105 protein-coding genes and 1 pseudogene (1 of these 106 running past the window's edge) are annotated in these 103350 nt (G+C 40.2%); 93 read left to right on the forward strand and 13 right to left on the reverse strand.

Annotated features, from left to right (window positions below):
* The 3 genes from arcC to O3640_RS09085 all read left to right on the forward strand — a co-directional run.
* Positions 1–237: the 3' end of a carbamate kinase gene (gene arcC, locus O3640_RS09075; protein WP_008809517.1), read on the forward strand. It extends 711 nt beyond the left edge of the window; only the last 237 of its 948 coding nucleotides appear in the window; its start codon lies off the left edge, out of view; it ends in the stop codon at positions 235–237.
* A 168-nt stretch (positions 238–405) separates the two neighbouring features.
* Positions 406–1920 (forward strand): YfcC family protein, encoded by a 1515-nt coding sequence (locus tag O3640_RS09080; RefSeq protein ID WP_045635089.1) that lies wholly within the window; start codon positions 406–408, stop codon positions 1918–1920.
* Positions 1921–1938: 18 nt separating this feature from the next.
* Positions 1939–3273 carry a dipeptidase gene (locus O3640_RS09085; RefSeq protein ID WP_268723238.1) on the forward strand — a complete coding sequence of 445 codons (1335 nt, stop codon included), beginning with the start codon at positions 1939–1941 and terminating at the stop codon, positions 3271–3273.
* 34 nt (positions 3274–3307) lie between these two features.
* On the opposite strand, the gene O3640_RS09090 is transcribed toward O3640_RS09085, so the two are convergent.
* Positions 3308–3778: an arginine repressor gene (locus O3640_RS09090; RefSeq protein ID WP_008809514.1), complete on the reverse strand. Its 471-nt coding sequence runs from the start codon at positions 3776–3778 to the stop codon at positions 3308–3310.
* 11 nt (positions 3779–3789) lie between these two features.
* Positions 3790–4818 (reverse strand): tRNA preQ1(34) S-adenosylmethionine ribosyltransferase-isomerase QueA, encoded by a 1029-nt coding sequence (gene queA, locus O3640_RS09095; RefSeq protein WP_223349833.1) that lies wholly within the window; start codon positions 4816–4818, stop codon positions 3790–3792.
* A gap of 307 nt (positions 4819–5125) precedes the next feature.
* On the opposite strand from queA, the gene nagB reads away from it, so the two are divergent.
* The 3 genes from nagB to O3640_RS09110 all read left to right on the forward strand — a co-directional run bounded on the left by nagB (position 5126) and on the right by O3640_RS09110 (position 8625).
* Positions 5126–5833: a glucosamine-6-phosphate deaminase gene (gene nagB, locus O3640_RS09100; RefSeq protein WP_268709764.1), complete on the forward strand. Its 708-nt coding sequence runs from the start codon at positions 5126–5128 to the stop codon at positions 5831–5833.
* Positions 5834–5972: 139 nt separating this feature from the next.
* Positions 5973–7355: a DUF1958 domain-containing protein gene (locus tag O3640_RS09105; RefSeq protein WP_048809536.1), complete on the forward strand. Its 1383-nt coding sequence runs from the start codon at positions 5973–5975 to the stop codon at positions 7353–7355.
* A 97-nt stretch (positions 7356–7452) separates the two neighbouring features.
* Positions 7453–8625: an MFS transporter gene (locus O3640_RS09110; RefSeq protein WP_223349835.1), complete on the forward strand. Its 1173-nt coding sequence runs from the start codon at positions 7453–7455 to the stop codon at positions 8623–8625.
* A 42-nt stretch (positions 8626–8667) separates the two neighbouring features.
* On the opposite strand, the gene O3640_RS09115 is transcribed toward O3640_RS09110, so the two are convergent.
* Positions 8668–9033, reverse strand: coding sequence for a hypothetical protein (locus O3640_RS09115; protein ID WP_223343803.1), 366 nt, complete (start codon positions 9031–9033; stop codon positions 8668–8670).
* Positions 9034–9232: 199 nt separating this feature from the next.
* Here O3640_RS09115 and O3640_RS09120 point away from each other — a divergent pair, with 199 nt between their 5' ends.
* The 26 genes and pseudogenes from O3640_RS09120 to O3640_RS09245 all read left to right on the forward strand — a co-directional run bounded on the left by O3640_RS09120 (position 9233) and on the right by O3640_RS09245 (position 32242).
* The gene (locus O3640_RS09120) at positions 9233–10666 is read left to right on the forward strand and encodes a 6-phospho-beta-glucosidase (RefSeq protein WP_227221425.1); all 1434 of its coding nucleotides are present in this window, start codon (positions 9233–9235) and stop codon (positions 10664–10666) included.
* Positions 10667–10755: 89 nt separating this feature from the next.
* On the forward strand, positions 10756–10995 hold the full coding sequence (locus O3640_RS09125) for a SemiSWEET transporter (protein ID WP_125402689.1): 240 nt from the start codon (positions 10756–10758) through the stop codon (positions 10993–10995).
* Between the two features lie 109 nt (positions 10996–11104).
* Positions 11105–11419: a PTS cellobiose transporter subunit IIB gene (locus O3640_RS09130; protein ID WP_012130645.1), complete on the forward strand. Its 315-nt coding sequence runs from the start codon at positions 11105–11107 to the stop codon at positions 11417–11419.
* Between the two features lie 90 nt (positions 11420–11509).
* A complete protein-coding gene (locus O3640_RS09135; RefSeq protein WP_227221454.1) occupies positions 11510–13462 on the forward strand; it encodes a BglG family transcription antiterminator in 1953 nt (650 codons plus the stop codon).
* A 16-nt stretch (positions 13463–13478) separates the two neighbouring features.
* Positions 13479–13796 carry a PTS cellobiose transporter subunit IIA gene (locus tag O3640_RS09140; RefSeq protein WP_060970211.1) on the forward strand — a complete coding sequence of 106 codons (318 nt, stop codon included), beginning with the start codon at positions 13479–13481 and terminating at the stop codon, positions 13794–13796.
* Between the two features lie 27 nt (positions 13797–13823).
* On the forward strand, positions 13824–14309 hold the full coding sequence (locus O3640_RS09145) for a hypothetical protein (protein WP_227221424.1): 486 nt from the start codon (positions 13824–13826) through the stop codon (positions 14307–14309).
* 20 nt (positions 14310–14329) lie between these two features.
* Positions 14330–15685 carry a PTS cellobiose transporter subunit IIC gene (celB, locus tag O3640_RS09150; protein WP_070492954.1) on the forward strand — a complete coding sequence of 452 codons (1356 nt, stop codon included), beginning with the start codon at positions 14330–14332 and terminating at the stop codon, positions 15683–15685.
* A gap of 92 nt (positions 15686–15777) precedes the next feature.
* On the forward strand, positions 15778–16731 hold the full coding sequence (locus tag O3640_RS09155) for a competence protein CoiA (protein WP_070492957.1): 954 nt from the start codon (positions 15778–15780) through the stop codon (positions 16729–16731).
* 152 nt (positions 16732–16883) lie between these two features.
* Positions 16884–17279 (forward strand): DUF1310 family protein, encoded by a 396-nt coding sequence (locus O3640_RS09160; protein WP_125376390.1) that lies wholly within the window; start codon positions 16884–16886, stop codon positions 17277–17279.
* A gap of 136 nt (positions 17280–17415) precedes the next feature.
* Positions 17416–17801 (forward strand): annotated as a pseudogene (locus O3640_RS09165) (DUF1310 family protein).
* 188 nt (positions 17802–17989) lie between these two features.
* Positions 17990–19792, forward strand: coding sequence for an oligoendopeptidase F (gene pepF / locus O3640_RS09170; protein WP_268723236.1), 1803 nt, complete (start codon positions 17990–17992; stop codon positions 19790–19792).
* A 1-nt stretch (position 19793) separates the two neighbouring features.
* Positions 19794–20480: an O-methyltransferase gene (locus O3640_RS09175; protein WP_268722109.1), complete on the forward strand. Its 687-nt coding sequence runs from the start codon at positions 19794–19796 to the stop codon at positions 20478–20480.
* Positions 20481–20682: 202 nt separating this feature from the next.
* Complete coding sequence (gene prsA, locus O3640_RS09180) at positions 20683–21612, forward strand: peptidylprolyl isomerase PrsA (protein ID WP_008809506.1); 930 nt, start codon at positions 20683–20685, stop codon at positions 21610–21612.
* Positions 21613–21840: 228 nt separating this feature from the next.
* Positions 21841–22326, forward strand: a complete 486-nt coding sequence (locus tag O3640_RS09185; RefSeq protein ID WP_125377022.1) for an LURP-one-related/scramblase family protein — start codon at positions 21841–21843, stop codon at positions 22324–22326.
* A gap of 34 nt (positions 22327–22360) precedes the next feature.
* Positions 22361–24979, forward strand: a complete 2619-nt coding sequence (gene alaS, locus O3640_RS09190; RefSeq protein ID WP_125376395.1) for an alanine--tRNA ligase — start codon at positions 22361–22363, stop codon at positions 24977–24979.
* A 243-nt stretch (positions 24980–25222) separates the two neighbouring features.
* Positions 25223–26245 carry an N-acetyl-gamma-glutamyl-phosphate reductase gene (argC, locus tag O3640_RS09195; RefSeq protein WP_061583064.1) on the forward strand — a complete coding sequence of 341 codons (1023 nt, stop codon included), beginning with the start codon at positions 25223–25225 and terminating at the stop codon, positions 26243–26245.
* Positions 26246–26262: 17 nt separating this feature from the next.
* A complete protein-coding gene (gene argJ / locus O3640_RS09200; RefSeq protein ID WP_268709763.1) occupies positions 26263–27456 on the forward strand; it encodes a bifunctional glutamate N-acetyltransferase/amino-acid acetyltransferase ArgJ in 1194 nt (397 codons plus the stop codon).
* An 11-nt stretch (positions 27457–27467) separates the two neighbouring features.
* Positions 27468–28205: an acetylglutamate kinase gene (gene argB / locus O3640_RS09205; protein ID WP_061583062.1), complete on the forward strand. Its 738-nt coding sequence runs from the start codon at positions 27468–27470 to the stop codon at positions 28203–28205.
* A 2-nt stretch (positions 28206–28207) separates the two neighbouring features.
* Complete coding sequence (locus tag O3640_RS09210; protein ID WP_371586844.1) at positions 28208–29350, forward strand: acetylornithine transaminase; 1143 nt, start codon at positions 28208–28210, stop codon at positions 29348–29350.
* Positions 29351–29496: 146 nt separating this feature from the next.
* Positions 29497–29826 (forward strand): hypothetical protein, encoded by a 330-nt coding sequence (locus tag O3640_RS09215; RefSeq protein WP_008809498.1) that lies wholly within the window; start codon positions 29497–29499, stop codon positions 29824–29826.
* An 11-nt stretch (positions 29827–29837) separates the two neighbouring features.
* Positions 29838–30041, forward strand: coding sequence for a helix-turn-helix transcriptional regulator (locus O3640_RS09220; protein WP_008809497.1), 204 nt, complete (start codon positions 29838–29840; stop codon positions 30039–30041).
* The gene (locus O3640_RS09225; protein WP_125367473.1) at positions 30038–30280 is read left to right on the forward strand and encodes a hypothetical protein; all 243 of its coding nucleotides are present in this window, start codon (positions 30038–30040) and stop codon (positions 30278–30280) included. The genes O3640_RS09220 and O3640_RS09225 overlap by 4 nt, the downstream gene beginning before the upstream one ends.
* The gene (locus O3640_RS09230) at positions 30277–30825 is read left to right on the forward strand and encodes a DUF3169 family protein (RefSeq protein WP_268709761.1); all 549 of its coding nucleotides are present in this window, start codon (positions 30277–30279) and stop codon (positions 30823–30825) included. The genes O3640_RS09225 and O3640_RS09230 overlap by 4 nt, the downstream gene beginning before the upstream one ends.
* 21 nt (positions 30826–30846) lie before the next feature.
* Positions 30847–31017, forward strand: a complete 171-nt coding sequence (locus tag O3640_RS09235) for a hypothetical protein (RefSeq protein ID WP_371586845.1) — start codon at positions 30847–30849, stop codon at positions 31015–31017.
* Positions 31018–31035: 18 nt separating this feature from the next.
* The gene (locus tag O3640_RS09240) at positions 31036–31569 is read left to right on the forward strand and encodes a DUF3267 domain-containing protein (RefSeq protein WP_046165291.1); all 534 of its coding nucleotides are present in this window, start codon (positions 31036–31038) and stop codon (positions 31567–31569) included.
* Between the two features lie 4 nt (positions 31570–31573).
* Positions 31574–32242: a CPBP family intramembrane glutamic endopeptidase gene (locus O3640_RS09245; protein WP_053794477.1), complete on the forward strand. Its 669-nt coding sequence runs from the start codon at positions 31574–31576 to the stop codon at positions 32240–32242.
* Between the two features lie 97 nt (positions 32243–32339).
* Here the strand turns inward: O3640_RS09245 and nrdF are convergent, their stop codons facing one another.
* From nrdF to nrdH, 3 genes are all read right to left on the reverse strand, one after another.
* Positions 32340–33299 carry a class 1b ribonucleoside-diphosphate reductase subunit beta gene (nrdF, locus tag O3640_RS09250; RefSeq protein ID WP_061410476.1) on the reverse strand — a complete coding sequence of 320 codons (960 nt, stop codon included), beginning with the start codon at positions 33297–33299 and terminating at the stop codon, positions 32340–32342.
* 166 nt (positions 33300–33465) lie between these two features.
* Positions 33466–35625, reverse strand: a complete 2160-nt coding sequence (nrdE, locus tag O3640_RS09255) for a class 1b ribonucleoside-diphosphate reductase subunit alpha (RefSeq protein ID WP_061583059.1) — start codon at positions 35623–35625, stop codon at positions 33466–33468.
* A gap of 85 nt (positions 35626–35710) precedes the next feature.
* The gene (nrdH, locus tag O3640_RS09260) at positions 35711–35929 is read right to left on the reverse strand and encodes a glutaredoxin-like protein NrdH (protein ID WP_008809491.1); all 219 of its coding nucleotides are present in this window, start codon (positions 35927–35929) and stop codon (positions 35711–35713) included.
* 445 nt (positions 35930–36374) lie between these two features.
* On the opposite strand from nrdH, the gene O3640_RS09265 reads away from it, so the two are divergent.
* The 16 genes from O3640_RS09265 to O3640_RS09340 all read left to right on the forward strand — a co-directional run bounded on the left by O3640_RS09265 (position 36375) and on the right by O3640_RS09340 (position 54224).
* Positions 36375–36638 (forward strand): phosphocarrier protein HPr, encoded by a 264-nt coding sequence (locus tag O3640_RS09265; protein WP_006596636.1) that lies wholly within the window; start codon positions 36375–36377, stop codon positions 36636–36638.
* A 1-nt stretch (position 36639) separates the two neighbouring features.
* Positions 36640–38373: a phosphoenolpyruvate--protein phosphotransferase gene (gene ptsP / locus O3640_RS09270; RefSeq protein WP_045635112.1), complete on the forward strand. Its 1734-nt coding sequence runs from the start codon at positions 36640–36642 to the stop codon at positions 38371–38373.
* Positions 38374–38630: 257 nt separating this feature from the next.
* The gene (gene glgB, locus O3640_RS09275) at positions 38631–40532 is read left to right on the forward strand and encodes a 1,4-alpha-glucan branching protein GlgB (protein WP_045503874.1); all 1902 of its coding nucleotides are present in this window, start codon (positions 38631–38633) and stop codon (positions 40530–40532) included.
* Positions 40533–40716: 184 nt separating this feature from the next.
* Positions 40717–41859 (forward strand): glucose-1-phosphate adenylyltransferase, encoded by a 1143-nt coding sequence (locus O3640_RS09280; RefSeq protein ID WP_061594345.1) that lies wholly within the window; start codon positions 40717–40719, stop codon positions 41857–41859.
* Complete coding sequence (gene glgD, locus O3640_RS09285; RefSeq protein WP_061594344.1) at positions 41849–42988, forward strand: glucose-1-phosphate adenylyltransferase subunit GlgD; 1140 nt, start codon at positions 41849–41851, stop codon at positions 42986–42988. The genes O3640_RS09280 and glgD overlap by 11 nt, the downstream gene beginning before the upstream one ends.
* Positions 42985–44415, forward strand: a complete 1431-nt coding sequence (glgA, locus tag O3640_RS09290) for a glycogen synthase GlgA (protein ID WP_096755055.1) — start codon at positions 42985–42987, stop codon at positions 44413–44415. Before glgD ends, glgA begins: the two co-directional genes overlap by 4 nt.
* Positions 44416–44628: 213 nt before the next feature.
* Positions 44629–47025, forward strand: a complete 2397-nt coding sequence (locus tag O3640_RS09295; protein ID WP_223361976.1) for a glycogen/starch/alpha-glucan phosphorylase — start codon at positions 44629–44631, stop codon at positions 47023–47025.
* A gap of 152 nt (positions 47026–47177) precedes the next feature.
* On the forward strand, positions 47178–47678 hold the full coding sequence (locus O3640_RS09300) for a phosphatase PAP2 family protein (protein ID WP_268723232.1): 501 nt from the start codon (positions 47178–47180) through the stop codon (positions 47676–47678).
* Positions 47679–47934: 256 nt separating this feature from the next.
* The gene (locus tag O3640_RS09305) at positions 47935–48135 is read left to right on the forward strand and encodes a F0F1 ATP synthase subunit C (RefSeq protein WP_045503865.1); all 201 of its coding nucleotides are present in this window, start codon (positions 47935–47937) and stop codon (positions 48133–48135) included.
* Between the two features lie 35 nt (positions 48136–48170).
* Entirely contained in the window at positions 48171–48887 is a 717-nt protein-coding gene (atpB, locus tag O3640_RS09310; protein ID WP_045503863.1) for a F0F1 ATP synthase subunit A, read from the forward strand.
* 18 nt (positions 48888–48905) lie between these two features.
* A complete protein-coding gene (gene atpF, locus O3640_RS09315; RefSeq protein WP_048774975.1) occupies positions 48906–49400 on the forward strand; it encodes a F0F1 ATP synthase subunit B in 495 nt (164 codons plus the stop codon).
* Positions 49400–49936, forward strand: a complete 537-nt coding sequence (locus O3640_RS09320) for a F0F1 ATP synthase subunit delta (protein ID WP_045635118.1) — start codon at positions 49400–49402, stop codon at positions 49934–49936. The genes atpF and O3640_RS09320 overlap by 1 nt, the downstream gene beginning before the upstream one ends.
* A 14-nt stretch (positions 49937–49950) precedes the next feature.
* A complete protein-coding gene (gene atpA, locus O3640_RS09325) occupies positions 49951–51456 on the forward strand; it encodes a F0F1 ATP synthase subunit alpha (protein ID WP_012130615.1) in 1506 nt (501 codons plus the stop codon).
* Positions 51457–51471: 15 nt separating this feature from the next.
* Positions 51472–52353, forward strand: a complete 882-nt coding sequence (locus O3640_RS09330) for a F0F1 ATP synthase subunit gamma (protein WP_012130614.1) — start codon at positions 51472–51474, stop codon at positions 52351–52353.
* A gap of 37 nt (positions 52354–52390) precedes the next feature.
* A complete protein-coding gene (gene atpD, locus O3640_RS09335; protein ID WP_008809477.1) occupies positions 52391–53797 on the forward strand; it encodes a F0F1 ATP synthase subunit beta in 1407 nt (468 codons plus the stop codon).
* 7 nt (positions 53798–53804) lie between these two features.
* Positions 53805–54224, forward strand: a complete 420-nt coding sequence (locus tag O3640_RS09340) for a F0F1 ATP synthase subunit epsilon (protein WP_008809476.1) — start codon at positions 53805–53807, stop codon at positions 54222–54224.
* A gap of 43 nt (positions 54225–54267) precedes the next feature.
* Here the strand turns inward: O3640_RS09340 and O3640_RS09345 are convergent, their stop codons facing one another.
* Complete coding sequence (locus O3640_RS09345; RefSeq protein WP_046165304.1) at positions 54268–55131, reverse strand: YitT family protein; 864 nt, start codon at positions 55129–55131, stop codon at positions 54268–54270.
* A gap of 253 nt (positions 55132–55384) precedes the next feature.
* Here O3640_RS09345 and tmk point away from each other — a divergent pair, with 253 nt between their 5' ends.
* The 8 genes from tmk (at position 55385) to nth (ending at position 61051) form a co-directional block, all read left to right on the forward strand.
* On the forward strand, positions 55385–56023 hold the full coding sequence (tmk, locus tag O3640_RS09350) for a dTMP kinase (RefSeq protein ID WP_061596231.1): 639 nt from the start codon (positions 55385–55387) through the stop codon (positions 56021–56023).
* Complete coding sequence (locus O3640_RS09355; protein ID WP_082307475.1) at positions 56020–56919, forward strand: DNA polymerase III subunit delta'; 900 nt, start codon at positions 56020–56022, stop codon at positions 56917–56919. The genes tmk and O3640_RS09355 overlap by 4 nt, the downstream gene beginning before the upstream one ends.
* Before the next feature lie 14 nt (positions 56920–56933).
* Positions 56934–57257, forward strand: a complete 324-nt coding sequence (gene yabA, locus O3640_RS09360; protein WP_008809472.1) for a DNA replication initiation control protein YabA — start codon at positions 56934–56936, stop codon at positions 57255–57257.
* 2 nt (positions 57258–57259) lie between these two features.
* Positions 57260–58114 (forward strand): 16S rRNA (cytidine(1402)-2'-O)-methyltransferase, encoded by an 855-nt coding sequence (gene rsmI, locus O3640_RS09365; RefSeq protein WP_061602155.1) that lies wholly within the window; start codon positions 57260–57262, stop codon positions 58112–58114.
* Between the two features lie 47 nt (positions 58115–58161).
* The gene (locus tag O3640_RS09370; RefSeq protein ID WP_082307476.1) at positions 58162–58665 is read left to right on the forward strand and encodes a methylated-DNA--[protein]-cysteine S-methyltransferase; all 504 of its coding nucleotides are present in this window, start codon (positions 58162–58164) and stop codon (positions 58663–58665) included.
* A gap of 3 nt (positions 58666–58668) precedes the next feature.
* Positions 58669–59022, forward strand: coding sequence for an arsenate reductase family protein (locus O3640_RS09375; RefSeq protein ID WP_008809469.1), 354 nt, complete (start codon positions 58669–58671; stop codon positions 59020–59022).
* A gap of 492 nt (positions 59023–59514) precedes the next feature.
* Positions 59515–59970 (forward strand): hypothetical protein, encoded by a 456-nt coding sequence (locus O3640_RS09380; RefSeq protein WP_082307477.1) that lies wholly within the window; start codon positions 59515–59517, stop codon positions 59968–59970.
* A 451-nt stretch (positions 59971–60421) separates the two neighbouring features.
* The gene (gene nth, locus O3640_RS09385) at positions 60422–61051 is read left to right on the forward strand and encodes an endonuclease III (protein WP_045773167.1); all 630 of its coding nucleotides are present in this window, start codon (positions 60422–60424) and stop codon (positions 61049–61051) included.
* 180 nt (positions 61052–61231) lie between these two features.
* On the opposite strand, the gene O3640_RS09390 is transcribed toward nth, so the two are convergent.
* Together O3640_RS09390 and O3640_RS09395 are read right to left on the reverse strand one after the other, a co-directional pair.
* Positions 61232–61618, reverse strand: coding sequence for a VOC family protein (locus O3640_RS09390; RefSeq protein ID WP_045773168.1), 387 nt, complete (start codon positions 61616–61618; stop codon positions 61232–61234).
* Positions 61619–61629: 11 nt separating this feature from the next.
* Complete coding sequence (locus O3640_RS09395) at positions 61630–62457, reverse strand: exodeoxyribonuclease III (RefSeq protein ID WP_045773169.1); 828 nt, start codon at positions 62455–62457, stop codon at positions 61630–61632.
* Between the two features lie 140 nt (positions 62458–62597).
* Between O3640_RS09395 and O3640_RS09400 the strand changes: the two genes are divergently transcribed.
* The 21 genes from O3640_RS09400 (at position 62598) to O3640_RS09500 (ending at position 81860) form a co-directional block, all read left to right on the forward strand.
* Positions 62598–62864, forward strand: coding sequence for a YetF domain-containing protein (locus tag O3640_RS09400; RefSeq protein ID WP_052702425.1), 267 nt, complete (start codon positions 62598–62600; stop codon positions 62862–62864).
* A gap of 127 nt (positions 62865–62991) precedes the next feature.
* Positions 62992–64992: a methionine--tRNA ligase gene (gene metG, locus O3640_RS09405; RefSeq protein WP_082307479.1), complete on the forward strand. Its 2001-nt coding sequence runs from the start codon at positions 62992–62994 to the stop codon at positions 64990–64992.
* Positions 64993–65198: 206 nt separating this feature from the next.
* Positions 65199–65735, forward strand: coding sequence for a hypothetical protein (locus O3640_RS09410; RefSeq protein ID WP_082307480.1), 537 nt, complete (start codon positions 65199–65201; stop codon positions 65733–65735).
* A 415-nt stretch (positions 65736–66150) separates the two neighbouring features.
* Positions 66151–66906: a DeoR/GlpR family DNA-binding transcription regulator gene (locus O3640_RS09415; RefSeq protein ID WP_082307481.1), complete on the forward strand. Its 756-nt coding sequence runs from the start codon at positions 66151–66153 to the stop codon at positions 66904–66906.
* Positions 66907–67107: 201 nt separating this feature from the next.
* Entirely contained in the window at positions 67108–67533 is a 426-nt protein-coding gene (gene lacA, locus O3640_RS09420; RefSeq protein WP_082307482.1) for a galactose-6-phosphate isomerase subunit LacA, read from the forward strand.
* Positions 67534–67549: 16 nt separating this feature from the next.
* A complete protein-coding gene (gene lacB, locus O3640_RS09425; RefSeq protein ID WP_008809451.1) occupies positions 67550–68065 on the forward strand; it encodes a galactose-6-phosphate isomerase subunit LacB in 516 nt (171 codons plus the stop codon).
* Positions 68066–68075: 10 nt separating this feature from the next.
* The gene (locus O3640_RS09430) at positions 68076–69005 is read left to right on the forward strand and encodes a tagatose-6-phosphate kinase (RefSeq protein WP_082307483.1); all 930 of its coding nucleotides are present in this window, start codon (positions 68076–68078) and stop codon (positions 69003–69005) included.
* Position 69006: 1 nt separating this feature from the next.
* Entirely contained in the window at positions 69007–69978 is a 972-nt protein-coding gene (lacD, locus tag O3640_RS09435; protein ID WP_061593518.1) for a tagatose-bisphosphate aldolase, read from the forward strand.
* Positions 69979–70109: 131 nt separating this feature from the next.
* Complete coding sequence (locus O3640_RS09440) at positions 70110–70586, forward strand: PTS sugar transporter subunit IIA (protein WP_008809455.1); 477 nt, start codon at positions 70110–70112, stop codon at positions 70584–70586.
* Between the two features lie 37 nt (positions 70587–70623).
* Complete coding sequence (locus tag O3640_RS09445) at positions 70624–70929, forward strand: PTS sugar transporter subunit IIB (protein ID WP_008809454.1); 306 nt, start codon at positions 70624–70626, stop codon at positions 70927–70929.
* A gap of 96 nt (positions 70930–71025) precedes the next feature.
* Positions 71026–72504 carry a PTS galactitol transporter subunit IIC gene (locus tag O3640_RS09450; RefSeq protein WP_008809453.1) on the forward strand — a complete coding sequence of 493 codons (1479 nt, stop codon included), beginning with the start codon at positions 71026–71028 and terminating at the stop codon, positions 72502–72504.
* Between the two features lie 621 nt (positions 72505–73125).
* Positions 73126–73551 (forward strand): galactose-6-phosphate isomerase subunit LacA, encoded by a 426-nt coding sequence (gene lacA, locus O3640_RS09455; RefSeq protein WP_061583036.1) that lies wholly within the window; start codon positions 73126–73128, stop codon positions 73549–73551.
* A 16-nt stretch (positions 73552–73567) separates the two neighbouring features.
* The gene (gene lacB / locus O3640_RS09460; protein WP_061583035.1) at positions 73568–74083 is read left to right on the forward strand and encodes a galactose-6-phosphate isomerase subunit LacB; all 516 of its coding nucleotides are present in this window, start codon (positions 73568–73570) and stop codon (positions 74081–74083) included.
* A gap of 12 nt (positions 74084–74095) precedes the next feature.
* Positions 74096–75025 carry a tagatose-6-phosphate kinase gene (locus O3640_RS09465; protein WP_008809450.1) on the forward strand — a complete coding sequence of 310 codons (930 nt, stop codon included), beginning with the start codon at positions 74096–74098 and terminating at the stop codon, positions 75023–75025.
* 3 nt (positions 75026–75028) lie between these two features.
* Entirely contained in the window at positions 75029–76009 is a 981-nt protein-coding gene (gene lacD / locus O3640_RS09470) for a tagatose-bisphosphate aldolase (protein ID WP_008809449.1), read from the forward strand.
* A gap of 196 nt (positions 76010–76205) precedes the next feature.
* Positions 76206–77039, forward strand: coding sequence for a PRD domain-containing protein (locus O3640_RS09475; RefSeq protein WP_008809448.1), 834 nt, complete (start codon positions 76206–76208; stop codon positions 77037–77039).
* 49 nt (positions 77040–77088) lie between these two features.
* Positions 77089–77406, forward strand: a complete 318-nt coding sequence (locus tag O3640_RS09480; RefSeq protein ID WP_002894735.1) for a PTS lactose/cellobiose transporter subunit IIA — start codon at positions 77089–77091, stop codon at positions 77404–77406.
* Positions 77406–79112, forward strand: coding sequence for a lactose-specific PTS transporter subunit EIIC (locus tag O3640_RS09485; RefSeq protein WP_371586846.1), 1707 nt, complete (start codon positions 77406–77408; stop codon positions 79110–79112). Before O3640_RS09480 ends, O3640_RS09485 begins: the two co-directional genes overlap by 1 nt.
* An 83-nt stretch (positions 79113–79195) precedes the next feature.
* Entirely contained in the window at positions 79196–80602 is a 1407-nt protein-coding gene (lacG, locus tag O3640_RS09490) for a 6-phospho-beta-galactosidase (RefSeq protein ID WP_002899825.1), read from the forward strand.
* A gap of 57 nt (positions 80603–80659) precedes the next feature.
* A complete protein-coding gene (locus tag O3640_RS09495) occupies positions 80660–80938 on the forward strand; it encodes a DUF3884 family protein (protein ID WP_045635125.1) in 279 nt (92 codons plus the stop codon).
* Positions 80939–80957: 19 nt separating this feature from the next.
* Complete coding sequence (locus O3640_RS09500; RefSeq protein ID WP_060554320.1) at positions 80958–81860, forward strand: aldose 1-epimerase family protein; 903 nt, start codon at positions 80958–80960, stop codon at positions 81858–81860.
* 426 nt (positions 81861–82286) lie between these two features.
* On the opposite strand, the gene O3640_RS09505 is transcribed toward O3640_RS09500, so the two are convergent.
* From O3640_RS09505 to O3640_RS09515, 3 genes are all read right to left on the reverse strand, one after another.
* Positions 82287–83483, reverse strand: a complete 1197-nt coding sequence (locus O3640_RS09505; RefSeq protein ID WP_227955659.1) for a ferric reductase-like transmembrane domain-containing protein — start codon at positions 83481–83483, stop codon at positions 82287–82289.
* A 163-nt stretch (positions 83484–83646) separates the two neighbouring features.
* The gene (locus O3640_RS09510) at positions 83647–84861 is read right to left on the reverse strand and encodes a DUF2974 domain-containing protein (protein WP_227221417.1); all 1215 of its coding nucleotides are present in this window, start codon (positions 84859–84861) and stop codon (positions 83647–83649) included.
* A gap of 123 nt (positions 84862–84984) precedes the next feature.
* The gene (locus O3640_RS09515) at positions 84985–86244 is read right to left on the reverse strand and encodes an NRAMP family divalent metal transporter (RefSeq protein ID WP_227221416.1); all 1260 of its coding nucleotides are present in this window, start codon (positions 86242–86244) and stop codon (positions 84985–84987) included.
* A gap of 209 nt (positions 86245–86453) precedes the next feature.
* On the opposite strand from O3640_RS09515, the gene O3640_RS09520 reads away from it, so the two are divergent.
* From O3640_RS09520 to O3640_RS09570, 11 genes are all read left to right on the forward strand, one after another.
* Positions 86454–87140: a response regulator transcription factor gene (locus O3640_RS09520; RefSeq protein WP_045773178.1), complete on the forward strand. Its 687-nt coding sequence runs from the start codon at positions 86454–86456 to the stop codon at positions 87138–87140.
* Positions 87124–88104 carry a sensor histidine kinase gene (locus O3640_RS09525; protein WP_268723231.1) on the forward strand — a complete coding sequence of 327 codons (981 nt, stop codon included), beginning with the start codon at positions 87124–87126 and terminating at the stop codon, positions 88102–88104. Before O3640_RS09520 ends, O3640_RS09525 begins: the two co-directional genes overlap by 17 nt.
* Before the next feature lie 45 nt (positions 88105–88149).
* Positions 88150–88707, forward strand: a complete 558-nt coding sequence (locus O3640_RS09530) for a hypothetical protein (RefSeq protein ID WP_061596181.1) — start codon at positions 88150–88152, stop codon at positions 88705–88707.
* A gap of 25 nt (positions 88708–88732) precedes the next feature.
* A complete protein-coding gene (locus O3640_RS09535; RefSeq protein WP_061596179.1) occupies positions 88733–89377 on the forward strand; it encodes a DUF6572 domain-containing protein in 645 nt (214 codons plus the stop codon).
* A 197-nt stretch (positions 89378–89574) separates the two neighbouring features.
* A complete protein-coding gene (locus O3640_RS09540; protein WP_061596177.1) occupies positions 89575–90333 on the forward strand; it encodes a TraX family protein in 759 nt (252 codons plus the stop codon).
* Between the two features lie 254 nt (positions 90334–90587).
* Positions 90588–91367 carry an ABC transporter ATP-binding protein gene (locus O3640_RS09545; RefSeq protein ID WP_045773650.1) on the forward strand — a complete coding sequence of 260 codons (780 nt, stop codon included), beginning with the start codon at positions 90588–90590 and terminating at the stop codon, positions 91365–91367.
* Complete coding sequence (locus O3640_RS09550; protein WP_223349853.1) at positions 91348–93339, forward strand: FtsX-like permease family protein; 1992 nt, start codon at positions 91348–91350, stop codon at positions 93337–93339. Before O3640_RS09545 ends, O3640_RS09550 begins: the two co-directional genes overlap by 20 nt.
* 149 nt (positions 93340–93488) lie before the next feature.
* The gene (locus tag O3640_RS09555; protein ID WP_223349854.1) at positions 93489–94355 is read left to right on the forward strand and encodes an ABC transporter ATP-binding protein; all 867 of its coding nucleotides are present in this window, start codon (positions 93489–93491) and stop codon (positions 94353–94355) included.
* Position 94356: 1 nt separating this feature from the next.
* Complete coding sequence (locus O3640_RS09560; protein WP_227955653.1) at positions 94357–95202, forward strand: ABC transporter permease; 846 nt, start codon at positions 94357–94359, stop codon at positions 95200–95202.
* A 22-nt stretch (positions 95203–95224) separates the two neighbouring features.
* A complete protein-coding gene (locus tag O3640_RS09565) occupies positions 95225–95680 on the forward strand; it encodes a LytTR family DNA-binding domain-containing protein (protein ID WP_002899836.1) in 456 nt (151 codons plus the stop codon).
* A gap of 10 nt (positions 95681–95690) precedes the next feature.
* On the forward strand, positions 95691–96107 hold the full coding sequence (locus tag O3640_RS09570) for a DUF3021 domain-containing protein (RefSeq protein WP_223349857.1): 417 nt from the start codon (positions 95691–95693) through the stop codon (positions 96105–96107).
* Between the two features lie 118 nt (positions 96108–96225).
* Here O3640_RS09570 and O3640_RS09575 read toward each other — a convergent pair whose 3' ends face one another.
* Positions 96226–97176 carry a hypothetical protein gene (locus O3640_RS09575; protein WP_227221413.1) on the reverse strand — a complete coding sequence of 317 codons (951 nt, stop codon included), beginning with the start codon at positions 97174–97176 and terminating at the stop codon, positions 96226–96228.
* Between the two features lie 103 nt (positions 97177–97279).
* Between O3640_RS09575 and O3640_RS09580 the strand changes: the two genes are divergently transcribed.
* The 5 genes from O3640_RS09580 to O3640_RS09600 all read left to right on the forward strand — a co-directional run.
* Complete coding sequence (locus O3640_RS09580) at positions 97280–97891, forward strand: TetR/AcrR family transcriptional regulator (protein ID WP_227221412.1); 612 nt, start codon at positions 97280–97282, stop codon at positions 97889–97891.
* A gap of 194 nt (positions 97892–98085) precedes the next feature.
* Complete coding sequence (locus O3640_RS09585; protein ID WP_045773657.1) at positions 98086–98433, forward strand: hypothetical protein; 348 nt, start codon at positions 98086–98088, stop codon at positions 98431–98433.
* Positions 98434–98790: a class Ib ribonucleoside-diphosphate reductase assembly flavoprotein NrdI gene (locus O3640_RS09590; protein ID WP_185760904.1), complete on the forward strand. Its 357-nt coding sequence runs from the start codon at positions 98434–98436 to the stop codon at positions 98788–98790.
* A gap of 404 nt (positions 98791–99194) precedes the next feature.
* On the forward strand, positions 99195–99935 hold the full coding sequence (locus O3640_RS09595; RefSeq protein WP_227221411.1) for a class I SAM-dependent methyltransferase: 741 nt from the start codon (positions 99195–99197) through the stop codon (positions 99933–99935).
* Between the two features lie 330 nt (positions 99936–100265).
* Positions 100266–103350, forward strand: a 3085-nt coding sequence (locus O3640_RS09600; RefSeq protein ID WP_371586847.1) for a SpaA isopeptide-forming pilin-related protein, incomplete at its 3' end; no start/stop codon positions are given.

Below are 103350 nucleotides of genomic sequence, written 5' to 3' on the forward strand. Positions count from 1 at the left end.
TATGTCTTTGTAAATTACAATAAACCTGATCAAGAAAAATTAGAACATGTGAATGTTGCTCAGTTGGAAGAATATATCAAACAAGATCAATTTGCTCCAGGAAGTATGCTTCCAAAAGTTGAAGCAGCTATTGCCTTCGTTAACGGTCGTCCAGAGGGTAAAGCGGTTATTACTTCACTAGAAAATCTGGGTGCTTTGATTGAGTCTGAAAGCGGAACAATTATTCAAAAAGACTGAAATAAATTTTGAACTATAGACTAGTTTAAAAGATTTGCTCTAAAAAACACTGGTATTTTTCATGTCAATATGATAAAATATTGGTGATAAATAAACATTTTCTTGGATATTTATTCAAGAAGAGAGCTTGGTTTTTTGCACTTTGTTAGATTTTAGGAGGAGAAAACAATGAGTGAAGAAACAAAAAAAGGGTTTAGGATGCCTTCTTCCTATACCGTCTTGATTATTATCATTGCTGTTATGGCAGCACTAACTTGGATTATTCCAGCTGGTCAGTATGATGTCAACAAAGAAGGAAACCTGATTGCTGGAACATATAAACAGGTTGCTTCTAATCCTCAAGGGATTTGGGATGTCCTTATGGCACCGATTCGTGCGATGCTTGGACACGAACCTACAAAGGCAGCGATTGACGTTTCCTTCTTTATCCTGATGGTAGGTGGTTTCCTTGGCGTTGTCAATGAAACTGGAACATTAGATGTAGGGATTGCTTCTATCGTGAAGAAGTACAAAGGCCGTGAAAAAATGTTGATTGTCATCCTCATGCCTCTGTTTGCCCTTGGCGGTACAACTTATGGTATGGGTGAAGAAACCATGGCTTTCTACCCACTTCTTGTTCCTGTTATGATGGCGGTTGGTTTTGATAGTATTACAGCCGTAGCTATTATCCTACTTGGCTCTCAAATTGGATGTTTGGCATCCACTCTAAATCCATTTGCAACAGTTATCGCTTCGGATACAGCAGGCGTGCCGACAGCAGATGGTATTGTGCTACGTCTTATCTTCTGGTTTGTAATGGTTGCAATGAGCACTTACTTTGTTTATCGTTATGCGGATAAGATTCAAAAAGATCCTACCAAATCTTTGGTATATAGCCAAAGAGAAGAAGATTTGAAACACTTCAATGTAACAGATAACGATGATGCACCTTCTGTCTTGAGTAAGAAACAAAAACATGTTTTATATCTCTTCATTGCAACATTTGTTATCATGGTTGCCAGCTTTATCCCTTGGACAGACCTTCATATCAATCTTTTTGAAAACTTTAATTCTTGGTTAACAGGTCTTCCTGTAATTGGTAAAATTATTGGTTCTTCAACTGGGGCTTTAGGTACTTGGTACTTCCCAGAAGGCGCAATGCTCTTTGCCTTTATGGGTATCTTGATTGGTATCGTTTATGGTCTTAAAGAAGACAAGATTATCTCAGCCTTCATGAATGGTGCTGCTGACTTGCTCAGTGTTGCCCTTATCGTAGCGATCGCGCGTGGTATCCAAGTTATCATGAACGATGGTATGATTACTGCGACTATCCTTCACTGGGGTGAACAAGGACTTAAGGGTCTATCATCTCAACTATTCATCATCTTGACTTACATTTTCTACTTGCCAATGTCATTCTTAATCCCATCTTCATCTGGTCTTGCCAGCGCAACAATGGGTATCATGGCACCTCTAGGAGAGTTTGTCAATGTTAAAGGAAGCTTGATTATCACTGCTTACCAATCAGCTTCAGGTGTTCTTAACTTGGTAGCACCAACTTCAGGTATCGTTATGGGAGCTCTTGCTCTTGGACGTATCAGTCTTGGTACTTGGTGGAAATTCATTGGTAAATTGATTGTAGCCATTATCGTTGTCAGCATTTTGTTGCTTCTCTTGGGTACCTTCATTCCAGCTATTGGTTAAGAGATGTGAGGTGCTTCCATGAAAAATTATCTAACAGAACAAGTAAAAAAAGAATTTCTCGAATCTTTGAAAACTCTTATTTCCTACCCATCTGTTCTTAATGAAAATGAAAATGGAACACCTTTTGGACAAGCTATTCAAGATGTCCTAGAAAAAACTTTAGAAATTTGTCGAGGAATAGGCTTTACAACCTATCTCGATCCTAAAGGTTATTATGGATATGCAGAAATCGGTCAGGGAGAAGAACTCCTGGCCGTTCTCTGTCATTTGGATGTTGTTCCATCAGGTGAAGAAGCAGATTGGCAAACACCGCCGTTTGTGGCAACTGAAAAAGATGGCTATCTCTTTGGACGCGGTGTTCAGGATGATAAAGGACCGTCAATGGCAGCTTTGTATGCTGTTAAAGCATTGCTAAATAGTGGTGTTCGCTTTAAAAAACGAGTGCGTTTTATTTTCGGGACAGATGAGGAGACACTCTGGCGTTGCATGGGTAGATACAATGAATTGGAAGAAAGGGCGACTCTTGGTTTCGCTCCTGATTCATCCTTCCCATTGACCTATGCTGAAAAGGGGCTTTTACAGGTCAAGTTGCATGGACCCGGGTCCGATTTTATCAAACTTGAAGTTGGTGATGCTTTTAATGTTGTACCAGCTAAAGCTAGTTACCAAGGCCCTTTCTTAGAGAAAGTAATTGCGGGTCTAAGAGCGACAGGCTTTGATTACGAAGTATCGGCTAATCAGGTGACGGTCCTTGGTGTTCCAAAACATGCTAAAGATGCTGCTGAGGGAGTCAATGCAATTGTTCGACTGGCTAAGGTACTCCAAGTTCTTGCTCCCCATCCTGCTTTAGCTTTTATTGCTGAAGCGGTAGGAGAAGATGCAACAGGAGCCCACTTATTTGGTCCCGTTTCAGATGAACCATCCGGAAGTTTATCTTTTAATATTGCCGGATTGACAGTCAGTTCCGAAAAATCAGAAATCCGAATTGATATTCGAATTCCTGTTTTAGCAGATAAAGAAAAATTAGTTCAAACATTGACCGACAAGGCATCTGATTATCGCTTGGTTTATGAGGAGTTTGATTATCTAGCGCCTTTATATGTACCAAAAGATAGCGAGTTGGTCAGTACTTTGATGAGTATTTATCAAGAAAAAACTGGTGATGATAGTCCAGCTATGTCATCGGGTGGAGCAACCTTTGCTCGTACTATGCCAAACTGTGTTGCCTTTGGTGCTCTTTTCCCTGGTGCTGAGCAGACGGAACATCAGGCTAATGAACGAGCTAAACTAGATGATCTTTACCGGGCAATGGATATCTATGCGGAAACGATCTTCCGTTTGGCTGGAGAATAAAAGAAAAGGAGTTGAGATTTTCAACTCCTTTTGCTTATTTACTAAAGAAAAATGGTGGGGCAAATTCTTTAAGCTTATCAAAACATTCAATGGCAGATGAATTGTCTTCGCAGATGATCAAACAGACATCATCTCCACAGACAGTTGCAACGATTTGAGGTAATTCCAGTGCATCCAGAATCGCTCCAAATGACTGGGCTAGGCCGGGTAGAGTTTTCATGACCACTTGATTCTGAACGGGCCGTAGCATGATGAGGGCATCTTCCATATAAAAACGCAGACGCTTCTCCCAGCGGGAAGGAGCAATACTATTTATAACATAGTAAGAAATATTGTTTTCAGTGACCTTGACCAGGTTGAGGGCCTTCATATCACGAGACAAGGTTGATTGGGTAACAATAACGCCGTTGGCTTCAAGGAGTTCCTGAAGTTCTTGTTGAGTATGGACTTTTTTCTCCATAATCAGGGAACGAATTAAACGATGTCTACTTTCTATTTTGTTCATAAAATTACCTACTATTTGATAAACATAGCGTCTCCAAAACTGAAGAAGCGGTAACGCTCAGCAATAGCGTGTTCATAAGCCTTTAAGGTTAGGTCCCGTCCAGCAAAGGCTGAGACTAGCATAACTAAAGTTGATTTAGGTAAGTGGAAATTGGTCGAAAAGGCATCAACAATTTGCCACTGATAGCCTGGTTTGATAAAAATATTGGTCCACCCAGAATCAGCTTGGATATCGCCTTGAAACTTATTTCCGATAGTTTCTAGAGTTCGGATTGAAGTTGTTCCGACAGCGATAACACGATGACCATTTGCCTTAACCTCGCGGAGGGTAGCGGCAGCTTCTTCAGACAAAGTGTAAAACTCAGAATGCATTTCGTGGTCATCTAAATTGTCAACAGAAACTGGTCGGAAAGTGCCAAGTCCAACGTGAAGGGTCAGATAAACCAACTTAACTCCCTTGGCTTCAATTTGTGCAAGCAGTTCTTTAGTGAAATGAAGTCCAGCTGTTGGGGCAGCAGCAGAGCCATTCTCTTTAGCATAGACAGTTTGATAACGTTCGCGATCTGCTAATTTTTCATGAATATAAGGAGGCAGGGGCATTTCACCCAAGCTCTCTAGCACTTCTAAGAAGATCCCTTGATAGTCAAAGCGGACAATCCGTCCCCCGTGTTCTAGTTCTTCTACAACTGTAGCTGTCAGTCGACCATCCCCAAAGGAAACTTGAGCACCAACTTTCAGACGTTTAGCTGGTTTTGCTAAGACCTCCCATTGATCTCCTTCAGTATTCTTTAAAAGTAAGAGTTCAACGTGACCACCAGTCCCAGCTTTCTCACCGTAGAGACGAGCAGGCAGGACCCGAGTGTTATTCATGACAAGGGCGTCGCCAGGCTGGAGTTGATCAATAATTGAGTCAAAATGCTGGTCAGAAAATTCTCCGCTTGATCGGTCTACAACCAATAAACGGGAGGCATCGCGTTTTTCAAGAGGAGTTTGGGCGATAAGCTCCTCTGGTAAGTGAAAGTCAAAATCGGCAGTGTTCATTATTTCTCCTTAAACAGTCCATATAATCCATAAAAAGTAAGCACAACATAAAATTGGAAGGCTAGTTAGTAAAATCCCAATACAAAGAGCAATCATTCTTAATGTTTTGATGGCTCTAAAAAATAGGCTGAGTACGAGAAAGACAACACCCAGTAAAAATAAAAGTAATAAATACAGTAACATTCTTATATTATATCACGATTTTATCTTTCTTTGCTGGCAAAATTTAAAATATGAAAATTTCTATCTTGACAAAAATTGGTCTATACCATATAATAATATTAGAGAAAAGTTCAGGAGGATTCTGATGAAAATTATTCAAGTAGCTGACCAAAATGAAGGCGGGAAAGTAGCAGTAGAAATCTTAAGAAGCAAGCTAGCAGAAGGCGCTAAAACACTTGGTTTAGCTACTGGTAGTAGTCCGCTTAGTTTCTATAAGGAATTAATTGAAAGCGATATTGATCTCTCTGATTTAGTCAGTGTAAATCTAGATGAGTATGTTGGCTTAGAGGCTGATGATCCCCAATCTTACCATTACTTTATGAATGAAAACCTTTTTTCTCATAAACCTTTTAAAAAGATTTTTTTACCAAATGGCAAAGCTGAGGATGCTGAAGAAGAGACAGCAGCTTACAACAGAATTTTAGCGGAGAATCCAGTAGATTTCCAAATTTTAGGAATTGGAACTAATGGTCACATTGGTTTTAATGAGCCAGGAACAAGTTTTGAGAGTCAAACCCACCTGGTTGATTTGACTCCATCTACAATCGAAGCAAATGCTCGTTTCTTTGAAACAATCGACCAAGTTCCGACCCAGGCAATTTCTATGGGGATTGCAAATATTATGGCTGCCAAGTCAATTGTCTTGTTTGCTTATGGGAAAGGAAAAGCTCAGGCAATTGCTGGAACAGTAGCAGGACCTGTTACTGAGGAGCTGCCGGCCAGCGTACTCCAGAATCATGAGGATGTTACGATTATTGCAGATGCTGAAGCACTTAGCCTATTAGATAACTAAAATTTCCTACCTGTTTATCAGGTGGGATTTTTTTGAAAAAATATATCTACTTTTCAGATGTATTTTCTAAAATATTTTCTATTTTGTTTGGGAAATATGATATACTAATTAGTAACGATGAAAAATTAGGAGGCTTCTGGTGAAGAAGAAATGGATAGCACTTGTTTGCTTGGTAACATTATTATTTGGGGCAGCTACAGTTAGTGCAGATGAGCTCATGGATATTACTCGGAAAGCCTATCCAGATGTAAAAGATATCAACCGTCCCAGATCTTCACTGATTATAGATGGGAACACGGGAGATGTCCTTTGGCAGGATAACATTGATGAAGTTCGAGATCCAGCGAGTATGAGTAAATTGATGACACTTTATCTTTTGTTTGAGGCTATGGGGCAAGGAAAGCTTTCAGAAGATACCATCATCAAAGCTAGCCAGACAGACCAGAATATTGCTGGAATTTATGAAATTTCCAATAACAAAATTGTGGCGGGTGTAGATTATACAATATCTGAGTTGATAACTATGACAGTCGTTCCTTCTTCTAATGCAACGACGGTTATGATTGCGAATTACTTATCTAATAATGATCCAGACGCTTTTTTGGACCAAATGAATAGTAAGGCTAAAGAACTTGGCATGACCAATACACATTGGTACAATGCGAGTGGAGCTGCGGCTTCATCCTTTAAAGGCTTCTACACTCCTCAACGATATGATAATAATGCGGCTAACCAGACAACGGCTCGCGATCTAGCTATCCTTGCTTATAATTTTGTTAAGAAATATCCTGGTATTTTAAAATACACAAACAAGCCAGTAGTTACTGTCAAAAAAGGAACACCTTATGAAGAAACTTTTGAGACATACAATTACTCAGTTCCAGGAGCCAAGTATGGACTGGAAGGAGTAGATGGCTTAAAAACAGGTTCTAGTCCTAGAGGAGCCTTCAACTATATTGCAACTGTCAAACGTGGTGAACAACGTATTATCAGTGTGATTATGGGGGTCGGAGATTGGTCTGATCAGGATGGTGAGTACTATCGTCATCCATTTGGAAATGCTTTGATTGAAAAAGCCTACGCAGATTACGAATATAAGAAACTCCTGACTGCAGGAGAGCACAAAATTGATGGAAAAACCTATAAACTTGAAAAAGATTTTTATGGGACTGTCAAAAAAGGAACAAATCCAAAGCTAGTTGTGAAGGATGGCGTTTTGGAAGTTGATAATGGACTTTTAACCCTGTCTACATTAATTAGTGATGGAATGAAAGTAGAACTGGCTGACGATGGAGACTCACCAGTTATGGATTCTAAAAATGATCAAGGAGCAAATTCTTCAAATAAGGCAAAATCTGGACTTTTATTAGATCCCAAATTGCTTTTATTAGTTCCAGTCTTGGTACTTTTTGCGATTGTTTTTCTTGAATCTGGTCGAAGAAAAAAACGGAATCGACCTCTTGCTGGACGCGATAACCTGGAAGATGATTCTCAGAATTATTCGCGTCGAAATGGGCGATAATGTATAGTGGCTGGGATTTCCCAGCCCTTTTGTAATGTTAGAAATACACTCCAATGTTTTTTAATAAGATTTAATATTAGTAAAGAATGAGAGAACGATGTTTAAAAAGTTTTATAATAGTTATCTAGCTTATGTCCTGGTTTATACTTTTTATTTTTTATCCTTTGCCTTGTTTTCAAGCTTGATTTCTGTCTATATGCTGGGTTTAGGCTTCTCAGCTGGTCAGACATCCGTAGTCGTATCGGTCGCTTTTTTTGCTTCTATGCTGGCCCAACCAATTATGGGAATTTTAAATGACCGCTTGAGCATCAAGAAGGTGACCCTGTTTAGCTTTGGAGCTATTATCTTTATTGCAATCTATTTTATGCAAGTTAGAGATTTGTTAGGCTTAACTATTGGATACAGTTTGGTGGTTATGCTGATTAATGGTGTCAATCCAGTTATGGATGTACTTGCTGCACGAAGTCCCTACACTTATGGAAAAATTCGAATCTGGGGAACGATTGGCTATGCATTAGGTTCTCAACTGGCTGGTGTACTCTACCAATATGTTTCTCCTATGGCTATTTTTATTGCTTTCATCGGAGCAATGATCATTACAATTGTCGGTGTCCTTTCCATTAAAATCCGCTCTGAATCTCCCAAATCAGATGAAGCCCCAAAAAATAAGAAAGACTCTTATATCAGTCAGATTTTGACCAATAAAACCTATCTCTACTATTTGCTGATTGTTGCTCTTTATTCAGGAGTTGGAAATGCAGGTCATACTTATATTCCTGCCATGTTGCAGCATAGCGGTCTGAGTGTTGGAATGGCCTCAACAGTTGTATCAATTTCTGTTATCTGTGAGTCACCACTGATCTTTTATTCTTATCTTTTTATGGATAAACTGTCTGCTAAAAAGCTCTTATTGTGTCCGTTACTGATTATGTTAGTCCAATACACAATTTATGGACTCAATCTGGGACTAGCCTCGAAAATCATTTTGACCTTGGCTTCTAAACATGTTTCAGGTATGCTTCTCATTATGGTCACCTTAAAGATTGTTTCAGCCATTGTGGACTCCAAGTACTTAGTGACTGCTATTGCCCTAGTACAGACGGTTAGAAGCCTTGGCTCCATTTTTATTCAACATTTTGCTGGAGCTGTTATTGATGCAGCGGGATATGAGACAATGAGTTTCTTTCTAGCAGGTTTAATGGTCTTGGTAATAGTTTTAGCTTGGTTTTTAAAGGTACCCGAAAAAGAAGACCAGAAGTTGTTTTCATAAAAAAGCTAGGATTAGTCCTAGCTTTTTTTCTATTCTTAAGATTTAGAATCTGATTGCGGCAGAAGCAACTTTCATTGTTTCTGGTACAGTTACAAGCACTTGACCAGGATTCAGATGATATTCCTTTTCTATCCAGTTTTGAAGGTCTCTGTCTGAGAGTTTTGAGAATCCTTTGAAGTAATTAGCTTCAGGGAAATATTCCCATTTACCTGTTTTAAGGAAGTTTGGATTGTCTAGTAAGGGAGGAATGCTGTCCAAATGCTCAAATCGAATCAGAGTATAGTAGGCATTCCCCCGCGATAGTATATTGCTTTTTAAGAGAATGGATAGCTTAAAAAAGCCATAACAAATAGCAGGTATCAGAATGACCATGCCTAAAAAACTAAATAAAAATGTTAAGAAAGACATAAATTTAAACCACCTTTCCTTTACTCTATTTATGTTGAGAGCATTATAGCACTTACTGAAAGCGTTGTCAAATTTTTGTTCTATTTTTTAAAGGATAAAATAAAACCCTTTTTCCGTTTCGATATGGAAAATCTTGCTATTCAAAATAGCGCTTTCTTTTCCTATAATGGAAGTAGTAAAAACTAGGAGGAAATGCAAAATGTCAACATTTAAAGATGGATTTCTCTGGGGTGGAGCTGTTGCAGCCCACCAACTGGAAGGTGGCTGGCAGGAAGGTGGGAAAGGTATTAGTGTAGCTGATGTTATGACTGCGGCTCGCCATGGAGTGCCTCGGGAAATTACCCCAGGGGTCCTAGAAGGCAAGTACTATCCTAATCACGAGGCCATTGATTTTTATCATCGTTATAAGGGAGATATCGCTCTTTTTGCGGAAATGGGCTTTAAGTGTTTTCGGACTTCTATTGCCTGGACGCGGATTTTTCCTAAGGGAGATGAAAAGGAGCCTAATGAAGCTGGTCTCCAATTTTATGACGACCTTTTTGATGAATGCCTCAAGTATGGTATTGAGCCTGTTATCACTTTGTCTCACTTTGAAATGCCTTATCATCTAGTAACCGAGTACGGTGGTTGGAAAAATCGTCAGGTGATTGACTTCTTTGTTCGTTTTGCAGAAGTTGTTTTTAAGCGTTATAAGGACAAAGTCAAATACTGGATGACTTTCAATGAAATCAATAACCAAGCTAATTATCAGGAGGATTTTGCTCCCTTCACCAACTCTGGGATTGTATACAAGGAAGGCGATAATCGCGAAGCAATCATGTATCAGGCAGCTCACTATGAATTAGTGGCTTCAGCACGAGCAGTTAAGGTTGGTCACGAAATAAATCCTGACTTCCAAATTGGTTGTATGATTGCCATGTGCCCTATTTATCCGGCTACTTGCAATCCTAAGGATATTCTCATGGCTATGAAAGCTATGCAGAAGCGCTATTATTTCACTGATGTGCATGTCTTTGGTCGCTATCCTGAGCATATTCTCAAATACTGGGAAAGAAAGGGAATTAAGGTGGACTTTAGCGAGCAGGATCAGGAAGACTTGCTGGCGGGCACTGTTGACTATATTGGCTTTAGCTACTACATGTCCTTTGCAATTGACTCCCATCGGGAAAATAACCCTTACTTCGACTATATAGAGACTGAAGACTTGGTTAAAAATAACTTTGTCAAGGCTTCTGAATGGGAATGGCAGATTGACCCAGAAGGCCTGCGCTATGCTCTCAATTGGTTTACCGATCATTATCATCTACCGCTTTTCATTGTAGAAAATGGCTTTGGAGCTATTGACCAGGTGGAAGAGGATGGTATGGTTCACGATGATTACCGAATTGACTATCTGGGCGCTCATATCCGCGAGATGAAAAAGGCCGTAGTAGAAGACGGTGTGGATCTCATGGGCTACACGCCTTGGGGATGTATTGACCTAGTATCAGCAGGTACGGGTGAAATGCGCAAACGATACGGATTTATCTATGTAGACAAGGATGATGATGGCAAGGGGACCTATGAACGTTCACCGAAGAAGTCCTTTAACTGGTATAAGGAAGTCATTGCATCAAATGGAGCTAATCTTTAGTCAGCTATAAAATTACCACAAAATATAGAGGAGGAGATGGCAAGTGTGCTGTTTTCCGCCTCTTTTTTTGGAAAAATTAGGAGAAAAACATGATTGGAAGTATTGCGGCAATTTTAACAACCTTCGCCTTTTTGCCACAGGTCATTAAGGTCATCAAAAGCAAGGATACAGAATCTATAGCGCTTGGTATGTATCTGATGCAAGTTCTAGGAATCGCCTTATGGTTAGCACATGGCCTAGTCATTCAGGATTTACCGCTCATTTTAGCTAATAGTGTTTCTTTTATTCTTTCAGGAACAATTTTAGTCTATAAAATAAGATATAAGTAGCTGTTTAGAAACCATTTCCGTTTCGATACGGAAAAAGGTTAAATGGAAGTTGGTGGCGTTTTCATATATAATTGAGTTATCAAAAATAAGTTTTAAAAGGAGAATGATCATGGCAAAAGCATTAATTATCTGCGCGGCAGGAATGTCTTCATCACTGATGGCAAAGAAAACAACAGAGTTTTTGAAAGCGAAAGGAGAAGATGTTGAAGTAGATGCCATTAGCGCGACTGAAGGTGGTAAGGCTATTGCAGATGCAAAATTTGATCTTTATTTAATTAGTCCTCAAACTAAAATGTACTATAAACAGTTTGAAGATGCTGCCGCTAAAGTAGGAAAACCAATCGTTCAAATTCCTCCTCAAGCCTATATCCCAATTCCTATGGGGATCGAAAAAATGGCTAATTTGATTAAAGAAAATATTTAAGTGGTAAACTAGAGGTAGTGACAACTGATTTTGTAAAGAAGGAGGATAAGTGTTTTGCATCAAAAAGAAAAAATAATTCTACAGTATTTGATGGATAATGCTGACCAATACATAACTAGTATGGAATTGGCAACACACTTAACCTGTTCGGATAGAACTGTTAGAAACTACCTCAAAAGTTTAGTCGGGATGCCTACTAGTCAAACAGGCTGGAAAATTATTGCCAAGCAGGGGCATGGCTATCGATTCGTTATTGATAATAAAGATGTATACCAAAAATTTCTTCAAAAAGAAGTATTGGGAGAGGCGTCAACAGAAGTTATCGAAGGAATCGATGATCGATATAATTATATCTTGAATAAGCTCCTCTTTGAGCAGGAATCCATTTATTTTGATGATTTGGCTGACGAATTATATGTTAGTCGGTCTACCCTGTCTTCTGATTTTAAAAAGATTCGACAGGATTTAGCCAAGTACGACTTACAAATCGAAAGTAAGCCTAAATGTGGTGTCTACGTCACAGGAGATGAGCGTAATATTAGGCGGTTCATTATTGATTTTTTCTTTCATGACAAATTTTTCCAAGTTCTCCATAATTATATCAAGATAGAGGTTTCTGGTAGACCAATTAGCCTTGAAGAATTAACGATTATCGTCCTTGATGAATGCCGGGAAGGTCAATTAAAACTCTCTGATTTTGTCATTCAAAACTTAGTCATTCACATAGCTCTTTCTCTCAAAAGAATTGGAGAAGGCTTTCAGATTAAGCAATTAGATAGTTGGTCAATGGATGAATATAGGGAAGAAGGAAAAATTGCAGAGAAGATCTTAAAACGCGTCTATCATTCAACTGGCCTCGAATTTCCAAAAGAAGAAGTGGATTATATAACTCTGCACTTGGTTTCAAAGGGAAATTTACAAACGAATAAGTGTGAAAAAGAAGATGTTGCTCAGCAAATCAGAAAGCAATTATTATTTGTTTTAGAGCAAAGTAATTTTACACATGAATACCCCTTCAAGAATGATTTTCAATTAATAGAAGGTTTGGTTGCCCATTTATCTACCCTCTTTGTACGGCTGAAAAATCATGTTAAAATGGATAATCCTCTTTTGGCAGAAATCCAAAATCAGTATGCAGGGATCTTAGAAATGACGGGCAATATTTTATCGGCCATGCCGATATTTGCTAACGAAAAATTGTCTGACGATGAAGTGGCTTATGTAGCTCTACATTTTATGACTTCTTTGGAGCGCCTGAAAGAAAAACAAAAGTTTAATATACTAGTCATCTGCGCAACTGGCTATGGTTCAGCCCAAATGCTTAAACATCGAATCGATAATGAGTTGGGCAATCTAGTTCGTATTGTTGATGTGATTGGTTACTATGAAATAAATGATGAACGTCTAAAAAATATTGATTTTATTATATCTTCGATAGATTTATCAAACCTGGTCTTTAATATTCCAGTTTTTACTGTCAGTATCTTTCTTAATTCAGATGAAATTAGGGAAATCAGACATAAAATTTCTCTGTTAAAACCGATAAAAAACTACAAATTAGACCAAGAAACTAATGTAGTTGAGTCGGATCAAGAGAGAATATTTGATGGTTATTTCTCACCTGAATGCTTTGCTGTACTTCATGAAGTTAGTAAAGATCAAGTAATAGACAGTCTTTTACAAAGAATGTCTCAGGGAGAAGATGAACAATTTGTAACTCAAATGAAAGACTTGATTGAGCAAAGAGAAGAGATGAGTTCGATTGTTTTTTCTGATACTGTTTCTGTTCCCCATCCAATCAAAGCTTATGCGAAAGGTCATAGGATTGGAGTTGCACTCATACCTGAAGGAGTAGTGTGGTCTCCAGAGTATCCAAAGATAAAACTGGTATTCCTCCCTTCGCCTTCCGTTTTTGGGAATGAAAACTTATCTAGCTTGACTTCCAAAATTGTCCTCTTGCTTGAGCAAGAGGAACTGCAAGAACAGATGATCAACTGTCAAACTTTCACAGACTTTAAAAAACTATTTCTCAGAATTCGATAACGTAAGGAGGCTTTTTATGAATCAAGAAGAGCTACAAGTTGCCGCTTTTGAAATTATTTTGAATAGTGGCAATGCTAGAGCGACCGTCCATGAAGCATTTTCGGAAATGCGTGAGGGTCATTATGCTGAAGCAGAGGAAAAATTAGAGCTAGCTAATACAGAATTAGTAGAAGCCCATCGAGCTCAGACAAAGTTACTGCAGGATTATGCAAGTGGGATTGAGATGAAGATGGAAATTATTATGGTTCATGCTCAAGACCACCTTATGACAACCATGACGCTTCGGGAAGTAGCTCTTGAGATGCTGAGTCTATATCGTAAGATTGAACAATAAGATAAACTGAACGAAGGGGAGCGAAACATGCAAACACAAGAGCAAAAACGGAAAGAAAATAGCCTGAAATCGACTTATTTCAACCGTTATTTGATGCTGAGATATTCTTTAGCAGCCATGTTTTTTGGAAATTTGTACTGGTTGCTTGTCCAGCTCTTTAACTGGACTTTATATGCAGTCATTCCTATCGTTTTACTGATTTCTTCTATACTAGCAATAGCTGAGCAGTTTAAAATGTATGGTACAAAAGAAGTTTATTTGACTAAAACAAGATTGTTTTTCAATTTACAATCAATCGTTCAAATTCTATTGATCGCTCTTGTATTATGCACTGATCAAATCTCAATCATCTTTCCTATCTTCACTGCTAAGCTAAATAGCAAGTTGTTTATTGCTTTCATACTGGGGTTAGGCCTGTTGATTAGTCTTTTTAGCCTTCATAGAATAAGATTAATTTTGGAAGGTCGAGATCGAGCTTTGTTAAGACTTCAGCAATTAGAAAAAATAATGTAAAAATATAAGGAGGTTTCGTTATGGAACAACAAGGAGGACTATTTGGTTTCTTAGAGAAATATCTCATGGGACCAATGGGGAAAATTGCCCAGTACAAAATAGTGCGGGCGATCACAGCTGCAGGTATGGGGGCGGTACCATTTACCATTGTTGGATCAATGTTTTTGGTATTTAGTGTGTTGCCACAATCCTTCTCATTCTGGCCAATCGTTGCAGATATTTTTGCAGCTTCATTTGATAAGTTCCAATCGCTCTACATGATTGCCTATTATGCAACTATGGGTGTCTTATCACTTTATTTCGTTCTAGCTATGGGCTATGAATTGACAAAGATTTATGCCGAAGAAGAAGGTCTAAACATGAATCCGCTCAACGGAGCTATGTTGTCTCTTTTTGCCTTCATCATGACCATCCCTCAAATTGTTTTTGAAAAAGGTGCTATGACAGCGGTGACTAGTCTCAAAAAAGGTGCTGTTATTGCTGATGGTTGGGCAATTAGTAATGGAGTGACTCGTTTTGGCACAACAGGTATTTTCACAGCCATTATCATGGCGGTGGTAACCGTTCAGATCTACCGTCTCTGTCTCAAGAAAAACTGGGTCATCAAGATGCCTGAAGCTGTTCCAGAAGGTGTGTCTCGTGGTTTTTCTGCTTTGATTCCTGGTTTTGTAGTTGCCTTTACAGTTCTCTTCATCAATGGTGCTCTTGTGATGATGGGGACAGACATCTTCAAAGTGATTGCGATTCCTTTTAGCTTTGTAACTCACTTAACCAATTCATGGATTGGTTTGATGATCATCTATTTCTTGACCCAATTGCTATGGATTGTTGGGATTCACGGTGCAAACATTATCTTTGCCTTTGTTAATCCAATTGCCCTTGCAAATATGGCAAGTAATGCATCAGAGGGAACCCGTTTCATTGTAGCCGGCGAGTTTTCTAATATGTTTGTTATTGCAGGTGGTTCTGGTGCGACTCTAGGTCTATGTATCTGGCTTGCAACTCGTGCCAAATCTGAGCAATTAAGCGCTATTGGTAAGGCTTCAATCGTTCCCGGTATCTTTAACATCAACGAACCTCTTATTTTTGGTATTCCTATTATTTACAACCCTACCCTAGCTGTACCATTTATTTTGGCACCAATGACCTCAGCTACCATCTACTATTTAGCGATGGAGCTAAACTTGATCAAGGCAGTCTTTGGCCAAGTTCCTTGGCCAACTCCTGTCGGAATAGGAGCCTTCTTGGGAACAGGTGACCTAAAAGCGATAATTGTAGCCCTTGTCTGTGCTCTAGCAGCCTTCTTAGTCTACTATCCATTCATCCGTGCTTATGACAAAAAGCTTCTTAAAGAAGAACAAGGAGCAAGTCTTTAATAAGCGCAGTTAGATATAGAAAAAGAGAAACTTGATAACGAGTTTCTCTTTTCTTTTACGAATAAAGGAGGTAAATGTTTGAGGAGGTGTTCATGTTTTCAGCGCGTGATAAGGATGGGAAGATCCTTCATTTACTAAAGGAGTCATCCGTTTCAAAAGGAGATTATTTTTGCCCAGGGTGTGGAGGGCCTGTCCGTTTGAAAAAGGGTAAAATCATGCAGCCCCATTTTGCACATATTCGTTTATCCGACTGCCATTATAGTGTCGAAAATGAAAGTAGAGAACATCTAAACCTTAAGGCGGCCCTTTTTCGCTGGGCCAATCAAACGACTGGGGTAGATGTAGAAGTGTTTTTACCAGACTTGCAACAGGTAGCGGATGTCTTAGTTGATGAGCGCCTTGCTTTAGAGGTTCAGTGTAGCAGTCTTTCTCAAGATAGACTTTGGGAGCGGAGTCAAAGATATCGCCAAGCTGGCTATCAAGTTCTCTGGCTTTTGGGAAAGAAACTCTGGCTCAGGCAAACACTAACCCCCTTGCAGAAGCAATTCCTATATTTCAGTCAAAACATGGGTTTTCATATCTGGGAATTGGACGAGGAAAGAAAGACACTAAGGCTGAAGTATTTGATTCATGAAGACTTTCATGGGAGAATCCAGTATAAAGAAAAAGAATTTCCTTTTGAAAAAGGAGAATTATTAGATATCTTACGCCTGCCTTTTAGCAAGCAGGAAATGAGTAGTTTCTTAGTGAAGTCAGATCCTGATATTTGTCACTATATCCGTCAGCAACTCTATTATCGAAATCCCAAGTGGATGAAAATACAGGCCAGCTATTATCAAAAAGAAAAAAATCTTTTAACCATGTCCAGAGAAGAATTTTATCCGCAAGTGCGCCCGATTCGTTCAGACCAGCCCTTGTGTCAGATTTCCCAAGACCTATCTACTTATTATGAAAACTTTCAGAGTTATTATCAAAATTCTCCAGATAAAAAGTACCAGATTGTCTACCCACCAGCCTTTTACGCAAGTTTAGATCAGTCTTGCTGAAAATTGGTGTAGCCCAGTTGTCTATTTTTGGGGCATTCTAGAATCTATCAAAATCGTGTATAATAAAATAAACTTACTACCAAATGGATTAAGACGTTAGACTTTATATTAAGTCTCCGTCCCAAAAGGTATCAGAAGTAAAAGGAGCCATCATGAAGAAAATAATTGTCATCTTTTTGAGTATTCTAACGATCAGTTCAGGCATGATTTTAGGAGCTTGTAGTGTGGTAAACAGTCAGTCAGAAAAAAAGAATGAAAATATGCAAATGATTAAACTAGTAGAAAGTAAAGAGGCTGAAAAAGCATTTTATCATTGGTTTACTTATGTTGATCCTCGAGCATTTAAAAAAGAGGGCTTTATACAAAGTTATGAAATAGATAGAAGCTCAGTTTCAAAAAATCCAATGAGTGGGATAGACTTCAATATTATAATAAATGGAAATTCTGATTTTATTATCAGTTGCAATATAAATAAAAATAGTGACGGAGAGATAGAAAGCACTAGTGCCACTTATTCTGATAAGTTATCCCAAGCATTGGAAAGATAGGAGTTTGGCAAGGTATTAATAGATGATGAATAATTAAATGATAAGCAATATGTGGATATTGCATTAAGAGAATATCGTATTGATTCAAAAACTAAGGATGTGGTAATTGGGGAAGAGGGAAACGAAAGGGGTCGTCATGAAGAAAATGATTGTCATCATTCTGAGTATTCTAACTGTCAGTTCAGGCATGATTTTAGGAGTTTGTAGTGTGGTAAACAGTCGTTCAGAAAAAGAAGAAATGCTTCAGATTGCGCAAAGTCGAAAAGCTAAAAAGTTAGTTGAGGAAATGTTAAGGAAGAAAGATCCTGAAGCGTTAACAGAAAAGGGGATAATAAAAAAATATACAATAAATGAAAAAATCTTAAATATAATCCTATGGGTGGCTTAATAGTTGAGATTATAATAAACGATGACCCGGAATTAACAATTACCACAACATTGATGGAAGAGTCTGATGGAAAGCTAGAGCATTCAGGTTATGTAATCTCTGGTGAACTCGCAAAGAAATTGAGAGGAGAATAATATGGCGTATGATAAATAATTTAGTGATAAGAAAAACGACCTCTTTGGATCCGAGTCCTACATCGTAGGGAAACGGGTCCAAAGTTTTTTTAATATATTTTATCAATTGAAATATACAGTCATTTTCAAACTTGAGTTTTATATAAACAAGGAATTTGTGATAAAATAAAAGGAATGGAGGATTTTTTATGGCTAAACAAAGAAATGAAATTGAAGAAAAATATACATGGGATTTAAGTACGATTTTCCCTACAGATGAAGCCTTTGAGACTGAACTTGCACAGGTTTCTAAAGAATTAAAAAATGCAAGCAATCTAGCAGGGCATCTGCTGGATTCGGCAGAAAGTCTTTTGACAACAACGGAAATTCAATTAGACTTGATGCGCCGTATTGAGAAATTGTATTCCTATGCTCACATGAAGAATGATCAGGATACTCGTGTGGCAAAATATCAGGAATACCAAGCTAAAGGAATGACTATTTACAGTGAGTTTGGCCAAACTTTTGCTTTCTATGAGCCGGAATTCATGGAAATTACAGAAGACCAATACCAAGCTTTTTCGGCTGAAAAACCTGAACTACAAACTTATCAACATTATTTTGATAAGCTTTTGCAGAAGAAGGAACACATCCTGACCCAGCGTGAAGAGGAGTTGTTGGCTGGTGCTGGAGAAATCTTTGGTGCTGCCAGTGAAACCTTTGCTATTTTGGACAATGCGGATATCGTCTTTCCAGTAGTTCACAATGAAAAGGGCGAAGAAGTTCAGTTGACACATGGAAACTATATTTCTTTAGTAGAGTCTAAAAATCGGGAAGTTCGTAAGGAAGCTTATGAAGCTCTTTATAGCGTTTATGAACAGTATCAGCATACTTATGCTAAGACCTTGCAGACAAATGTTAAGGTTCAAAATTACAATGCGAAAGTCCGCAAGTTCTCATCTGCCCGTGAGGCGGCCTTATCGGCTAACTTTATCCCAGAAAGTGTCTATGATAGCTTGGTTTCTGCTGTAGACAAACATCTTCCGCTTTTACAGCGTTATATTGCCTTGCGAGCAAAGATTTTGGGTATTTCTGATTTGAAGATGTACGATTTGTACACACCTTTGTCAGAAACAGAGTACAAGTTCACTTATGAGGAAGCCTTGGCTAAGTCTGAGGAAGTCTTGGCAATTTTGGGTGAAGATTATTTGAGTCGAGTGAAGACAGCCTTCTCAGAGCGCTGGATTGATGTTTATGAAAATCAAGGTAAGCGCTCAGGGGCATACTCAGGAGGATCTTATGATACCAATGCCTTTATGTTGCTCAACTGGCAGGATACACTAGATAATCTTTTTACCTTGGTGCACGAGACAGGTCACAGTATGCACTCCAGCTATACTCGCGAAACCCAGCCTTATGTCTATGGAGACTACTCTATCTTCCTAGCTGAGATTGCTTCAACGACCAATGAAAATATCTTGACAGAAAAGCTCTTGGAAGAAGTAGAAGACGACGCTACTCGCTTTGCGATTCTCAATCACTTCTTGGATGGCTTTAGAGGTACGGTCTTCCGTCAAACTCAGTTTGCGGAGTTTGAGCATGCAATTCACAAGGCTGATCAAGAAGGACAAGTATTGACTAGCGAGTTTCTCAATGAGCTCTATGCAGACTTAAACGAGAAATACTACGGCTTGAAAAAAGAAGACAATCCGCAGATTCAGTACGAATGGGCTCGGATTCCTCACTTCTACTATAATTATTATGTTTTCCAATACTCTACAGGATTTGCAGCCGCTTCGGCCTTGGCTGAAAAGATTGTCCATGGTAGCCAAGAAGACAAGGACAAATATCTGAACTATCTCAAAGCTGGGAACTCTGACTATCCGCTCAATGTCATTAAGAAGGCAGGTGTGGATATGGAAAAAGAAGACTATCTAAATGCGGCCTTTGCAGTCTTTGAGCGTCGCTTGGATGAATTTGAAGCCTTGGTAGAAAAGTTGGGATTAGCATAAGATGGTCGAGACTTATAATCAAAATTCTAATCCCAATATGCGCCGGCCAGTAGTCAAGGACGAAATTGTAGACTTTATGAGACAAAGGCTCCAGCCGGTCGCAGGTGGACTTAAGGAGCTTGAAGACTTTGCCAGAGCTGAAAATGTACCCGTGATTCCCCATGAGACAGTGGCTTACTTTCGCCTGCTTCTCGAAAGTCTCCAGCCAGAGAAGATTTTAGAAATCGGGACGGCTATTGGATTTTCTGCCCTTTTGATGGCGGAGCATGCACCTCAAGCTCAGATTACGACTATTGATCGCAATCCAGAGATGATTGAGCTAGCCAAGGCTAATTTTGCTAAGTATGACAGCCGCCAGCAAATTACTCTGCTGGAAGGTGATGCGATGGATCTGCTTGAGACACTAGAGGATTCCTACGACCTTGTCTTTATGGACTCTGCCAAGTCCAAGTATGTGGTCTTTTTGCCTCAGGTCCTCAAGCGCCTCAATCCTGGCGGTCTGGTCCTCATTGATGATGTCTTCCAAGGAGGAGACGTTGCTAAGCCTTTTGAAGAAATTAAACGCGGCCAACGGGCTATTTACCGAGGTTTACATAGTCTTTTTGATGCAACTTTGGACAGTCCTGATCTGACTGCGAGTCTGTTACCGTTAGGAGATGGCCTTCTGATGCTTAGAAAATCAAAATAAGCTGTAGATTTATAGGATTTTATCTAATTTTTAGAAAAATTTAAGCCATCAAATTTAATTTGTGGTACAATAGGAAAAGTGAGTAAACCAAGCTGTGCACTTCATTTTTAAAGAATAAAGAACGCAGCAACTCAATCAAGAATAGAGACAATGGAATGAATTGTTTCAAGTCTAACAATTTTACAAAGGAGTTTTCATTAAAATGAAGAAAAAAATTGTCGCTGGGGCAGTAACCCTTTTGTCAGTAGCTGTTTTAGCAGCTTGTGGAAAAACATCAGGTTCTGACAAGGACATTATTACTATGAAGGGCGATACTATTACAGTATCTGAGTTTTATGATAAAGTAAAAAGCAATCCTTCTGCTCAGCAAGTTTTGTTGAATTTAACAATTAAAGAAGTATTTGAAAAACAATACGGCAAGAAAGTGACTGATAAAGAAGTCGAAGAAGCTTATGAAAAGAGCTCAAAAGCTTATGGAGATAATTTTGCTCGTGTCTTGGCTCAAGCAGGTTTGACAGAAGATGCTTATCGTGAACAAATTAGAACCAATAAGCTTGTAGAGTACGCCGTTAAAAAAGCTGCAGAAAAAGAGCTTACTGATGAAAATTATAAAGCTGCCTATGAATCTTATACACCAGAGGTAACTGCGCAAATTATCAAGGTGGACAGTGAAGATAAGGCTAAGGAAGTGTTAGCAGCTGCTAAAGCTGAAGGAGCTGATTTCGCACAGTTGGCTAAAGATAATTCAACAGATGGCGATACCAAAGATAAAGGTGGCGAAATCAAGTTTGACTCTGCAGCTACTAATGTGCCAGATGCTGTAAAAAAAGCTGCTTTTGGATTAGAAGCTAATGCAGTTTCAGATCTTGTAACTGTTCGTAGCAATCAAGGACAAGCTAGCTATTATATCGTTAAGTTAGTCAGCAAGACAGAGAAGTCTTCTAAGTGGGAAGATTATAAAGATAAGTTGAAGCAAGTTATCTTAACTGCTAAGCAAAACAATACAAGCTTCATCCAAAGTGTTGTAGCAAAAGAATTGAAAGATGCAAACATCAAAGTTAAAGATGCTGCTTTCCAAAATCTCTTTTCTCAATACACCCAAACAAATACTTCATCTTCTTCATCAAAATAAGTTGACGAAGAAAGCATAAGCAAGTATAATGAAATGGTGAGAATTGATTTTTCAAGTTCTTAGTTCAGAGAATTGGCGGTGCTGCAAGCCATCTGAGACGAAAAATCATGCTACTCATCCTGCAAAATTGAATACGAAATGAGAATGACAAGTTCATTGAATGAAGGTGGTACCGCGGTTTTTCGCCCTTCGTGATATGGACTTGTCTTTTAATTTTTGGAGGTGTTTATGAAGACATTTCTTGTGAAACAAAAGTTTCGTTTTGGAGGCGAACGCTTCGATATCAAGGATGATGGAGGAGTAGTAAACTATCAGGTGGAGGGATCTTTTTTCAAAATTCCTAAGACCTTTACTATCTATGACGCCAATGGGGAGCAGGTCAGTGAAATCAGTAAAGAAATTTTTACCTTGCTTCCTCGCTTTAAGATTCAGCTACGTGACGGTTCGAATTTCTTCATTCGGAAGAAGTTGACCTTCTTGCGTGATAAGTATGAGTTTGATAGATTAGGGCTTCGAATTGAAGGCAACATCTGGGATTTAAATTTCAAATTGTTGGATGATCGTGATCAACTTGTCGCTGAGATTAAGAAAGAGATTTTCCATTTGACCTCGACTTACACTGTAACTGTCCTTGAGGACTCTTATGCAGATCTAGTCATTTCCCTCTGTGTGGCTATTGACTATGTCGAGATGCTGGAAAGTTCATCATCATAGGAAAAATATTGAAAAGATTTAAGGAGAAAAATAAATGAAACAAATGTCAAGTGCTCAAATTCGTCAAATGTGGTTAGACTTTTGGGCAAGCAAAGGCCACTCTGTAGAACCATCAGTCAGCTTGGTTCCTGTAAATGACCCAACTCTTTTGTGGATCAACTCAGGTGTGGCAACTCTTAAGAAATATTTTGACGGAACTATCAAGCCTGAAAATCCACGGATTACCAATGCGCAAAAAGCCATCCGTACCAACGACATTGAAAATGTCGGAAAAACGGCTCGTCACCATACTATGTTTGAGATGTTGGGGAACTTCTCTATTGGTGATTACTTCCGTGACGAAGCCATCACTTGGGCTTATGAGCTTTTGACAAGCCCAGAGTGGTTTGACTTCCCCAAAGACAAGCTCTACATGACCTACTATCCAGACGATAAAGATTCTTACAATCGCTGGATTGAAGTAGGAGTGGATCCAAGTCACTTGATCCCAATCGAGGACAACTTCTGGGAAATCGGTGCGGGACCTTCTGGACCTGATACTGAGATTTTCTTCGACCGTGGAGAAGAATTTGACCCAGAAAATATCGGTCTTCGCCTTCTTGCAGAAGATATTGAAAATGACCGTTACATTGAAATCTGGAACATCGTTTTGTCACAATTTAACGCTGATCCAGCTGTTCCTCGTAGCGAATACAAGGAATTGCCTCACAAAAATATTGATACGGGCGCTGGTTTGGAGCGTTTGGTAGCGGTTATCCAAGGGGCTAAGACAAACTTTGAAACTGACCTCTTCATGCCGATTATCCGTGAAGTTGAGAAATTGTCTGGTAAGGTCTATGACCAAGATGGCGACAACATGAGCTTCAAGGTTATTGCGGACCACATCCGTTCCCTTTCATTTGCTATCGGTGATGGTGCTCTTCCAGGAAATGAAGGTCGTGGTTATGTCCTTCGCCGTCTTCTTCGTCGTGCTTCTATGCACGGTCAAAAATTGGGCATCAACGAACCTTTCCTTTACAAACTCGTTCCAACTGTTGGAAAAATCATGGAAAGCTATTATCCAGAAGTGCTTGAAAAATGCGACTTTATCGAAAAGATTGTCAAGAGCGAAGAAGAGTCATTTGCCCGTACCCTTCACTCAGGTCAACACTTTGCAGAAACCATTGTAGCTGACTTGAAAGAAAAAGGTCAAAACGTTATCGCTGGACAAGATGTCTTCAAACTCTACGATACATATGGATTCCCAGTTGAATTGACAGAAGAAATCGCTGAAGAAGCAGGTATGATGGTTGACCGTGAAGGTTTTGAAGCAGCCATGAAAGAGCAGCAAGAACGTGCGCGTGCGTCTGCTGTCAAAGGCGGCTCAATGGGAATGCAAAATGAAACCCTCCAAAACATTACAGTGGAAAGTGTCTTCAACTACAATGCTAGTCAATTGCCTTCTAAGTTGGTGGCTATCGTAGCGGACAATGTTGAAGTTGAAGCTGTTTCAGAAGGAACTGCCTCTCTTATCTTTGCGGAAACTCCATTCTACGCTGAAATGGGTGGACAAGTAGCTGACCACGGTCAAATCTTGGATGCTGCAGGAAACCTTGTTGCTACTGTGACAGATGTTCAAAAAGCACCAAATGGACAACCACTCCATACTGTTGAAGTCCATGCTCCGCTTGCTTTGAATGCAGAATACACTTTGGCTATTGATACTGACCGTCGTCTTCGTGTGATGAAGAATCACACAGCGACTCACCTGCTTCATGCAGCTCTTCACAATATCCTTGGTCACCATGCGACTCAAGCAGGTTCTCTGAACGAAGTAGAATTCCTTCGCTTTGACTTTACGCACTTCCAAGCAGTAACTCCTGAAGAATTGCGTGCTATTGAACAGCAAGTCAACGAAAAAATCTGGGCAGCAATTGCAGTAGAAACTGTTGAGACAGATATTGACACTGCTAAAGAAATGGGAGCTATGGCCCTCTTTGGTGAGAAGTATGGTAAGGAAGTTCGTGTTGTGACCATCGGTGATTACTCAGTTGAGCTTTGTGGTGGTACCCACGTTGGCAATACTTCTGAGATTGGTCTCTTCAAGATTGTCAAAGAAGAAGGAATCGGATCAGGAACTCGCCGTATCTTGGCAGTGACTGGTAAGGAAGCCTTTGAAGCCTACCGCGAACAAGAAGATGCTTTGAAAGCCGTCGCAGCAACCTTGAAAGCCCCTCAACTCAAGGAGGTACCTCACAAGGTGGAAGGACTTCAAGAGCAACTTCGTCAACTTCAAAAAGAAAATGCTGAGTTGAAAGAAAAAGCTGCAGCTGCAGCAGCAGGCGATGTCTTCAAGGATGTGAAGGAAGTCAACGGACACCGTTACATTGCTAGTCAAGTTTCTGTATCAGATGCCGGTGCCCTTCGTACATTTGCGGATAACTGGAAACAAAAAGACTACTCTGACGTACTTGTTCTTGTCGCAGCAATCGGTGACAAGGTTAACGTTCTTGTAGCTAGCAAGACAAAAGATGTGCATGCAGGAAACCTGATTAAAGAATTGGCTCCAATCGTCGATGGACGTGGTGGTGGTAAACCAGACATGGCCATGGCAGGAGGAAGCAACCAAGCGAAGATTCAAGACTTGTTGGATGCAGTAGCTGAGAAGTTATAATATTAGATAATAGATAGATAAAAGGTCTGCTCTTTTGGCAGATCTTTTTCTGTACTCTCAGCTTCATTACTCCTCTGTATGAGAAGAAGATATTCTGCTTTTAGGCAAGCAATCATGCATGTTCTTTCAAATCTTTAATGCTATCTTCAAAAAAATATTGTATAAAAATACAAAAAACGCTTGACAAAGTGAAGAAATATACGTAAAATAAAACGCATATTTATACGGAGGTGTTTTAAAAATATGCGAATTTCGATTGTAGGAATTACTGGTTACTCAGGAATGGAACTCCTCCGTATTTTACTGCAACATCCGCAGGTGGAGGTCGTTTCCCTTCATGCCAGCCGAGATATGGAGGCTCCTGTTTCAGAGCTTTATCCTCATTTGAAGGGGATTTGCGACTTGAAAATAGAAGCTTTTGACAGTCAGGAAATAATGCGACGAGCAGATCTTGTTTTCTTTGCAACGTCAAGTGGAGTGGCTAAAGATTTGTCAAAAGACTTTGTAGAAGCAGGATTTCCAGTCATTGACCTATCCGGAGATCATCGTTTATCAGGGAATATTTATAAAAAATGGTATCAGAAAGAGCCAGCTGAAGACTATGTCCAAAAAGAGTTTATTTATGGGCTGTCTGAGTTTACAGATGTCAGAGGGAAGCGATTTATTGCTAATCCCGGCTGTTATGCGACAGCTACAGAGTTGGCCTTGATTCCCTTGCTACAGGCTCAGGCTATTGAGCTGGACTCCATTATTGTCGATGCCAAGAGTGGTTTGACAGGGGCGGGGAAAAATCCAGCTGCATCCAGCCATTTTGTTCATGTGCACGACAACTATGTGACTTACAAGCTGAATCAGCATCAGCATATTCCAGAGATTGTGCAGCAGTTGCAGCGTTTTAATGAGGGATTGCAGCAGATTCAGTTTTCAACTTCCCTTATTCCGCTCAATCGTGGTATCGTGGCGACAGTTTATTGCAAGTTTAAAGAACCTTTGACTCGAGAAGAGCTGGCTGCTATTTACCAAAATTGCTATCAGGATAAGCCTTTTGTCCGTATTCAAGCAGCTCTGCCGAATTTGCACCAGGTTGTCGGTACTAATTATACAGATATTGGTTTTGACTATAATCCTGTGACAAATATTTTAACTATAGTGGCTGTGCTGGATAACCTGATCAAGGGGGCTGCTGGTCAGGCAGTTCAAAATATGAATCTGATGCTGGGCTTCCCTGAAACAGATGGCTTGCTCAGTCAACCGTCCTATGTCTAGATGAGAAAGGGTTAGTTATGAAGATTATTGATGGAACGATTGCCAGTCCGCTAGGCTTTTCGGCTGACGGTTTACACGCTGGCTTTAAGAAAAAGAAGTTGGATTTTGGCTGGATTGTCTCAGAAGTACCGGCCAGTGTGGCAGGAGTCTATACGACCAATAAGGTCATTGCTGCTCCGCTTCTAGTGACCAAAGCATCAATCCAAAAGAGCCAGAAACTGCAGGCAATAGTGGTTAATTCTGGTGTTGCCAATTCTTGTACAGGTCAGCAGGGACTGGACGCAGCCTATGAGATGCAGCGATTGGCTGCCCAAAAGCTACAGATTGAGCCCGACTTGGTAGGCCTGGCTTCTACAGGAGTCATCGGCGAGCAGCTTCCAATGGATACTCTGAAAAATGGTCTGTCACAGATTCTAGTGAGTGGTAAGGCAGAAGATTTTGCTGAGGCTATCTTGACGACAGATACTTGCACCAAGACCTGTGTGGTCACAGAAGAGTTTGGAACAGACCTGGTAACGATGGCGGGAGTAGCCAAGGGATCGGGTATGATTCATCCGAATATGGCGACCATGCTGGCCTTTATCACCTGTGATGCCAATATTTCCAGTGCTACCTTGCAAGCGGCTCTCAGCCAGCATGTAGAGTCAACTTTCAACCAAATCACGGTGGATGGAGATACATCGACCAATGACATGGTATTAGTCATGGCGAACGGCTACCGACAAAATGAAGAAATCCTGCCAGATACGGAAGAATTTGAAAAGTTTTCCAAAATGCTCCGCTATCTTATGGCTGACTTGGCTAAGAAAATCGCCAAGGATGGCGAGGGAGCGACCAAGCTGATTGAAGTCAATGTTCGGCATGCCAAGGATGAACAGAGCGGGCGTATGATTGCCAAGAGTGTTGTTGGCTCTAGCTTGGTCAAAACAGCTATTTTTGGCCAAGATCCCAATTGGGGACGTATCTTAGCAGCTATCGGCTATGCGAGAGCAGATGTCTCAGTGGACAATATTGATATTTGGATTGAGGGGATTCCAGTTATGCAGGCCTCTAGCCCTGTGGCTTTTGACCCCGAGGAAACGAGAGATGCCATGGCTGGGGAGCTGCTGACCTTGACCATTGACCTGCACGATGGTGACGTTGAAGCTCAGGCCTGGGGCTGCGATTTGTCCTATGATTATGTGAAAATCAATGCGCTGTATAGAACCTAAGGAGAAATGCAATGAAAGATGTGATTGTTATAAAAATTGGTGGTGTTGCTGCGCAAAAGCTGTCTGATAAGTTTATCAAGCAGATGCAAGCATGGATAGCAGCTGGTAAGAAAATCGTGGTCGTTCACGGGGGCGGTCTGGTCATAAACCAACTCATGAAAGAGCGTCATCTACCAACTCGCAAGGTTAAGGGGTTGCGTGTGACAGCTAAGTCTGACTTACCCATTATTGAGCAGGCCTTGCTAGGTCAAGTCGGACGGACGCTGACACAAGAACTGAACGACTCAGATATTGAAAGCCTTCAGCTGGTTTCACATTTGGGAAAGACAGTTTCGGCAGATTTTATCGATAAAGATCTCTATGGCTATGTCGGTCAAGTGACGGCGATTCAAACTGCTTATCTAGAGCAGCTGCTGGCTGCGAACATCGTCCCAGTGCTGGCTTCGCTAGGAGAAAATGCTGCTGGCGAGTTCTTAAATATCAATGCAGACTATCTGGCAGCAGCTGTTGCCAGCAGCCTGCAGGCAGAGAAGCTGATCCTGATGACAGATATAGAAGGGGTTCTGGAGGATAAAAAAGTCCTGCCCCAGCTTCTGACCAGTCAGGTTTCCAAGAAGATTCAGACAGGTGTCATCAAGGGCGGCATGATTCCCAAAATTGAGAGTGCTGTTCAGACTGTGCTTTCCGGTGTCGGGCAGGTTTTGATTGGCGATAATCTTTTGACGGGCACCTTGATAGCAGAGGGATAATTATGACTTATTTATTTGAAAACTACAAGCGGGCACCTATTGAGTTTGTTAAAGCAGAGGGCACCTATCTGATTGATAGTGAGGGAAAGGCTTATTTGGATTTTTCATCGGGGATTGGCGTAACCAATCTTGGCTTTCACCCTCAGGTTCAGCGGGCTTTGATCCAGCAAGCAGGGCGCATCTGGCACAGCCCCAATCTTTATCTTAGCTCCCTGCAAGAGCAGGTGGCTCAAGCGTTGGCAGGTTCTTATGATTATTTGGCATTTTTCTGTAATAGCGGAGCGGAAGCCAATGAAGCAGCTATTAAGCTAGCTCGTAAGGCTACTGGCAAGCAAGGCATTATCACCTTTCAGCAATCCTTTCACGGTCGTACCTTTGGCGCTATGGCCGCAACAGGACAGGATAAGATCAAGGAAGGATTTGGTGATGGGGTGCCTCATTTCAGCTATGCAGCTTACAATGATTTGGCCAGCGTAGAAGACTTGGTCAATCAGGATACAGTAGCTATCATGCTGGAATTGGTCCAAGGAGAATCAGGAGTTCGTCCAGCAGAAGCAAGCTTTGTCAAAGTTTTGGCTGATTTTTGCCAACGAGAGGGGATTTTGCTGATTGTTGATGAGGTACAGACAGGTATGGGGCGCACTGGTCAGCTTTATTCCTTTGAGCATTATGGGATTATACCGGATATTGTGACACTGGCTAAGGGTCTGGCCAATGGCCTGCCTGCAGGTGCTCTATTAGGAAAATCCAGATTGGCTTCCGCTCTTGGACCTGGCAGTCATGGTTCTACCTTTGGTGGCAATAAATTAGCCATGGCAGCTGCCTTGGAGACCTTGCATATTATGAAAGAGATGGGCTTTCTGGAAGAAGTCAGGTCTAAGAGTGCCATCTTACTGGAGCAGTTGCAGCTTGCTTTTCAGGACCATCCAAAGATTTCTGCTGTTCGCGGTCTGGGCATGATGATTGGGATTGAGACAAGCGCCAGTCTGTCAAAGATTGTTGAAGCTGCTCGTCAGAAAGGCTTGATTATCCTGACCGCCGGAGAGAATGTTATCCGTCTCCTGCCGCCTTTGACTATCAGCAGGGAGGAAATCCAGCAGGGGATTACTGTTTTAAAAGAAGTATTTTCAGAAGTAGATGAATAAAGGAAAAGGATTCAGTTTGAGCTGGATTCTTTTTTGTCTATGATAATAGAAAATTTGACAATGATTATTATTTTTTTGACAAAGATACTTGTCAAAAAGAAAAGAATCTGTTACAATACTTTTGAACAGGAAATGGAGGGACGCTTATGAATGTATTCTTATGGTTCTTGTTTCCGATGACTTTTATGGTTTTTATCTTTGGGATTGATTCTTCCAATAAGTTAAAACGGATGCAGGGACGGATAAAGTCTTTAGAAAGAAATAGAAAAGGAGAGAAAACAATGTCACGATTTTTAAAAGAGATGATTGGAAAGAAACCAATGATTACTAGTGAATTGATTGGGACAAATGATTGGCTTGTAGTGGATGTGGATGAAGACTGGGTTAAGCTTAGTAAAACAGATAAAAAAGGCCAGAAAAAAACGAAGCTTATGCGCATTGAAGATATTCGGTCTGTTGAATTGCTGGAGAATTGAGAGGAAATTTCATGAAATTAAAGAATCGTCTCAAGGAGTTGCGAGCGCGAGATGGCCTCAATCAGACAGAGTTAGCAAGGAGAGCAGAAGTATCTAGACAGACTATCAGTCTCTTGGAACGAGGCGAGTACACTCCCTCTATCATCATTGCGTTGAAAATTGCTCATATTTTTGGAGAAACTGTCGAGAACGTTTTTAGAATCGAGGAAGAATGAAACAACTTAGAAATAATCGTCAACTTTTGCTTTTATCTTTGTTTATTGTTTATGTCTTATCTTATGTTTTAAAAGATGCAGGGCTACTTCAAATAGAATTGCCCCTGAGGTTAGAATGGGCTGTTGTGTTTTATCTCACTCTAGCAGCTATCCTAGATAAAAGAATAAGCCATAAAAGAAAAGCTAGCTGTAAGTCTAGTGTAGGCTCTAAATTGAGAGATAGGAAAGGAAAATCATGACAACGAAAAAAAGAATAATGAGAAATGTAATTTTCTTAATTCTAGCCATAATCATTGGAGGAGCAATCGGCTCCTTTGCTGCTCGCATTGAACATGTCTCTTGGCCAAGTTTTTTGAATGTAGGACTACTACAAAACATAGGACGTGTTTGCTTGACCATTCTTTATCCTTTAACCTTTTATTTAATCTACCAAGCAAATAAGTATCATCTGTCTATGGAGAAAGAAGAGGATGAAGATAAAGAATATGTGCTTTATCGTCGAAGCTTTAAAACGTTAGAATCTGTGACAATCTTATTTAATGTCACCTCCGCTTTGACGTTATTTACTTTATTTGTTGGTGTAAACTATGTTTTTCCATTATTAGAAGCTGGTGCGGTGTTTTGGATTAATCTATATGATGGAGTTATTCTTCTAGCTCTTGTAATTGCCCAAATAGTATTGCTCAAGACGACACAGAAAATCCGAAAATATAAACTATCCATGGCACCTACCGTTGAAGAAATGAAGAAATTTGCTTTTTCCTTTGACGAGGGAGAACTATAAGCTAACTATGAACAGAGCTTTTTGATCCTCTTTAACCTAAATCAGCGGGTCATTCCTAGCCTATATGTTCTTATGTGGTTGGTGGGCTTGCTGACTCCGATGAATGTTGTTTCAGCTTATATCGTACTGACCATTATTTTCATTTATATCAATGTCATGTTCTATCCTATGGTTAAAAAGTACTTTAAATAAAAGAAGAAAGGATTGACTATGAAATTACTGAGAAAGATTGATTTTTTAACGGATAAGAAAACGAACCTTTGGCTTAATATAGGAGCTCTTTTATTAATTCTCCCTTTTCTCTTTTTCTTTGCTTGGGTAGCACTTGAATTGCTAGAAGAAGACGAGGGGCTGTTCGTCTTTACAGACTTTTTATACTTGTTCGCCTTGCTGGTTGTGCACGAGTTGATCCATGGCTTTTTCTTCAAGATCTTTGGTGATGACAAAACGAAGGTCAAATTTGGTTTTAAAAACGGTATGGCCTACGCGACTAGCCCTGGGAGTTTTTATAGCAGGGGGAAGATGTTGATCATTGCTCTGGCACCCTTTGTTTTGATCAGTCTCTTTTTAACAGTCTGTTGTGAACTTGAATGGCTATCCAGCCCTTCCTACATTGCTCTGGCTAGCATTCATGCAGCCTCTTGTATCGGTGATTTTTATTTGTCTTATATCCTCATTAGTCAGAAGGAAGAAATTCTTGTTGAAGATACCGAAGTTGGTCTAAATATTTATCGAAAGGATTAGAAATATGAAGAATACAAAGAACATCAAAACCTTCCTTGTCCATTTAGGACTTTATTCATTAGTTATATTGTCTTATTTTGTTATTTTTTCAAGCATCATTTCTAGTGTTTTAGAATCTCTGATGATGGGAACCTCTCAATATATTGCTCTTCCGATCCTTTTATTCTTATCGGCTTTGTATATTATTCCTTTGTGGAAATGGTATCAGCATGATTTGAAATTAGAGGTAAAAAAAACAAGGATAATCTCTTCTGTTTGGCTACCGGTCATTCTTTTGATTGCTTTTATAATTTTCCAAGAATTAATGCCCACGAATCCGTCGGAAAATCAAAATAATGTAGAAATGCTGATTGCTTATCAGCCTGCATTTGCTTTTATTTTTGTGGTTTTCCTTGCTCCGATTGTTGAAGAGCTGCTGACTCGAGGTTTTATGGCTAAGTTCTTTTTCTCAAACCAAGTGACCTCCTTACGAAAGTTACTCTATATTCTTGTCTCCTCTACTTTATTTTCTCTACTTCATAGGCCAGCAACTCCAGGTCAATTTCTAACGTATTTTATTATGGGAGTTATCTTTGCCTTAGGATATTTATGTAGAAAAGATTTACGTTATGCGATTGCTTTGCATATGGCTAATAATTTGCTTGCCTTTCTTCTTCTCATTTTCCTTCGTTAAAAAGTGAGAACCAATACTATTGAACGATCTTTTCAAGATTTGTTATTTAAAATAGTAGATAAAAAACCCATTCCAAATTTTGGAATGGGTTTTGTTTTTATAAACCATAATCGTAATCTTCATCTTGCATAGCTTCCACTTCACCAAGTAGGTAGCCGTTACCAACTTGGGAGAAGAAGTCATGGTTGGAAGTACCAGTTGAGATACCGTTCATAACAATTGGGTTTACATCATCAGCGGTATCTGGGAAGAGAGGATCTTGGCCTAGATTCATCAAGGCCTTATTGGCGTTGTAGCGTAGGAAGGTCTTGACTTCCTCTGTCCAGCCAACACCGTCATAGAGACTTTCTGTATAACCTTCTTCATTTTCATAGAGGGTGTAGAGCAGATCGTACATCCATTCTTTGAGTTTTTCTTGCTCGTCTTCTGGTAATTCGTTAAAACCTAGCTGGAACTTGTAGCCGATGTAGGTTCCGTGGACGGATTCGTCACGGATGATTAGCTTGATAATCTCAGCGACGTTAGCCAGTTTATTATTACCCAAATAGTATAGAGGAGTGAAGAAACCAGAGTAGAAGAGGAAGGTTTCCAAGAAAACGCTGGCTACTTTCTTTTCTAAGGCTGTACCATTCAAGTAAATCTCGTTGATAATTTCAGCTTTCTTTTGCAAGTATGGGTTTGTATTGGTCCAAGCAAAGATTTCATCGATTTCTGACTTGGTGTTAAGCGTAGAAAAGATAGAAGAGTAAGACTTGGCGTGAACGGACTCCATAAATTGGATGTTGTTGAAGACAGCTTCTTCGTGGGCTGTACGGACGTCCTTACGCAGGGCATCTACACCAGACTCAGATTGGAGGGTATCCAGCAGGGTCAGACCACCGAAGACCTTGCCGACCAAGTCCTTTTCCTTGTGGGATAGCTTTCTCCAGTCATCCAAGTCATTGGATAGGGGAATCCGTGTATCCAGCCAGAATTGCTCGGTCAGTTTTTCCCAGGTGGACTTATCGATAACATCTTCAATAGCGTTCCAGTTAATGGCTTTGTAGTAAGTTTCCATTTGAAATCTCTTTCTATGTGTTGTGATGTGATAAAGAATCATTATTATTTTATCACAATTTTATAAGGGGATCGAACAAAAAGTCGGCGAACCGACTTTTGAGTTGTTAGCTGATAATAGTAATCGAGTCAGTAAGTAAAAACGAGATGACTGATTACTAGAAGAACTAGATCACACAGCTTTCACATTGGTTGGCACCGACTTCGCCACCATCATCAGTGAAGGTACGGACGTAGTAGATGGACTTGATACCCTTGTTGAAGGCGTAGTTACGCAGGATAGAAAGGTCGCGAGTAGTTTGCTTGCTTTCTTTTTTCCACTCGTAGAGGCCTTTTGGAATGTCACTACGCATGAAGAGTGTGAGTGAAAGTCCTTGGTCCACGTGCTCAGTTGCCGCTGCATAGACATCGATAACCTTGCGCATGTCCATGTCGTAGGCAGAAGTATAGTAAGGAATGGTTTCAGTTGATAGACCAGCAGCAGGATAGTAGATCTTACCGATTTTCTTTTCTTGACGTTCTTCGATCCGTTGAGTAATTGGGTGGATTGAGGCAGAAACGTCGTTGATGTAGCTGATAGATCCATTTGGTGCAACAGCTAGGCGGTTTTGGTGGTAGAGGCCATCAGCCTTGACCTTGTCGCGCAACTCTGCCCAATCCTCTGCAGACGGGATAAAGATTCCTGCGAAGAGTTCTTTGACACGGTCAGACTTAGGTACAAATTCACCTGTCAGATATTTGTCAAAGTAAGTTCCGTTAGCATAGTCAGATTTTTCAAAGTTGTGGAAGGTTACACCGCGCTCGCGAGCGATATTGTTAGACTCAACCAAGGTCCAGTAGTTCATGAGCATGAAGTAGATGCTGGTGAACTCTACAGCTTCCGCTGAACCATAATCAATTAACTGCTGAGCTAAATAACTGTGTAGCCCCATAGCACCTAAACCAAAAGTATGGGCTAGGCTATTTCCGTGATCAATAGAAGGCACAGCTGTAATGTGTGAACTATCAGTAACGAAAGTAAGAGCGCGTGTCATAGTCCGGATAGACTTTCCAAAGTCAGGGGAAGTCATCATGTTGACAACGTTGGTAGAGCCTAAGTTACATGACACATCTGTTCCCAGGTGGAGATACTCTTGTGCGTCATTCAAGAGACTAGGTTCTTGTACTTGCAGGATTTCAGAGCAAAGGTTGCTCATGATGATTTTACCGTCGATTGGATTTGAACGATTAGCTGTATCAATGTTTACGACATAAGGATAGCCAGATTCTTGTTGGAGTTTGGAGATTTCTGTTTCCAAATCACGTGCTTTAATCTTCGTTTTGGTAATCTTAGGATTTGCTACTAGTTCATCATATTTTTCAGTGATGTCAAGGTAGGCAAATGGCACTCCGTACTCGCGTTCAACAGAATATGGGCTGAAGAGGTACATTTCTTCATTTTTCCGAGCTAATTCGTAGAACTTATCCGGGATGACGACACCAAGTGAGAGAGTTTTAACCCGAACTTTTTCATCAGCATTTTCTTTCTTTGTAGAAAGGAAAGCGATGATATCTGGGTGGAAGACATTGAGGTAAACAACCCCAGCTCCCTGACGTTGTCCCAGTTGGTTAGAGTAGGAGAAGCTATCTTCAAAGAGTTTCATAACAGGCACAACCCCAGACGCAGCTCCTTCATAACCTTTGATAGGTGCTCCAGCTTCCCGCAGGTTACTGAGGGAAATACCGACCCCGCCTCCGATACGAGATAGTTGAAGGGCAGAGTTGATGGAGCGGCCTATTGAGTTCATGTCATCTGTTACTTGGATGAGGAAGCAGGAAACCAATTCACCGCGACGAGCTCGACCTGCATTAAGGAAGCTTGGTGTAGCAGGTTGATAGCGTTGGTGGATAATTTCATTGGCAATATCCTTAGCGATCGCTTCATCTCCATTGGCAAAGTAGAGGGCGTTAAAGAGAACGCGCTCCTCCATGCCTTCTAAATAGTACTCGCCATCATTGGTCTTTAGTGCATATTGATTATAGAACTTGTAGGCTGCCATGAAAGATTTAAACTTGAAATCTTGCGCATGGATAAAAGCAGCCAGCTCTTCGATGTACTCAGGAGAATAAAGCTGGATAAATTCTTTTTCTAGATAGTTTTCTTCTATTAAATATTTAATTTTTTCTGTAATTGAAGAAAATTGTTTAGTATTCGGCTCAACGTTTTCTTTAAAGAAAGCTTCTAAGGCTTCTTGGTCTTTATGAAGCATGATTTGACCGTTGACAGGACGGTTAATCTCATTGTTAAGACGGAAGTATGTAACGTCTTCTAAGTGTTTTAAACCCATAATCGTTTCCTTTATAATTCTTTTCTACAAAAGAAAGTGCTCCTATATACTATAGAAGCTCCCCTTCTTTTTTGTCTTGCTATTCTTATGACAGTTGTTTTAATTTATTTGGTTGGAAACCAGAGAAAGCATCAGTTGCTGTTTGAATAACTGGAGCAGCATTGAAGCCTAGGCTTTTGACGTGCTCGATATATTCTGGCTGTTCGTCAAGATTAATTTCTCTATATTCCACATGATTTGTATCCAAGAATCGTTTGGTCATTTTGCATTGAACACAATTATTTTTTGAGTAAATCGTTACCATAAAAGGAACTCCTGTTTATTAAAATTTAATTCTTTCTTAGTATATCTCAAAGAAAAAATCTTGTCAATGGATTAGACTAAATATTGTGTTATATTTTATTATAACACAGTATAGAATACAAGATATGGTGTTTTGCAGTGAAGGAGAAAAGAGGGGAAGTATCTTAAAGATTGATAAATCAAGGTTTTCACCTAGGTAACAAAATTCTTTTCTAATTTTTTTGAAAATAGAGTTAACAATTCTCAAATAAAAAGTTATCTGGAGGCATAGCTAGATAGAACTTATAAAATAAGGTGTCTGATAAGATTTTAGATTGAAAAATGCTGTTGAAATTTGAAAAAACTGATACTGATTCTTGAAAAAGATTTCAAAAAATGATATAATCAGAAATTGTAAGGGTTATCAAAATATCCTAAAAAAGAATTATTTAAAGGAGAGTCTAATTATGGCTTCTAAAGATTTCCACATTGTGGCAGAAACAGGTATTCACGCTCGTCCAGCAACTTTGTTGGTTCAAACTGCAAGTAAATTTGCTTCAGATATCACTCTTGAATACAAAGGTAAATCAGTAAACTTAAAATCAATCATGGGCGTAATGAGCCTTGGTGTTGGTCAAGGTGCAGACGTAGTTATCTCTGCTGAAGGTGCAGACGCTGATGACGCACTTGCAGCAATTGCAGAAACAATGGAAAAAGAAGGATTGGCATAATATGACAGAAATGCTTAAAGGAATTGCGGCATCTGATGGTGTTGCTGTTGCTAAGGCATATCTATTAGTCCAACCGGATTTGTCATTTGAGACTGTTTCAGTCGAAGATACGAATGCAGAAGAGGCTCGTTTGGATGCAGCTCTTGAAGCTTCACAGAACGAGCTTTCTATTATCCGCGAGAAGGCAGTAGGTAGCCTTGGTGAAGAAGCAGCCCAAGTATTTGATGCTCACTTAATGGTTCTCTCTGACCCTGAAATGGTTGGTCAGATTAAAGAAACAATCCGTACGAAAAAAGTGAACGCTGAAGCGGGACTTAAAGAAGTAACGGATATGTTTATCACAATTTTTGAAGGTATGGAAGACAATCCGTACATGCAGGAACGTGCAGCGGATATCCGTGACGTTACAAAACGTGTTCTTGCAAACCTTTTGGGTAAAAAATTGCCAAACCCAGCTTCTATTAATGAGGAAGTGGTTGTCATTGCACATGACTTGACTCCATCTGATACAGCACAGCTTGATAAAAACTTTGTTAAGGCTTTTGTAACAAATATCGGTGGACGGACTAGTCACTCAGCAATCATGGCTCGTACGCTTGAAATTGCTGCTGTTCTCGGTACTAATAATATTACAGAATTGGTAAAAGACGGGGACATCATTGCAGCTAATGGTATCACTGGTGAAGTGATTATCAACCCAACTGAAGATCAAATTTCAGACTTCAAAGCAGCTGGTGAAGCTTATGCAAAACAAAAGGCTGAATGGGAATTGCTTAAGGATGCCGAAACTGTAACTGCAGATGGCAAACACTTCGAGTTGGCGGCTAACATTGGTACACCAAAAGACGTTGAAGGTGTAAATGCAAATGGTGCAGAAGCTGTTGGTCTTTACCGTACTGAGTTCCTCTATATGGATTCACAAGATTTCCCAACAGAAGATGAGCAGTATGAAGCATACAAAGCTGTTCTTGAAGGAATGAATGGAAAACCAGTGGTTGTTCGTACGATGGATATTGGTGGAGATAAGGAACTCCCTTACTTCGATATGCCACATGAAATGAACCCATTCCTTGGCTTCCGTGCTTTGCGTATCTCTATTTCTGAAACTGGTAATGCAATGTTCCGTACACAAATTCGCGCTCTCTTGCGTGCTTCTGTACATGGACAATTGCGCATCATGTTCCCAATGGTAGCTCTTCTGACAGAATTCCGTAAAGCTAAAGCGGTTTACGAAGAAGAAAAGGCGAAGTTGCAGGCTGAAGGTGTTGCTGTAGCAGACAACATTCAAGTAGGTATCATGATTGAAATTCCGGCTGCAGCTATGCTGGCGGATCAATTTGCTAAGGAGGTTGACTTCTTCTCTATTGGTACCAATGACTTGATTCAGTACACTATGGCAGCAGACCGGATGAATGAACAAGTTTCTTACCTCTACCAACCATATAATCCATCTATCCTTCGTTTGATCAATAATGTTATCAAGGCAGCTCATGCGGAAGGTAAGTGGGCAGGTATGTGTGGAGAAATGGCTGGTGACCAAACTGCAGTACCATTGCTTGTTGGTATGGGCTTGGATGAGTTCTCTATGAGTGCGACATCTGTTCTTCGGACTCGTAGCCTCATGAAGAAGCTAGATACTAAGAAGATGGAAGAACTGGCTCAACGTGCATTGACAGAATGTGCAACGTTGGAAGAAGTCTTGAAACTTGAAAAAGAATATCTGGACTTTGATTAATTAATTTTATAGAGCGGGAAACCGCTCTTTTTTAGAACCATTTTCAAAATGGTTCTTTCTTTAAATTTCGTTCGTCAAAACATCAACTTATATATGGATGAAAATGAATCAACAGGAAATTGGCATATAAGAAAACGGAGAGAGGGCAATCGTTCGGTTTTTGGAAAAAATTGCCAAAATTTATGAAATTTACTTGAAAAAATGTCGAAATTAAGATAAAATAGAAACATAGAAAACGCTTACAAAGAGGTGATTGCATGGACAAAAACGAAGCATTAAGAACCTTTACAACTGGTGAAAACTTTCATTTGCAACACTATCTAGGAGCACATCAGGAAGAAGTAGATGGTAAGGTCGGCTACTCTTTCCGTGTTTGGGCTCCCAATGCTCAGAGTGTTCATTTGATTGGTGATTTCACTAATTGGTATGAAAATCAAATTCCTATGGCACGTAATGAAGCAGGGGTCTGGGAAGTATTTACAGACCTACCAAAGGAAGGAGATATTTACAAGTACAATGTCAAACGTAGCAGTGGTCAAGAAATTTTGAAAATTGATCCACTGGCTATCTATTTGGAAGAGCGTCCTGGAACTGGAGCAGTTATCCGTACTATTCCTGAAAAGAAATGGAAAGATGGTCTCTGGCTAGCCCGTCGGAAGCGCTGGGGCTTCTTCTCACGACCTGTCAATATCTATGAAGTGCATGCTGGCTCATGGAAACGCAATGAAGATGGCAGTCCTTATAGCTTTTCTCAGTTAAAAGAAGACTTGATTCCTTATCTAGTGGAGATGAACTACACACATGTGGAATTTATGCCACTTATGGCTCACCCACTGGGACTTAGCTGGGGCTATCAGCTTATGGGCTACTTCGCCTTTGAGCATACCTATGGTACACCTGAGGAATTCCAAGATTTCGTCGAAGAGTGTCACTTGAACAATATCGGGGTCATTGTAGACTGGGTACCAGGTCACTTCACTATTAATGATGATGCTTTAGCCTACTATGATGGCACACCGACTTTCGAGTATCAGGACCACGATCGGGCTCATAACTATGGTTGGGGTGCTCTCAACTTTGATTTGGGCAAGAATCAGGTTCAGTCTTTCTTGATTTCCAGCATTAAATTCTGGATTGATTTCTATCATCTGGACGGGATTCGGGTTGATGCTGTCAGCAATATGCTCTATCTGGACTATGATAGCGGACCTTGGCAACCAAACAAAGATGGAGGCAATCGCAATTATGAAGGGTATTACTTCCTGCAACGCCTCAATACGGTTATCAAGCTAGCTCATCCAGATGTCATGATGATTGCAGAGGAAAGTTCCTCAGGCACCAAGATTACGGGTATGAGAGAGCTGGGTGGCCTAGGTTTTGACTACAAGTGGAATATGGGCTGGATGAATGATATCCTTCGTTTCTACGAAGAAGATCCGATTTATCGTAAGTACGATTTTAATCTGGTAACCTTTAGCTTTATGTACGTATTCTCTGAAAACTTCCTACTGCCGTTCTCACATGATGAAGTGGTTCACGGCAAGAAGAGTCTCATGCACAAGATGTGGGGCGACCGTTATAATCAATTTGCAGGGCTCCGCAACTTGCTGACCTACCAAATCTGCCATCCGGGCAAGAAATTGCTCTTTATGGGATCAGAATTTGGTCAGTTCTTAGAATGGAAGTCAGAAGAGCAGCTAGAATGGTCTAATCTGGACGATCAAATGAACAAGAAGATGCAGGGCTTTACTGCTGCACTCAATGCCTTCTATAAAGACAATCGTCCGCTTTGGGAAATTGATCTGAGTTATGATGGTATCGAAATCATTGATGCAGATAATGTTGATCAAAGTGTCCTCTCCTTTATTCGTAAGACTGAAAAAGGAGATATGTTAGTTTGTGTATTCAATATGGCGCCGGTAGAGCGGAAGAACTTTACCATTGGTGTTCCAGTGGAAGCCATTTATGAAGAAGTATGGAACACTGAATTAGAAGAATGGGGAGGTGTTTGGAAGGAACATAACGAAACAGTTCAGTCTCAAGAAGGACTTTGGAAGGATTATCCTCAGACCTTGACCTTCACACTGCCAGCTCTTGGAGCCAGCATCTGGAAGATCAAGCGTCGTATTAAATCAAAGTCGACTAAAAATAAAAAATAGGGTTATCCCATTTGTTGTAATTGAACTTGTATTAAAATATCGGAGAAAAATACGCAATTTGCGAAATGAAATGAGCCATAAGTTCGGATGCTGTAAGGTATAAGTCTTCCTTGGAGTACCGTTCCGTCAACACATTTCCTGTTTTTGATGTTTAATGCACTCGAACCTTAGCAAGGAGTAGTCTATGAAGAATGAAATGCTAGCTTTGATTCTTGCCGGTGGGCAAGGAACACGTCTTGGAAAGCTTACACAGAGTATTGCAAAACCTGCAGTACAGTTTGGTGGACGATATCGTATTATTGACTTTGCCCTGTCTAACTGTGCTAATTCCGGCATTCACAATGTCGGTGTCATTACTCAATACCAGCCTCTGGCTTTGAATAGCCATATTGGAAATGGGTCCAGCTGGGGATTAGACGGCATTAATACAGGGGTGTCCATTCTTCAGCCTTATTCTGCTAGTGAAGGAAATCGCTGGTTTGAAGGTACCAGCCATGCAATATTCCAAAATATTGATTACATTGACAGCATCAATCCAGAATATGTCTTGATCTTATCTGGAGACCATATTTACAAGATGGATTATGATGATATGCTCCAGTCTCACAAGGACAATAATGCCAGCTTGACAGTAGCTGTACTGGATGTGCCTCTCAAAGAAGCCAGCCGTTTTGGTATCATGAATACAGATGCTAATAATCGGATTGTTGAATTTGAGGAAAAACCAGAAAATCCTAAGTCAACTAAGGCTTCTATGGGGATTTATATCTTTGATTGGCAACGCCTGCGCAATATGCTGGTGGCAGCTGAAAAGAGCAATGTAGATATGTCCGATTTCGGTAAAAATGTTATCCCTAACTACTTAGAATCTGGCGAAAGTGTTTATGCTTATGATTTTGAAGGCTATTGGAAAGACGTTGGTACGGTTGAGTCTCTCTGGGAGGCTAATATGGAATATATCAATCCAGAAAATGCTTTGGATAGCCGTAACCGTCGCTGGAAGATTTATTCTCGTAACTTGATTTCTCCGCCAAACTTCCTCAGTGAAAATGCCAAAGTAGAAGATTCTCTGGTTGTTGATGGTTGCTTTGTCGATGGGACTGTTAAACACTCCATTCTTTCTACTGGGGCTCAGGTTAGAAAGGATGCCGTTATTGAGGACTCTGTCATCATGAGCGGGGCTATTATTGGTCAGGGTGCTAAGATTAAACGGGCTATTATCGGAGAAGGCGCCATCATTGCTGAAGGTGTAGAAATAGATGGCACAGAGGAAGTATTTGTTGTTGGATACAACGAGAAAGTGGGGGTACCAAAAGATGAAGATTGATAAATATTCAGCGATTTTAGGAAATACAGTCGGTTTCCACGACATGTCTACTTTGACAGATCATCGTCCAGTTGCCAGCCTTCCGTTTGGTGGGAAATATCGCTTGATCGACTTCCCGCTTTCAAGTCTGGCTAACGCAGGAATTCGTAGTGTCTTTGGTATCTTCCAACAGGACAACATTAGCTCAGTATTTGACCATATCCGTTCAGGTCGTGAATGGGGACTATCTACTCTCCTCAGTCACTACTATTTGGGGATCTACAATACTCGTGTAGAAAGCTCTACAGTCGGTGAGGAATACTATGATCAGCTCTTGACTTATCTCAAACGTTCTGGTTCTAACCAAACGGTTGCTCTCAACTGTGATATTTTGATCAATATAGATCTCAATCAAGTTTTCCACTTACACAATACAACGCAACAACCGATCACAGTTGTTTATAAGAAACTGCATAAAGAAAATATTTCTGAAGTAAACTCTGTTTTAAATATTGATGAAACGGACCACGTCAGAGGTCATAAGCTCTTTGATGAGCGGGAAGATGCAGAACTCTTCAATATGTCTACGGATATCTTTGTTGTGGATACTCCATGGTTAATTGAAAAGTTGGAGGAAGAGGCTAATAAAGAATACCCTCAAAAGCTTCGCTATGTCCTACGTGATTTAGCGGTTGAAGAAGGTGCTTTTGCCTATGAATATACTGGCTATTTGGCCAATATCCACTCTGTAGCAACATACTATCAGGCTAACATTGATATGTTAGAAAGCAAAAAATTCTATTCACTCTTTAGCCCAAATCAAAAAATATATACCAAGGTTAAGAATGAGGAACCTACCTATTATTCTCCTTCTTCAAAAGTGTCTCGCGCCCAATTTGCATCTGGAAGTATTGTAGAGGGTGAAGTTGCTAATTCAGTGATCTCACGTAACACTAATATCAAAGCTGGTAGCCAAGTGAAAAATAGTATTCTATTTCCTCGAGCTAAAATTGGGGAAAATGCAACAGTTGAATATGCCATCCTTGACAAAGGCGTTGAGGTTGCAGAAGGCGTCGTAATACGTGGAACAGAAGATAATCCAATTGTTGTTAAAAAAGGTCAAAAAGTAACAGAGGACATGATTCAATGAAGATTTTATTTGTAGCAGCAGAAGGAGCACCATTTTCGAAGACAGGTGGTTTGGGGGACGTTATCGGCGCTCTCCCAAAATCACTTGTTAAACATGGTCACCAAGTTGGTGTTATTCTTCCTTATTATGATATGACGGATGCTAAATTCGGCGATCAAGTAGAGGATCTCTTCTACTTTGAGGTTAGTGTTGGTTGGCGACGTCAGTATGTTGGGGTTAAGCGCCTGGTCTTGAATGGCGTTTCCTTCTATTTCATTGACAATCAGCATTATTTCTTCCGAGGTCATGTTTATGGAGACTTTGATGATGGTGAGCGCTTTGCCTACTTCCAACTAGCAGCAGTTGAGTTGATGGAGCGGATTGATTTCATCCCAGATGTCCTCCACGTTCACGATTACCATACTGCGATGATTCCTTTCTTGGTTAAGGAAAAATATCGCTGGATTCAGGCATATCAGAATATCAAAACCGTCTTGACCATCCATAACCTGGAATTCCAAGGTCAATTCCCGGACAGTATGCTCTGGGAGCTCTTCGGAGTAGGCTATGAGCGCTATGCAGACGGAACCCTTCGCTGGAATGACTGCCTCAACTGGATGAAGGCTGGTATTCTCTACGCGGACAGAGTGACAACTGTATCTCCTAGCTATGCTGGTGAAATTCGGACTCCAGAATTTGGTTGCAATTTGGATCAGATCCTGCGGATGGAATCTGGTAAGTTAGTGGGTATTGTTAATGGTATTGATACAGAGATTTACAATCCTGAAACAGATCCATTGCTAGCCCATCACTTTGACAAATCTGACTTATCTGGTAAACTAGAAAATAAGCGGGCTTTACAGGAACGCGTAGGCTTGCCTGTTAGAGATGATGTTCCACTTGTCGGGATTGTATCACGCCTGACTCGGCAGAAAGGTTTTGACTTAGTGGTTGAAGAGTTGCATAATTTTCTTCAGCAAGATGTACAAATCGTCCTTTTGGGTACAGGTGATCCAGCATTTGAGCAAGCCTTTGCATGGTTTGGTCAAGCATACCCAGACAAGCTTTCGGCTAATATTCTCTTTGATGTGGGATTAGCCCAAGAGATTTATGCTGCCAGTGATATTTTCCTGATGCCTAGTCGCTTCGAACCTTGTGGTCTATCTCAAATGATGGCTATGCGTTATGGAACTTTGCCTTTGGTACATGAAGTTGGCGGTCTGCGCGATACAGTAGAACCTTATAATGTTTATACAGGTCAAGGAACTGGATTTAGTTTTAATAATTTTTCTGGTTATTGGTTGAGCTGGACTTTTAAAGAAGCTCTTAACCTCTATACCCACGATAAGGAGGCATGGAAATCCATGCAAGAACAGGCCATGGAAAGAGATTTTTCTTGGGACACGGCTAGCTTGGCATATAGTGATTTGTACCAATCACTTCTATAACATTTACTTTGGAATCAGTATAAGCAAATCCTCTCTTGACCATGGGACAAGGGAGGATTTCCGTGAGAATTACATTTTTATATATTATCATGCTGTTTTGGAGCTTTGTTTTAGCTGGTAGCTGAAGCGAGTGTTTCCCATCTTGATTGAAAAAAGTATTTCTACATTAAAAAACTGTTTCCCGCTATCAAGAAAGGGAGATAATCGTCCACTATGGAACTGACAAAAGAGCAATTTATCCGAGATTTTAAGGATATTTTACATGAAAGACAACTAATAAAAGTAGCTGATGCAACGCCGAGAGAACTCTTCCAAGCTCTGGCTAATACTGTTCGTAAGTATATTACTCCACTATGGTTGGAACGCCGTAAAAAGTTGGTCGAACACCGCCAAAAAACAGCTTATTACTTCTCTATTGAGTTTTTACCGGGTCGTATGTTAGAAACTAACCTACTCAATCTTGGGATCCTTGATACTGTCAAAGATGGTTTTGCAGAAATGGGAGTAGATTTTACAGCTGTAAAAAATGCTGAGCATGACATGGCTTTAGGAAATGGTGGTCTCGGTCGTTTGGCTGCTGCCTTTATGGATTCTCTTGCTACAACGGGCTATCCTGGTTTTGGAAATGGGATTCGCTATCGCTATGGTCTCTTCAAACAACGGATCGTAGATGGATACCAGGTTGAAATTCCCGATGACTGGTTTGGAAGACTGGGGAATGTCTGGGAGACTCGAAAGGATCATGATATTGTAGACGTTAAAATTTTCGGTAATGTTTATCTCCGTGCTAACGAAGAAGGAAGAATTGTACCGGTTTATGAGAATTCTAAAACCTTGCGTGCGGTGCCTTATGATGTACCTCAGATTGGTTTTGGCAATGATAATGTCAATAACCTGCGACTTTGGGATGTTGAGATTCCAGAAGAATATGAGCTAGACTATCCGACAATCGAAGCTCGTCGCCGTGTGCAGGATATAACAGCTATTCTTTATCCAGATGATTCTAGTCATGAAGGTAAAGAACTACGTTTGATTCAGGAATACTTTATGACCAGTGCAGGTTTGCAGACAATTATCAAATCCTACCTCAAGCAAGGTCGTCCGCTCAAGGATATTCATGAGAAGGTTTCTGTCCATATCAACGATACCCATCCAGCTGTTTCACCAGCTGAATTTATGCGTCTTTTGATGGATGAATATGGTCTTGAATGGGCTGATGCTTGGAATGCAACGGTTAAGACCATGAGTTATACTAACCACACTATTTTATCTGAAGCTTTGGAAAAATGGGATGCTGAACTCTTTAAGAATGTCCTGCCTCGGGTCTATCAAATTATCTTGGAAATCGATAACCGTTATGTGACAGAAATGGCTAGTCGCGGTATTGCTCCGCAAATCATTGAAAATACTCGGATCGTCAAAGACAATCAAATCCACATGGCTCATTTGGCGATCATTGGCGGTCATTCGATTAACGGGGTTGCCAAACTCCATACTGAATTGCTCAAAGAAGATACCTTGCGTGACTTTTATGCTATCTATCCAGAGAAATTTAATAACAAAACCAACGGGATTATCCAACGCCGCTGGTTGCAAATTGCGGATGAGCCTTTATCAGCTGAGATTGATAAACTAATTGGTAAGGGCTGGAGAAGTGATATCCATGAGCTGCGTAAGCTTTTGGAATTCAAGGATGACAAGCAAGTGCTGGGCGATTTCTATCGGGTTAAGCAAGAAGCTAAGGCTCGTCTGGCTAACTTCATCAAGGAATCAACAGGGGTAGAAGTTTCTACAGAAGCTATCTTTGATGTCCAGGTAAAACGCCTCCACGCCTACAAGCGTCAGCTACTCAACCTGCTTCATATCATCAAGCTCTACTGGGACCTTAAGGACAATCCTGATAAGGATATGGTGCCACGTGTCTTTATTTTCGGCGCCAAGGCTGCTCCGGGCTACCACTTTGCCAAGTCTGTTATCAAACTGATCAATGAAATGGCCAATCTGGTCAACAAGGATGAAAGCCTGCAAGGCAAACTCAAGGTTGTTTTTCTGGAAAACTACCGAGTCAGCCTAGCTGAGCTCATCATTCCAGCAGCAGATGTATCTGAGCAGATTTCTCTGGCTTCCAAGGAAGCTTCTGGTACTTCCAATATGAAGTTCATGATGACAGGTGCCATTACCCTAGCTACACTGGACGGAGCTAATATCGAAATCAAGGACGAGGTCGGTGATGACAACATTGTCATCTTCGGAATGGACAAGGACCAAGTTTACGAGCACTATGCTCGCCACGATTACTACTCACGCGGTGTCTATGAGAGCAATCCAGACATTCGTCGAGTGGTCGACACCTTTGTCAACGGAACCATTCCAAACGTTCGTGAAGAAGGCTCTGAAATCTACGAAGCCCTCATCACCCACAATGACGAATACTTCCTCTTGGAAGATTTCCATTCCTATGTAGAAGCTCAAGAGAAGATTGATGCTCTCTATCGTGACAAAGAAAAATGGGCACGCATGAGTTTGATTAACATTGCTACATCTGACAAGTTTACCTCAGATGATACCATTGAGCAATATGCTAAGGAAATCTGGAACTTAGAGAAGTAGTATTCTTTGACAATTATGAATATTAAGAGGTTGAGACTTTGTGCTTAGTCTCTTTTGGTATTCAACTGGGATCGCATTTTAAACTGCCAAAATTAAAACCGAAATTAGAAAGAACATATGAGCTTAACTTATTTGAAAAACGGTGGTAGGGTTTGAAAGACTATACGACTTTTTATCGACACTTAACGGCTCCCTTTCGTAGTCGACCTCAGTGGGTGAAGGGATTTGCTTATTTTAATCGGGCGATGATAATTTTCATGCCCCTAGTCTATGGACTAGTCCTGCTTAGTGCCTATATAAATAAAGGGTGGAAAGGATTGCTTGCTTTTTGGCTCCTACCAGCTATTGGATTTGCTCTGTTGTCAGCTATTCGCAAACGGCTGAATCAAGCACGCCCTTACGAAAAATGGGCTATTCAGCCTTTGCTGGCTAAGGATACATTAGGCAAGTCCATGCCCAGCCGTCATGTTTTCTCATCAGCCTTGATTTCTATGTGTCTGTTCCACTTTTTTTGGCTACCGGGGCTTATCTGTCTCTTGCTTTCAGCAGGGCTTGCCATAGTGCGCGTGATTGGCGGGGTACACTATCCAAAGGATGTGCTAGTCGGCTATCTTTGTGGCATTTGCTGGGGGAGTATTCTTTTCATATTTTAATTAGCAACATTTGTCAATTTATTATTGTTGATTTGACAAAGAAGAACAGTTTTAGCACTTTTGTCCTATTTAAAAGCCATCTTTCAGGAAAAAAAGAGAAAGAAATAGCGAAATATAGCGGTTTTTATTTACTATATTTAATGAAGAAAAGGGTAATAAATTAAAATCGCTTACAATGTATAAAAACATTTGACAAAACAGTTTTTTAGGACTAAACTAAGGAAGTAATTTTAAAAACACAAAAGGAGAATTCATCATGAATTTAACATATTTAGGACTTTGTTTGGCCTGCTTTGGCGTATCGCTTGCTGAAGGTATGATTATGAGTAATCTATTTAAGGCAGCGTCTCGTCAGCCAGAAATTATCGGTCAATTGAGAAGTCTCCTAATCTTGGGAGTAGCCTTTGTTGAAGGTACTTTCTTTGTAACGTTGGCTATGTCCTTTGTTATCAAATAAGAAAGTATTCTCTTTAGAAAAGGGGGTGTCATCTGTTGGAAGAAAGTATTAATCCAACTATCAATGTGGGTCCTGTGACCTTTGATTTGACCCTGCTGGCCATGACTTTGCTAACGGTGTTTGTAACTTTTGGACTTGTTTATTGGGCAAGTCGAAAAATGACGATTAAACCGTCAAGAAAGCAGAATGCTCTGGAATACATCTATGATTTCGTTATAGATTTTACCAAGGGAAATGTTGGTGAGCATTATATGAAGAATTATTCGCTTTTTCTATTTTCCCTCTTTCTTTTCGTAACGGTGGCTAATAACTTGGGATTAATGGCCAAGGTTCAGACAACCAATGGTTTCAATCTCTGGACATCGCCGACAGCCAATCTCGCTTTTGACTTGGGGTTCTCTCTTTTAGTGACGGTATTCTGTCACGTTGAGGGAATCCGTCGTCAAGGTATAAAAGGATATCTAAAAGGTTTTGTGACTCCAGGTATCATGACACCCATGAATATCTTGGAAGAATTTACCAATTTTGCTTCGCTAGCCTTGCGGATTTATGGGAATATTTTTGCAGGTGAAGTATTGGCTGGTTTGCTCTTGACTTGGGCACATCAAGCAGCGTATTGGTATCCAATTGCCTTTATTATGAACATGGTTTGGACTGGTTTTTCCATCTTCATTTCCTGTATCCAAGCCTATGTTTTTACCATGCTAACATCTATGTATCTTGGTAAGAAAATTAATGGTGAGGAAGAATAAAAAGAAAGGATAGATAAAATGAATATAACCGTAGGTGAAATTATTGGCAACTTTATCCTGATTGCCGGCTCCTTTCTTCTTTTAGTATTTCTCATTAAGAAGTTTGCTTGGGGTAATATTATCGGGATTTTAGACCAGCGTGCTCAAAAGATTTCAGACGATATTGATGGAGCAGAATCTGCTCGCAAAAAGGCAGAAGATTTAGCGCAAAAGCGTGAAGAAGCATTGGTAGGAAGCCGTGAAGAAGCTGCTACTATTGTTGAAACAGCTAAAGAAACAGCTGAGAAAAACAAAGCGAGTATTTTAGCTGACACGACAGAAGAAGTTAGCCGATTGAAGCAAAAGGCAAATCAAGAAATTGCTCAATCAAAAGCAGAAGCTTTAAAATCAATCAAGGGTGATGTGGCAGATTTGTCAATTGATTTGGCTAGTAAGATTATTGGCCAAACCTTAGACAAGGAAGCTCAAAGTCAATTGATTGACAGTTATATCGACAAGCTAGGAGATGCCTAATGGACAAGAGAAGCGATGCGACCGTTGAAAAGTATGCTGCTCCATTTGTCCAAATAGTGCTTGAAAAAAATCAGCAAAGAGATGTATTTAGAGAGCTAAGTCAGATTAAGGGGATTTTTGAAGAAACCCATCTTGCTGACTTTTTATCGCATATTGGCGTCAGTCAAGCTGAAAAAAGTAAGGTTCTTCGTTTGTTTCAAACATGTGATTCGGTCTTGGTTAACAACTTGATCGAAGTCCTAGTAAAAAATGGACGGGAAGACTTCTTTTATCCAATCTTACTCGATATCTTGAAGAAAATCGAGAAGGAAACCAATGAATTTGAGGTAACTATCCATTCAGTGGAGGGATTATCAGAAGAGCAGAAGGCTCGGCTTATTCCTGTGATTGAGAAGAAGATGAACCTCAAGGTTCGTTCCATTAAGGAAAATTTGGATGGGAGCTTGATTGGAGGCTTTGCCATCACAGCCAATCATAAGATAATTGACACAAGCATTAAGCGTCAGTTGAAAGCAGTTAAAGAAAAATTGAAATAGAAAGTGGTGTTCTTTTGGCAATTAACGCACAAGAAATCAGCGCTTTAATTAAGCAACAAATTGAAAATTTCCAGCCGGATTTTGATGTTACTGAGACAGGTGTAGTAACCTATGTTGGTGACGGAATTGCGCGTGCGCATGGGCTGGATAATGCCATGAGTGGAGAGCTCTTAGTCTTTGAAAACGGCTCTTACGGGATGGCGCAAAACTTAGAATCAAACGATGTTGGGATTATTATTTTAGGAGATTTTACTGATATTCGTGAGGGGGATACCATCCGACGTACAGGTAAGATCATGGAAGTTCCTGTAGGGGAAGCTTTGATTGGACGTGTTGTGGATCCTTTAGGTCGGCCGGTAGATGGTCTGGGCGAGATTGCAACAGATAAAACACGGCCAGTTGAAACGCCTGCTCCAGGTGTTATGCAACGGAAATCAGTTTCTGAACCTTTGCAGACTGGTCTCAAGGCGATCGATGCCTTGGTTCCGATTGGTCGTGGCCAACGGGAATTGATCATTGGGGACCGTCAGACTGGTAAGACAACCATTGCTATTGATGCGATTCTAAACCAAAAAGGCCAAGATATGATCTGTATCTATGTAGCTATTGGTCAGAAAGAATCAACAGTTCGTACACAGGTAGAAACGCTCCGCCAGTATGGTGCACTTGACTATACGATTGTCGTGACTGCATCTGCTTCACAACCTTCTCCATTGCTTTACCTTGCTCCTTACGCTGGTGTAGCAATGGCGGAAGAGTTTATGTACAATGGCAAACATGTTTTGATTGTCTATGATGATTTGTCAAAACAAGCGGTAGCCTATCGTGAATTGTCCCTCCTTCTTCGTCGCCCACCAGGCCGTGAAGCATTCCCAGGGGATGTCTTCTATCTTCACAGTCGTCTCTTAGAGCGTTCAGCTAAGGTTTCTGACGAATTAGGTGGAGGTTCTATCACAGCTCTGCCATTTATTGAAACTCAGGCGGGCGATATCTCAGCCTATATCGCTACCAACGTGATTTCAATCACTGACGGACAAATTTTCTTGAGTGATGGCCTCTTCAACGGAGGTGTTCGTCCAGCGATTGATGCGGGTTCTTCAGTATCGCGGGTTGGAGGTTCAGCTCAGATCAAGGCTATGAAGAAGGTAGCCGGAACCTTGCGGATTGACTTGGCTTCCTATCGTGAGCTAGAAGCCTTTACCAAATTTGGTAGCGACTTGGATGCTGCGACTCAAGCAAAACTAAATCGTGGTCGTCGAACAGTAGAAGTATTGAAACAGCCAGTTCATAAGCCACTTCCTGTGGAAAAACAAGTAGTTATTCTCTACGCTTTGACCCACGGCTTCTTGGACAGTGTTCCGGTTGATGACATTCTTCGCTTTGAGGAAGAATTATTTGCCTACTTTGATGCACATCAAGAAGGTATTTATGAAACAATCCGGACGACTAAGGATCTTCCGAGTGAGGAAGTTCTGGATGCCGCTATTACTGAGTTTGTCAATCAGTCTAGCTTTAAATAAGAATAGAGGTGTCAGATGGCAGTTTCATTGAACGATATCAAAAATAAAATTGCATCCACAAAAAACACCAGTCAAATCACTAATGCCATGCAAATGGTATCAGCGGCTAAGTTAGGAAAATCCGAGGAAGCAGCTAAGAACTTTCAAATTTATGCTTCCAAGGTTCGGAAACTCTTAACGGATTTGCTTCATGGACATGAGGCAGAAAATGCTAAATACCATCCTATGCTGACAAGCAGACCAGTCAAAAAAACAGGTTACATTGTTATCACTTCTGACCGTGGCTTGGTTGGTGGCTATAATGCCACCATTCTTAAAGCCATGATGGAGCTGAAGGCAGAATACCATCCAATGGGAGATGATTTTGAGATTCTCTGTATTGGAGGTGTCGGGGCGGACTTTTGTCGAGCTAGAGGGGTTCAGCCGGTTTATGAACTGCGTGGCTTAGCTGATCAACCAAGCTTTGATGAGGTTCGTAAGATTATTAACAAGGCCATCGAGATGTATCAAAATGAACTCTTTGATGAGCTCTATGTCTGTTACAACCATCACGTCAATAGTCTGACTAGTCAGATGCGGATTGAGCAAATGCTACCAATTATTGACTTGGATCCAAATGAAGCTGACGAAGATTATACCGTTAATTTGGAATTAGAATCTAGTCGGGAAGCTATTTTGGACCAATTGTTGCCTCAGTTTGCTGAGAGCATGATTTATGGAGCTATTATTGATGCTAAGACAGCTGAAAATGCTGCCGGCATGACGGCCATGCAGACAGCGACTGATAATGCTAAAAAAGTCATCAGTGATTTGACGATTCAGTACAACCGCGCTCGGCAGGCTGCCATTACGCAGGAAATTACTGAAATTGTGGCGGGTGCTAGTGCCCTAGAATAGGCCACTGATTAATTAGAAATTAAACGAGGGAAATAACATGAGCTCAGGCAAAATTACTCAGGTAATCGGGCCAGTCGTAGACGTTGCGTTTGCAGCTGGAGATAAGCTACCTGAGATAAATAATGCACTTGTAGTCTATAAAAATGATGAGAAAAAATCAAAAATCGTCCTTGAAGTAGCTCTTGAGCTTGGTGATGGAGTGGTTCGGACTATCGCCATGGAGTCAACTGATGGTTTGACACGTGGTCTGGAGGTTCTTGACACAGGTCGTCCGATTTCTGTACCGGTTGGTAAAGAAACCTTAGGTCGAGTCTTCAATGTCCTTGGGGACACTATTGACTTGGATGCACCGTTTGGGGATGATGCAGAACGTCAACCAATTCATAAGAAAGCACCGACCTTTGATGAGTTATCAACTTCATCTGAAATCCTGGAAACAGGAATCAAGGTTATCGACCTTCTAGCACCATATCTGAAAGGTGGGAAGGTTGGACTCTTCGGTGGTGCCGGAGTTGGGAAGACCGTCTTGATCCAAGAATTGATTCACAACATTGCCCAAGAACACGGTGGTATCTCAGTATTTACTGGTGTTGGAGAACGGACTCGTGAAGGGAACGACCTTTACTGGGAAATGAAAGAATCTGGCGTTATCGAGAAAACTGCCATGGTCTTTGGTCAGATGAATGAACCACCAGGAGCACGTATGCGTGTTGCCCTAACTGGTTTGACAATTGCCGAATATTTCCGTGATGTAGAAGGCCAAGACGTGCTTCTCTTTATCGATAACATCTTCCGCTTTACTCAAGCTGGTTCTGAAGTATCTGCCCTTTTGGGTCGTATGCCATCTGCCGTTGGTTACCAACCAACACTTGCGACAGAAATGGGGCAACTCCAAGAGCGTATCACATCAACTAAGAAGGGTTCTGTAACCTCTATCCAGGCTATCTATGTGCCAGCGGATGACTATACTGACCCTGCGCCAGCAACAGCCTTCGCTCACTTGGATTCAACGACAAACTTGGAACGTAAGTTGGTACAATTGGGGATTTACCCAGCCGTTGACCCACTCGCTTCAAGCTCTCGTGCCTTGGCACCTGAGATTGTTGGAGAAGAGCACTACGCGGTAGCTGCTGAAGTTAAGCGAGTCTTACAACGCTATCACGAATTGCAGGATATCATTGCAATTCTAGGTATGGACGAATTGTCTGATGAAGAGAAAACTCTGGTTGCTCGTGCACGTCGGATCCAATTCTTCCTATCACAAAACTTTAATGTGGCAGAGCAATTTACAGGTCAACCTGGTTCTTATGTACCAGTAGCTGAAACTGTTCGAGGCTTCAAAGAAATTCTTGAAGGAAAACATGACAAGTTACCAGAAGATGCCTTCCGTGGAGTGGGTTCTATCGAGGATGTTCTGGCTAAAGCAGAAAAAATGGGATTCTAAGAGGTGAATGATGGCTCAAATGACAGTACAAATCGTTACTCCGGACGGTCTCGTTTATGACCACCATGCTGCATTTGTTTCCGTAAAGACCATTGATGGAGAGTTGGGGATTTTACCTCGTCACATCAATACCATAGCTGTTTTAGAAGTAGATCAGGTCAAGGTACGCCGGGTCGATGATGATAAACATATCGACTGGGTAGCAGTCAATGGCGGAATCATTGAAATTGCAGATAATGTCATTACGATTGTGGCGGACTCAGCTGAGCGTGAGCGAGATATTGATATCAGCCGGGCTGAGCGAGCTAAACTTCGAGCTGAGCAAGAAATCGAAGAAGCACACGACAAGCACTTGATTGACCAAGAGCGCCGGGCTAAGATTGCTCTGCAACGGGCGATTAACCGGATTAACGTTGGAAGCAAATAAAAAGGAATCCAAATTTTGGATTCCTTTTTGTGTGGATCTATTGTTAACGAGCGATTGGTTGTTTGTTTTCGTCTAATGTAAATCCTTCCCCTAAAATCTCGTGAGCCTCTGTAATTGTGATAAAGGCATGAGGATCAATTCGATGGATAATTTCTTTCATCTGTTGCATTTCATTTCGAGCTAAGACGCAGTAGATGACTTTGTAGTCTTGCTTTGTGTAGTAACCAGTACCATTTAGCAAGGTCACACCTCGATCAAGTTCCTCAACAACAGCCTGTGCTAATTCTTCAGATTTTCCAGTAACGACTAAGAAACCTTTACCAGCATAACCACCTTCGGCGATCAGATCAATAACACGGGAAGCAATAAAGACAAATACTAGTGTATAAGTTACAAGACGCAAGTCTTTAAAGACAATCACGACTAAGAAAAGAACAAAGAAGTCAACGGCAAACATGAGTTTTCCGATAGAAATATGGGTGTATTTATTTAAAATTCGAGCAATAATATCGGAACCTCCGGTTGTTCCACCGGCGTTGAAAATGATTCCTAGTCCGGCTCCGAGGATGATACCAGCTATCAAAGACACAATGACCAAGTCTCCGTCTAAATCTACTACAAAGGGAATTTTTTCAAAAATGGCCAGCCAAGCAGATACAGAGAATGTTCCTATCAGGCTGTAGAAGAAAGATTGTTTCCCCAGAATCTTCCAAGCAAAGAAGAAGAGAGGGAAGTTGATCACTAGGTTCATAACGGAAACCGGAAGTTTAAATAAATAGTAGGTAATGAGGGTAACCCCAGTGACTCCACCTTCAAATAAATGATTGGGAATAGCTAAATAATTGATCCCAAAAGAAAAAAGACCTGCACCAAATATAATCCAAAGTATGTTTTTTAATCTCAGCATAAGAATCTCCTCCAAAAAATTTCCTTTTTATATTGTATCAAATGTTTCTAACTTATGTAATGAATTTAATGATTTTTTTTGATAAAATAGTAAAAGAATTGTAAAAAAATAGAACGAGTATTGCTTTCTGGCAGTAAGGAGTCTGTAAGTTTCTTGTGTTTGCATACAAACTAGAGAAAAGACGAACGGACTGCCAAGTATATAAGAGCATTATAGGAGCATTCCTTGCTCTATAAGCATAGAAAAGGAACGTATGAAAAGAGGATTATTAGTTTCGCTAGAAGGACCGGATGGAGCTGGGAAATCTAGCGTTTTAGAAGCTTTAGTACCGATATTAGAAGCCAAAGGGCATCAGGTAGTGACAACTAGAGAGCCTGGTGGAGTCCCAATTTCAGAGGCTATTCGAGAAGTAATATTGGACCAGAATAATACAGAGATGGATGGGAAGACAGAACTTTTACTTTATATTGCCAGTCGTAGACAGCATTTGATAGAAAAAGTGCTTCCTGCCTTAGAAGCTGGTAAATTAGTTATCATGGATCGCTTCATTGATAGTTCTGTTGCCTATCAAGGTTTTGGTCGTGGTTTAGATGTGGCAGATATTGAATGGCTCAATCAATTTGCAACGGATGGTCTTAAGCCAGATCTAACCTTGTATTTTGATTTAGATGTCGAAGAAGGTCTTGCTCGCATCGCTAAAAATAAGAATCGTGAGGTCAACCGTCTTGACTTAGAGGGACTGGAAATGCATCAACGAGTCCGTCAGGGTTATCTCTATAGCTTGGAAAAGGATCCAGAACGCCTAGTTAAAATTGATGCCAGCCAGGCTTTGGAAGATGTTGTAAAAGATAGCCTAGCTGTCTTAAACCAGCATTTAAATAGTAAATCATGAACATTAATGAATTAAAGGAACTTCAACCTAAAATTGTTGATCGTTTTGAACGAATTCTAGAGCAAGATAAGCTGAACCATGCTTATCTTTTTACAGGAAATTTTGCCAGCTTTGATCTGGCCCAGAAATTAGCTCAGAGCCGTTTCTGTCAGAATAAGATGGGTGTTTGGCCATGTGGTGAATGCCGGTCTTGTCGACTGATTGCTGAGGAAGATTTTTCAGATGTTACAGTGGTTCGCCCACAAAATCAAATCATCAAGACAGAACGTATACGAGAGCTACTCAAGAATTTTTCACAGAGCGGAGTAGAAGGTAATGAGCAGGTATTTATCATTTGTGAGGCAGAAAAAATGCACCTGAATGCAGCAAATTCTCTCTTAAAAATGATAGAAGAACCTCAAAGTGAGGTATATATTTTCCTTCTGACCAGTGATGAAAATTTGATCTTACCTACGATTAAAAGTCGGACTCAGGTCTTTCATTTCCCAAAAAATGAAGATTATTTGGTAGCGAAATTGGAAGAGTCTGGCTTGCTTAAGGACCAGGCGCAGCTTCTTGTAGCTTATAGCCAGACTTTGGAGGAAGCTCAAAACTTGCAGACTAGCAAATCCTTCTTTGATGTAACACAAGTCTGTCAGCGCTTTGTTGATCTTTGTCTTGCTAAGAATGATTTGGCCTTTTTACAGGTTGCTAGATTAAGCAGTTTGGCTGATGATAAAGAAAAACAGGACCAGATTTTTAGGATTCTAGAGATTTTATTTTCTCAACATATAGAGAAAGAAAGTGGTCGGACTTCTTTAGATAGATTGTTTCAATCTCGAAAAATGTGGCGGGCAAATGTGAGTTTCCAAAATGCTTTGGAATATATGATCATACAGCCAGCAAAGCGTAGCTAAGGAGAAAAATAGATATGGATAAAAGAGAAATATTTGACGCTTTAGATGATTTTTCACAAAATCTAATGCTAACTCTGGCTGAAGTAGAAGCAATTAAAAAAAATCTAAAGAGTGTTATTGAGGAAAATACAGTTCTGCGCTTGGAGAATGACAAGCTAAGAGAACGACTCGGAGAAGTGGAAAAAACAGGACCAAGTAAAGGTGGCGGTCAAGGACGCGAGAATCTTGAACGGATTTATTTGGATGGTTTTCATATATGCACAGACTTCTATGGTCAAAGACGAGATAATGACGAAGAAGAATGCGCCTTTTGTAATGAATTATTGTTCAGGGAGTAGCCATGCAAATTCAGAGAAGTTTTAAAGATACGTCATCCTATGGTAAGCTCTATCTGGTGGCGACTCCGATTGGTAACCTGCAGGATACTAGCACTCGTATGTTAGAAACTCTTGAGAAAGTGGATTATATTGCGGCAGAGGATACACGTAATACTGGTCGCTTGTTGGATTATTTCGATATTTCGACCAAGCTAATCAGTTTTCATGACCACAATTCCAGAGCCAGGATCCCAGAAATCATTGCTCTTTTAAAAGAAGGTCATGATCTTGCCCAGGTATCAGATGCAGGTCTCCCCTGTATTTCGGATCCAGGCCACGACTTGGTAAAAGCTGCCATTGCAGAAAACATCATTGTCGTATCAGTGCCAGGTCCCTCTGCCGGAATTTCAGCTCTGATTGCTAGTGGTTTGGCTCCTCAACCCCACATTTTTTTTGGTTTTCTTCCTAGAAAAAAAGGCCAGCAAAAAGAATTTTTTGAAAGCAAGAAGGCTTATCCCGAGACGCAGATTTTTTATGAATCCCCCCATCGGGTCAAGTCGACTTTGGAAAATATGCTGGAAGTTTATGGAGACAGACAGGTAGTTCTAGTTCGCGAGTTGACAAAGATTTATGAAGAATACCAGCGGGGACTGATATCTGAATTACTGGAAGCCATTGGTGATGAGCCACTCAAGGGTGAGTGCCTACTGATTGTAGACGGTGCTAGTGAGGAGAAAGCTGATAAATCAGAAGAGGAATTATTGGCTGAAATTGATTTTCTCATTGAAACCGGCAGTCAAAAAAGCAAGGCTATCAAAGAAGTTGCGAAAAAATATGGTTTGAATAAGAGTGACTTGTACTCAACCTATCACCAGTAATCATACAAGTGACTGAGAGCTAAAAGACAAGAAAGGGACTAAAAAAGTTGACTTATTATAAAATGATCTATCATTCTCCTTTGGGTCCTCTTTCTTTGGTTGCGGATGAAAGCGGACTGAGAGGTGCTTGGTTTGTTGGTCAGAAATATTTTGAGCGTGGTCTAAGTGGACAAGTAATTGAAGCAAGCAATCCCTTTCTCGAGCAGACTGCTCAGCTTCTTGATGCCTACTTTGCTAGTCAGGATGTAGATTTCTCAAGTTTGACTTTAGCAGATGCAGGGACTGATTTTCAAAAGCGCGTTTGGAACTATTTGAGTCAGATTCCTAAAGGGCAGACGGTGACTTATGGGCAAATTGCCAGAGACCTTGATGTTGCTTCTGCTCAAGCGGTCGGAGGAGCTGTTGGTCGGAATCCATTTTCCGTTATCATTCCCTGCCATCGCGTTTTGGGAAGTCAAGGACAAATGACAGGATATGCTGGTGGTTTAGATAAAAAGCTCTGGCTTTTAAACCATGAAGCAAGAGAGATTGATAGAAAAAAATTGAGGTGAACTATGTTACAATTTATCGAATACCCAAAATGCTCTACCTGCCGTAAGGCCAAGGCTGAGCTCAATCAATTAGGAGTGGACTTTGAAGCGGTAGATATTGTCCAAAATACACCTAGCCGGGACCAACTTCTAGACTGGATCCAGAATTCTGATTTTGAGATCAAGTCCTTTTTCAATACCAGCGGACTCAAATACCGTGAACTAGGACTCAAAGAAAAAGTTCCACATATGACAGCTCAGGAAGCTGCAGATTTATTATCAACAGACGGTATGCTGATTAAACGACCGCTCTTGGTTCGAGATAACCAAATCTTGCAGATTGGCTACCGGAAGGCGTATGAAGAGTTGGGGCTGTGAGAAGATAAGGCTTGATAAAAAGGCTATTATATTCATCTGTAGTCAAATAGAACGACAAAATGAAATAGAGAACATCCAATTGTGTTAGATAATAAAAAAACAGACTGAAATCAAGAAATAGGAAAGATTTAGTCACAAGTAAAGAGGCGAATGGATTGGAAGCCTCTTTTTTTCTAACATAGAATTTTTTACCAGTTTGTTGAAGTTGTGGATAAGGCTTCTAAACAATTTCATTTGATATTTTGTAAGATGATCTTCCACCTTGCCGGGAAAGTGATGTCGAAAAACATATGTAGGTAGGTAAGTAAGCCCAAGAATTTTTGGGTCTATATTATTAAAGATGAGGAAGAATTATAATGCTTCTATTTTTTAAAATATGATATAGATCTTTTAGAGAAGGTTAGTGAAAAAATATTATATTTATGTGAATTAGTTGTTGATTTAGATACAAATCAAATTGTACACCTTGATTTTCTTAATAGGTAGGAAAATATGTTTAAAATAATAAAGAAAGAGTATAATCAGCAAGAGGAGTTAATATATAAAACAGATACAAAGGAATTAATAGCTACTCCAACAATAACTAGCGATATTACTTTTAGTTTTATATATTTATTTTTAGGTTTTAATTCAGAAAATATGGAATCCACCCAACTTTGGGGGTATCATAACGACTTTTCTTGGTTAAAAACAAGTTTGGTGCCTCCTAAATCTGATAAAGGTGTTATTGTTGTTACAGATAATGATATTAATGGGGGAGATAGTTTTCGCATTGACTATGCTTACAATTGGGAAACATATTATGATGTGCAATCGGGTTGGCTTAAAATTGGCTCTAAAATTTTAAGGGAAGATCTTAACCATGTTGAATTTTTCAGAAATACTATTGCTGGTATTGATGGGCATGGCAATATCCAAGAATTTTGGCTCAAACCTAAATTTAAATGATTTGAAACTAATATAGTGTTTCCTAGAATATAGGTTTCTTTGTGACGAATATTTGATCCTCTATTTTGAACTAGTTGACAGGTTTGTCTTGGTTACAGACTGGTATCTATACTTTTATTTTCAAAGATTATGATTTCTTTTTGATTGATGATGAAGAAGAACTGTAAACCTTTAAATAGTGAAGAACTTCTTCTTGATGGAAATAGGTATAAGGAGTATCAAGTGGGATGGAAAAAATAAATTCCAGTCCCATCAACAGGAAATCTGCATTGAAAAGAGAAATATTTAGGAAAGAATATACAAGATGTCATGATTTTTCTTTTAGAGAATGTGGTTCAAGTAGATTGTATAATCGAATCTGGGTTAGAAAGCGTGTCAGTAGAAGCTCCTAATGACATTAAAAAGCTTTTCATGATATAATAAATCTATCTCAATCTTAGAAAGAAGAATCATGGTTTTATCAAAAAAACGGGCTCGTCATGTGATTGAAGAGATTATTGCTCTCTTCCCTGACGCTAAGCCTAGTCTGGATTTTCGCAATCACTTTGAGCTTTTGGTTGCGGTCATGCTGTCGGCTCAGACGACAGATGCTGCGGTCAATAAGGTAACGCCGGCTCTGTTTGAAGCCTATCCAAGTCCTCAAGACATGGCTATGGCTGGTGAAGCAGACATTGCTAAATATATCTCCCGCCTAGGGCTCTATCGCAACAAGGCCAAGTTTTTGAAGAAATGTGCTCAGCAGCTTTTGGACGACTTTGACGGCCAAGTACCACAAACGCGGGCAGAATTGGAAAGTCTAGCGGGAGTCGGCCGCAAAACGGCCAATGTTGTCATGAGTGTGGGATTTGGCATTCCAGCTTTTGCTGTCGATACCCATGTGGAGCGGATTTGCAAGCACCATGATATCGTTAAAAAGTCCGCAACGCCACTTGAAGTAGAAAAGCGAGTAATGGATGTTCTCCCACCGGAACGTTGGCTGCCTGCCCATCAGGCCATGATTTACTTTGGCCGGGCCATCTGCCATCCTAAAAATCCTGAGTGCGATCACTATCCGCAACTCTATAACTTTAAAGACATTTAAAAGAGAGTGGGACAGAAATCGGTAATTCGTTAGAATTCGATTTCATTGTCCCACCTCCGCACAGTTGAGTAGGGCTGTAAAAGCTGATGAAATCAGCGTAGTAGAGCCCACTCAACCACTGCGTCTTGCTCGACAATCCAAAGACAATTGAGAGGCTAGGACTTTTGTCCCAGCCTCTTCTTATTCACTAAATCTTAAAAAATAACCATCTGGATCCAAAATTGCAAACTCATGAGGGTAGATAAAGTTATCTCCCACTCGAAATTCTCTTTTTGTCAGCGGACGATAGATGGGATAGTCAGCTTCCAGCAGTTTTTGGTGGAGCTGAGGAACATCCTCAATGCCAAAGGAAATATTGACACCACGTCCGAAAGGATAGGCCAGATGGGCTAATTCTTCTGTGCTGCCTTCTTCTAGCATAAGTTGGCAGTCTTCAAGTGAGAGGAAGAGAAATTTCTCCTCTGGACGTTCGTATTCGACAGAGAATCCCAGCAAGTCACAGTAGAAGTGGCGCGACTTTTCGATGTTGGATACCACAAATTCGGGAATGACGGCTTGATAGTCCATTCGTTTTCTCCTTAGAGTTCAATCTCCATGACAATGGGTGTGTGGTCTTGGCGCGCACCGGAGTCAATCATATCAGATTTGGTCACCTTGTCAGCCACGCGGTTGCTGGTCAGCCAGTAGTCGATTCTCCAGCCTGTGTTGTTAATTTTAGAAGTCTTGCTACGTTGTGCCCACCAAGTATATTGGTTAGGGATATCGCCGTGTAAATGGCGGAAGGTATCGGTAAAGCCTTTAGCCAGCAGGTTGGTGAAGCCAGCGCGCTCTTCATCGGTAAATCCTGGTGAACGGCGGTTGCTAGCTGGATTGGCCAGGTCGATTTCCTTGTGGGCCACATTGTAGTCGCCAGTAGCGAGGACTGGTTTTTGTTGATCTAGTGTTGCCAAGTATTCAGCGTATTTGGCATCCCAGACTTGACGGTCATCCAAGCGTTTGAGGCCATCGCCAGCATTAGGTGTATAAACCTGAGTGACGAAGAAGTCGTCAAATTCCAGCGTAATGATGCGTCCTTCGACATCCATGGTTGATGGAGCACCGATTTCTGGGAAGGTTACGGTTGGCGTCAGTTCTTTTTTGTAGAGGAACATGGTTCCTGCATAGCCCTTGCGAGCCGGCTCTTGGGAGGAACGCCAAGTGTTTTCGTAGCTTGGGAAAAGATTTGTCAAAATTTCCAAGTGTTTTTTTGTCGGACCTGTCGCAGATAGTTTTGTTTCCTGAATGGCGATAATATCTGCATTTTCTGTTTGCAAGGTCTGAAGGACGGCTTGAGAGAGCTGAGCGCGGGCAGAATCACTGGTCAATGCAGCGTTGAGAGAGTCAATATTCCAAGAAATGAGTTTCATAAAATTTCCTTTTCTAGTAGAAGTTTGCTGAGTTTATTATAACAAAATTTAGAACTGATTTATAGCAAAGTGATTTCAAGAAGCTTGGGAAGTAAGAAAGATTTTCTATATTTATGTTTTGAGTCAGACCAGTCAGAAAAATGGGGTTTCGCTTGCATCTTCTAGCACTAGCAAGTCAAGCGGGTCTGTCTGGAACGAAACAGCTAACTCATCGTCGAATAAAGAGGCGTAAAAAAACTAAATCCACCTTATCACCAAATAATCTTGTTCAAATTAATATTATAAAGTCTATTGGCAAAACAGAGGAATGGCTGGTGGAAAGGCTGTCTAAAGACGGCTATACTGATATTTTGAATACCTTCATCGCGGAGTATGAGAGTCGGAATTTGAATGTTGTGACCTATTAAACCTAGAATAATTTCTGGTTTTTTAATTATATTTACTGTGGGTGACTGTCTTTTCTCAAACCTTGCAAAATATGGTATAATGAGGTGTTATCAAAAAAGGTTTCATTAGCCTTGAAAGGATTAAAAAATGACTGAAAAACAATCGTTTTATATTACAACCCCTATCTACTATCCGAGTGGTAAACTCCATATCGGGTCTGCTTATACAACTATTGCCTGTGATGTTCTGGCTCGCTACAAGCGTCTCATGGGCTACGATGTTTTCTATTTGACGGGTCTAGATGAGCACGGTCAAAAGATTCAGCAGAAAGCTGAAGAAGCCGGAGTTACACCACAGGCATATGTTGATGGAATGGCAGTTGGGGTCAAGGAACTCTGGAAATTGTTAGACATTTCTTACGATAAATTTATCCGGACAACTGATGACTACCATGAAAAAGTAGTAGCGCAAGTCTTTGAACGCTTACTTGCTCAAGATGATATCTACTTGGGTGAATACTCTGGTTGGTATTCAGTTTCAGATGAAGAATTCTTTACAGAAAGTCAGCTTGCGGAAGTTTTCCGTGATGAAGCTGGAAATGTAACGGGCGGTATCGCTCCATCAGGTCACGAGGTGGAATGGGTTTCAGAAGAGTCTTACTTCCTTCGCCTCAGCAAGTACCAAAATCGTTTGGTCGAATTTTTCAAATCACATCCTGACTTCATCACTCCTGATGGTCGTCTCAATGAAATGTTGAAAAACTTTATCGAGCCAGGTTTGGAAGATTTAGCGGTATCACGTACAACCTTTACCTGGGGTGTACCAGTCCCATCAAATCCAAAACACGTTGTCTACGTTTGGTTTGATGCTCTGCTCAACTATGTGACAGCTCTTGGCTACGATCAAGAAGAACACGCTAACTTTGATAAGTTCTGGAATGGAACAGTCTTCCACATGGTCGGAAAAGACATTCTTCGTTTCCACTCAATCTACTGGCCAATCCTTCTCATGATGTTGGATATCAAATTGCCAGAACGTTTGATTGGGCATGGATGGTTTGTCATGAAAGACGGCAAGATGTCTAAGTCTAAAGGGAATGTTGTTTACCCTGAAATGTTGATAGAGCGTTTTGGTCTCGATCCACTTCGTTACTACCTCATGCGTAGCCTTCCGGTTGGTTCAGACGGAACCTTCACTCCGGAAGACTATGTAGGACGTATCAACTATGAATTGGCAAATGACCTCGGAAACCTCCTTAACCGTACGGTTTCCATGATTAACAAGTACTTTGATGGGCAGATTCCTGCCTACGTAGAAGGTGTGACAGACTTTGATAATGCACTTGCTGACGTTGCAGAACAATCAATCGCTGACTACCACACCTACATGGAAGCAGTTGACTATCCACGTGCGCTTGAGGCAGTCTGGACTCTTATCTCACGTACCAACAAATACATCGATGAGACAGCACCTTGGGTCTTAGCTAAGGATGAAGCGCATCGTGACCAATTGGCAAGTGTTATGAGTCACTTAGCAGCTAGTCTTCGCGTCGTAGCCCACTTGATTGAGCCATTTATGATGGAAACTAGTCGTGCAGTTTTGACTCAACTTGGTCTAGCAGAAGTTTCTAGCCTTGAAAACTTAAGTTTAGCTGATTTCCCTACAAATGTCACTGTAGTTGCTAAAGGAACACCAATCTTCCCACGTCTCGATATGGAAGAAGAAATTGCCTATATTAAAGAACAAATGGAAGGCAACAAACCTGCACTTGAAAAAGAATGGAATCCAGAGGAAGTCGAGCTCAAACTCAACCGCAAGGAAATCAAATTTGACGACTTCGATAAGGTTGAAATTCGTGTCGCAGAAGTCAAAGAAGTTTCTAAAGTAGAAGGTTCTGATAAATTGCTTCAATTCCGCTTGGATGCTGGAGATGGTGAAGACCGTCAAATCCTCTCAGGAATTGCTAAGTACTATCCAAACGAACAAGAATTGGTCGGCAAGAAAGTACAAATCGTTGCCAACCTCAAACCACGTAAGATGATGAAAAAATATATCAGTCAAGGGATGATCCTATCAGCTGAACATGGTGACCAACTGACTCTTCTTACTGTGGATGAGAAGGTCCCAAATGGAAGTTTGATTGGATAGAAAGATTGAGTACTAACTGATACTTGTCTTATCTATTGTGGATATAAGAAAGACCGCGAAGGCGGTCTTTTATTCTCTTCCCAGATATAATAAGTTTTCTATACTAGAAGATATTTCTTTGATTAGGTCGGTTTCATCCTAGGATTTTACCAAGATGAAGAATTAAGGTATACTAGGTGTAAGATTTTTTATTGGAGGTATGAGTAATGATAAAAAAATGGGACAGAAAAACAGTCTTAACCTTACTATATAGTTTTGTAGCACTGGCTTTAGCGGTGACAGTTTGTTTTCTTCTTATGTCTAAGTTTAGTCATAAGGAGCAGCCAAAACAAGCGAGTTCTTCTACATCAGTTTCGACATCTAAGTCTGACAGCTCAGAGCAAAAAGTTAGTATTTCAGGTGAATATGTAGCGAATACGGGTGATAAAGCTAAAATTGACGGTGGCAATAAGGAATGGAAGATTAATTACCAAACTCCTGATGGTGCTGTTTCAGCAGAATTTACGACAGAATGGAAATCTGAAGGAGAAACTTTAATAGCGACTGATAAGATGAGAAAGTCAGATGGCAATAGCGACTTTACCATTACTGTCCGTATTTTCAAGTATAAGACCGCCAAGCAACCTCTCATAACGATTACCATGTCAGACGGCAATCCTGCCCATGAAATGGTTTTTGCCAATCAAAAAGATTTTTTTGAACCGAGCGATGAGAATGGTGAAGGAACACAGACTACAGAATAAATTGATTGAGAGATAGAATTACGAGAGAAGATTTAATTTGTGTTGGTGGAAAAGTGAATAACACTAAGCTCCTCTCACCTAATTCTCATTCTAGCAGTCAATTTCCTACCCTAAATGTTCGGTCTGGGAATACGGGATATCTAATTGCTCTATTAAAAATTGGATTTCCTAATCTTTATGGAGACCTTTCAGATTCAAGTAAAGCTAGATTGGCACTGGGGCAAAACATTGGAAATATTCCTGCTAATCAGTATTATTATAGACAATAGAAGAGTAAAAGACGAGAAGGGAGTATAACTCTATTCTCGTTTTTTTAGTTAACAAAACAAAAAAATGTTTGAAATAAACAGAAATATGTGGATAAAATGAGAAAAATGAGTTATAATGAACAAAACCAAGCTAGAGAGGATGGAGTATGGGTAAGAATCAAAGACAAGATGAAATTCTTAAATTTGTGGATCGAGCTGGGACTGTAACGGTTGCTGAGATCATGGTGACCATGAAGGTTTCCGATATGACAGTTCGTCGTGATTTGATAGAGTTAGAAAACCAAGGAAAGCTTACGCGAGTATTTGGTGGGGCGAAGAGTAATAAGGTGCAACAATATCGAGAGCTGCCACATGAAGAAAAGCTTTTTAAAAATATTGAGGCCAAGCGAACTGTTGCCAAGAAAGCTGTCCAACTTATCGAGGAGGGAGACACTATCTTTCTAGGTCCTGGAACATCGGTAGAGGTGCTAGCTGAGGAAATATCAAATCAACATCTGCGCGTGATTACGAATTGCTTGCCTATTTTTAACGATCTACTCAAGAAAAAATCAGATACCTTTAAAGTTTTTCTGTTAGGTGGAGAAATGCGTGATGCTACTCAAGCTTTTGTCGGTGAAATGACCAATGCTCTTATGGATCGTATGTATTTTAGTAAGATGTTTTTCAGTGGAAATGGCATCAAAGATGGTCAAATTATGACATCTTCCTTTGAGGAAGCTTATACTCAGAAGCTAGCATTAGAACGTTCGAAAGAAAGCTATCTTCTTATCGATTCATCTAAAGTTGGCAAGGAGGACTTTACGGCTATCTGCTCCTTATCGGAGATAACAGCCTTAATCACGGATCAGACTTCAGAAGCTGTTCAGGGAGAGTTGGAAGTTTATACAAAAGTAATTTTCTAGTTTAACCTAATTTAATAAACAGTTAGTCAAAAGCTCTTCAAAGGGCTTTTTTTGTTTATTTTAATCAACAGGTAGAATTTCTATGAAAAAAACAAACAAATAATGTTGACAAAAAACGATAATTTTAGTATATTGTTAATATATTAAAAGAAAGCGTTTTACTGAAATTCTTTCTTGTAGATCAAACAAAGGAGAATGCTCATGGCAATTATTATTGGAGCAGATGGTGCTGGAAATAAGCTAAAAGATGTGGTTAAGGACTTTCTCATTGGAGAAAACTTTGAAGTAGTCGATGTGACAGAAGAGGGCAAGGATTTTGTTGATGTGACATTGGCGGTTGCGGCTGAGGTGAACAAAGAAGAACAAAATCTTGGTATCGTGATTGATGCTTATGGGGCTGGTCCATTCATGGTAGCGACCAAAATCAAAGGTATGGTTGCGGCAGAAGTCTCAGACGAACGCTCTGCTTACATGACTCGTGGTCACAACAACTCTCGTATGATCACAATGGGAGCTGAAATTGTTGGAGAAGGCCTGGCTAAGAATATTGCCAAAGGTTTTGTCAATGGTAAATACGACGGCGGACGTCACCAAATCCGGGTCGACATGCTCAACAAAATGTGCTAAGAAAAGGAGAAGTCAAATGAAAATTGCAATCGGATGTGACCATATCGTTACCAATGAAAAAATGGCGGTTTCAGATTTTTTGAAATCAAAAGGCTATGAAGTCCTTGACTTTGGTACTTATGACCATACACGGACTCACTACCCAATCTTTGGTAAAAAAGTAGGGGAAGCAGTAACTAGCGGTCAAGCTGATCTTGGGGTATGTATCTGTGGTACTGGTGTTGGTATCAACAATGCTGTCAATAAAGTTCCTGGTGTCCGTTCTGCCTTAGTTCGTGATATGACAACAGCTCTTTACGCTAAAGAAGAACTTAATGCCAATGTTATTGGTTTTGGTGGTAAAATCACCGGTGAATTGCTCATGTGCGATATAATTGAAGCTTTCATCAATGCTGAATACAAACCATCAGAAGAAAACAAAAAATTGATTGCGAAAATTGAGCACGTTGAAACTCACAATGCTCATCAAGCAGATGCAAACTTCTTTACAGAATTCCTTGAAAAATGGGATCGCGGTGAATACCACGACTAAGAGGTGACGCATGATTTTAACAGTCACAATGAATCCATCCATCGATATTTCCTATCCTTTGGATGAATTGAAAATTGACACTGTCAACCGTGTGGTGGACGTGACAAAGACAGCTGGTGGTAAAGGACTCAATGTTACACGAGTTCTTTCAGAATTTGGTGATTCTGTTGCTGCTACTGGTTTAGTTGGGGGTAAACTTGGTGAGTTTTTAGTAGAGCATATCGACGATAAAGTAAGGAAACGTTTCTTCTCAATTCAAGGAGAGACTCGTAACTGTATCGCTATTCTCCACGGAGATAACCAAACAGAAATCCTTGAAAAAGGGCCTGAAGTTCTGGAACAAGAAGGTCAAGATTTCTTGGCTCATTTCGAGAATCTCCTTGACACTGTGGAAGTAGTTGCTATCTCAGGTAGTCTCCCAGCTGGGCTTCCAGTTGATTATTATGCGAGCTTGGTAGAGCTTGCTAATCAAGGAGGGAAACCAGTAGTCTTGGACTGTTCAGGTGCAGCTCTTCAAGCAGTTCTTGAATCACCACACAAACCAGCAGTAATCAAACCGAATAACGAAGAATTGTCTCAGCTTCTTGGGAAAGAAGTTTCTGAGGATTTGGATGAATTAAAAGAAGTTCTTCAAGAGCCTCTATTTGCAGGGATTGAGTGGATTATCGTTTCACTTGGAGCAAATGGTGCTTTTGCAAAACATGGTGACACTTTCTACAAGGTGGATATCCCTAGAATTCAGGTAGTTAATCCTGTTGGATCTGGAGATTCTACTGTCGCAGGTATTTCATCAGGACTTCTTCATAAGGAATCTGATCAAGAACTTCTCATCAAGGCCAATGTCCTTGGTATGCTCAATGCTCAAGAAAAAATGACAGGTCATGTGAATATGGCCAACTATCAAGCCCTATATGATCAATTATTAGTAAAAGAGGTATAAAATGGCTTTAACAGAACAAAAACGCAAATATATGGAAAAACTTTCTGATGAGAATGGGATCATCTCAGCTCTTGCCTTTGACCAACGTGGTGCTTTGAAACGCCTCATGGCTCAATACCAAACAGAAGAACCAACAGTCGCTCAAATGGAAGAACTCAAAGTCTTGGTTGCAGATGAATTGACAAAATACGCTTCATCTATGCTCCTTGACCCAGAGTATGGACTTCCAGCTACAAAAGCGCTTGATGCCAATGCTGGTCTTCTCCTTGCTTATGAGAAAACTGGCTACGACACAACAAGCACCAAACGCTTGCCAGACTGCTTGGATGTTTGGTCTGCAAAACGCATCAAAGAACAAGGCGCAGATGCTGTTAAGTTCTTGCTTTACTATGACGTAGACAGTTCTGACGAACTCAACCAACAAAAACAAGCCTACATCGAACGCATTGGTTCTGAATGTGTGGCAGAAGACATTCCTTTCTTCCTTGAAATCCTCGCTTACGATGAAAAAATTGCTGACGCAGGTTCTGCAGAATACGCCAAAGTAAAACCACACAAGGTTATCGGTGCCATGAAGGTCTTCTCAGACCCACGTTTCAACATCGATGTCTTGAAAGTGGAAGTTCCAGTCAACGTCAAATACGTTGAAGGCTTTGGCGATGGTGAAATCGTTCATACACGTGAAGAAGCAGCAGCCTTCTTCAAAGCACAAGATGAAGCGACTAACTTGCCATATATTTACTTGAGTGCGGGTGTATCAGCTAAACTCTTCCAAGAAACCCTTGTCTTTGCCCACGAATCAGGCGCAAACTTCAACGGTGTTCTTTGTGGCCGTGCAACTTGGGCTGGATCAGTTGAAGCTTACATCAAAGATGGTGAAGCAGCAGCTCGTGAATGGCTTCGTACTGAAGGACGTCAAAACATTGAAGAATTAAATCAAGTTTTAAAGAGCAGTGCAACCTCTTGGAAATAGAATCATAGATTATATTTTAAAGAGAAAATCAATATATGTCTTAGCATAATTTGTAGGCTTTTATTTATAAATAGTAGATTGATTTTATATTGAGATAAAGATATATTAAATATAGAAAGGGGTGAAGTATTATGGGACTTAATCAATTGTTTGATAAGAACTTGGTCTTCTGCCTACAAGCAGATAATCAAGAACATCTTTTTAATCAAGTCGCTAACCTTCTTGAAGAAAGAAAGATTGTAACTCCTTCTTATAGGACTGCATTAATCGAGAGAGAAAAGTCATTTCCAACTGGATTGGACATGGAGTTTCTAGGAAAAGACTTACCGAATGTAGCAATCCCTCATACAGATATTGAACATAACTTAGCTGAAAAAGTTGTTGTAGTACGCTTAAATCAAGCTGTGACTTTTCACAACATGATAGCACCTGATAAAGAAGTAGAAGTTTCACTTTTGTTCTTTATCATTAACAATTCAAGTTCTAGTCAGACGAATATTCTGGCACAATTGATGGATTTCTTTACTAAGAATGGAAATTTAGATAATTTATCTAAGTTGGCAAATGAAGATGAATTATATGACTATATAACAAAAGAAATCGGATAAAATAATCAAGAAAATATATAAAACGGAGGAAATCCAAATGATTAAAATTTTAGCAGCCTGTGGGGCTGGTGTTAATTCAAGTCACCAAATTAAGAATGCGGTAGAAGAAGAATTATCTAACCGTGGTTATGATGTTCGCTGTGATGCAGTGATGGTTAAAGATGTCAATGAAGATTTGATTAAAGGCTATGATATTTTCACACCAATTGCTGCGACAGATTTAGGTTTTGATCCTGGTATTCCAGTTGTAGAAGCTGGACCAATCTTGTTCAGAATTCCAGCAATGAGCGCTCCAGTGTTTGATAATATTGAAGCAGCCATCAAAGAGCATGGCCTGAGTTAATTTTTTTAAAGTGTATGAAAGCGCTGTCTAAAGAGTGCGCTGGAGTTCTCATATTATAAACAATATATAAATTAATATAAATCGGGAGGATTTATTATGGATGGCATTATTAAATTAGCCAACGATATTTTTAAGCCAATTTTGGCGATGGGTGGTCCAATCATCATGTTAATCATTTTGACGGTCCTAGCCCTCTTGTTTGGGGTTAAATTCTCCAAAGCCCTCGAAGGTGGTATTAAATTAGCGATCGCCTTGACAGGTATTGGTGCAATTATTGGAATGTTGAATGGAGCTTTTTCATCTTCATTAGAAAAATTTGTAACCAATACAGGGATTCAACTTAATATTACAGACGTAGGTTGGGCACCACTTGCAACGATTACTTGGGGTTCTGCTTGGACTCTGTATTTCTTGCTTGTTATGTTGATCGTCAATGTCGTGATGCTATTGATGAAGAAAACAGATACACTCGATGTAGATATCTTCGACATCTGGCACTTGTCAATCACAGGTCTCTTGATTAAATGGTATGCAGATAAAAACGGAGTAAGTCAAGGTGTTTCTCTTTTTGTAGCAACTCTTGCAGTCGTACTAGTAGGAATCATGAAGATTATCAACTCTGACTTGATGAAACCAACTTTTGACGACCTCCTAAATGCTCCAAGTTCATCTCCAATGACCTCTACTCACATGAACTACATGATGAACCCTATTATCATGGTGTTGGATAAGATCTTTGATAAATTCTTCCCTGGACTTGATAAATATGACTTTGATGCCGCTAAACTAAATAAGAAAATTGGTTTCTGGGGTTCTAAATTCTTTATTGGTTTCCTTCTTGGTATTGTAATCGGAATTATGGGAACACCACATCCAGAAGCGAATGTGGAAGACTTAAAAACATGGGAATTGGTTATTAAATCTTGGTTGAGCCTTGGTTTAACAGCTGGTGTCTCCTTGGAATTGTTCTCGTTAATCGGTTCATGGTTCATTGCAGCGGTAGAACCACTTTCACAAGGTATTACAAACGTTGCTACTAAACGCCTTCAAGGACGTAAATTCAATATCGGTCTTGACTGGCCTTTCATCGCTGGTCGTGCTGAAATCTGGGCTTGTGCTAATGTACTTGCACCAATCATGTTGATCGAAGCAGTGCTTCTTTCTAAAGTTGGTAATGGTATCTTGCCACTTGCTGGTATCATTGCGATGGGTGTAACTCCAGCTCTCTTGGTTGTTACTCGTGGTAAATTGATCCGTATGATTGTTTTTGGAAGTCTTCTCTTGCCACTCTTCCTTCTTTCAGGAACTCTGATTGCTCCATTTGCAACTGAGTTGGCTAAGAGTGTTGATGCCTTCCCTAAAGGGGTAGCTTCTACTCAATTGATTACTCACTCAACTCTTGAAGGTCCAGTTGAAAAACTCTTGGGTTGGACAATTGGTAACGCAACAACCGGCGATATTAAAGCTATTCTTGGTGTTGTAGCCTTCCTTGTATTCTATATCGGTATCTTTGCTTGGTACAGAAAACAAATGATCAAACGTAATGAAGAGTACGTAGCTCAAGGTAAAAACTAATAGGTAGTTCTTTTGAGAAAAGAATGAAAACATAATAAGTTTGTTTATTCTTAGATAGAAATAGATTAAATTGAAGATAGAAGAGACCTAAAATCAAGGGAATAATGAATATGAACTTGCTGACGGTCTCTTTCTAAATAGAATTGACTAGTTAGCTTCTAGATTTTTATGAGCTGTCTTAGTATGATAATCTTGAATAGGACACTAGTAATTTATTCTTATATTTTGTCCCCCTCCCATTTCTGTTTATCAGATTTGGGATTTTTTATTTGCAATCAGACCTTCAAGAAGACAAAAGATTGTTTTATTTCACTTCTTTTAGCTTAGTTTATGCATAGAGTTTTTAATAAATAAATTGGTTTAAGATGTTTTTATACTTATTTAAAGATAATTGGTAAAAATAGAGATGTTATTCCTTATTTTTTCTTGAATATGTAAGAACCATTAAGTTTGTTTAGAGAACCCTTGTTTATTTTCATCATTTTTTAAAAAGATATGATGAAAATAAACAAGAAAGTGTTGACAATAAACTAAATATGGTGTATAGTATGAGTATAAGAAACAGATGGTGTTTTTTATAAACAATAATCTGTGCAAAAAATCAAACAAAGGAGAATGCTCATGGCAATTATTATTGGTGCAGACGCTGCTGGAAATAAGCTAAAAGATGTAGTTAAGGACTTTCTCATTGGAGAAAACTTTGAAGTAGTCGATGTGACAGAAGAGGGCAAGGATTTTGTTGATGTGACCCTTGCAGTTGCGGCTGAGGTGAACAAACAAGAGGAAAATCTAGGTATCGTGATTGATGCTTATGGAGCTGGTCCGTTCATGGTAGCGACTAAAATCAAAGGCATGGTTGCAGCAGAAGTAACAGATGAACGTTCTGCTTATATGACTCGTGGTCACAACAACTCTCGTATGATCACAATGGGAGCTGAAATTGTTGGAGAAGGCCTGGCTAAGAATATTGCTAAAGGCTTTGTCAATGGTAAATACGACGGCGGACGTCACCAAATCCGAGTCGACATGCTCAACAAGATGTGCTAAGAAAAGGAGAAGTTAAATGAGAATTGCAATCGGATGTGACCACATCGTAACAAATGAAAAAATGGCTGTTTCAGATTTTTTGAAATCAAAAGGCTACGAAGTTCTTGATTTTGGTACTTATGACCATACAAGGACACACTATCCAATCTTTGGTAAAAAAGTAGGGGAAGCAGTTGTTAGTGGACAAGCTGATCTTGGGGTATGTATCTGTGGTACTGGTGTTGGTATCAACAACGCTGTTAATAAAGTTCCAGGTGTACGCTCTGCCTTGGTACGTGATATGACTTCAGCTCTCTATGCTAAAGAAGAACTTAATGCCAACGTCATTGGTTTTGGTGGAAAAATTACTGGTGAGCTCCTTATGTGTGACATCATAGAAGCTTTCATTCATGCGGAGTACAAGCCGACTGAAGAAAATAAAAAATTGATTGCGAAAATTGAGCATGTTGAAACTCACAACGCTCATCAGGCAGATGATAATTTCTTTACAGAATTTCTTGAAAAATGGGATCGTGGAGAGTACCACGACTAGTGAGGTAGCCAGATGATTCTTACAGTAACCATGAATCCTTCTATCGATATTTCCTATCCCTTAGAAGAATTGAAAATAGATACTGTTAATCGTGTTGCAGAAGTCAGTAAAACAGCAGGCGGAAAGGGTCTCAACGTAACCAGGGTCTTGGGAGAAATTGGAGACAATGTTGCTGCGACGGGCCTGATTGGTGGGACTAATGGAGAGTTCTTATTACAAAACCTTCATCCTAATGTTAGACAATGCTTTTATAACATTTCGGGAGATACGAGAAACTGTATTGCTATCTTACACGAAGGTAAGCAAACAGAAATCCTGGAAGCCGGTCCGACTATTACAGCGGATGAGGCAAATGGTTTTTTACATCATTTTAAATCATTAATGGAATCAGCTGAGGTAGTTAGTATCTCGGGAAGTCTACCAGCCGGTTTACCAGTTGAATATTATATTCAATTGGTTGAAATGGCTAATCAAGCTGGCAATAAGGTGGTGCTGGATTGCTCCGGAGCAGCTCTGGAAGCTGTACTCAAATCAGATGTGAAACCAACTGCCATCAAACCTAATAACGAAGAACTTTCTCAGTTGTTGGGTCGCGAGGTTTCAAAAGATTTGGATGAGTTAAAAGCTGTCCTTTCAGAACCGCTATTTGAAGGAATCGAGTGGATCATCGTATCACTCGGTGCAGATGGAGCTTTTGCTAAGCACTGGGATACTTTCTATAAAGTAGATATTCCTAAAATCCAAGTAGTCAATCCAGTTGGCTCTGGAGACTCAACTGTTGCAGGGATCTCTTCAGCCTTGAGTCATCAAGAAGATGATGTCTCTCTGCTCAAAAAAGCAAATGTTCTGGGCATGCTCAATGCCCAAGAAAAAATGACTGGTCATGTCAACGTTGAAAACTACGATGGCCTATACAATCAAATCACAGTAAAAGAGGTATAAAGAATGGTATTAACAGAACAAAAACGCAAGTACATGGAAAAACTTTCTGATGAGAATGGCATCATTTCTGCTTTGGCATTTGACCAACGCGGTGCTTTGAAACGCCTTATGGCTCAACACCAGGAAGCAGAACCAACAGTAGCTCAAATGGAAGAACTGAAAGTTTTGGTCGCAGAAGAGCTAACTCCTTATGCCTCATCTATGTTGCTGGATCCTGAGTATGGACTGCCTGCTACTAAGGCTTTGGACAAGAATGCTGGCTTGCTATTGGCCTATGAAAAGACAGGCTATGATACTTCAAGCACCAAGCGCCTGCCAGACTGTCTGGATGTTTGGTCTGCAAAACGCATCAAAGAACAAGGTGCGGATGCAGTGAAATTCCTTCTTTACTATGACGTAGACAGCTCCGAAGAACTTAACCAACAAAAGCAGGCTTATATCGAGCGTGTGGGTTCTGAGTGTGTGGCAGAAGATATTCCATTCTTCCTTGAAATCTTGGCTTACGATGAAAAGATTGCGGATGCTTCCAGCGCTGAGTATGCTAAAGTCAAGCCTCATAAGGTTATCGGAGCTATGAAGGTCTTCTCAGACCCACGTTTCAATATTGATGTCTTGAAAGTGGAAGTTCCAGTCAATGTTAAATATGTTGAAGGCTTTGGCGATGGTGAAGTGGTGTATTCTAAAGAACAAGCAGCTGCCTTCTTCAAGGAACAAGATGAGGCAACCAACCTTCCATACATTTACTTGAGCGCAGGTGTATCTGCGAAACTTTTCCAAGAAACACTTGTGTTCGCTCATGAGTCAGGTGCAAACTTCAACGGAGTTCTTTGCGGACGTGCGACTTGGGCTGGCAGTGTCAAAGACTACATTGAGCAAGGTGAAGAAGCAGCTCGCAAGTGGCTTCGTACAACAGGATTCGAAAATATTGACGAACTCAACAAAGTTCTTCAAAAAACAGCTACCTCTTGGAAAGAAAGAGCCTAAAATTTGTTAAAAAATAAATAAAGTAAGGGTTTACATTCTGAGACTGATATGCTATAATGAAGTCAGAAATTGAATAGGGTGAGCGTTACTAAGCTAGATTAGGCGTGACCGCAAATAAATTGAGGGAAGATATAGCCTTAGTTTGTTTGTGGTCTTTTTGTTTTGCCAGAACCCTAGAAAATGAAGAGGAGGAGATATGTATCGAATCATACATCCTATGAACAACAATGTTGCTCTAGCCAAACATGAAAATGGTGAAGAGGTTGTTCTGATTGGCAGTGGCATAGCTTTTAATAAAAAGAAGGGTGATATCGTTCTTGAAAGTAAGATTGAGAAAATCTTTCGCCTAAGAACGGAAGAGTCTAAAGAAAACTTTGTGGCCTTGCTCAAAGATGTTCCGCTGGACTTTATCACAGTGACTTATGATGTGATTGATACCCTTTCTAAGAAGTATGATTATCCTGTACAGGAGTATATCTATGTCACGCTGACGGATCACATCTACTGTTCTTATCAGGCTGTGCAGCAGGGCAGATACAAGGAGAGTGACCTGCCGGATGCTTCGGATAAATACCCTGTTCCTTATCAGATTGCTCAGGAAGCCTTAGCGATATACCGCGAGAGGTTGTTGGATAATTTACCTAGCGACGAGGTCAATCGCATTGCTTATCACTTTATCAATGCTGAAGGGGAGACCAATCTAGAGGGGCAAAGCCACTTAGGCAGACGAAAAGATATTCTGGCTGCTGTTGAGGCAGAGCTGAAGAAAAATGGTATTAAAAGAAGTGCAGAAAACAGCAACTTTTATGACCGTTTTATGATTCACCTGAACTACTTTTTGGACTATCTGGACAGAAGCCGTGATGACAATGTTTCCCTGCTGGAAATGGAAAGTCAGATTCAAATGACATACCCTCAAGCCTATCAGGTCGGAAGTGATATTTACCAAATCATTGCCCAGAAGACGGGAATTGATCTCTACCGCAGCGAACGGGTCTACCTGGTGTTGCATATTCAACGTCTTTTATAAATAGAAAACAATAATAACATTTTACATAAGAATACAAGGAGGATCTCTCATGAATAGAGAAGAAGTAACATTGCTCGGTTTTGAAATTGTGGCCTACGCTGGTGACGCTCGCTCCAAGCTCCTGGAAGCATTGAAAGCTGCAGAGGCTGGGGATTTTGCTAAGGCAGATGCCTTAGTAGAAGAAGCCAATGGCTGCATCGCTGAAGCTCACCACGCTCAGACCAGTCTCTTGACAAAAGAAGCTGCTGGTGAGGACTTGGCTTACAGTGTAACCATGATGCACGGCCAAGATCACTTAATGACTACCATCTTGCTAAAAGACATGATGCACCATTTGATTGAACTATACAAAAGAGGAGTAAAATAATGAACAAACTCATCGGACTTATTGAGAAAGGGAAGCCTTTCTTTGAGAAGATTTCTCGGAATATCTATCTCCGAGCTATTCGGGATGGCTTTATCGCTGGTATGCCAGTCATCCTCTTCTCATCTATCTTTATCTTGATTGCCTATGTGCCAAATGCATGGGGCTTCCATTGGTCTAAGGACATTGAAACTTTCCTAATGACCCCCTATAGCTATTCGATGGGGATTCTGGCTTTCTTTGTGGGTGGGACCACTGCAAAGGCTTTGACAGACTCTGTCAACCGCGGCCTGCCTGCGACAAACCAGATTAACTTCTTGTCTACTATGCTGGCATCTATGGTCGGCTTCCTCCTCATGGCAGCTGAGCCTGCCAAGGAAGGTGGCTTCCTGACTGCCTTCATGGGAACCAAAGGTCTTTTGACAGCTTTCATCGCAGCCTTTGTTACGGTTAATGTCTACAAGGTTTGTGTGAAAAATAATGTCACTATTCGCATGCCAGAAGAAGTTCCACCAAATATCTCGCAAGTATTTAAAGACTTGATTCCATTTACTGTCTCAGTCGTTTTGCTCTATGGTTTGGAACTGCTTGTTAAAGCAAGTCTGGGAGTAACCGTTGCGGAATCCATCGGAACGCTTCTTGCTCCGCTCTTCTCAGCGGCAGATGGCTATCTGGGAATTACTCTTATCTTTGGTGCTTATGCTTTCTTCTGGTTCGTGGGAATTCACGGTCTGTCTATCGTTGAGCCTGCCATTGCTGCCATTACTTATGCTAATATCGATGCCAACTTGGCTTTGGCACAAGCTGGTCAACATGCGGATAAGGTCATTACTTCTGGTACTCAAATGTTCATCGTTACCATGGGTGGTACTGGTGCGACCTTGATTGTTCCATTCCTCTTTATGTGGATCTGTAAGTCAGAGCGTAACCGTGCAATTGGGCGGGCATCTGTTGTCCCAACCTTCTTTGGTGTCAATGAGCCCATTCTCTTTGGTGCTCCAATTGTACTGAATCCGATTTTCTTTATTCCATTTATCTTTGCTCCTATCGCAAACGTATGGATTTTCAAATTCTTTGTTGATGCGTTAAACATGAACTCCTTCTCAGCAAACCTTCCTTGGGTGACACCTGGACCTCTGGGAATCGTGCTGGGCACCAACTTCCAGCTTCTGTCCTTTGTTCTTGCAGTCCTTCTTGTCGTAGTAGATGTGATTATTTACTATCCATTTGTCAAGGTTTATGACGAACAAATCCTAGAAGAAGAACGTTCTGGTAAAGCCAACGATGCTCTCAAAGAAAAAGTAGCAGCTAACTTTAACACTGCTAAAGCAGATGCTATCCTTGAAAAAGCAGGAGTGGATGAAGAAGCTCCAGCGCAAAACAATATTAGCGAAGAAACCAATGTTCTGGTGCTTTGTGCAGGCGGTGGTACTAGCGGATTGCTGGCCAACGCTTTGAATAAAGCAGCAGCTGAATACAATGTTCCTGTCAAAGCAGCAGCGGGTGGCTATGGTGCTCACCGTGAAATGCTGCCTGAGTTTGACCTGGTTATCCTGGCTCCTCAAGTTGCTTCAAACTTTGAAGACATGAAGGCAGAAACTGATAAATTGGGTATCAAGCTAGCTAAGACTGAAGGTGCCCAATACATCAAATTAACCCGTGATGGCAAAGGAGCACTGGCCTTCGTGCAGGAGCAATTTAACAACTAAATCTGTTTATTTGAGATGAAGCAACTTGATAAGCATGTCATCAAGCTTGATTTCATCTCAAATACTATTGAAAGGAAAATAAGATGACAAAAAGCTTACCTAAAGATTTTATTTTCGGTGGTGCAACAGCGGCCTATCAAGCTGAGGGAGCAACCCACACAGATGGAAAAGGACCTGTTGCCTGGGATAAGTACCTGGAGGATAACTACTGGTATACGGCAGAACCTGCCAGCGACTTTTACCACAAATACCCTGTGGATCTGAAATTGGCTGAAGAGTATGGCGTCAATGGTATTCGGATTTCCATTGCCTGGTCACGGATTTTCCCGACGGGCTATGGCGAGGTCAATCCAAAAGGTGTGGAATTTTACCATAATCTTTTCGCAGAATGCCACAAGCGTCATGTAGAACCTTTTGTGACCCTTCACCACTTTGATACACCAGAGGCTCTTCATTCAAATGGCGATTTCCTCAATCGGGAAAATATTGAGCACTTTGTGGACTATGCAGCTTTCTGTTTTGAAGAATTTCCAGAAGTTCGCTATTGGACAACTTTCAATGAAATTGGCCCAATTGGTGATGGTCAGTACTTAGTTGGAAAATTCCCCCCAGGTATTCAGTATGACTTGGCCAAGGTTTTCCAATCTCATCACAACATGATGGTCTCTCATGCCCGTGCCGTTAAGCTCTATAAGGACAAGGGATACAAGGGTGAAATCGGTGTCGTTCATGCACTTCCTACAAAATATCCTTACGATCCAGAAAATCCAGCAGATGTCAGAGCAGCAGAGTTGGAAGATATTATCCATAACAAGTTTATCCTAGATGCGACTTATCTGGGGCACTATTCAGATGTAACTCTAGCAGGAGTAAATCATATCCTTAAGGTCAATGGTGGTCAGCTGGATCTACGAGATGAAGACTTTGCGGCTTTAGAAGCAGCTAAAGACCTCAATGACTTCCTCGGCATCAACTACTATATGAGTGATTGGATGCGCGACTTTGACGGTGAAACAGAAATTATCCATAACGGAAAAGGCGAAAAGGGAAGCTCCAAGTACCAGATTAAGGGTGTAGGGCGCAGAGAATCTCCAACCCATATTCCGAAAACTGATTGGGATTGGATTATCTATCCGCAAGGTCTTTATGATCAGATCATGCGGATTAAGAAAGATTATCCAAACTACAAGAAAATCTATATCACGGAAAATGGTCTGGGTTATAAAGATGAATTTGTGGACAATACAGTTTACGACGATGCTCGGATTGACTATGTTAAGCAGCATCTGGAAGTTTTATCCGATGCGATTGCGGACGGGGCTAATGTCAAGGGCTACTTTATCTGGTCTCTGATGGATGTCTTTTCTTGGTCTAACGGTTATGAAAAACGCTACGGCTTATTCTACGTAGACTTCGAAACACAGGAACGCTATCCGAAGAAATCCGCTCACTGGTATAAGAAACTGGCTGAAACACAAATGATTGAATAGAAAGTAAAGCCGTTAGAGTTGAACTCTTTCGGCTTTTCGAAAAGAGGGAAGCCATGCTTGAAAAAAACAAAGAGTTTACTAAAAGCAGTATCAGGTTCTCTATATAAAAAAGTTTATATTATTAATTTTGAACGATGTTCTCAAGCACCTCGGATTAAAAAAACGGAACTTATTTTTATTGGAGATTGGTTCGTATCAGAAGGTTTAGAAGGGATTTGCTATTCTAAGTTGACTATTGATAGTTTTGAGTACATGTTTCTAAGTTTAGTTGAGGAATCTGACAGAAGTTTGGTTAGTTTTGATATAGATATAATACCCTATGAAAAGGATAAATAGTAAAAAGAGAGGTAAAAATATGGTACTAGAGTTATCAAATGATTTTCTAAAAGTTCAATTTAAGGAAAAGGGTGGAGAATTATCTTCTATAAAAGATAAGGATGGCGTGGAATATTTATGGCAGGGAAATCCTGAATATTGGGGAGGACAGGCTCCTGTCTTGTTTCCTAACTGTGGTAGTGTCCCTGATGATGCTCCTCTCTTTATTATGGGAGATGAAGGAGTTATAGAAGGCCATCTTCCTCGTCATGGTTTAGTTAGAAAGAAAGATTTTGAGCATAAGATAATAAATGACAATCAAATTATGTTTTCAATTGAAAGTAATTCGGAAATGTTAAAACAATATCCTTATCCTTTTCGTTTAAGTATATTTTATACTTTAGATAAATCTAAGATTGAAGTAGAATACTTAGTTGAGAACTTAGGATTAAATCAAGATATGCCTTATTTCATAGGCGCGCACCCGGGTTTTAATTGTCCCTTATTTGAAAATGAACGGTATGAAGATTATTATCTCGAGTTTGAAAACGAAGAAAATTGTAGTATTCCAGCATCATATCCCGAGACGGGATTACTTGACATAAAAAGCCGTTCGCCTTTTTTAAATAAAGAAAAAGTATTAGCTTTAGATTATGATCTATTTTCAAAGGATGCAATTACTTTGGATAAGCTGGTTTCTCGTTCGGTAACATTAAAGTCTAAAAATCATAATAAAGCAGTAAAAATTGATTTCCAAGATTTTCCATTTTTAATTTTGTGGTCTACTGCGAATAAAGGGCCGTTTATTGCAATTGAACCATGGGGCGGCTTATCTACATCAAAAGAAGAATCTGTATTTTTTAATTACAAGGAAAATGTAACTTTTATTGAGCCTGAAATGTCTGATTATAAAACTTATTCCATTGAGATAACAGAAATTTAAACGAATAATGGATAAAAAGTACTTGCTTTATTAGATTAGTAGGTAAAAAATCTGTAAAGGTATCGTTGGGAGGGGGATTGTTATATCGTTTCAAAAGTTACTCCAAGACACTATTTATAATGTATTGTTTACCAAGATAAGCTAGTATATTTATGAATGTAGAGAATCATTGGATGTATCAACGTATTTGATTTGAAAATAAAAATATATTGGGTTGGATAATTTTGCTATTAAAAGCATAGCTGTAAGCAATAAAGATGAGGATTTCATTGTTTCGGATTTACTTGTTATAGGTTATTTAGAGATTGCTGGATATTCTAAATATGTCGTAGACCTCCCAATCTGTATCTTGATTCAGCTCCATCCATTACTAGACAATAAAACATCAGGAGCAACAATAAGGTTGCTCCTGATGTTTTATACTCTTTATTTAAACTTAAAGCCTTCATAGACTAGATCTGCTTTAGGATTGGTCTTTTTAAATTCGCTGGCTAGTTTATCCATCATCTTGACAGGTCCGCACATGAAGACGGTGGTTTGGTTGCCCAGAGGATAATTCTTGAAGTCCAAATAGCCAGAGAACTTACTATCAACCAAATGAAGGTTAAACTGCGGATTCTTAGCCGCGTAGTCTTTGAGTAGGTCTAGGTAAACAGCGTTTTCTGCTCCAGTATAAGCATAGTAGAAGCTGACTGGACGATTCGGATTAGGATTTTCACGGATATAGGAAATGAAGGGCGTAATGCCAATCCCACCAGCAATCCAGATTTGTTTTTCCTGCCCTTGGTCAAGAATCATGTGACCATAAGCTCGGTCAATGGTGACCTTGGTTCCCTCTTGGATCTTGTCATAAATTTTTTTAGTGTGATCGCCAGAGTTCTTAATAGTAAAGTAGACGATATTGTCATGACCACCAGAGATAGAGAAAGGATGTGGCACTTTTTCAAATCCTTCTTGGAAAATCTTGACGAAGGCAAACTGACCGTACTGATAGTCTAGCTTTTGACTGAGTTGGATCTTCAACTCCACGGTATCGTGATTCAGTCGCTTGACCTGAAGAATTTTTCCCAGATGGCGAAAGGCCAAACTTTGATAGAGGAAGATGATGTAAAAGCCAGAAGCTAAACCTATGATCGCGTAGAATCCGACTACGAAGCCCAGCAAGGTCGGCGTTAGGAGTCGAGCTCCCATTAGCATATAAGCGTGGAAGAGACCAAAGATATAGGCCAAATAAACAAAGCGGTGAATCCAGCGCCAAGCCTCATATTTGATGTGCTTGCCAAGATAGGCCACCAGTACAATACTTATAAAAAGATAGATACCAACATTACCAAGCTGGGCTGCCAGATGAGAGCCCCAGAGACTACCACCCATGGCAACATTGTGGAGAGCAAGCAGAACGACGGAAAAGATAGCTGTAAACTTATGATAAGCGTACATCTTTTCAATGCCATGGAACCATTTTTCCAATAGGGCGTTCCGAGTCGCAAGTAAAAAGGTCAGCGAAAGAGTAGTCAAGGCCAGACCGGGTACGATAAAGTTTGTCATTCCAGCTGAAGCCCAAGCATAGATGGTCAAGAGTATGCTGACAGCAATAAGGGCAAGTCCTTTGATAGATTTCATAGTTTGTGTCCTTTCTATAAATATCACTAATTAGTTGTAATGTATTTGGTTACATTTTAACAAAGAAAAAACAAGCTGTCAAGGACAAGCTTGTTTCGTTTTTGGGATGGATAGGTCAAGTCTAATATTAGATAAGATAGAGAGCACTTTTGCGATGTTACTCTTAAACATCTGAGGTGGTGTCTTCCGTTTTGTCAGTATCAGACTGGCCGAAAGGAAGCTGCTTACTCCAGCGTGATAGATTTTCTCGGATATCTTTTCCAATTTCAGAAAGGTTAGGTAGACTAATATCATCCTTCCAACTTTGGACTCTCATATCTACTAAAAGACTAGTGAGTCGTGTCAGCATTTCTCTTTCCTCATCCGATAATGCGTTGGCGTTTTTAAAAATCTCTAAAACTTTTCTAACGTTTGAGATTTTAGAGAAATCATCGATAGAAGTGATACCGGCATCTAGTACAAGTCCGAAGAACAAATCAAAGAAATCTTTTAATTCTTCATCAGATGTACTTCTTACCCAATTCTTCAATGTTTTATCCGTCTGAAGACTATCTGGATTTAAGCTGTCTAGGAGGACAAAACTGTCTCCCTCAATCTGCCATGAAAAAGTATCGTGTTGTGCTAGACCTCCTAGGGCAGTGCTTTTGACGATTGCCATCTGTTTAGGAATTTCTAACATCATGCCCACAATAGAACCTTGCGGAATGTAGTGTTGAATTTTATTGGCAATTGCCTTATAACCATCGCTTTCAATGATGGCCTTGTTAAGGCCAGGAGCATCATAACTATAGATCTTTTTAATACGTTCCTGCAAGAGAGGATTAACTTGACTAGCAGCATAAGCAGCCAAGTTCCCTCCCTTGGAGTGCCCAGTCAAGATGAAGTCCCCATCGAGTTCTCTGAGAACCTCTTTTAAGTATTTTTTAGCATTTTTTTGGGCTGGAACCCGATCCATATAGGTCATATGGAAGTCTTCTTTCCAACCAATGATCGAGTCATCGGTTCCTCTGTAGGCTAGGACGTAGGTGGCAGGTTTAGACTGAATACAGTATACTAAGGCAGCAAATTGTTTTTCAATCTCCAAGTCGATGTCATTTATAAAGCCCATTAGTTTAATATTCTTAAAACGTTTAGTTTGGGAGGCTTTTTCAAGTAGTTTAAGACGATTGCGGGTATGCATCATAGATTGTTCTTGAGGGTAATTTTCAGCAATGTCCTGTAGTCGCTTGCTTTTATCTAGATCCAGGTCGCTAGTGACAAGTCCGTCAAAAGAAAGGTAGGCTAATTCTGTTAGGATAAGTAGGTCAAGTTCATTAAAGGGACGGTCATAGATACTATCATACTGCGTATCTTCTAGGTACTTAAAAATATTTTCCATTTGTCTATCTCCTAGGAATCGATATCTAGATAGTATATCATAAGCTAGTACGGTTTGCTGGAAGGAGACAAAAAAAGAACAGAGGACAAAAGCTTAACTTTTGAGCCATCTGCTCTTTTTTTATTAGTAGGCTTTACCAATCACTAATGCGTAGATGAAGAAGAAAGCAAAACCAAAGAGGAAAATAAGACCGAGGATAGAGAGTGCTTTCAACCATTTTGCTAGGTTTTTATTTTCACCAGTAACTAGAAGGTAGTTCAATAGGGCAAAGAATGGGGTAGTTAAGAAGGAAGCAATCATAGCAAATCGTAGCATAGGTGCGACACTTCCTTGGAAGAAATAAATGATGATACCACCGATGATAGAAGTAGCAGTCATCCAAACATTCAGCTCTTTTTGTGAGATTTCTTTTTTCTTGAAAAGAAGGCGAAGAGACTCAGCATTGACGCGAGAGTAGCCATCGATGACTGTGATTACAGTTCCAAATATACAAAGAAAAGCGATAAAGGTAATCAAGAAGCGTGACCAATCCCCAAGAACAGAAGCATACATTCCAACGAATTGTTGGATGTAGGCTGCTCCAGCTGCTTGGACTTCCTGCCCAGTTGGGTATTGGATTAAAGCGCCCAGGGCGACGAAGAAAACGGCTAAAATAGCAGTTCCGATGAAACCAACGTTGAAGTCAAAGAGACCATCCTTGATAGAAATATCAACTGTTTTTCCTTTTTCAGCAGTCCAGAGGGAATTGATGGCAGAGATTTCAATTGGAGCCGGCATCCAACCCATAAGAGAGACGATAAATGGTAAAGCAGTCATTTGCCAAGGAGTTTTTTCAACAAAATCTGCCCCGTATTCAGGATGCTCAATGATTGCAACAATGACAGCTAGGACTGTAGCAAGAGTCAAAGCAGACATAATCCATTTGGCCAGTCCGTCAAGGAATTTGTAGCCTCCAAAGAGAAGCATAGCCCAAATGATAACGATCAAAATTAGGGACCATTGGGTGATACTTAGGCCTAGAGCATTAGGAAAGGCGCTTGCTACGATAGCAGCACACAAAATCCCAACCGCAGCAGTATTGACTAAGGCAGAGAAAACATTGAGGATAAAGAAAATACCCAAGTAGACCTTTCCTTTTTCAGCGTAGCCTTCTACCAAGTTTTTTCCTGTTTCTAGCGTATACTCAGCACCAAACCGGAAAAATGGATACTTAAAAAGGTTGGTAAGAATGACGAGCAAGAGAAGGGACCAGCCGTACATGGCACCTGCTTGAGCAGATGAAACGATATGAGAGCCACCAACAGCAGCAGAAGCCATAAGGATCCCTGGCCCTAAGGCTTTTATTTTTGACTGCCAGGTAGATGTTTGAGTTTGTTCAATCATAATAATCTCCTTTTCGTACAAAGAATGAATTTTCAGATAATTCCGAATGTTCTGTTATTCTATCAATTTATAAAGAAAATGTCAACAAATTTTCGGAAAATACTTGAAATTTCATGAAAATCATCTGATTTTTGTCCCATCAAGAGAACTTCTGTGAATTGCTAAAGAATTTGGTATAATAGCTATAAATAATTTTGAGCGAGGCGAAAATGCATAAGATTATGTTAGTAGAGGATGATCCAGTCATCCGTCAAATGATTAAAAAGATGTTGGAACAATGGGGCTATCAAGTTTTTGCGGTTGAAGATTTTATGGAGGTTTTAACACTTTTTGTTAAGGAGGAACCTCAGCTGGTTTTGATGGACATTGGCTTGCCCCTCTTTAATGGCTACCATTGGTGTCAGGAGATTCGTAAGATTTCAACGGTTCCCATCATGTTTTTGTCCTCACGGGACCAGGCTATGGATATCGTCATGGCTATCAATATGGGTGGTGATGACTACGTGACTAAGCCTTTTGATAACAATGTTTTTCTGGCTAAGGTTCAAGGACTGTTGCGCCGCTCTTATGAGTTTGGTACAGATCAAAATCTCCTAGAACACCGAGGCGTGATTTTAAATCTCAAGTCTATGGACTTGATGTATAATGGTCAGGTCATTACTCTGACTAAGAATGAATTCCAGATTTTACGTGTTTTATTTGAGCGAGCAGGCAGTATAGTTGAGCGGGAAGATTTGATGAAAGAGCTATGGAACAGCGATTTCTTTATCGATGATAATACCCTATCTGTCAATGTTGCTAGGCTCCGGAAAAAACTGGAAGAAACAGGTCTCAAGAACTTTATTGAGACGAAAAAAGGAATTGGATACGGTCTGACAAATGGACACACGGAATAAGTTTTTCTTTATCAAATATTATATTTACTCAAGACGCTATTTTTTATTGCAGTTCTTGCTGTTTTTTGGTTTGCTTCTATTTTTCAGTTTTATATTTGAAGATAGTCAGGTAGTTCTTCAGTATATTTTTACTCTTTTACTGGTTTTGGGGATTCTGACTCTTTCTATAGACAGCTTGATAGCCTATAAGAACTATCACAATCAGTTACTTTATGGACAAGAACAGGCTCAAACAGCTGTAGAAGCTCTGATATTTGATAAGATCCAAAAAATGGAAGCTGAAAAAAAGAGTCAATCAGTCCTAGAACGAGAGCGTTACAATGACTTGATGGACTACTATACCCTCTGGGCCCACCAGATTAAGACACCAATCGCAGCTGGATCTTTGCTGGTGCAGGACTTGACAGACCCAGATGCCAAGAAGCAACTGGGTCAAGAGTTTTTCAAAATCGAATCTTATGTCAACCTAGTCCTTCAATATTTGCGATTGGAAAGTTTCCATGACGACCTCGTCTTGAAGAAGGAAAATCTGGAGGATTTGGCCAAGGAAGTAGTCAAAAAATATGCTCTTTTCTTTATCCAGAAAGGTTTGACACTGAACTTACACGATTTAGATCGAACCATTGTGACAGACAAAAAATGGTTTATGATTATCTTGGAGCAGGTCCTGTCTAATAGTCTCAAGTATACCAAGGAAGGTGGAATTGAAATCTTCTGCCAAGATGACGTTCTCTACCTGAAAGATACTGGTTTGGGGATTAAGGACAGTGACATTATGCGTGTCTTTGAAAGAGGTTTTTCAGGCTATAATGGTCGCCTGACTCATCAATCATCTGGATTAGGACTTTATTTATCAAAAAAAATATCCGATCAACTGGGTAATTCCTTGTTATTAGAATCCCAAGTCGGTCAAGGCACTACAGTAAAAATCGGACTAGCAGAAAAACGCTTGGCGATTGATTGAGTATAATCCCTAGTAGAAAGTTCTAACTGAAAGGTAAGTGAAAATGTGAAGTCAATCATTAATTTAGGAATATGGAACAATAAAAAATACCATTTTGATTGGGAAAATAAGATCCTAATGGAGGAGACTTCTACTCCTAGTAACTGGTATTACATCTGGGTCCCCATCACTTTATTCCTTATAGATAAAATTTCTGCTCTGATCACTCAAATTGGTTTATTGGAAAATATGTGGACCAGAGTATTTTTGGTCGTTTTCCTGAGTCTACCAGCTTATTTTTCAGCAAAGTTAATAATTGACTATTATCATTCTAGTCTAAAATTAAAAAGATCAGAGTTAGAAGGTGCTCAAAAAGAAGCATTTATTAAGGGATTAAAAAGACGAAAAGTTTTTTTGCAACTTATACTATCTTTTTTCATCATCACAACTCCATTTTCCGTAGCTTTATTTATTATAGAGAAAGAAGTCAAGGCAGTGATCTTTTGCTTCCTCTGTCTATTAGTAATCTTCATGTTCAGATTTGACTATCAATTTAGAAAATGGCCAGCGATCATGCAGTTACTTGTGGAAGAAAAGAAGGTCAGGGAGAGAAACATTTCATAAGAGAAAGAACTGGGGGAGTGGTAGTATGAATCAAATAAAAGGAAATGGGTTTATTATAACTGAAGAAAATGGTTGTTATACAATGTCCTGGATGACAGGAGGGCATCAAGAAAGAGAAGTTACTTATCCAGTTAGTAAAGAATTAGTAGACAAGGCTTTGAGATCCGAACAAGATGCTTATGAGGTGGAACTATTCTTAGAAACTGGAGAATGGGTGACTAAGGAAAGTAAGGAAATAGCTAGACAAAATTATTTTAGATCAACACCCACTCGTATTTTAGTAAATCCGTCGTCAGTGAAACGGTTGTTTTCTAATCAAGAATTTGGAGAATTGTTAAACAAAGCCATCTTTTCAGAATTAAATCCAACTGAACTTGATTCAATTGGTACAGTTGAGAATCATTTGGAACTTCTTCTAGTAGACCCTCTCGAGTGGCAGGAAGAGATAGAAGCAGTCCATTTGGAAATTCTGCAAGAAAAAATGAATAATTACATTTACTTCCTCGAAAGCAAGCAGTATGTGGCACGGTATGGTGATAAGTTTGACAAAAAAGTCATCCATATCACATTCCAGTATTCCCCATCTGATAATGGTCTAGCCTTTCTAGCGGCAGTTCAGAAAGTGTTACAACCTACAGATATGAGCTTGAAGGTAGAATTGCCGGAGTAAAAAAGAGAGCGAGGAGTATAGACTGGCGAGTCCAAGGCATACTTTCTCTCGAGAAAGCAGAAATTTTCCTCCACATCATAACTTTCACCTAACCTTACAAATTTGTAAGGTTTTTCTTTTGAATTGAAAGGTTATGTTATGGCAGGTGTTCTTTAATTTTTATAAGATAAGACTATAAAAGAAAAAGGAGAAGGAAAATGAGAAAAGGTAATGGTCTCAATGGCTTTCAAATAAAACTAATCATGGCACTTTTAATGGTTTTGGATCACGTTGATAAGATTCCTGGCTTGCTACCAGCTGGATGGGATGGTATTTTTCATGCAGTGACCCGCTGTGTAGGAGTTTGGTTTGCCTTTGCGGCAGTAGAGGGTTTTATTCACACGCGCAACCGCATTACATATAATCTTCGTCTCTTTTTCTGGGCGGGGCTTATGTTCTTTGGAAATGTCATTTTAAATTTTCTTTTACAGTCAAAAGAAATACACAACTCCAATAATATCTTTTTAACACTAGCTTGTGGCGTTTTGAGTTTGGGGATTTTCTTTGGATTTTCTAAAGAGAAACTTGAACTTAATGGGCGTGATAAATGGATCCGTTATGGCTTAGGCGCAGTAGTCTTTCTAGTAGCTGCTTTCTTGACGGAAGGTGGCATGGTCATGATCCCCTTTATGCTTATCACCTATGGGTGCAGAAAGAACAAAGTTTTACGTAATCTACTTTACCTTGCTCTAGCTTTTCTGTTGTTTGTCATGAGTATCGAAGTTTATCCAAGCTTGTCAGAAACCCTTTCGATGATGCTCTATAATTCGGACTGGCTCTTTATCACTGTCTTACCTTTTCTTTATCTCTACAATGGCGAGCGCGGTTATACCAGTAAGTGGAGCAAATATTTCTTCTACATTTTCTATCCAGTCCATCTGTGGCTGATTGCTTTGATAGCCTTTTGGGTAAAATAGGGCTCATTCTATCTTACAAAAGTGTAAGATTCCTTTCTGGATTGTAAGGTTAGGTTATGGAAAGCCGAGTGCAAATTCGGTAGAATAAGATTATCAAAAGAAAGAAGTGTTTAGAATGAAATTATTTAAAATAAGTCATAAGAAAGATAGGTCTTCCATTCGGCCAAGTCAAAAAGAAATCGAATGGACGAAATTCGGATGCCAAGCCAATCAGGCAGCTCAAGAAATGTACTTAGGATTTTAAAGGAGAAGTTATGAGTTTATTAGATGTACAACACGTAAAAAAGATTTACAAGACCCGTTTTCAGGGCAATCAAGTAGAAGCTCTGAAAGATATTCATTTTACAGTGGATGAGGGCGACTATGTGGCCATCATGGGAGAGTCAGGCTCAGGTAAGTCGACACTCCTCAATATTTTAGCCATGCTGGATAAGCCAACAGAAGGCCAAGTCTTTCTGAATGGGACTGATACAGCGACTATCAAAAATAGCCAAGCATCCAGCTTCCGCAGAGAAAAGCTAGGCTTTGTCTTTCAGGATTTTAACCTGCTGGATACCTTGTCTGTAAAAGACAATATCCTCTTGCCTTTAGTGCTTTCTCGACGTCCCATCACAGAGATGATGCAAAAATTGGTCAGCACTTGTACTGAATTAGGAATTAATCAGCTACAAGAAAAGTATCCATACGAGATTTCCGGTGGTCAGAAGCAGCGGGTCGCGGTTGCGCGTGCCATCATCACTGAGCCGGAGATTTTATTGGCAGATGAGCCAACAGGAGCACTGGATTCCAAGTCATCGGCTGCTCTTTTGGATGTTTTTGATGATATTAACGATCGGGGTCAGACCATTCTGATGGTGACCCACTCGACATCAGCTGCCAGCCGTGCTAAGCGGGTGCTCTTTATCAAGGACGGCATCCTTTACAATCAGATTTTCCGGGGCGATAAGACAGAACGCCAGATGTTCCAGGAGATTTCTGATACTTTGACTGTCATGGCAAGTGAGGTGGGTGATTATGTTCAAACTAACCAGTAAACTAGCTCTTTCAAATCTTGTTAAGAACCGCAGCCTTTATTATCCCTTTGTTCTGTCCACGATTGTAGCAACAGCGATACTCTATAGTTTTATTTCCTTGACTTATAGTAGTAATATGGAGACAACTTATGGTGGGACAGCGGCGCGTATGACCCTGCAGTTTGGGATTTGGGTTATTCAGATTGCGGTATTGATTCTTGTGACTTATGCTAATAGCTTTGTCATGAAAAATCGTTCCAAAGAGCTGGGAATTTATAGTATACTTGGTATGGAAAAAAGGCACCTACTCACTATGACCTTCATAGAGCTGTGTCTTTTATATACTGGGGTTGTCGGACTAGGGATTATCTGTGGAACTCTACTAGATAAGCTCCTTTATGCCCTGCTCTTGAAGTTTATGGGTATGCCTGTTGTATTGACCTCAACCTTCCAATGGTCTAACATTTGGTTGACTTTAGTCAGTCTGGGACTAGCTTTTGTTATCATTCTTTTTCTTAATTCTATGAGGCTTTTGCGCTATAGCTCGCTCCACCTGATGCGAGAAAAGAAAGCAGGAGAAAAGAAAGGGAAATTCCTAGGTTTGCAGACCCTTTTGGGAGTCATTCTCATGGGAGTTGCTTATTATATAGCCTTGACAGTTACAAAGCCTGTTGCGGCTATTGCCAATTTCTTTCTTGCGGTCCTCATGGTTGTTGTAGCGACCTATTTGCTCTTTAATGCTGGCTCAATTACACTTTTAAATTTTCTAAGAAAACGCAAAAGTTACTATTACAAGCCTCAGAACTTTATTTCAGTATCTAACTTGATTTCTCGGATGCGTAAAAATGCAGCTGGCCTGGCTACGATTTCCATCCTTTCAACCATGCTTCTGGTGACACTGGTAGGAACCATTAATATCTATGTTGGTGGCAAAGACTATATTGACACTCTCTATCCAAAAGACTATAATGTCACAGTATCCTTGCCAGATACAGTAGATAGAAATGAACCTCTACTAGAAAAAGTGAAGCAAATCGCTCAAGAGACTGGACTGAAAAATCCGACTTACTCCGACTATCTTTATCAAACGTCAATGCTTTCTAAGATATCAGGCAATGAAGTAACTGTTGGCGACCGTAACTTTATGCAAGCACCTCAATCTTTCAGCAAGGCGGTAGGTAGCTTTATGCTTATAAGCCGTCAGGATTATGAGAAGATGACAGGTGAAACATTAGACTTAGCTGATGGTGAAACACTTATCTATGGTAGAAACTTATCTTTAGATAAAAATAAACCCTTACGTATCAATGGTAAAGACTGGAAAATCAAGCAAATTGCCTCACAAGATTTTACTCATGGACACTTACCCAATGGGCATATCATGGTTGGGGGTGCTATGTTAAACATGGTTGTCAATGATATAAAAGAAGTCGGTTTGGACGCTTTGCATGAATATTATATTGGTATCTCTAGTAACACGAAGAGCAACCAGGAGTTTTCTGATAAAGTACAAAAAGCAGTAACAGAAGAAATGGACCGTCTGCAAGTCGGTGGTTATGCGGTAAGCTTTGATAGAGAAGTGGCAGAGCAAAATCAAAAACAGGTGACGGGAACTCTACTCTTTATAGGTCTGTTCCTCTCAGTTATTTTCTTGTTGGGGGCTGTTCTGGTGATCTACTACAAGCAGATTTCTGAAGGCTATGAAGATCGTGATGGATTTATCATCTTGCAAAAGGTTGGTCTTGATGAGAAGCAAACCAAACGCACCATACATAAGCAAATCGTAACAGTATTCTTCTTGCCACTTATTTTTGCTTTCTGTCATGTAGCTGCTGCTTTTCATATGCTTAGTTTGATCGTAGCGCTCTTAGGTGTGACCAATACGCCCCTATTAATTCAGACAACAATCATAACCTGTAGCATCTTTTTACTAGCTTATATTTTAGTGTTCTTATTAACTTCACGTAGCTATCGAAAGATTGTTACACGCTAGTCTATTATCCCTGACCTTTGGTCGGGGCTTTTTAATGTCTGGATTTTTACCTCTTGTCTCCCTCATTTTACCGCTTGTCCAAAAAGCTGAGATTTTTCAAAAAAGACTTGCTATCATAGTTTCAGAAGTTAAGGACAGGAGAAAATATCATGTTAGTAGAAACAAAAAATCTTAGCAAGATTTATGGCGATAAGGTGGCTGTTAATGGTCTCGATATTCAGATTGAGAGAGGCAGTTTTACAGCTATTCTAGGTCCTAATGGTGCAGGGAAATCCACAACCATTCAGATGCTGATAGGTCTCTTGAAGCCAACGTCCGGGCAGATTTGCTATGCTGAAAAGCTTAGACTGGGTGTGGTTTTCCAAAACAGTGTGTTGGACGCTCAGCTGACAGTTTTGGAAAATCTGACTATCAGAGCCAAGCAGTACAAGGAGATGCCGGCAGGTAGAATCGAACGCTTGGTCTCTCAGCTTGGCTTATCAGCCTTTGTCAAGCAACCGTATGGGACGCTGTCTGGTGGTCAAAAGCGTCGGGTGGACATTGCGCGAGCCTTGCTCAATAGTCCAGACCTGCTTTTCCTAGATGAGCCTACAACGGGGCTGGATATTCAGACTCGGGAGAGTATTTGGAGCCTACTCAAGCAAATTCAGAAAGAAGAGAAGATGACCATTGTCCTGACAACCCACTATCTCAATGAAGCTGATGATGCGGATAAGATTTATATCGTAGACCATGGTCAGGTCATCGCCCAGGGCTCCGCAGACCAGATTAAGGGAAACTACGCCCGCAATGTCTTACGGATTTTGAGCAAAGACTCAGTAGGTTTAGAGAAAAGCTTGCCAAGAGGCTGCGCTTGGGAGCAAGTCAAGGAAGGGGAATTTATCCTCCACCCTAAAACGACTCAAGAAGCTCTGACCTTATTGGCTCAGACTGGTCCCTATATCGAACAATTTGAATTCCAACCCGGAACCATGGACGATGCCTTTATGGCACTGACAGGAAGAGAGGTACGCTAATATGCTCGCTTTGATTAAACGCAATTTTTTACTTTATTTTCGCAACCGCAGTGGGGTAATTTTGTCCCTCTTCGGAGCCATTATTCCCTTTGTGCTTTATATTGTTTTTTTGAAAAGTAATTCTGGAGGCTATTCCAGCCAGCTGATGGACTTGTGGCTGATTGGCGGTGTGTTGGCAGTTACAGCATTAACAACCACATTGGCAGCTTTCTCACGGCAGGTCGAAGACCGGGAGCGGATGGTAACAGACGATCTTTTTATCACGGATTTAGGACCGTGGGGCTTGCAGCTTAGTTATCTTGTCAGCTCTATTATTATCGGCTTTTTGATGCAGGTCATTATGTTTACCTTTATGCTCAGCTATTTTATGCAGGCGGATAAAATTTCCTTTGAATGGGGGAATCTTTCTTACCTGGTGCTTCTGATGATCTTGAACAGCCTCTTGGCCACACTGATAAATGCTCTGATTGTTCAACGCTTCAAATCAGTGGATAGTCTAGGTAAATTAGCGACAGTAGTCGGAGCGACCTCTGGTTTTCTAGTGGGAACCTATATCCCTATTGGAAACTTGCCGAACATGGCACAAAACCTGATGAAGCTTACGCCTTCTAACTACATGGCATCTCTTTTCAGACAGCTTCTCATGAAGGAAAGTTTAGCAGACACTTTTGCCAATAACAGCCAGTCACGAGTAGCTTTTGAAAAAATAATGGGAATTCGCATTGAATGGCAGGAGCTCTTGACAAGGACAGAAACTTTCTATATAGTTGGAATAGTTTTAGTTGCAATAGCGCTTATTTGGATAGTGCAAAATATGATTGTCATCCGCCGGCTGAAACTACAATAGAATGTGAATAGGGAGCTTCCTCTTGCAAGCAAAATTTGAAACAGATCCAACCATTTCATCCAAGGATCCGCTGGTTGTGGTCAAGGCAGACCAGCTAGCGGCAGAAGCCAAGGCCATCTTAGATTATTTAGAGCAGTACAAGGCTGGGCCAAGTGGTGTCCTGCCTATCAAGTCGGACGATAAGCTTATCATGCTGAAGACTGAAGATATTATCCTAGCAGACATCAACCAGACAACTTTGATGATTTACAGCAGAGAAGGCATTTATCAGACGACAGAGACCTTGACTCGCTTTCAGCAGCGGATTAGCAGCTCGAACTTTATCCAGGTTTCCCGGCATGCTGTCATCAATATTGACCATTTGGAGTCTTTGTCTGATAGCTTTTCTGGCAATATGACGGCCAAGCTGACCAATCAAATCAAGACCGAAGTCAGCCGTCGCTATGTTAAACTCTTAATGGAATATCTGGGAATCTAGGAGGTAAGTGATGAGTATAAAAAAATGTCTACATGCTATATTAATGGGCATCCAGACAGGGAGTGCAGTCTATCTGATTCTCCTTGCTTTCTCTATTCAAAAACATCCGCCCACAACTAGTAATATCATCAGTGTCATGGTGATGAGCGGTTTGATTGGGATTGTCAGTTCAATTTTAAAAACTCTTGAAGACCGATTCTCCATTTTAGTCTCGATTTTACTGCATTTTGTCGCCGTCTCAGTCTTAGTATGCTGTTTCATGGTCTACAATAACTGGGGATTTTTGATTTTCAACTGGCATTTTTGGCTAGATTTTATTCTGATTTATCTCTTTGTATGGCTCTTTCTTTACTTGGATACAAATCTTAAGACCAAGAAGATTAACAGCGCCTTGGCCAAGCGCAGAATGGAAAAAGAAGGCAAGTAATCTACTGAAAAACGTTCTGACAAGCATATCTTAAAAAAAGGAGTTGGATTGTATCCTGCTCCTGTTTTTATATATAAAAAACTCAAGCTGGAAAATCTAGCTTGAGTTTTATGTGATATTATATCCCCAATCTGATATGAGGGAAGTGGTTGTAGAGATAGTCAAAGGTTGACTGGAGTTGAACATCTGTTGTTTTGCCAATATTTCGAATAGGCATCTGATATTTCTTATTATTTGATCGAACAGCAATTAGAGTAGAATTTCTGTTGGATGCAAAGCCTCTATGCATGGTAAAAATATGGTGGTAGAGATGGGCAACCTGTTTGAGGTCAACAGTTCTTACACCACGATAATAAGTGATCAGGTGGTCTTTATAGATGATGATTTTCAATTTGTCGTCATGGAAGGAAGCTTGTTCTAGTAAGAGATTAAGATTTCCTTGGACTTCTGGATAAATTGAATAAATTTCATTATAAGCTTGCACATTCTTTCTGCGGTTGAAGAGTCCAGTTCCGACAAAAAAGGCAGATAAACCGACTAGGAAAAGGACGTAAAAGATGAATTTGGAATTATCAGAGTCAAACTCAGAAAGAGAAATATAAGAGCTGGTTGCAATTTTGGCCGAGATATCTCCAACTTCATTTCTTAGACTATGCATCAAGCTAGAAAAGTTGGAAATATATGATTGGTCCTTCTTTTGAACACTTGTATTTATGTAAGTACCGACAAGTCGTGCAGGATTTTTCCTTAGCTCTCCTTTATTTGCTTGTTCCACTAGCTTAGCGATCTGCTTGTCACCTTTCTTTGCTTGAACGCCAACATATCCATCCTTATATTGAACCAGCCAAACCTCAGTTTTATCATTTACCGGGAAAATAGGTTCTGGAGAGATATCATAAACTTCAGTATAAACTGTTTCAGAAGAAACTTTAGCGGTGTCTGCTGAGTAGGCAATTTTAGGATTAGCTTTTTGATATTGGATAAAGGCCATGGCACCAGCTATCCCAAGAAAAATTAGAGTAATAAATAATAGGCCAATCATTCCCTGATTGCGTTTTTCTTTAAGCATTACTAAACCTCCAATAAAATTCGGTATAATAATTTGATATTCAAAGAATATCTAGACTGTAGTATAGCAAAATACTTGACTTTTGTAAAACAAGTGTTAAAATATGAATGAATATAAAATAAAATTCATTCACAAAAGAGACAGGAAAATGGATAAAAAAAATGAGCTCCTGGCTGCGGCTAGAGAAGTCTTTGCAGAAAAAGGCTATAAGGCAGCTGGAATTTCTGATATTGCCAAGAGAAGCCAGATGGCTGTCGGTTCCTTTTACAAGTATTATGAGTCTAAGGAAGCTATCTTCTTGGAGGTTTATGTAGCTGAAAATAGCCGTATACGTGAGGAAACCATTCGACGTGTGGACTGGCAGGGCGAGCCCGAGGCAATCGTTGAACAACTTTTTGCAGTCACTTTTGAGTTGATTTCGCCCAATAAAATTTTAGCCGAGTGGAATAAGCCGGGCATTTCTAAAATTCTGCATGATTACTATAATCAAGATGCCGGCCGAGCGTCCAATGCCTTTCATCAGTTTCTGATTCAGACCTTCAGCCAGCGCTTGCAGGAAGAGGGTTTTTCGAAGGAGAAAATAGCCGAGATCATGAAGGTTTATGATTTGATTTACTACATAGACATGCATGTCACAGAGCAGGAATTTTCAGGCTACTTCGATAGTCTTGAGACTTTAGTGAAATATTTTGTTAAGGGAATTTTTTCCAAATAGAGGAAATTCCTTTTCTTAGAAGTGAAAATGAATGAATTTATAAAAATATTCATTCATAAACAAAGGAGGTGATGGATTATGCTCTGTGATTCGGAAATGGAAAGGAACGTAATTAGATAAAATACATTATTTTTTATCATAATATGAATGAATAATCTGAACTATTCATTCAAAAATAGAAAGCGAGGAAAAGAATGAATAAGCAAGGAGGATTTGTCATGAGTGGAATGCTTATTTTAGGCATCTGTCTGGTCGCGATTGGTCTTTTGACCATTGGCTATGGCGGTGTAACAGTTGGTTTTAGTTTAAGTGTAGATTTTCAGTCATTTTTAGTCGGAGGTCTCATCCTTGTCCTAATTGGAGTAACTTTGATTCCGGGATTGACAGTAGTTGCGAAGCTGACGGCGCTGGCTTTAGCAACGTTGTCATTGCTGATGTACATTCACATGATGCCAGATTTGGAGTTTATGCTTATGCTCATCTCGGATGTTGTGGTTCTTGGCTTTGCGGCCTGGTTTGCTATTCTCTTTTTAAGAAAGTAGGTGATGAAGATGATTGTAGTTTATGATTCAAATACTGGTATTGGAAAACGATTTGCAGAATCACTGGGCTATCCGATCCAGAGCATCAAGGAGAAACTGGAAGTGCCCTGTATTCTCATTACTCGAAATGCTGGTGCTGGGAAAATTCCTTGGTCTACCAAACGCTTTATCAAGAAACATCCTGGGTTGATTAAAGGTTTTGTTAACAATGGTGACTCTGTTAAACACGGACGGACCTTCTGCGGAGCTACTGCCCTGATTATCGAAAAATATGGGCTCCAGCATATCTGTGATATTGACCAAGGCGGTAGTCCAGAAGATGTCAAGACTGTGCAGGCATTTTTGGCGGAGTGCTAGTCTCAACAAGTTTCGCATAAATGGAGAACTTGTATGTCTAGGTTCAAGAAAATTGGGATCTTTTTTCTGACTCTGATTTCAGTTCTTATCCTAAGGACTCGCGGGCTTGCATAGAAATAGTACGATACTTCAGATAAGACAGAAAGAAATGCTAGCAAATAAAAAGAATCAGATAAGAACCAGCTTAGTGCAATTTCAAGGCTGGTAGAAAGATGACCGATTTGACCAAAGTGCTGAAAGCAGAAAGCTCCAGACTCTTTTGTATAATATTCCTTTGATTTTCTGCAACTTGCCAAGTAATTTCTTCCGGTTACTCATGCTGGGTAGCCACTTGCTGAAAAACTCTTGTTTTTGTTTTAGAATTCTCTATAATAATTGTCAAATAGAAAAAGGAGACAAGAAACATGATGGAAACAAAGATACAAGAGAAGCTGAAGTCAGACTTGGAGGTGGATGATTTTCAAAAAGATGGAGACATCTACCTGGCTCTGAATCCGGACTATATCTCTGGCGACAATGCCAAGTATATGACTATGTATAATCGCTTTGCTCGCTGGTATGATTTGAGCGAAAAATGGCTGGGTGGCCTTCTTTATGGAAAGGCAGTCGATAAGCTGAGAAGGGAGCTAATGGCAGAAATAGAATGGAAGGACCATCTGTCAGTTCTTTATGTTTCTATTGGAACAGGCCATGATCTATGCTATATTCCTAAGGATGTTGATCTGAAAAGCTTAGACTTTTTTGGAGCGGATATTTCTATAGGCATGTTGAAGAAATGCCAAAAATCTTGCTCCAAGAAGACCAACCTGCAACTCTTTCAGGCCTGTGCGGAGGATCTGCCCTTTGCGGATAATAGTTTTGATATCGTCTATCATATCGGTGGAATCAATTTCTTTAGCGATAAGGCCAAGGCCATGCAGGAGATGCTAAGGGTGGCTAAACCAGGGACTAAGATTTTGATTTCAGATGAGACGGCGGATTATGTGGACCAGCAATATAAGAAAAACCACTTTAGCAAGGACTATTTTAAGGATGCTACTGTTGATCTTGGAGAAATTGAAGCAGCAGTTCCAGCGGGCGTCAAAGAGAAAGAGTTGAAATTCCTCTGGGATGGTAAATTCTACGCCTTGACTTTTAGGAAATAAATCAGAAGAACCGGACTTTGTTTCCGGTTTTTGTGGTATTTCAGACACAAAAAAGTAATAAAAGATTGGATTTGGTAGCATCAGCTTTAATTTGAAAGTTAATGTAATTATTTGTTCAATGCTAGCAAGTTAATGAAATTTGAATAAATATTAAAAAAAGGCTTATAACATATGGTCTTTTAATTGATAGTATGGTAGAATGAAGGCGTAATGTATCTATAAAAAATGTTTACTTTTTTGTAAAGGTAAACACTGATAAGATGGGGAAATCAGTTAGTATACAATTACATTGTACATTCAAAACTGAATATTATGAGAAAGGAAGATTGCATGAACAAAAGAATTAGAACTTGGCTTCACGTCATTATTCTTTGTTTGGGAGTGGTTTTGCCATCATTAACTCCTCTTGCCCAAGTGCAGGCGGCCGAATTTAATGATGTCATTACTGAGATGAGTCTCAAAAATTCTTCTGGAGGAGACTTAACGCAAGGGATAGATATTTGGCAAGATTTCCGCGTTTACGCAAAATTTGTATTGCCTGATAACCAAGTACATCAAGGAGATACGACGACAATCACCTTGCCGCCAGAGTATGCTTTTGCGAACTCTTCAGCCATTGAGCTTAAGGACGAGTCAGGTAATCTTGTTGCAAATGGATTTTTGGATTCTGCAAACAAAACGATTACCTTAACATATACAAATTATGTTGAGCAAAAATCTGGTGTCCGTGGAGAATTTTTCTTCTATGCTCGGGTTGACCATGATGTAGTGAGTCAAGAAGGTGACTTGAATGCTGGATTTACAATAGGAACACGGACCTTAGTTCCAGGGACTGTTCATTATAATGGACCTCCTAAACAGTATGACTCTAAGATTGAAAAGAGTTCCTTCCAGTATAAGGATGACGAGAAAAATGTTATTCGTTACAATATTACTGTAAACCGTAATATGGCTAACTACAGTGATATAACCATCAAGGATGCGTTCTCGTCTCCAAATTTCACCTTCTTACCAGATACTTTTCGTATTTATAAAGTAGATTGGCGTTGGAATAACGGAGATTGGAAATGGTCTAATGCTCAGGATATGACAGAAACATTTAAGAAACAAATGACTGTAAATCCGGGAGGAGATGGATTCACTTTACCTCTAGGAGATACTAATGGCTTTGGTTATATGATTGAATATAGGGCTAAAGCAAATTATGATTTAGTTGATGGCGAAAAAATTACGAACGTAGCCAAGATGAATTATAATGGTGGTCTGACTGAACAATCAACTAGCACTCGTACCTATCAGATTGCTGGTGGTGTAGCTGAAGGATATGTATTCTCTATTAAGATCCACAAGGTAAATGAAGCAGGTGAAAATCTTCAAGGTGCTGAATTTGAAGTGGTTCGTGACAGTACTGGGGCAGTAGTTGGCAAGTTGACAACAGATGCTGATGGTAATGCGAGCGTAGGAGAGTTGTTGAGAGACAACTATACTATCCGAGAAGTGACAGCACCAGAAGGATATGACAAATCAACTGAGGAAATCAAGATTGGTTCACAAGATTTCGGAACTGATAAATCGGTATCTCGTGATATTGTCAACAAGAAGACACCAACCGAAAAGGATATCACCTTTAAGAAGGTGGATCCAAATGGAAAAGAAATTCCAGGTGCGGAACTGAAAATCTATAGTGGAGATACAGTCAATCTTGAAGAGGCACCTGTTGCAGACTGGACTACTGTAGCTGACACTTCTAAAGTGATTAAGCTGGCACCAGGCACCTACACTCTAAGAGAGTTCGATGCTCCAGAGGGATATAAAATTGTAGGGGATATTACTTTTACAGTTAATGCTGACGGTTCTATCACTATTAAGAATAAGGGAGCTGATGATACTGTTCTTGCAGCTGGTCCAGTTCTGACTATTACTGATAAAGAGGATACTAGTCCAAAACCAATTACCTTCAGTAAGGTTAACCTTGGTGGTACAGAAATCGCAGGAGCTCAAATCAAGATCTTCAAAGGCGATAAGGCAGAAGGCAATCCAGTAGAAAGCTGGACATCTGAAGCTGGTAAGTCTAAAGAACTAAACTTGGCACCAGGTACTTACACCTTCCATGAGGAAGCAGCCCCAACCGGTTACCTCAAAGTAACAGACATTACTTTCCAAGTCAAAACAGACGGCACAGTGGAAGTGACAAACGTTGGCGAAAAAGACTCTAAAGGTGAAGACAACCGTGTTGTAGCGAATGGTGCAACTCTAACTGTAACCGACAAAGATGATGACAGTCCCAAAGCTATTACTTTCAGTAAAGTAAACCTTGGTGGTACTGAGATTGCTGGTGCAGAGATCAAGATCTTCAAAGGCGACAAGGCAGAAGGTCAAGCAGTAGAAAGCTGGACTTCAGAAGCTGGTAAGTCTAAAGACTTGAACTTGGCACCAGGTACTTACACCTTCCATGAGGAAGCAGCTCCAACCGGTTACCTCAAGGTGACTGACATCACATTCCAAGTCAAACATGACGGTACAGTGGAAGTGACGAATGTTGGAGAGAAAGACTCTAAAGGTGAAGACAATAAGGTCGTAACCAACGGCTCAACTATGACTGTAACCGACAAAGACGATGACAGTCCAAAAGCTATTACTTTCAGTAAAGTTAACCTTGGTGGAACTGAAATCGCAGGTGCAGAGATCAAGATCTTCAAAGGCGATAAGGCAGAAGGCCAAGCCGTAGAAAGCTGGACTTCAGAAGCTGGTAAGTCTAAAGACCTCAACTTGGCACCGGGCACTTACACCTTCCATGAGGAAGCAGCTCCAACCGGTTACCTCAAGGTGACTGACATCACTTTCCAAGTCAAAACTGACGGTACAGTGGAAGTGACGAATGTTGGAGAGAAAGACTCTAAAGGTGAAGACAACCGTGTTGTAGCGAATGGTGCAACTCTAACTGTAACCGATAAAGATGATGATCTTCCACGTAAGATTACCTTCAGCAAGGTTAGCCTTGGTGGAGAAGAAATCGCGGGAGCTCAGATCAAGATCTACAAGGGCGACAAGGCAGAAGGTCAAGCAGTAGAAAGCTGGACTTCAGAAGCTGGTAAGTCTAAAGAATTGAACTTGGCACCAGGCACTTACACCTTCCATGAGGAAGCAGCTCCAACAGGTTACCTCAAAGTAACAGACATTACTTTCCAAGTCAAAACTGACGGTACAGTGGAAGTGACGAATGTTGGAGAGAAAGACTCTAAGGGTGAAGACAACAAGGTCGTAACCAACGGCTCAACTGTTACAGTAACGGATAAAGACGATGATAGTCCAAAAGCGATTACTTTCAGTAAAGTTAATCTTGGTGGAACTGAAATCGCAGGTGCTCAGATTAAGATCTACAAGGGCGATAAGGCAGAAGGCAATCCAGTAGAAA

Origin of the sequence: Streptococcus sp. 27098_8_75, from assembly GCF_041432475.1 — a bacterium.
GTDB classification, from domain to species: domain Bacteria; phylum Bacillota; class Bacilli; order Lactobacillales; family Streptococcaceae; genus Streptococcus; species Streptococcus gordonii.

What these genes read in the sequence shown, in the direction of transcription:
- O3640_RS09550 (WP_223349853.1), top strand. Translation starts at nt 91,348, where the DNA reads ATGTTCAAACTAACCAGTAAACTAGCTCTTTCAAATCTTGTTAAGAAC.
- O3640_RS09400 (WP_052702425.1), top strand. Translation starts at nt 62,598, where the DNA reads ATGGGGTTTCGCTTGCATCTTCTAGCACTAGCAAGTCAAGCGGGTCTG.
- argC (WP_061583064.1), top strand. Translation starts at nt 25,223, where the DNA reads ATGCGAATTTCGATTGTAGGAATTACTGGTTACTCAGGAATGGAACTC.
- O3640_RS09120 (WP_227221425.1), top strand. Translation starts at nt 9,233, where the DNA reads ATGTCAACATTTAAAGATGGATTTCTCTGGGGTGGAGCTGTTGCAGCC.
- O3640_RS09215 (WP_008809498.1), top strand. Translation starts at nt 29,497, where the DNA reads ATGAATGTATTCTTATGGTTCTTGTTTCCGATGACTTTTATGGTTTTT.
- O3640_RS09375 (WP_008809469.1), top strand. Translation starts at nt 58,669, where the DNA reads ATGTTACAATTTATCGAATACCCAAAATGCTCTACCTGCCGTAAGGCC.
- nrdH (WP_008809491.1), bottom strand. Translation starts at nt 35,929, where the DNA reads ATGGTAACGATTTACTCAAAAAATAATTGTGTTCAATGCAAAATGACC.
- nrdF (WP_061410476.1), bottom strand. Translation starts at nt 33,299, where the DNA reads ATGGAAACTTACTACAAAGCCATTAACTGGAACGCTATTGAAGATGTT.
- lacB (WP_061583035.1), top strand. Translation starts at nt 73,568, where the DNA reads ATGAGAATTGCAATCGGATGTGACCACATCGTAACAAATGAAAAAATG.
- nagB (WP_268709764.1), top strand. Translation starts at nt 5,126, where the DNA reads ATGAAAATTATTCAAGTAGCTGACCAAAATGAAGGCGGGAAAGTAGCA.
- O3640_RS09555 (WP_223349854.1), top strand. Translation starts at nt 93,489, where the DNA reads ATGTTAGTAGAAACAAAAAATCTTAGCAAGATTTATGGCGATAAGGTG.
- yabA (WP_008809472.1), top strand. Translation starts at nt 56,934, where the DNA reads ATGGATAAAAGAGAAATATTTGACGCTTTAGATGATTTTTCACAAAAT.
- O3640_RS09340 (WP_008809476.1), top strand. Translation starts at nt 53,805, where the DNA reads ATGATGGCTCAAATGACAGTACAAATCGTTACTCCGGACGGTCTCGTT.
- O3640_RS09520 (WP_045773178.1), top strand. Translation starts at nt 86,454, where the DNA reads ATGCATAAGATTATGTTAGTAGAGGATGATCCAGTCATCCGTCAAATG.
- O3640_RS09265 (WP_006596636.1), top strand. Translation starts at nt 36,375, where the DNA reads ATGGCTTCTAAAGATTTCCACATTGTGGCAGAAACAGGTATTCACGCT.
- alaS (WP_125376395.1), top strand. Translation starts at nt 22,361, where the DNA reads ATGAAACAAATGTCAAGTGCTCAAATTCGTCAAATGTGGTTAGACTTT.
- O3640_RS09465 (WP_008809450.1), top strand. Translation starts at nt 74,096, where the DNA reads ATGATTCTTACAGTAACCATGAATCCTTCTATCGATATTTCCTATCCC.
- O3640_RS09135 (WP_227221454.1), top strand. Translation starts at nt 11,510, where the DNA reads ATGGATAATGCTGACCAATACATAACTAGTATGGAATTGGCAACACAC.
- O3640_RS09485 (WP_371586846.1), top strand. Translation starts at nt 77,406, where the DNA reads ATGAACAAACTCATCGGACTTATTGAGAAAGGGAAGCCTTTCTTTGAG.
- O3640_RS09175 (WP_268722109.1), top strand. Translation starts at nt 19,794, where the DNA reads ATGGTCGAGACTTATAATCAAAATTCTAATCCCAATATGCGCCGGCCA.
- argJ (WP_268709763.1), top strand. Translation starts at nt 26,263, where the DNA reads ATGAAGATTATTGATGGAACGATTGCCAGTCCGCTAGGCTTTTCGGCT.
- O3640_RS09305 (WP_045503865.1), top strand. Translation starts at nt 47,935, where the DNA reads ATGAATTTAACATATTTAGGACTTTGTTTGGCCTGCTTTGGCGTATCG.
- O3640_RS09115 (WP_223343803.1), bottom strand. Translation starts at nt 9,033, where the DNA reads ATGTCTTTCTTAACATTTTTATTTAGTTTTTTAGGCATGGTCATTCTG.
- O3640_RS09535 (WP_061596179.1), top strand. Translation starts at nt 88,733, where the DNA reads ATGAATCAAATAAAAGGAAATGGGTTTATTATAACTGAAGAAAATGGT.
- glgB (WP_045503874.1), top strand. Translation starts at nt 38,631, where the DNA reads ATGGACAAAAACGAAGCATTAAGAACCTTTACAACTGGTGAAAACTTT.
- lacD (WP_008809449.1), top strand. Translation starts at nt 75,029, where the DNA reads ATGGTATTAACAGAACAAAAACGCAAGTACATGGAAAAACTTTCTGAT.
- O3640_RS09295 (WP_223361976.1), top strand. Translation starts at nt 44,629, where the DNA reads ATGGAACTGACAAAAGAGCAATTTATCCGAGATTTTAAGGATATTTTA.
- tmk (WP_061596231.1), top strand. Translation starts at nt 55,385, where the DNA reads ATGAAAAGAGGATTATTAGTTTCGCTAGAAGGACCGGATGGAGCTGGG.
- O3640_RS09220 (WP_008809497.1), top strand. Translation starts at nt 29,838, where the DNA reads ATGAAATTAAAGAATCGTCTCAAGGAGTTGCGAGCGCGAGATGGCCTC.
- lacB (WP_008809451.1), top strand. Translation starts at nt 67,550, where the DNA reads ATGAAAATTGCAATCGGATGTGACCATATCGTTACCAATGAAAAAATG.
- O3640_RS09160 (WP_125376390.1), top strand. Translation starts at nt 16,884, where the DNA reads ATGAAGAAAATAATTGTCATCTTTTTGAGTATTCTAACGATCAGTTCA.
- glgD (WP_061594344.1), top strand. Translation starts at nt 41,849, where the DNA reads ATGAAGATTGATAAATATTCAGCGATTTTAGGAAATACAGTCGGTTTC.
- O3640_RS09085 (WP_268723238.1), top strand. Translation starts at nt 1,939, where the DNA reads ATGAAAAATTATCTAACAGAACAAGTAAAAAAAGAATTTCTCGAATCT.
- glgA (WP_096755055.1), top strand. Translation starts at nt 42,985, where the DNA reads ATGAAGATTTTATTTGTAGCAGCAGAAGGAGCACCATTTTCGAAGACA.
- O3640_RS09575 (WP_227221413.1), bottom strand. Translation starts at nt 97,176, where the DNA reads ATGCTTAAAGAAAAACGCAATCAGGGAATGATTGGCCTATTATTTATT.
- O3640_RS09390 (WP_045773168.1), bottom strand. Translation starts at nt 61,618, where the DNA reads ATGGACTATCAAGCCGTCATTCCCGAATTTGTGGTATCCAACATCGAA.
- O3640_RS09515 (WP_227221416.1), bottom strand. Translation starts at nt 86,244, where the DNA reads ATGATTGAACAAACTCAAACATCTACCTGGCAGTCAAAAATAAAAGCC.
- O3640_RS09110 (WP_223349835.1), top strand. Translation starts at nt 7,453, where the DNA reads ATGTTTAAAAAGTTTTATAATAGTTATCTAGCTTATGTCCTGGTTTAT.
- O3640_RS09505 (WP_227955659.1), bottom strand. Translation starts at nt 83,483, where the DNA reads ATGAAATCTATCAAAGGACTTGCCCTTATTGCTGTCAGCATACTCTTG.
- O3640_RS09510 (WP_227221417.1), bottom strand. Translation starts at nt 84,861, where the DNA reads ATGGAAAATATTTTTAAGTACCTAGAAGATACGCAGTATGATAGTATC.
- O3640_RS09580 (WP_227221412.1), top strand. Translation starts at nt 97,280, where the DNA reads ATGAATGAATATAAAATAAAATTCATTCACAAAAGAGACAGGAAAATG.
- O3640_RS09225 (WP_125367473.1), top strand. Translation starts at nt 30,038, where the DNA reads ATGAAACAACTTAGAAATAATCGTCAACTTTTGCTTTTATCTTTGTTT.
- O3640_RS09380 (WP_082307477.1), top strand. Translation starts at nt 59,515, where the DNA reads ATGTTTAAAATAATAAAGAAAGAGTATAATCAGCAAGAGGAGTTAATA.
- O3640_RS09345 (WP_046165304.1), bottom strand. Translation starts at nt 55,131, where the DNA reads ATGCTGAGATTAAAAAACATACTTTGGATTATATTTGGTGCAGGTCTT.
- O3640_RS09445 (WP_008809454.1), top strand. Translation starts at nt 70,624, where the DNA reads ATGATTAAAATTTTAGCAGCCTGTGGGGCTGGTGTTAATTCAAGTCAC.
- argB (WP_061583062.1), top strand. Translation starts at nt 27,468, where the DNA reads ATGAAAGATGTGATTGTTATAAAAATTGGTGGTGTTGCTGCGCAAAAG.
- O3640_RS09320 (WP_045635118.1), top strand. Translation starts at nt 49,400, where the DNA reads ATGGACAAGAGAAGCGATGCGACCGTTGAAAAGTATGCTGCTCCATTT.
- O3640_RS09140 (WP_060970211.1), top strand. Translation starts at nt 13,479, where the DNA reads ATGAATCAAGAAGAGCTACAAGTTGCCGCTTTTGAAATTATTTTGAAT.
- O3640_RS09230 (WP_268709761.1), top strand. Translation starts at nt 30,277, where the DNA reads ATGACAACGAAAAAAAGAATAATGAGAAATGTAATTTTCTTAATTCTA.
- O3640_RS09125 (WP_125402689.1), top strand. Translation starts at nt 10,756, where the DNA reads ATGATTGGAAGTATTGCGGCAATTTTAACAACCTTCGCCTTTTTGCCA.
- O3640_RS09450 (WP_008809453.1), top strand. Translation starts at nt 71,026, where the DNA reads ATGGATGGCATTATTAAATTAGCCAACGATATTTTTAAGCCAATTTTG.
- O3640_RS09475 (WP_008809448.1), top strand. Translation starts at nt 76,206, where the DNA reads ATGTATCGAATCATACATCCTATGAACAACAATGTTGCTCTAGCCAAA.
- O3640_RS09355 (WP_082307475.1), top strand. Translation starts at nt 56,020, where the DNA reads ATGAACATTAATGAATTAAAGGAACTTCAACCTAAAATTGTTGATCGT.
- celB (WP_070492954.1), top strand. Translation starts at nt 14,330, where the DNA reads ATGGAACAACAAGGAGGACTATTTGGTTTCTTAGAGAAATATCTCATG.
- O3640_RS09130 (WP_012130645.1), top strand. Translation starts at nt 11,105, where the DNA reads ATGGCAAAAGCATTAATTATCTGCGCGGCAGGAATGTCTTCATCACTG.
- O3640_RS09240 (WP_046165291.1), top strand. Translation starts at nt 31,036, where the DNA reads ATGAAATTACTGAGAAAGATTGATTTTTTAACGGATAAGAAAACGAAC.
- O3640_RS09280 (WP_061594345.1), top strand. Translation starts at nt 40,717, where the DNA reads ATGAAGAATGAAATGCTAGCTTTGATTCTTGCCGGTGGGCAAGGAACA.
- lacA (WP_061583036.1), top strand. Translation starts at nt 73,126, where the DNA reads ATGGCAATTATTATTGGTGCAGACGCTGCTGGAAATAAGCTAAAAGAT.
- O3640_RS09210 (WP_371586844.1), top strand. Translation starts at nt 28,208, where the DNA reads ATGACTTATTTATTTGAAAACTACAAGCGGGCACCTATTGAGTTTGTT.
- O3640_RS09245 (WP_053794477.1), top strand. Translation starts at nt 31,574, where the DNA reads ATGAAGAATACAAAGAACATCAAAACCTTCCTTGTCCATTTAGGACTT.
- rsmI (WP_061602155.1), top strand. Translation starts at nt 57,260, where the DNA reads ATGCAAATTCAGAGAAGTTTTAAAGATACGTCATCCTATGGTAAGCTC.
- O3640_RS09090 (WP_008809514.1), bottom strand. Translation starts at nt 3,778, where the DNA reads ATGAACAAAATAGAAAGTAGACATCGTTTAATTCGTTCCCTGATTATG.
- O3640_RS09585 (WP_045773657.1), top strand. Translation starts at nt 98,086, where the DNA reads ATGAATAAGCAAGGAGGATTTGTCATGAGTGGAATGCTTATTTTAGGC.
- atpD (WP_008809477.1), top strand. Translation starts at nt 52,391, where the DNA reads ATGAGCTCAGGCAAAATTACTCAGGTAATCGGGCCAGTCGTAGACGTT.
- O3640_RS09185 (WP_125377022.1), top strand. Translation starts at nt 21,841, where the DNA reads ATGAAGACATTTCTTGTGAAACAAAAGTTTCGTTTTGGAGGCGAACGC.
- O3640_RS09545 (WP_045773650.1), top strand. Translation starts at nt 90,588, where the DNA reads ATGAGTTTATTAGATGTACAACACGTAAAAAAGATTTACAAGACCCGT.
- O3640_RS09500 (WP_060554320.1), top strand. Translation starts at nt 80,958, where the DNA reads ATGGTACTAGAGTTATCAAATGATTTTCTAAAAGTTCAATTTAAGGAA.
- lacG (WP_002899825.1), top strand. Translation starts at nt 79,196, where the DNA reads ATGACAAAAAGCTTACCTAAAGATTTTATTTTCGGTGGTGCAACAGCG.
- O3640_RS09595 (WP_227221411.1), top strand. Translation starts at nt 99,195, where the DNA reads ATGATGGAAACAAAGATACAAGAGAAGCTGAAGTCAGACTTGGAGGTG.
- O3640_RS09560 (WP_227955653.1), top strand. Translation starts at nt 94,357, where the DNA reads ATGCTCGCTTTGATTAAACGCAATTTTTTACTTTATTTTCGCAACCGC.
- O3640_RS09395 (WP_045773169.1), bottom strand. Translation starts at nt 62,457, where the DNA reads ATGAAACTCATTTCTTGGAATATTGACTCTCTCAACGCTGCATTGACC.
- O3640_RS09430 (WP_082307483.1), top strand. Translation starts at nt 68,076, where the DNA reads ATGATTTTAACAGTCACAATGAATCCATCCATCGATATTTCCTATCCT.
- O3640_RS09480 (WP_002894735.1), top strand. Translation starts at nt 77,089, where the DNA reads ATGAATAGAGAAGAAGTAACATTGCTCGGTTTTGAAATTGTGGCCTAC.
- O3640_RS09410 (WP_082307480.1), top strand. Translation starts at nt 65,199, where the DNA reads ATGATAAAAAAATGGGACAGAAAAACAGTCTTAACCTTACTATATAGT.
- O3640_RS09415 (WP_082307481.1), top strand. Translation starts at nt 66,151, where the DNA reads ATGGGTAAGAATCAAAGACAAGATGAAATTCTTAAATTTGTGGATCGA.
- O3640_RS09330 (WP_012130614.1), top strand. Translation starts at nt 51,472, where the DNA reads ATGGCAGTTTCATTGAACGATATCAAAAATAAAATTGCATCCACAAAA.
- ptsP (WP_045635112.1), top strand. Translation starts at nt 36,640, where the DNA reads ATGACAGAAATGCTTAAAGGAATTGCGGCATCTGATGGTGTTGCTGTT.
- metG (WP_082307479.1), top strand. Translation starts at nt 62,992, where the DNA reads ATGACTGAAAAACAATCGTTTTATATTACAACCCCTATCTACTATCCG.
- lacA (WP_082307482.1), top strand. Translation starts at nt 67,108, where the DNA reads ATGGCAATTATTATTGGAGCAGATGGTGCTGGAAATAAGCTAAAAGAT.
- nrdE (WP_061583059.1), bottom strand. Translation starts at nt 35,625, where the DNA reads ATGGGTTTAAAACACTTAGAAGACGTTACATACTTCCGTCTTAACAAT.
- lacD (WP_061593518.1), top strand. Translation starts at nt 69,007, where the DNA reads ATGGCTTTAACAGAACAAAAACGCAAATATATGGAAAAACTTTCTGAT.
- O3640_RS09440 (WP_008809455.1), top strand. Translation starts at nt 70,110, where the DNA reads ATGGGACTTAATCAATTGTTTGATAAGAACTTGGTCTTCTGCCTACAA.
- O3640_RS09540 (WP_061596177.1), top strand. Translation starts at nt 89,575, where the DNA reads ATGAGAAAAGGTAATGGTCTCAATGGCTTTCAAATAAAACTAATCATG.
- nth (WP_045773167.1), top strand. Translation starts at nt 60,422, where the DNA reads ATGGTTTTATCAAAAAAACGGGCTCGTCATGTGATTGAAGAGATTATT.
- O3640_RS09155 (WP_070492957.1), top strand. Translation starts at nt 15,778, where the DNA reads ATGTTTTCAGCGCGTGATAAGGATGGGAAGATCCTTCATTTACTAAAG.
- atpF (WP_048774975.1), top strand. Translation starts at nt 48,906, where the DNA reads ATGAATATAACCGTAGGTGAAATTATTGGCAACTTTATCCTGATTGCC.
- O3640_RS09145 (WP_227221424.1), top strand. Translation starts at nt 13,824, where the DNA reads ATGCAAACACAAGAGCAAAAACGGAAAGAAAATAGCCTGAAATCGACT.
- O3640_RS09080 (WP_045635089.1), top strand. Translation starts at nt 406, where the DNA reads ATGAGTGAAGAAACAAAAAAAGGGTTTAGGATGCCTTCTTCCTATACC.
- prsA (WP_008809506.1), top strand. Translation starts at nt 20,683, where the DNA reads ATGAAGAAAAAAATTGTCGCTGGGGCAGTAACCCTTTTGTCAGTAGCT.
- queA (WP_223349833.1), bottom strand. Translation starts at nt 4,818, where the DNA reads ATGAACACTGCCGATTTTGACTTTCACTTACCAGAGGAGCTTATCGCC.
- O3640_RS09570 (WP_223349857.1), top strand. Translation starts at nt 95,691, where the DNA reads ATGAGTATAAAAAAATGTCTACATGCTATATTAATGGGCATCCAGACA.
- pepF (WP_268723236.1), top strand. Translation starts at nt 17,990, where the DNA reads ATGGCTAAACAAAGAAATGAAATTGAAGAAAAATATACATGGGATTTA.
- O3640_RS09525 (WP_268723231.1), top strand. Translation starts at nt 87,124, where the DNA reads ATGGACACACGGAATAAGTTTTTCTTTATCAAATATTATATTTACTCA.